Annotated in this window: 113 protein-coding genes, 4 tRNA genes and 2 pseudogenes (1 of these 119 running past the window's edge); 70 read left to right on the plus strand and 49 right to left on the minus strand. The window is 62.9% G+C overall.

Annotated elements, in window-relative coordinates; translation table 11 throughout:
- The 6 genes from Hrd1104_RS06810 to Hrd1104_RS06835 form a co-directional block, all read left to right on the plus strand.
- A protein-coding gene (locus tag Hrd1104_RS06810) for a VIT1/CCC1 transporter family protein (RefSeq protein WP_154552040.1) crosses the window boundary here: on the plus strand, nt 1-14 show its 3' end. 565 nt of this gene lie to the left of the window's left edge; only the last 14 of its 579 coding nucleotides appear in the window; its start codon lies off the left edge, out of view; its stop codon occupies nt 12-14.
- A 106-nt stretch (nt 15-120) separates the two neighbouring features.
- Complete coding sequence (locus Hrd1104_RS06815; protein ID WP_370454768.1) at nt 121-2,706, plus strand: heavy metal translocating P-type ATPase; 2,586 nt, start codon at nt 121-123, stop codon at nt 2,704-2,706.
- 254 nt (nt 2,707-2,960) lie between these two features.
- The gene (locus tag Hrd1104_RS06820; RefSeq protein WP_154552041.1) at nt 2,961-4,154 is read left to right on the plus strand and encodes an MBL fold metallo-hydrolase; all 1,194 of its coding nucleotides are present in this window, start codon (nt 2,961-2,963) and stop codon (nt 4,152-4,154) included.
- Nucleotides 4,155-4,163: 9 nt separating this feature from the next.
- Nucleotides 4,164-4,655 carry a YeeE/YedE family protein gene (locus Hrd1104_RS06825; protein WP_154552042.1) on the plus strand — a complete coding sequence of 164 codons (492 nt, stop codon included), beginning with the start codon at nt 4,164-4,166 and terminating at the stop codon, nt 4,653-4,655.
- Nucleotides 4,655-5,104 carry a YeeE/YedE family protein gene (locus tag Hrd1104_RS06830; protein ID WP_154552043.1) on the plus strand — a complete coding sequence of 150 codons (450 nt, stop codon included), beginning with the start codon at nt 4,655-4,657 and terminating at the stop codon, nt 5,102-5,104. Before Hrd1104_RS06825 ends, Hrd1104_RS06830 begins: the two co-directional genes overlap by 1 nt.
- Nucleotides 5,105-5,129: 25 nt before the next feature.
- Entirely contained in the window at nt 5,130-6,302 is a 1,173-nt protein-coding gene (locus tag Hrd1104_RS06835; RefSeq protein ID WP_154552044.1) for an inorganic phosphate transporter, read from the plus strand.
- Nucleotides 6,303-6,310: 8 nt separating this feature from the next.
- Here Hrd1104_RS06835 and Hrd1104_RS06840 read toward each other — a convergent pair whose 3' ends face one another.
- Nucleotides 6,311-8,311, minus strand: coding sequence for a PAS domain S-box protein (locus tag Hrd1104_RS06840; protein WP_154552045.1), 2,001 nt, complete (start codon nt 8,309-8,311; stop codon nt 6,311-6,313).
- 74 nt (nt 8,312-8,385) lie between these two features.
- Complete coding sequence (locus Hrd1104_RS06845) at nt 8,386-9,225, minus strand: universal stress protein (protein WP_154552046.1); 840 nt, start codon at nt 9,223-9,225, stop codon at nt 8,386-8,388.
- A 408-nt stretch (nt 9,226-9,633) separates the two neighbouring features.
- Between Hrd1104_RS06845 and Hrd1104_RS13445 the strand changes: the two genes are divergently transcribed.
- A complete protein-coding gene (locus Hrd1104_RS13445; RefSeq protein ID WP_255473548.1) occupies nt 9,634-9,756 on the plus strand; it encodes a hypothetical protein in 123 nt (40 codons plus the stop codon).
- 3 nt (nt 9,757-9,759) lie between these two features.
- On the plus strand, nt 9,760-10,797 hold the full coding sequence (locus tag Hrd1104_RS06850) for a sulfite exporter TauE/SafE family protein (RefSeq protein ID WP_154552047.1): 1,038 nt from the start codon (nt 9,760-9,762) through the stop codon (nt 10,795-10,797).
- An 11-nt stretch (nt 10,798-10,808) separates the two neighbouring features.
- Here the strand turns inward: Hrd1104_RS06850 and Hrd1104_RS06855 are convergent, their stop codons facing one another.
- Nucleotides 10,809-12,338, minus strand: a complete 1,530-nt coding sequence (locus Hrd1104_RS06855) for a cryptochrome/photolyase family protein (protein WP_154552048.1) — start codon at nt 12,336-12,338, stop codon at nt 10,809-10,811.
- 624 nt (nt 12,339-12,962) lie between these two features.
- Between Hrd1104_RS06855 and Hrd1104_RS06860 the strand changes: the two genes are divergently transcribed.
- Nucleotides 12,963-14,516, plus strand: a complete 1,554-nt coding sequence (locus tag Hrd1104_RS06860; protein WP_154552049.1) for a hypothetical protein — start codon at nt 12,963-12,965, stop codon at nt 14,514-14,516.
- Between the two features lie 281 nt (nt 14,517-14,797).
- Here the strand turns inward: Hrd1104_RS06860 and Hrd1104_RS06865 are convergent.
- Nucleotides 14,798-14,870: transfer RNA gene (locus tag Hrd1104_RS06865), tRNA-Arg, on the minus strand.
- A 61-nt stretch (nt 14,871-14,931) separates the two neighbouring features.
- Nucleotides 14,932-15,213, minus strand: a complete 282-nt coding sequence (locus Hrd1104_RS06870; RefSeq protein ID WP_154552050.1) for a twin-arginine translocase TatA/TatE family subunit — start codon at nt 15,211-15,213, stop codon at nt 14,932-14,934.
- A gap of 130 nt (nt 15,214-15,343) precedes the next feature.
- On the opposite strand from Hrd1104_RS06870, the gene Hrd1104_RS06875 reads away from it, so the two are divergent.
- The 3 genes from Hrd1104_RS06875 to Hrd1104_RS06885 all read left to right on the plus strand — a co-directional run bounded on the left by Hrd1104_RS06875 (nt 15,344) and on the right by Hrd1104_RS06885 (nt 16,981).
- Nucleotides 15,344-15,820: a redoxin domain-containing protein gene (locus Hrd1104_RS06875; RefSeq protein ID WP_154552051.1), complete on the plus strand. Its 477-nt coding sequence runs from the start codon at nt 15,344-15,346 to the stop codon at nt 15,818-15,820.
- 88 nt (nt 15,821-15,908) lie between these two features.
- Entirely contained in the window at nt 15,909-16,742 is an 834-nt protein-coding gene (locus Hrd1104_RS06880; protein WP_154552052.1) for an HD domain-containing protein, read from the plus strand.
- Between the two features lie 65 nt (nt 16,743-16,807).
- Complete coding sequence (locus Hrd1104_RS06885) at nt 16,808-16,981, plus strand: DUF5786 family protein (protein WP_154552053.1); 174 nt, start codon at nt 16,808-16,810, stop codon at nt 16,979-16,981.
- A 16-nt stretch (nt 16,982-16,997) separates the two neighbouring features.
- Here Hrd1104_RS06885 and surE read toward each other — a convergent pair whose 3' ends face one another.
- Genes surE through Hrd1104_RS06900 form a run of 3 tightly spaced genes read right to left on the minus strand, consistent with a single transcriptional unit; the run spans nt 16,998 to nt 20,039 of the window.
- Nucleotides 16,998-17,816 (minus strand): 5'/3'-nucleotidase SurE, encoded by an 819-nt coding sequence (surE, locus tag Hrd1104_RS06890; RefSeq protein ID WP_154552054.1) that lies wholly within the window; start codon nt 17,814-17,816, stop codon nt 16,998-17,000.
- Nucleotides 17,817-17,875: 59 nt separating this feature from the next.
- Complete coding sequence (locus Hrd1104_RS06895; RefSeq protein ID WP_154552055.1) at nt 17,876-19,288, minus strand: class I SAM-dependent methyltransferase; 1,413 nt, start codon at nt 19,286-19,288, stop codon at nt 17,876-17,878.
- Nucleotides 19,281-20,039 carry a prephenate dehydrogenase gene (locus Hrd1104_RS06900; RefSeq protein WP_154552056.1) on the minus strand — a complete coding sequence of 253 codons (759 nt, stop codon included), beginning with the start codon at nt 20,037-20,039 and terminating at the stop codon, nt 19,281-19,283. The genes Hrd1104_RS06895 and Hrd1104_RS06900 overlap by 8 nt, the downstream gene beginning before the upstream one ends.
- 119 nt (nt 20,040-20,158) lie before the next feature.
- On the opposite strand from Hrd1104_RS06900, the gene Hrd1104_RS06905 reads away from it, so the two are divergent.
- The 3 genes from Hrd1104_RS06905 to Hrd1104_RS06915 all read left to right on the plus strand — a co-directional run bounded on the left by Hrd1104_RS06905 (nt 20,159) and on the right by Hrd1104_RS06915 (nt 22,374).
- Complete coding sequence (locus Hrd1104_RS06905) at nt 20,159-20,929, plus strand: fumarylacetoacetate hydrolase family protein (protein ID WP_154552057.1); 771 nt, start codon at nt 20,159-20,161, stop codon at nt 20,927-20,929.
- A gap of 216 nt (nt 20,930-21,145) precedes the next feature.
- A complete protein-coding gene (locus Hrd1104_RS06910; RefSeq protein ID WP_154552058.1) occupies nt 21,146-21,301 on the plus strand; it encodes a rubrerythrin-like domain-containing protein in 156 nt (51 codons plus the stop codon).
- Between the two features lie 137 nt (nt 21,302-21,438).
- Nucleotides 21,439-22,374: a ring-cleaving dioxygenase gene (locus Hrd1104_RS06915; protein WP_154552059.1), complete on the plus strand. Its 936-nt coding sequence runs from the start codon at nt 21,439-21,441 to the stop codon at nt 22,372-22,374.
- An 18-nt stretch (nt 22,375-22,392) separates the two neighbouring features.
- Here Hrd1104_RS06915 and Hrd1104_RS06920 read toward each other — a convergent pair whose 3' ends face one another.
- Nucleotides 22,393-22,809, minus strand: a complete 417-nt coding sequence (locus tag Hrd1104_RS06920) for a DoxX family protein (protein ID WP_154552060.1) — start codon at nt 22,807-22,809, stop codon at nt 22,393-22,395.
- Nucleotides 22,810-22,960: 151 nt separating this feature from the next.
- Between Hrd1104_RS06920 and Hrd1104_RS06925 the strand changes: the two genes are divergently transcribed.
- The 3 genes from Hrd1104_RS06925 (at nt 22,961) to Hrd1104_RS06935 (ending at nt 24,287) form a co-directional block, all read left to right on the plus strand.
- A complete protein-coding gene (locus Hrd1104_RS06925; RefSeq protein ID WP_154552061.1) occupies nt 22,961-23,314 on the plus strand; it encodes a helix-turn-helix domain-containing protein in 354 nt (117 codons plus the stop codon).
- Between the two features lie 110 nt (nt 23,315-23,424).
- On the plus strand, nt 23,425-23,793 hold the full coding sequence (locus Hrd1104_RS06930) for a universal stress protein (RefSeq protein WP_154552062.1): 369 nt from the start codon (nt 23,425-23,427) through the stop codon (nt 23,791-23,793).
- Nucleotides 23,790-24,287, plus strand: a complete 498-nt coding sequence (locus tag Hrd1104_RS06935) for a GNAT family N-acetyltransferase (RefSeq protein WP_154552063.1) — start codon at nt 23,790-23,792, stop codon at nt 24,285-24,287. Before Hrd1104_RS06930 ends, Hrd1104_RS06935 begins: the two co-directional genes overlap by 4 nt.
- A 26-nt stretch (nt 24,288-24,313) precedes the next feature.
- On the opposite strand, the gene Hrd1104_RS06940 is transcribed toward Hrd1104_RS06935, so the two are convergent.
- A complete protein-coding gene (locus Hrd1104_RS06940) occupies nt 24,314-24,745 on the minus strand; it encodes a hypothetical protein (protein WP_154552064.1) in 432 nt (143 codons plus the stop codon).
- 253 nt (nt 24,746-24,998) lie between these two features.
- A complete protein-coding gene (locus Hrd1104_RS06945) occupies nt 24,999-25,325 on the minus strand; it encodes a ferredoxin family protein (RefSeq protein ID WP_154552065.1) in 327 nt (108 codons plus the stop codon).
- 134 nt (nt 25,326-25,459) lie between these two features.
- Here Hrd1104_RS06945 and Hrd1104_RS06950 point away from each other — a divergent pair, with 134 nt between their 5' ends.
- Nucleotides 25,460-25,765: a hypothetical protein gene (locus Hrd1104_RS06950; RefSeq protein WP_154552066.1), complete on the plus strand. Its 306-nt coding sequence runs from the start codon at nt 25,460-25,462 to the stop codon at nt 25,763-25,765.
- Here Hrd1104_RS06950 and Hrd1104_RS06955 read toward each other — a convergent pair.
- Nucleotides 25,759-27,264: an Hvo_1808 family surface protein gene (locus Hrd1104_RS06955; protein ID WP_154552067.1), complete on the minus strand. Its 1,506-nt coding sequence runs from the start codon at nt 27,262-27,264 to the stop codon at nt 25,759-25,761. The genes Hrd1104_RS06950 and Hrd1104_RS06955 overlap by 7 nt on opposite strands.
- 71 nt (nt 27,265-27,335) lie before the next feature.
- On the minus strand, nt 27,336-27,998 hold the full coding sequence (locus tag Hrd1104_RS06960) for a 2,5-diamino-6-(ribosylamino)-4(3H)-pyrimidinone 5'-phosphate reductase (protein ID WP_154552068.1): 663 nt from the start codon (nt 27,996-27,998) through the stop codon (nt 27,336-27,338).
- 108 nt (nt 27,999-28,106) lie between these two features.
- Here Hrd1104_RS06960 and Hrd1104_RS06965 point away from each other — a divergent pair, with 108 nt between their 5' ends.
- From Hrd1104_RS06965 to Hrd1104_RS06975, 4 genes are all read left to right on the plus strand, one after another.
- Nucleotides 28,107-29,381: a Single-stranded DNA binding protein gene (locus tag Hrd1104_RS06965; protein WP_154552069.1), complete on the plus strand. Its 1,275-nt coding sequence runs from the start codon at nt 28,107-28,109 to the stop codon at nt 29,379-29,381.
- Nucleotides 29,378-30,676, plus strand: coding sequence for an RPA family protein (locus tag Hrd1104_RS06970; RefSeq protein ID WP_370454770.1), 1,299 nt, complete (start codon nt 29,378-29,380; stop codon nt 30,674-30,676). The genes Hrd1104_RS06965 and Hrd1104_RS06970 overlap by 4 nt, the downstream gene beginning before the upstream one ends.
- A 125-nt stretch (nt 30,677-30,801) precedes the next feature.
- Complete coding sequence (locus tag Hrd1104_RS13570) at nt 30,802-31,035, plus strand: hypothetical protein (protein ID WP_370454771.1); 234 nt, start codon at nt 30,802-30,804, stop codon at nt 31,033-31,035.
- A complete protein-coding gene (locus Hrd1104_RS06975; RefSeq protein ID WP_154552070.1) occupies nt 31,035-31,790 on the plus strand; it encodes a metallophosphoesterase in 756 nt (251 codons plus the stop codon). The genes Hrd1104_RS13570 and Hrd1104_RS06975 overlap by 1 nt, the downstream gene beginning before the upstream one ends.
- Before the next feature lie 35 nt (nt 31,791-31,825).
- Here the strand turns inward: Hrd1104_RS06975 and Hrd1104_RS06980 are convergent, their stop codons facing one another.
- Nucleotides 31,826-32,374, minus strand: a complete 549-nt coding sequence (locus Hrd1104_RS06980) for a hypothetical protein (RefSeq protein WP_154552071.1) — start codon at nt 32,372-32,374, stop codon at nt 31,826-31,828.
- Between the two features lie 509 nt (nt 32,375-32,883).
- Here Hrd1104_RS06980 and Hrd1104_RS06985 point away from each other — a divergent pair.
- A complete protein-coding gene (locus tag Hrd1104_RS06985; RefSeq protein WP_154552072.1) occupies nt 32,884-33,300 on the plus strand; it encodes a universal stress protein in 417 nt (138 codons plus the stop codon).
- Nucleotides 33,301-33,315: 15 nt separating this feature from the next.
- Here the strand turns inward: Hrd1104_RS06985 and Hrd1104_RS06990 are convergent, their stop codons facing one another.
- A complete protein-coding gene (locus Hrd1104_RS06990; protein WP_154552073.1) occupies nt 33,316-34,086 on the minus strand; it encodes a creatininase family protein in 771 nt (256 codons plus the stop codon).
- A 250-nt stretch (nt 34,087-34,336) separates the two neighbouring features.
- On the opposite strand from Hrd1104_RS06990, the gene Hrd1104_RS06995 reads away from it, so the two are divergent.
- Nucleotides 34,337-35,557, plus strand: coding sequence for an FAD-dependent oxidoreductase (locus Hrd1104_RS06995; RefSeq protein ID WP_154552074.1), 1,221 nt, complete (start codon nt 34,337-34,339; stop codon nt 35,555-35,557).
- Nucleotides 35,558-35,720: 163 nt separating this feature from the next.
- Nucleotides 35,721-38,540 (plus strand): DEAD/DEAH box helicase, encoded by a 2,820-nt coding sequence (locus tag Hrd1104_RS07000; RefSeq protein WP_154552075.1) that lies wholly within the window; start codon nt 35,721-35,723, stop codon nt 38,538-38,540.
- Nucleotides 38,541-38,582: 42 nt separating this feature from the next.
- On the opposite strand, the gene Hrd1104_RS07005 is transcribed toward Hrd1104_RS07000, so the two are convergent.
- On the minus strand, nt 38,583-39,197 hold the full coding sequence (locus tag Hrd1104_RS07005) for a hypothetical protein (RefSeq protein ID WP_154552076.1): 615 nt from the start codon (nt 39,195-39,197) through the stop codon (nt 38,583-38,585).
- Nucleotides 39,198-39,418: 221 nt separating this feature from the next.
- Between Hrd1104_RS07005 and Hrd1104_RS07010 the strand changes: the two genes are divergently transcribed.
- From Hrd1104_RS07010 to Hrd1104_RS07035, 6 genes are all read left to right on the plus strand, one after another.
- On the plus strand, nt 39,419-40,543 hold the full coding sequence (locus Hrd1104_RS07010; protein WP_154552077.1) for a Gfo/Idh/MocA family protein: 1,125 nt from the start codon (nt 39,419-39,421) through the stop codon (nt 40,541-40,543).
- A gap of 82 nt (nt 40,544-40,625) precedes the next feature.
- Nucleotides 40,626-42,380 (plus strand): DNA mismatch repair protein, encoded by a 1,755-nt coding sequence (locus Hrd1104_RS07015; protein WP_154552078.1) that lies wholly within the window; start codon nt 40,626-40,628, stop codon nt 42,378-42,380.
- A 59-nt stretch (nt 42,381-42,439) separates the two neighbouring features.
- A complete protein-coding gene (gene amrA / locus Hrd1104_RS07020) occupies nt 42,440-43,084 on the plus strand; it encodes an AmmeMemoRadiSam system protein A (RefSeq protein WP_154552079.1) in 645 nt (214 codons plus the stop codon).
- A 26-nt stretch (nt 43,085-43,110) separates the two neighbouring features.
- A complete protein-coding gene (locus Hrd1104_RS07025) occupies nt 43,111-43,395 on the plus strand; it encodes a DUF357 domain-containing protein (RefSeq protein ID WP_154552080.1) in 285 nt (94 codons plus the stop codon).
- Between the two features lie 162 nt (nt 43,396-43,557).
- On the plus strand, nt 43,558-44,553 hold the full coding sequence (locus tag Hrd1104_RS07030) for a transcription initiation factor IIB family protein (RefSeq protein WP_154552081.1): 996 nt from the start codon (nt 43,558-43,560) through the stop codon (nt 44,551-44,553).
- Nucleotides 44,554-44,682: 129 nt separating this feature from the next.
- Nucleotides 44,683-45,003 carry an FUN14 domain-containing protein gene (locus tag Hrd1104_RS07035; protein WP_154552082.1) on the plus strand — a complete coding sequence of 107 codons (321 nt, stop codon included), beginning with the start codon at nt 44,683-44,685 and terminating at the stop codon, nt 45,001-45,003.
- A gap of 167 nt (nt 45,004-45,170) precedes the next feature.
- Here the strand turns inward: Hrd1104_RS07035 and Hrd1104_RS07040 are convergent, their stop codons facing one another.
- The 5 genes from Hrd1104_RS07040 to Hrd1104_RS07060 all read right to left on the minus strand — a co-directional run bounded on the left by Hrd1104_RS07040 (nt 45,171) and on the right by Hrd1104_RS07060 (nt 48,862).
- A complete protein-coding gene (locus Hrd1104_RS07040) occupies nt 45,171-46,034 on the minus strand; it encodes a hypothetical protein (protein ID WP_154552083.1) in 864 nt (287 codons plus the stop codon).
- A gap of 80 nt (nt 46,035-46,114) precedes the next feature.
- Nucleotides 46,115-46,840, minus strand: coding sequence for a ribosome assembly factor SBDS (locus Hrd1104_RS07045; protein WP_154552084.1), 726 nt, complete (start codon nt 46,838-46,840; stop codon nt 46,115-46,117).
- Between the two features lie 101 nt (nt 46,841-46,941).
- On the minus strand, nt 46,942-47,760 hold the full coding sequence (gene psmA / locus Hrd1104_RS07050) for an archaeal proteasome endopeptidase complex subunit alpha (protein WP_154552085.1): 819 nt from the start codon (nt 47,758-47,760) through the stop codon (nt 46,942-46,944).
- A gap of 2 nt (nt 47,761-47,762) precedes the next feature.
- Nucleotides 47,763-48,242 carry an Rpp14/Pop5 family protein gene (locus tag Hrd1104_RS07055; protein WP_154552086.1) on the minus strand — a complete coding sequence of 160 codons (480 nt, stop codon included), beginning with the start codon at nt 48,240-48,242 and terminating at the stop codon, nt 47,763-47,765.
- Complete coding sequence (locus Hrd1104_RS07060) at nt 48,239-48,862, minus strand: class I SAM-dependent methyltransferase (protein ID WP_154552087.1); 624 nt, start codon at nt 48,860-48,862, stop codon at nt 48,239-48,241. The genes Hrd1104_RS07055 and Hrd1104_RS07060 overlap by 4 nt, the downstream gene beginning before the upstream one ends.
- Before the next feature lie 130 nt (nt 48,863-48,992).
- On the opposite strand from Hrd1104_RS07060, the gene Hrd1104_RS07065 reads away from it, so the two are divergent.
- A complete protein-coding gene (locus tag Hrd1104_RS07065) occupies nt 48,993-49,886 on the plus strand; it encodes a hypothetical protein (protein ID WP_154552088.1) in 894 nt (297 codons plus the stop codon).
- 13 nt (nt 49,887-49,899) lie between these two features.
- Here the strand turns inward: Hrd1104_RS07065 and Hrd1104_RS07070 are convergent, their stop codons facing one another.
- From Hrd1104_RS07070 to Hrd1104_RS07080, 3 genes are read right to left on the minus strand one after another with little or no spacing between them, the layout of a single operon-like run.
- Complete coding sequence (locus tag Hrd1104_RS07070) at nt 49,900-50,601, minus strand: RNase P subunit p30 family protein (RefSeq protein ID WP_154552089.1); 702 nt, start codon at nt 50,599-50,601, stop codon at nt 49,900-49,902.
- Nucleotides 50,601-51,032, minus strand: a complete 432-nt coding sequence (locus tag Hrd1104_RS07075; protein WP_154552090.1) for an RNA-binding protein — start codon at nt 51,030-51,032, stop codon at nt 50,601-50,603. The genes Hrd1104_RS07070 and Hrd1104_RS07075 overlap by 1 nt, the downstream gene beginning before the upstream one ends.
- Nucleotides 51,033-51,039: 7 nt before the next feature.
- The gene (locus Hrd1104_RS07080) at nt 51,040-51,276 is read right to left on the minus strand and encodes a DUF1918 domain-containing protein (RefSeq protein ID WP_154552091.1); all 237 of its coding nucleotides are present in this window, start codon (nt 51,274-51,276) and stop codon (nt 51,040-51,042) included.
- A gap of 175 nt (nt 51,277-51,451) precedes the next feature.
- On the opposite strand from Hrd1104_RS07080, the gene Hrd1104_RS07085 reads away from it, so the two are divergent.
- On the plus strand, nt 51,452-52,015 hold the full coding sequence (locus tag Hrd1104_RS07085; protein ID WP_154552092.1) for an NUDIX hydrolase: 564 nt from the start codon (nt 51,452-51,454) through the stop codon (nt 52,013-52,015).
- Between the two features lie 327 nt (nt 52,016-52,342).
- Here the strand turns inward: Hrd1104_RS07085 and pyrI are convergent, their stop codons facing one another.
- Nucleotides 52,343-52,801, minus strand: a complete 459-nt coding sequence (gene pyrI, locus Hrd1104_RS07090; protein WP_154552093.1) for an aspartate carbamoyltransferase regulatory subunit — start codon at nt 52,799-52,801, stop codon at nt 52,343-52,345.
- Nucleotides 52,798-53,714: pseudogene (gene pyrB, locus Hrd1104_RS07095) on the minus strand (aspartate carbamoyltransferase). The gene pyrI and the pseudogene pyrB overlap by 4 nt, the downstream one beginning before the upstream one ends.
- 137 nt (nt 53,715-53,851) lie before the next feature.
- On the opposite strand from pyrB, the gene Hrd1104_RS07100 reads away from it, so the two are divergent.
- Complete coding sequence (locus tag Hrd1104_RS07100) at nt 53,852-54,481, plus strand: transcriptional regulator (protein WP_154552094.1); 630 nt, start codon at nt 53,852-53,854, stop codon at nt 54,479-54,481.
- A gap of 236 nt (nt 54,482-54,717) precedes the next feature.
- On the opposite strand, the gene Hrd1104_RS07105 is transcribed toward Hrd1104_RS07100, so the two are convergent.
- Together Hrd1104_RS07105 and Hrd1104_RS07110 are read right to left on the minus strand one after the other, a co-directional pair.
- A complete protein-coding gene (locus Hrd1104_RS07105; RefSeq protein WP_195837558.1) occupies nt 54,718-54,879 on the minus strand; it encodes a hypothetical protein in 162 nt (53 codons plus the stop codon).
- A 158-nt stretch (nt 54,880-55,037) separates the two neighbouring features.
- Nucleotides 55,038-55,436, minus strand: a complete 399-nt coding sequence (locus tag Hrd1104_RS07110) for a hypothetical protein (protein ID WP_154552096.1) — start codon at nt 55,434-55,436, stop codon at nt 55,038-55,040.
- Nucleotides 55,437-55,676: 240 nt separating this feature from the next.
- Here Hrd1104_RS07110 and Hrd1104_RS07115 point away from each other — a divergent pair, with 240 nt between their 5' ends.
- Nucleotides 55,677-55,982: a hypothetical protein gene (locus Hrd1104_RS07115; protein ID WP_154552097.1), complete on the plus strand. Its 306-nt coding sequence runs from the start codon at nt 55,677-55,679 to the stop codon at nt 55,980-55,982.
- Nucleotides 55,983-56,001: 19 nt separating this feature from the next.
- On the opposite strand, the gene Hrd1104_RS07120 is transcribed toward Hrd1104_RS07115, so the two are convergent.
- Nucleotides 56,002-56,958 (minus strand): peptidylprolyl isomerase, encoded by a 957-nt coding sequence (locus Hrd1104_RS07120; RefSeq protein ID WP_154552098.1) that lies wholly within the window; start codon nt 56,956-56,958, stop codon nt 56,002-56,004.
- A gap of 104 nt (nt 56,959-57,062) precedes the next feature.
- Between Hrd1104_RS07120 and cyaB the strand changes: the two genes are divergently transcribed.
- The 4 genes from cyaB (at nt 57,063) to Hrd1104_RS07140 (ending at nt 60,786) form a co-directional block, all read left to right on the plus strand.
- The gene (gene cyaB / locus Hrd1104_RS07125; protein ID WP_154552099.1) at nt 57,063-57,608 is read left to right on the plus strand and encodes a class IV adenylate cyclase; all 546 of its coding nucleotides are present in this window, start codon (nt 57,063-57,065) and stop codon (nt 57,606-57,608) included.
- A gap of 60 nt (nt 57,609-57,668) precedes the next feature.
- Entirely contained in the window at nt 57,669-58,874 is a 1,206-nt protein-coding gene (locus Hrd1104_RS07130; RefSeq protein WP_154552100.1) for a methionine adenosyltransferase, read from the plus strand.
- 108 nt (nt 58,875-58,982) lie between these two features.
- On the plus strand, nt 58,983-60,185 hold the full coding sequence (locus Hrd1104_RS07135) for a tRNA sulfurtransferase (protein ID WP_154552101.1): 1,203 nt from the start codon (nt 58,983-58,985) through the stop codon (nt 60,183-60,185).
- 100 nt (nt 60,186-60,285) lie between these two features.
- Nucleotides 60,286-60,786, plus strand: coding sequence for a DUF5804 family protein (locus tag Hrd1104_RS07140; protein ID WP_154552102.1), 501 nt, complete (start codon nt 60,286-60,288; stop codon nt 60,784-60,786).
- Between the two features lie 58 nt (nt 60,787-60,844).
- Here the strand turns inward: Hrd1104_RS07140 and Hrd1104_RS07145 are convergent, their stop codons facing one another.
- The 3 genes from Hrd1104_RS07145 to Hrd1104_RS07155 all read right to left on the minus strand — a co-directional run bounded on the left by Hrd1104_RS07145 (nt 60,845) and on the right by Hrd1104_RS07155 (nt 64,448).
- Nucleotides 60,845-62,518: a response regulator gene (locus Hrd1104_RS07145; RefSeq protein ID WP_154552103.1), complete on the minus strand. Its 1,674-nt coding sequence runs from the start codon at nt 62,516-62,518 to the stop codon at nt 60,845-60,847.
- A 92-nt stretch (nt 62,519-62,610) separates the two neighbouring features.
- The gene (locus Hrd1104_RS07150) at nt 62,611-63,519 is read right to left on the minus strand and encodes a PLP-dependent cysteine synthase family protein (protein ID WP_154552104.1); all 909 of its coding nucleotides are present in this window, start codon (nt 63,517-63,519) and stop codon (nt 62,611-62,613) included.
- Nucleotides 63,520-63,677: 158 nt separating this feature from the next.
- Nucleotides 63,678-64,448, minus strand: a complete 771-nt coding sequence (locus Hrd1104_RS07155; protein WP_154552105.1) for a response regulator — start codon at nt 64,446-64,448, stop codon at nt 63,678-63,680.
- 373 nt (nt 64,449-64,821) lie between these two features.
- On the opposite strand from Hrd1104_RS07155, the gene Hrd1104_RS07160 reads away from it, so the two are divergent.
- Nucleotides 64,822-65,196: a thioredoxin family protein gene (locus tag Hrd1104_RS07160; protein ID WP_154552106.1), complete on the plus strand. Its 375-nt coding sequence runs from the start codon at nt 64,822-64,824 to the stop codon at nt 65,194-65,196.
- Nucleotides 65,197-65,203: 7 nt separating this feature from the next.
- Here Hrd1104_RS07160 and Hrd1104_RS07165 read toward each other — a convergent pair whose 3' ends face one another.
- Nucleotides 65,204-67,408, minus strand: coding sequence for a thioredoxin domain-containing protein (locus tag Hrd1104_RS07165; RefSeq protein ID WP_154552107.1), 2,205 nt, complete (start codon nt 67,406-67,408; stop codon nt 65,204-65,206).
- A 100-nt stretch (nt 67,409-67,508) separates the two neighbouring features.
- On the opposite strand from Hrd1104_RS07165, the pseudogene purD reads away from it, so the two are divergent.
- Nucleotides 67,509-68,803 (plus strand): annotated as a pseudogene (gene purD / locus Hrd1104_RS07170) (phosphoribosylamine--glycine ligase).
- 21 nt (nt 68,804-68,824) lie between these two features.
- On the opposite strand, the gene Hrd1104_RS07175 reads toward purD, so the two are convergent.
- The 7 genes from Hrd1104_RS07175 to Hrd1104_RS07205 all read right to left on the minus strand — a co-directional run bounded on the left by Hrd1104_RS07175 (nt 68,825) and on the right by Hrd1104_RS07205 (nt 74,369).
- Complete coding sequence (locus Hrd1104_RS07175) at nt 68,825-69,232, minus strand: SHOCT domain-containing protein (RefSeq protein ID WP_154552108.1); 408 nt, start codon at nt 69,230-69,232, stop codon at nt 68,825-68,827.
- Between the two features lie 490 nt (nt 69,233-69,722).
- Nucleotides 69,723-69,793: transfer RNA gene (locus Hrd1104_RS07180), tRNA-Gly, on the minus strand.
- Nucleotides 69,794-69,933: 140 nt separating this feature from the next.
- Nucleotides 69,934-70,578: a class I SAM-dependent methyltransferase gene (locus tag Hrd1104_RS07185; protein WP_154552109.1), complete on the minus strand. Its 645-nt coding sequence runs from the start codon at nt 70,576-70,578 to the stop codon at nt 69,934-69,936.
- A gap of 12 nt (nt 70,579-70,590) precedes the next feature.
- Nucleotides 70,591-71,628 carry a tyrosine--tRNA ligase gene (locus Hrd1104_RS07190; protein ID WP_154552110.1) on the minus strand — a complete coding sequence of 346 codons (1,038 nt, stop codon included), beginning with the start codon at nt 71,626-71,628 and terminating at the stop codon, nt 70,591-70,593.
- Nucleotides 71,629-71,697: 69 nt separating this feature from the next.
- The gene (locus Hrd1104_RS07195) at nt 71,698-72,741 is read right to left on the minus strand and encodes an Mrp/NBP35 family ATP-binding protein (protein ID WP_154552111.1); all 1,044 of its coding nucleotides are present in this window, start codon (nt 72,739-72,741) and stop codon (nt 71,698-71,700) included.
- A 66-nt stretch (nt 72,742-72,807) separates the two neighbouring features.
- A complete protein-coding gene (locus tag Hrd1104_RS07200; RefSeq protein ID WP_154552112.1) occupies nt 72,808-73,530 on the minus strand; it encodes an acetoacetate decarboxylase family protein in 723 nt (240 codons plus the stop codon).
- A complete protein-coding gene (locus Hrd1104_RS07205; protein WP_154552113.1) occupies nt 73,527-74,369 on the minus strand; it encodes an SDR family NAD(P)-dependent oxidoreductase in 843 nt (280 codons plus the stop codon). The genes Hrd1104_RS07200 and Hrd1104_RS07205 overlap by 4 nt, the downstream gene beginning before the upstream one ends.
- A 230-nt stretch (nt 74,370-74,599) precedes the next feature.
- Between Hrd1104_RS07205 and Hrd1104_RS07210 the strand changes: the two genes are divergently transcribed.
- The 13 genes from Hrd1104_RS07210 to rpsB all read left to right on the plus strand — a co-directional run bounded on the left by Hrd1104_RS07210 (nt 74,600) and on the right by rpsB (nt 80,656).
- Nucleotides 74,600-74,682, plus strand: a tRNA-Ser gene (locus Hrd1104_RS07210).
- A 17-nt stretch (nt 74,683-74,699) separates the two neighbouring features.
- Entirely contained in the window at nt 74,700-75,221 is a 522-nt protein-coding gene (locus Hrd1104_RS07215; RefSeq protein WP_154552114.1) for a 30S ribosomal protein S13, read from the plus strand.
- Entirely contained in the window at nt 75,221-75,730 is a 510-nt protein-coding gene (locus Hrd1104_RS07220) for a 30S ribosomal protein S4 (protein WP_154552115.1), read from the plus strand. The genes Hrd1104_RS07215 and Hrd1104_RS07220 overlap by 1 nt, the downstream gene beginning before the upstream one ends.
- Before the next feature lies 1 nt (nt 75,731).
- Complete coding sequence (locus Hrd1104_RS07225; RefSeq protein ID WP_154552116.1) at nt 75,732-76,118, plus strand: 30S ribosomal protein S11; 387 nt, start codon at nt 75,732-75,734, stop codon at nt 76,116-76,118.
- A 1-nt stretch (nt 76,119) separates the two neighbouring features.
- Nucleotides 76,120-76,863 (plus strand): DNA-directed RNA polymerase subunit D, encoded by a 744-nt coding sequence (locus Hrd1104_RS07230; RefSeq protein ID WP_154552117.1) that lies wholly within the window; start codon nt 76,120-76,122, stop codon nt 76,861-76,863.
- 117 nt (nt 76,864-76,980) lie between these two features.
- Nucleotides 76,981-77,065: transfer RNA gene (locus tag Hrd1104_RS07235), tRNA-Leu, on the plus strand.
- A gap of 18 nt (nt 77,066-77,083) precedes the next feature.
- Nucleotides 77,084-77,434 carry a 50S ribosomal protein L18e gene (locus Hrd1104_RS07240; RefSeq protein WP_154552118.1) on the plus strand — a complete coding sequence of 117 codons (351 nt, stop codon included), beginning with the start codon at nt 77,084-77,086 and terminating at the stop codon, nt 77,432-77,434.
- Nucleotides 77,431-77,868, plus strand: a complete 438-nt coding sequence (locus Hrd1104_RS07245) for a 50S ribosomal protein L13 (RefSeq protein WP_154552119.1) — start codon at nt 77,431-77,433, stop codon at nt 77,866-77,868. The genes Hrd1104_RS07240 and Hrd1104_RS07245 overlap by 4 nt, the downstream gene beginning before the upstream one ends.
- On the plus strand, nt 77,862-78,260 hold the full coding sequence (locus tag Hrd1104_RS07250) for a 30S ribosomal protein S9 (RefSeq protein ID WP_154552120.1): 399 nt from the start codon (nt 77,862-77,864) through the stop codon (nt 78,258-78,260). Before Hrd1104_RS07245 ends, Hrd1104_RS07250 begins: the two co-directional genes overlap by 7 nt.
- 14 nt (nt 78,261-78,274) lie before the next feature.
- Nucleotides 78,275-78,469, plus strand: a complete 195-nt coding sequence (locus Hrd1104_RS07255; protein ID WP_154552121.1) for a DNA-directed RNA polymerase subunit N — start codon at nt 78,275-78,277, stop codon at nt 78,467-78,469.
- On the plus strand, nt 78,466-78,645 hold the full coding sequence (locus Hrd1104_RS07260) for a DNA-directed RNA polymerase subunit K (RefSeq protein ID WP_154552122.1): 180 nt from the start codon (nt 78,466-78,468) through the stop codon (nt 78,643-78,645). Before Hrd1104_RS07255 ends, Hrd1104_RS07260 begins: the two co-directional genes overlap by 4 nt.
- A gap of 2 nt (nt 78,646-78,647) precedes the next feature.
- Nucleotides 78,648-79,853, plus strand: a complete 1,206-nt coding sequence (gene eno, locus Hrd1104_RS07265; protein ID WP_154552123.1) for a phosphopyruvate hydratase — start codon at nt 78,648-78,650, stop codon at nt 79,851-79,853.
- Entirely contained in the window at nt 79,850-80,656 is an 807-nt protein-coding gene (gene rpsB, locus Hrd1104_RS07270) for a 30S ribosomal protein S2 (RefSeq protein WP_154552124.1), read from the plus strand. Before eno ends, rpsB begins: the two co-directional genes overlap by 4 nt.
- Nucleotides 80,657-81,072: 416 nt before the next feature.
- On the opposite strand, the gene Hrd1104_RS07275 is transcribed toward rpsB, so the two are convergent.
- Both Hrd1104_RS07275 and Hrd1104_RS07280 read right to left on the minus strand, forming a co-directional pair.
- A complete protein-coding gene (locus Hrd1104_RS07275; protein ID WP_154552125.1) occupies nt 81,073-81,909 on the minus strand; it encodes a hypothetical protein in 837 nt (278 codons plus the stop codon).
- On the minus strand, nt 81,909-82,553 hold the full coding sequence (locus tag Hrd1104_RS07280) for a hypothetical protein (protein WP_154552126.1): 645 nt from the start codon (nt 82,551-82,553) through the stop codon (nt 81,909-81,911). The genes Hrd1104_RS07275 and Hrd1104_RS07280 overlap by 1 nt, the downstream gene beginning before the upstream one ends.
- 633 nt (nt 82,554-83,186) lie before the next feature.
- On the opposite strand from Hrd1104_RS07280, the gene Hrd1104_RS07285 reads away from it, so the two are divergent.
- On the plus strand, nt 83,187-84,776 hold the full coding sequence (locus tag Hrd1104_RS07285; RefSeq protein WP_154552127.1) for a molybdopterin-dependent oxidoreductase: 1,590 nt from the start codon (nt 83,187-83,189) through the stop codon (nt 84,774-84,776).
- An 8-nt stretch (nt 84,777-84,784) separates the two neighbouring features.
- Here Hrd1104_RS07285 and Hrd1104_RS07290 read toward each other — a convergent pair whose 3' ends face one another.
- A complete protein-coding gene (locus Hrd1104_RS07290; protein ID WP_154552128.1) occupies nt 84,785-86,014 on the minus strand; it encodes an aldo/keto reductase in 1,230 nt (409 codons plus the stop codon).
- Between the two features lie 313 nt (nt 86,015-86,327).
- Between Hrd1104_RS07290 and Hrd1104_RS07295 the strand changes: the two genes are divergently transcribed.
- The 9 genes from Hrd1104_RS07295 to Hrd1104_RS07335 all read left to right on the plus strand — a co-directional run bounded on the left by Hrd1104_RS07295 (nt 86,328) and on the right by Hrd1104_RS07335 (nt 95,784).
- Nucleotides 86,328-86,702, plus strand: a complete 375-nt coding sequence (locus tag Hrd1104_RS07295) for a DUF5518 domain-containing protein (RefSeq protein WP_154552129.1) — start codon at nt 86,328-86,330, stop codon at nt 86,700-86,702.
- Nucleotides 86,703-86,749: 47 nt separating this feature from the next.
- Nucleotides 86,750-87,742, plus strand: a complete 993-nt coding sequence (gene mvk / locus Hrd1104_RS07300; RefSeq protein ID WP_154552130.1) for a mevalonate kinase — start codon at nt 86,750-86,752, stop codon at nt 87,740-87,742.
- 25 nt (nt 87,743-87,767) lie between these two features.
- Complete coding sequence (locus tag Hrd1104_RS07305) at nt 87,768-88,511, plus strand: isopentenyl phosphate kinase (protein WP_154552131.1); 744 nt, start codon at nt 87,768-87,770, stop codon at nt 88,509-88,511.
- 49 nt (nt 88,512-88,560) lie between these two features.
- A complete protein-coding gene (locus tag Hrd1104_RS07310) occupies nt 88,561-89,634 on the plus strand; it encodes a hypothetical protein (protein ID WP_154552132.1) in 1,074 nt (357 codons plus the stop codon).
- Between the two features lie 304 nt (nt 89,635-89,938).
- A complete protein-coding gene (locus Hrd1104_RS07315; protein ID WP_154552133.1) occupies nt 89,939-91,282 on the plus strand; it encodes a ribonuclease J in 1,344 nt (447 codons plus the stop codon).
- 10 nt (nt 91,283-91,292) lie between these two features.
- Nucleotides 91,293-92,333, plus strand: a complete 1,041-nt coding sequence (idsA3, locus tag Hrd1104_RS07320) for a geranylfarnesyl diphosphate synthase (RefSeq protein ID WP_154553217.1) — start codon at nt 91,293-91,295, stop codon at nt 92,331-92,333.
- A gap of 216 nt (nt 92,334-92,549) precedes the next feature.
- Nucleotides 92,550-93,071, plus strand: a complete 522-nt coding sequence (locus tag Hrd1104_RS07325; protein WP_154552134.1) for a hypothetical protein — start codon at nt 92,550-92,552, stop codon at nt 93,069-93,071.
- A gap of 2 nt (nt 93,072-93,073) precedes the next feature.
- Nucleotides 93,074-93,757 carry a hypothetical protein gene (locus tag Hrd1104_RS07330; protein WP_154552135.1) on the plus strand — a complete coding sequence of 228 codons (684 nt, stop codon included), beginning with the start codon at nt 93,074-93,076 and terminating at the stop codon, nt 93,755-93,757.
- A gap of 278 nt (nt 93,758-94,035) precedes the next feature.
- On the plus strand, nt 94,036-95,784 hold the full coding sequence (locus tag Hrd1104_RS07335) for a glutamate--tRNA ligase (protein ID WP_154552136.1): 1,749 nt from the start codon (nt 94,036-94,038) through the stop codon (nt 95,782-95,784).
- Nucleotides 95,785-95,965: 181 nt separating this feature from the next.
- On the opposite strand, the gene msrA is transcribed toward Hrd1104_RS07335, so the two are convergent.
- On the minus strand, nt 95,966-96,493 hold the full coding sequence (gene msrA, locus Hrd1104_RS07340) for a peptide-methionine (S)-S-oxide reductase MsrA (RefSeq protein ID WP_154552137.1): 528 nt from the start codon (nt 96,491-96,493) through the stop codon (nt 95,966-95,968).
- Nucleotides 96,494-96,576: 83 nt separating this feature from the next.
- Entirely contained in the window at nt 96,577-97,629 is a 1,053-nt protein-coding gene (locus Hrd1104_RS07345) for an NAD(P)/FAD-dependent oxidoreductase (RefSeq protein WP_154552138.1), read from the minus strand.
- Nucleotides 97,630-98,270: 641 nt separating this feature from the next.
- Here Hrd1104_RS07345 and pyk point away from each other — a divergent pair.
- On the plus strand, nt 98,271-100,025 hold the full coding sequence (pyk, locus tag Hrd1104_RS07350) for a pyruvate kinase (protein ID WP_154552139.1): 1,755 nt from the start codon (nt 98,271-98,273) through the stop codon (nt 100,023-100,025).
- 125 nt (nt 100,026-100,150) lie between these two features.
- Nucleotides 100,151-101,125, plus strand: coding sequence for an ROK family protein (locus tag Hrd1104_RS07355; RefSeq protein WP_154552140.1), 975 nt, complete (start codon nt 100,151-100,153; stop codon nt 101,123-101,125).
- Between the two features lie 143 nt (nt 101,126-101,268).
- On the opposite strand, the gene Hrd1104_RS07360 is transcribed toward Hrd1104_RS07355, so the two are convergent.
- Together Hrd1104_RS07360 and glpK are read right to left on the minus strand one after the other, a co-directional pair.
- Nucleotides 101,269-102,351, minus strand: a complete 1,083-nt coding sequence (locus Hrd1104_RS07360) for a hypothetical protein (protein ID WP_154552141.1) — start codon at nt 102,349-102,351, stop codon at nt 101,269-101,271.
- Between the two features lie 2 nt (nt 102,352-102,353).
- Entirely contained in the window at nt 102,354-103,892 is a 1,539-nt protein-coding gene (gene glpK, locus Hrd1104_RS07365; RefSeq protein ID WP_154552142.1) for a glycerol kinase GlpK, read from the minus strand.
- 214 nt (nt 103,893-104,106) lie between these two features.
- On the opposite strand from glpK, the gene glpA reads away from it, so the two are divergent.
- Genes glpA through Hrd1104_RS07380 form a run of 3 tightly spaced genes read left to right on the plus strand, consistent with a single transcriptional unit; the run spans nt 104,107 to nt 108,490 of the window.
- Complete coding sequence (gene glpA / locus Hrd1104_RS07370; RefSeq protein ID WP_154552143.1) at nt 104,107-105,852, plus strand: anaerobic glycerol-3-phosphate dehydrogenase subunit GlpA; 1,746 nt, start codon at nt 104,107-104,109, stop codon at nt 105,850-105,852.
- Entirely contained in the window at nt 105,842-107,119 is a 1,278-nt protein-coding gene (glpB, locus tag Hrd1104_RS07375; protein ID WP_154552144.1) for a glycerol-3-phosphate dehydrogenase subunit GlpB, read from the plus strand. The genes glpA and glpB overlap by 11 nt, the downstream gene beginning before the upstream one ends.
- A gap of 3 nt (nt 107,120-107,122) precedes the next feature.
- Nucleotides 107,123-108,490: an anaerobic glycerol-3-phosphate dehydrogenase subunit C gene (locus Hrd1104_RS07380; protein WP_154552145.1), complete on the plus strand. Its 1,368-nt coding sequence runs from the start codon at nt 107,123-107,125 to the stop codon at nt 108,488-108,490.
- Between the two features lie 68 nt (nt 108,491-108,558).
- On the opposite strand, the gene Hrd1104_RS07385 is transcribed toward Hrd1104_RS07380, so the two are convergent.
- Both Hrd1104_RS07385 and ppc read right to left on the minus strand, forming a co-directional pair.
- Nucleotides 108,559-109,008, minus strand: coding sequence for a universal stress protein (locus tag Hrd1104_RS07385; RefSeq protein WP_154552146.1), 450 nt, complete (start codon nt 109,006-109,008; stop codon nt 108,559-108,561).
- A 77-nt stretch (nt 109,009-109,085) separates the two neighbouring features.
- The gene (ppc, locus tag Hrd1104_RS07390; RefSeq protein WP_154552147.1) at nt 109,086-111,782 is read right to left on the minus strand and encodes a phosphoenolpyruvate carboxylase; all 2,697 of its coding nucleotides are present in this window, start codon (nt 111,780-111,782) and stop codon (nt 109,086-109,088) included.
- Nucleotides 111,783-111,830 lie beyond the last annotated feature (48 nt).

The following is a 111,830-nucleotide window of genomic DNA, read 5'->3' on the forward strand; positions in this document are numbered from 1 at the left end:
GCCTCCCGGGATAGCCCGATTCTCACAGCTTTGGCGGTGTCCCCACTTTACATTCGAAATTCCATCCCCAGATAGTGGCGAGAATATGAGGGGAAAGCCGAATGAACGAGGAGACCCTAAATGGAGACAATGACAGCCCGACGAACGACCAGACTGGAACTTTCGGGGTTGAGTTGTGCCAATTGCGCCGGCACCGTCGAGGAGCGGGTCGGCGAACTCGGGGGCGTCGAGTCAGTCGATGCGAACTTCGCCACCGAGGAGGGAACAGTGACCTACGACGCCGAGGAGACGTCGTTGGCCGAGATTTACGACACCATCGACGAGGCGGGCTACGGGGCGGCCACAGAGACAGTGACAGTTGGTATCACGGACATGTCGTGTGCGAACTGTGCCGAGGCAAACGAGACGTCACTCGAAGACACGCCCGGTGTGATCGGGGCCGACGTCAACTACGCGACCGACGAGGCCCAGGTGCGCTACAACCCCGCCGACGCCTCGCTGGCCGACCTCTACGACGCCATCGAGGCTGCCGGGTACACGCCTATCGAGGAAGATGACGACGAGGACGTCTCCGATCAGGAACGGCAGGACCTCGCCCGGACCGCCGAAATACGGCGACTCCGCCGGCTGACGCTGCTGGGTGGGGCGCTGTCGGTCCCGCTGCTGGTCATGCTCGTCGATCACGTCTTCGGGCTCGGGGTGCTTCCCGAATCGGTCGGGCCGGTCGGGACGCCCTGGATCGCGTTCGCGCTGGCGACGCCCGTCCAGGTGCTGTTGGGCAAGGAGTTCTACGAGAATTCCTACAACGCCCTGGTCAACAACCGGACGGCGAACATGGACGTCTTGATCGCGCTTGGCTCTTCGACGGCGTACCTCTACAGCGTCGCCCGTCTGCTCGGGTTCCCCGGCAGCGGCTACTACTTCGACACCGCGGCGCTGATCCTCGTGTTCATCACGCTGGGCAACTACCTCGAAGCGCGCTCGAAAGGCCAGGCGAGTGACGCGATCAGGGAGTTGCTCCAACTGGAGGCCGACACCGCGACGGTGATCCGCGAGGACGGAACGGAAGCAGAGATTCCGCTCGAAGACGTCGCCGTCGGCGACCGGTTGAAGGTTCGACCCGGCGAGAAGATTCCGACCGACGGCGTGGTGGTGGATGGAACAAGTGCGGTCGACGAGTCGATGGTCACCGGCGAGTCCGTGCCCGTCGAGAAAAGCGAGGGCGAGGAAGTGATCGGTTCGACGGTCAACGAGAACGGCGTCCTCGAAATCGAGGCCACCAGGGTCGGCGAGGAGACGGCGATCCAGCAGATCGTCACGCGCGTCAAGGAAGCCCAGTCCCGCCAGCCCGAGATCCAGAACGTCGCCGACCGGATCAGCGCCGTCTTCGTCCCCGCCGTCATCGGCAACGCCGTGCTCTGGGGACTCCTGTGGTTCCTGTTCCCCGACGCGCTGGCCGGGTTCGTCGACGCGCTGCCGTTGTGGGGCCTGGCCGCTGGCGGGCCGACGGCAGTCGGGATCGGCGAGTTCGCCGTCGTCGTCTTCGCCTCGGCCGTGCTGATCGCCTGTCCCTGTGCGCTGGGGCTGGCGACGCCCGCAGCGACGATGGTCGGCACGACCATCGGTGCCCAAAACGGCGTCCTGTTCAAGGGCGGGGACGTCCTCGAACGCGTCCGTGACGTGGATACGGTGGTCTTCGACAAGACCGGGACGCTGACCGAAGGCGAGATGGAACTCACCGACGTGATCGCCCTCCCAGAGGCAGACCGAACCGCGGCGGACGGCGGGACGCTGGAAGCCGAGCAGAGCGTGACCGAATCGTTCGTCTTGGAAGCCGCTGCCAGCGCCGAGCGGGGGAGTGAACACCCACTCGCCCACGCGATCGTCGCTGGCGCTCGCGAGCGCGGGCTCGAACCAGCCGAGCCCGACGAGTTCGAGAACGTGCCCGGCCACGGGGTGCGTGCCGAGACCGACCACGGCGAGGTGCTGGTCGGCAACCGAAAGCTGATGGCCGACAACGGGATCGATCCCGAACCGGCCGCCAAAGCCATGGAACGGCTCGAATCGGCGGGCAAGACGGCCATGCTGGTCGCCGTCGACGGGCGGCTGGTCGGGGTCGTCGCCGACGCGGATACAGTCAAAGACTCGGCGGCCGAGGCAGTGAGTGCGATTACGGATCGTGGCACCGACGTCTGGATGATCACCGGCGACAACGAACGCACCGCACGCGCCGTCGCCGATCAGGTGGGGATCGACCCGGAGAACGTCAAGGCAGCGGTCCTGCCAGACGAGAAGGCCGACGCGATCGAGGAGATCCAGGCCGACGGCCGGCGCGCGATGATGGTCGGGGACGGCGTCAACGACGCCCCGGCACTGGCGGCGTCGTTCGTCGGGACGGCCATCGGCTCTGGCACCGACGTGGCCATCGAGGCCGCCGACGTGACGCTGATGCGTTCGGACCCGCTGGACGTTCTCAAAGCGATCAGAATTTCCGCGGGGACGCTCTCGAAGATCAAGCAGAACCTCTTCTGGGCACTGGGGTACAACACGGCGATGATCCCGCTTGCCTCTATCGGACTGCTCCAGCCGGTGCTCGCGGCCGCGGCGATGGCGATCTCCAGCGTCTCGGTGCTGACGAACAGCCTACTCTTCCGCCGGTACGATCCCGAAGCTGAGTACAAGCTCCTGGGACTGTTCGGACGCTGAATCCCGGGCTGCCGGCCTCGTTCACCACCAGTATTTTCACTTCGTACAAGTCTGCGCTATCGTTTGCGGGACGACTTTTGTTGTGCTTACTTGTAAAGACCCCAAATTACAGGGACACTAGTTGATCCTATATACTGGCAAAAGAGACGAGTTGACGACTGTAGCAACGTGAGAGTTTCGGGAAATATTGTGGAGAGTTTGCAATACTTTGAAAACCCTTTTGTGGGCGCGGCTGATACCCACAATCGATACACATGGCCGACGTTGACTTCCCAGAACCGGACGTGCTGCCCGAGACGATCGAGCCTGCGACGTTGAAGACCCGGATCGACGACGGGGATGCCGTCACGATCCTCGACGTCCGAATGAGCGGTGAATACGACGAGTGGCACATCGATGGCGAGTCCGTCGAGACGACCAATGTGCCGTACTACGAGTTTCTGGACGAGGACATCGGCGAGGATGTCTTCGAATCGCTCCCCGAAGACGAGCAGATTACTGTGGTCTGTGCAAAGGGGAAAGCAAGCGAGTATATCGCCGGTGTATTAGCGAAAGAAGGCTACGACGCCGTCAACGTCGCCGACGGCATGAACGGCTGGGCGTCGATTTACGAGGCTGTCGAACTCGAGGGCTACGACGGAGCAGGGACCGTCTTCCAGTACCAGCGCCCCTCCAGTGGCTGTCTGGGCTATCTCGTCGTCGACGGCGACGAGGCGGCGGTGATCGATCCGTTGCGGGCGTTCACCGACCGTTATCTCGACGATGCCCAGGCTCACGACGCCGAGCTCGTCTACGCACTGGACACCCACGTCCACGCCGATCACGTCTCTGGGATTCGTGCCCTCGCCGAGGCAGGCGTCGAGGCTGTCCTGCCCGCCGCAGCGATCGACCGCGGCGTCGAAGACGCCGAGAAACTGACCGCCGGATCGGACGGCGACGTGTTCACCGTCGGCGACGTCGAGATCGAAGCGATCCACACCCCCGGCCACACGACCGGGATGACCTCCTACCTGGTGGGCGAGCGTCTGCTCGCGACCGGCGACGGCCTGTTCGTCGAGAGCGTCGCCCGCCCTGACCTGGAAGCCGGTGATGAAGGGGCCGAAGACGCCGCCAAGCAGCTCTACGAGACCCTTCAAGAGCGGATCTTGCCGCTTGCCGACGACGTGTTGATCGCCGGTGGGCACACGAGCGAGGCCGCCGACACCGCCCCCGACGGCACCTACACGGCACCGCTTGGCGAGTTGCGCGAGGAAATGGACGCCCTCTCGATGTCCGAGAGTGAGTTCGTCCAGGCGGTACTTGCTGATATGCCGCCCCGGCCGGCCAACTACGAGGCGATCATCGCAACCAACCTCGGCCAGAACGCAATCGACGACGCGGAAGCGTTCACACTCGAACTGGGGCCGAACAACTGTGCGGCCAGCCAGGACTCACTCGCCGGAGACTGATCGATCGATATGCTCCCAGACCCGATCGTGCTGTCGGTATTCGAGACGCTGTTTCCGGAAGGCATTGCCCGCTATGCTATCGGTGGCCTGTTCGTCGGGCTCGGTACCGCCGTCATCTACGCCGCGACGGCTATCGCTCCCGGCGCGAGTTCGTTCCTCGAATCGACGCTCACCTACGTCTCCGATCGATCGCGCTTCCAGCAGTATCGCGCCTCCCGTGACTGGCGGATCGTCTTCACGCTGGGCATCGTTCTCGGGGCAGCCGTCTACGCCGCGATCTGGCAAGGAGAAGTCTGGACCACTGACGTCCAGTGGTGGCGACTGCTGGCCGGCGGGATCCTCGTCGGCATCGGAACGCGGATCGGGAAGGGCTGTACGTCCGGGCACGGCGTCTGTGGTATCGGGTCGCGCTCGAAGACGTCTCTCGTCGGCGTCGTGAGCTTCCTGGCCGTCGCCATCGCGACAGCACAGATCGTCACGGCACTGGGGGTGAGCCCGTAATGGCTGGCTCGTCAGCGCCAGACGGCGGCCGTCAGCCGCTGTTCATGCCGGTGATCCTGCTTGGCGGGTTGCTGTTCGGGTTCGGCCTCGCTGCCAGTCACATGGCCCGTCCAGAAGTCGTCTTGGACTTCCTCCAACTGGTCGATCTGGGCTTGCTATTCGTGATGTTCGGTGCGGCAGTCGTCTCGGGGCTGGCCTTCGCGATCATCCCACAGCTTCGTCAGCGTGCGCCGCTGACCGGTGACATCTACGAGCGCCGGCTGAAATCCTTCGATCGAAACGTGCTGATCGGCGGGGCCATCTTCGGCGTCGGCTGGGGCATCTCCGGAGTCTGTCCCGGATCGGGGTATGCGAGCCTGGGGATCGGCAACTGGCCGATCTTGCTCGCAATCGGCGGAATGTTCCTCGGCGCGTACCTGCAGGGCATCTGGCGATCGTGGCCGAACTGACCGCAGTCCCCCGTTCTCTCATTGTATGGATCTAGCGACGATCGGCCTGTTCGCAATCGCAAGCGTGGCGAGTCTGTTCATGGCGTGGGTCATCGGGGCCGGTTCCAGCGGCGCAACGCCGTTTGCCCCAGCGGTCGGTGCCAACGCCATCTCGACGCTCCGGGCGGCACTGGTCGTCGGCGTGCTGGGCTTTCTGGGCGCGGTAACCCAGGGCGGGAACGTCTCCGAAGCCGTCGGGAGCGGGCTCGTCGAGGGCGTCTCGCTCCCGCCGACGGGCGTCATCGCCGTCCTCTTGATCGGCGCGGGACTGATGGCGGTCGGCATCAAGACGGGCTACCCGATCGCGACGGCGTTCACCGTAACGGGGGCAGTGATCGGCGTCGGATTGGCCCTGGGTGGCGATCCAGCCTGGGGGAAGTACCGAGAGGTCGGGGCCGTGTGGTTGCTCACGCCGATCGGCGGCGGTGCAGTCGCGTTTGCCATCGCACGCACGCTTCCACGTCCCGACGTGCCCGAAGACGTGAGCGTCCCTACCCTCGCCGCCCTCGTCGGGGCTGTGGTGGTCACCCTGGAGTTTGCCCTTCTCGAAGGAATGGGCGGGACGGTCGCTGGGGTCGGCGGGCGCTTGCTACCGGTGAGTGACGGGCTGTCCGTCCCGCTGGTGACCGTGCTGGCGGGCGTCGGCAGTGCGGCCCTCGTCCGCTGGGATATCAGCCGGGACCTGACTGGCGGCCTCCGGCGCTTTCTCCTCGCGCTCGGATCGCTCGTGGCGTTCTCGGCGGGCGCGAGTCAGGTCGGCCTCGCGGTCGGTCCCCTGCTGCCGCTCTTTGCGGAGCAATCGACCGTCCCGACGGTCACATTGCTGCTTGGCGGCGGGTTCGGGATGCTGGTCGGCTCCTGGACCGGCGCACCGCGGATGATCACAGCCCTCTCCCAGGAGTACGCCTCACTGGGGCCACGGCGCTCGATTGCCACGCTCGTCCCCTCGTTCCTGATCGCTCAGATTGCAGTCTTGCTCGGCGTGCCAGTCTCGTTCAACGAGATTATCGTCAGCGGGATCGTCGGCAGTGGCCTGGCCGTCGGTGGGGCCGACGTCAGTCGACGGAAACTCCTCGTGACGGTGCTCGCGTGGATCGGGTCCCTCGGGTTGGCCCTTGGGCTTGGCTATGGCGTTGCAACGATTGGACCAGTTGGGTGACCCCGCCCTCACCCGCCGGTCATGATCTCGAACCGCGCGCCACCATCGTCGCTCTCGGTGACGCTGATCGTCCAGTCGTGGGCCTGGACGATCTCCCGGACGATTGCGAGGCCAAAGCCCGTCCCGTCCTCGGCAGTCGTGTAGCCACTCTCGAAGACCGTCTGCCGTTCGTCGACCGGAATTCCCGGCCCGTCATCGGCAACGAAAAACCCGTTCTCGAGGGCGCCGACGGTGACCGTGACAGCCTGTCCGGTGTGCTCGACTGCGTTCCGAAACAGGTTCTCGAACAGCTGTTGGAGACGGCTTCGATCGGCCTGGATCGTCACGGTACTGTCGACGTGCAACGACGCGTGTTCTGTCGCGACGGTCTCCCAAGATGCCTCGGCGATGGTCGAGAGATCCACGGCCGTCGTGTCGGTGACCGACTGGCCACCCTGTGCGAGAGTTAACACGTCGTCGATCAGGGCGTCCATCCGATCGAGGGCATCCGCAACGTCCTCGAGATGGTCACTGTCGGTCTCGGACTGGAGGACGTCGACACGCCCGACGGCGACGTTCAAGGGATTTCGCAGATCGTGGGCGAGAACACTCGCGAACTCGTCGAGACGCTCGTTCTGGCGTTCGAGTTCAGTCGTAACAAGTCCCTGTTCGAGTTCGTAGCTCACCCACTTGCTCATCAACCGGACGATCGTCTGCTCGGCGTCCGAAAAAGCCTCGTCGCGTGGCTCGGTCGAAGCAAAGCAGAGCGTCCCGTACAGCTCGCCGTTGGCGACGACTTTTCCGCCGACGTAACTCCCCAGATCGAACACCTCGTAGGCAGGGTCGTCATCCCAGCCGGCCGCGACCGCATCAGCGATCACCAGCAGATCGTCGGCCTGGATCGTCTTGCGGCAATAGGCTTCCGAGAGTGGACACGTCTCCCCCGGCTGGAGGAGTTCGTGATCGCCGTGTGCGTGAACGATTCGCTGAGTGCCGGTCGAAAGATCGCCGTCTGGCCCCGTTTCGATCCGAGAGAGAAACCCGTAGGGCAACTCGAAGTGCTCACAGCCCAGTTCGAGCAAGCGCTCGATTTTGTCCTCGAACGAGTCGTCGGGATCGGCCGTCACGGCGTACAGCCGCTGGAGGGTATCGAGTGTGTCCTGTCGCTTTCGCTGCTGTCGTTTGCGTGTAGAGATATCCCGGATGATCCCAGTGAATCGGTGCTCACCGTCGATCGTGGTCTCGCCAAAAGAGATCCCCAGCGGAATCTCCGTCCCGTCACGGTGGCGACCCGGCAGTTCGATCCAGTCCCAGTCGAGTTGTCGCTGGCCAGCCTCGAGGTAGCGAGCGACGGCTGCCATGTGGTCGTCGTGGAAGCGCTCGGGCATGATCGTATACAACGGCTCGCCGATCAGTTCCGCCGGTTCGTAGCCGAACAGACCAGTGACCGCATCGTTCGCGTACTGGATAACGCTGTCCTCGTCGATCGTCAGCACACCGAGTGTCGTCTGCTGGGTCAACGCCTCGAAACGCGCCTCGACGCGCTCGAGTTCCCGCAGGCGCGTCGCCAGTTGGGCCGAGGATTGGGACATCGCTTCGGGGGCTGGCGAGGACTGCTTGCCGGACCTGCTATCGCGGCGGTCTCGATCCCCCGAGACGATATCGACAATACGCTTTGCAAGCCTGCTGAATGGAGCTGGCCGTGCCTCGCGAAAGAGGAGCTCAGTCACGCCCGCCGAGACGGCATCGCTGGCGACGACTGGCGACTCCATTGCCGTGAATAGCACGAACGGCAGTTCCAGATGGCGCTCCCGGACGGTTTCGAGCAGCTCGATCCCGGTCGCGTCGGGTAGATCGAACGCCGAAACGACACACTCGAACCCACTATCGTCGAGAGACGTGAGGGCCGCGCTCGCGCCGACGACGCTCTCGACGGCGAGACGGTCGTCCTCGCATTCCAGGGTAGTCGCGACAGACGCGGCCGCGTCCGATTCGCTTCCGACGTAGAGGACGCGGATCGTCTCTTCCATGACGGATTCTCCCACCGGTCGCACTTAATCGGTTCGGCGCTGTCTCGAAGACGGAGCTGTGGCCAGTCGGCCAATCAAGCCACGCGCTTTGGCGGGACGAGCAGCACGTTACCGTCGGCTTTGGCGACAATATCCTCGGAGACGCTGCCCAGCAGTAGTCGCCGCAGCCGACTGTGCCCCCGGGACCCGACGAGCGTCGTCGCCGGGTCGTGCTCGTCCTCGACGGCGAGAATCTCCTCGACGGGATCACCCTGCCGGACGTCGAGGTGGGTCTCGATATCCCAGGCCTCGAGTTGGGCTGTGAGTTCAGCGAGTTGGTCCCGGGGTTCCTCGTCGATGTCCGGATCCGCTGGCGTCTCGACGTGGACCAGCGTCGCCTCCTCGGTCGCGTGCCGGAGATACGAGAACGCCTCGAAAGCGTCCTGGGCGTTCTCGGAGAAATCAGTCGCATAGAGAATGCGCTGAAACAGATGTTCGGCGAGCACGTCCGGGTCGTCGGTTGCCCGCTGGATCCGGTTGACCAACAGTGGTGTCACCGACGTTCGTGCGAGGTTCCGGGCCGTCGAACCGATGAATCGGTTCTCCAGTGGACTCGACCCGCGCGAACCGACGATCGAAAGGCTCGCGCCGACCGACTCGGCGATCCCGTTGATGCGGCGATGGGGGGTCCCGCGGACGACGTGGGTTTCGACTCCGAATCCGGCGTTTTCGAAAGTGTCACGGTAGCGGTTCAGCGCTTGTCGGCGACGCTCCTCGAAGTCCATCCCCGGCATCCCGGAGTGGACGTTCGACGGGACGACCGTCACGAGGTGAAACTCCTCGATGCCGATCCGATCGAGACACTCCAGGCACGTCTCGTTGGCGATCGTAGCCTCGCTCGCCGCAGAGAGATCTGTCGCGTAGACGGCCCTCATACCGATCTGTAGCAGCCGGCGTTATAATATTGCTTCGATTGTCCAATACAATAGTGAGCGGATCGAACAATCACGAAACGAACTCGTGTCACGAGTCAGGCAACCACCGGCGTACCGGTCTGACGCGCCCCACGTCAAAACGCACCTATATTCGCCGTAAGTGCGGTATAATCCAGGTTTTTGGGTCTAAGTTTTGTTGACGAGAGGAAGGTTCGAACGCATATATAGATAACCTATGCAAATATCTACGTCAGTTACGTGGCAGATACACGTCTGTAATATTGTGTAGGCCGTTCAAAACGTTTTACCCACCCGTGGAATAAGGGGTATTGAAGAGGAAACCATGATCCGCACACGACTATCGACGACGGGGGGAGACACATGATCGGGCTCGGATCGGGCGCCCAGATGGGAGAGGCGGCTACGCTCGTCGGTGCGGTGTTGCTCGAAGCGATCGTGCTCTATCTGGGATACGGCGCCCTGTCGAACGTCCTCGGAGAACCACTCGTCGAACGCATTCGCACGCTCTGACCAATGGAACTGTTCGGACTCGCCGCGAGCATGATCGGCCTGTTCGTCGGCTTTGGCTTCATGGTCGGCGTCCTGTTTGGCTTCTTCGGGATGGGCGGGTCGTTCCTCGTGACCCCCGCGTTGATGATCATGGGCTTCGAGACGACCACGGCCGTCGGGAGTGGGATGGCCTTCGTCTTCGGGACAGCCGTCATCGCGACGCTCAAACACCGGGACCTCGGCCAGGTGGACTACAAACTCGGCGGGTTGATGATCGTCGGTACCACTGCCGGCATCGAGGTCGGTCGGATCGGGCTGTACTTCCTGCAAGACCAGGGACTGGCCGAGCTTGTCGTCGGCGTGACGTACGTCGTCCTCCTGGGAGGCGTGGGACTCTTTGTCACGCGCAATGCGCTCAAAAACGACGGGGACGATGGCGGTGGCGATCACCACGACCCAGACGCGGAGATCGACCCCGACGCGATTCCGGATATTGCAAAGCAAATCCAATCCTACACCGTCCCGCCGATGCTGTCGATCAGTGGCGGGATCAGGGTCTCGCTGTGGATGATCCTCGGCGTCGCCTTCGCGACCGGCTTGCTCTCTGGGTTCCTCGGCGTCGGCGGTGGTTTCATCCGGATGCCGGCAATGTTCTACCTGATCGGCGTGCCCGTCCCGATCGCCGTCGGGACCGACCTCTTCGAGATCGTCTTCTCGGGCGGCCTCGGATCCTTCCTCTACGGGCTGGAAGGCGGCGTCGATCTCTCGATCGTCGCGCCGCTTTTGGCCGGGAGCGCACTCGGTGCCCGGATCGGTTCGACCGCGACCAGCCTCGTCGAGGAGAGCGAGATCAAGATCTACTTCGGGCTCATGTTGCTCGGCGGTGCGGTGGCCGTCGCGCTCCGCCAGCTCGGCAACGCCGTCGAAGTCGAGATCTTTCAGGTGATCAGTTTCGGGCTGATCATGCTCGCCGCCCTGGCTGTCGGGAGCGCCGTCATCTACAGTGCCGTGCGAGCGATCCGAGACGACACGAGAACGACTGAGGTCTCTCCGGCGGATTGATAGCCCGCTGCTCAAAGGTTGCCGTGGTGGGCTGCCTGCCGGATGGTCGCCGCTCGCTGACCGATGGCCTCGCGCTCGGCCTCGTCTTTGTCGTCCCAGTGACTGTAGACCAGTCCCATCCGGTGATTCGACCGGAGGCGATCTTCGTTTCGGCCCAAAAAGTCCCAGTAGAGGGCGTTGAACGGGCAGGCGTTCTCGCCGACCGTCTTGGTCTTGTAATAGGGACAACTGCCACAGTAGTCGCTCATGCGGTCGACGTAATTGCTGGATGCCACGTAGGGTTTCGTCGAGAGTACGTCGGTTGCGAACGTGCCCATCCCGACGACGTTGGGCGTCGTCACCCAGTGGTGGGCGTCGACGAAGGTGGCGTGAAACCAGCGGTTGAGCGCGTGTGGATCGACGCCGAACGTCGTCGCGAAGTTCGAAAGCACCATCAGGCGCTCGATGTGGTGGGCGTATCCCCGACGACGGACGCCCGCGATGACGTCGGCGAGACAAGCCATCTCCGTCTCACCCGTCCAGAAGAATTCGGGCAGTGGCTCGGTCGCCGCAAGTTGGTTCGCCTCGGCGAGTGCCTCACGCTCGCGACGGTAGACGTGACGCAGAAACTCCCGCCAGCCCAGCACTTGCCGGACGAACCCCTCGACGCTGTTGAGCGGTGCGTCGCCGGCTCGATAGGCTTCGATCGCTCGCTCGATGACTTCCGCTGGGTGGAGCAGACCCAGGTTCAGACTGCTCGATAGCAACGAGTGACTCATCGCCCAGGAGTCCCGGACCATCGCGTCTTGATACGTCCCGAACGTTTCGAGGCGGTTCGTACAGAAGTCTTCGAGAGCGCCCAAGGCCTGCTCGCGCGTGACTGGCCACCGGAACGGTTCCGGGTCGGCCCACGCGCCGCCGTACGGTGGCTCGTCGTAGCCGCCATCGAACTGGGCGTCGACCCACGCGAGGACATCGTGGGTCGTCTCGTCGGGTTCGAACGCTGGCGGTGCGGGCGCCTCCCAGTCGTCGGGCGGGGTCTCGCGGTTGTCCTCGTCGTAGTTCCACTCACCACCGACGGGATCTCCCTCGTCCAGCAGATAGCCAGTCTCGCGGCGCATGAACCGATAGAAGTCCTCGTGGCGGTAGCTGTCACTACTCCGTCCATCCGCCCAGTCATCGAACTGCTCGCGCGAACAGCAAAACAGATCGTTCGCGACGATTTCAAGACGGCCTCCGCAATCGTCCACCAGCGAGCGAAGTCGGTCCACACCCCCGGCGGGCCGCATGAGCGTCAATTCGTCGTCCGGGTGGGCGTCGAAATGTGCCTCAAGGCCCTCACGGAAGGTCTCGACCCGGTGATAGTAGACTTGCCGGCCGGCCCGTCGACAGCGATCCCGGAAGTGACGCATCGCACTGAACACCACGGCGAGCTTGTGGGGATGGTACGGCAACCGTTCGGCAAACGACCGGGATTCGATCAACAAAATTGGCTCGTCCGATCGCTCGGCGACTGGTCCATCGTCTGTCGTGAGTTGATCGCCCAGGACCCAGACGGTCATTGGGCGGCCCTCTGCATTCGCATGTGACATTCTACGCGAGAGGAGACGGTAAAACCAGCCCCGATTCAATTGGGGGCTGGTTCGCACGTGAGGGTGAGCGAAGGGGCGCCAATATCGACAGGAACTGTCTGTCGAAGCTGAATGGGTACAGAACGTTCACAACGGTCGCCACAGCCGTCGTGTAAATCTATTCGCCGACAGCCACAACGGAACGGCCAGTTGCAGGGGCCAGAGAAGAGAGACGCCTTCGTTGCCCCTGCGATGTCAGCTGACACCACGCTTTTGACCTGGCGCCACGATATCACAACCCAGTGTCTGGACCTGAACTAAGCCAGTGCCCGACGTGTGGATGGACGGGAAAACAGTCTGAACTCGAGAAGGGGCCGTCCGGACCGACCTGTCCTGCGTGTGGCGATGCGATCATGCTCGAGTAGCCCCCAGGGGCTTGCGCTGCGTCCGTGGGTTCGATAGTGTGGTATCAGTACGACGACGCCTCATGTAGGGATATGACGCCGAACGACCCCACAATACGGGTACAAATTGCGTACGTGTGCGCCACACAGAAGTCACGTTGACGAGTCCGATACCATGCGCTTTTTCAGCCCGTGGCAGCGACGGCCGGCCATGACTCAGACGGAACTCGGAGCAGAGATAGAAGATGTCCTGGAGATCTCTCAAAGCGAGTTTCAGGCCCGAGTCGAACAGGATGCAGCAGTCATCAAAGCCGAAGTCGAAAAGGGAACGTTCGATAATCCGCAGGGACTGGTTGGATTAGAGTGTGAGTTCTACGCGACAACCGACGAGGCCACAACCAACGGGAACAGAGAGCAAAGCGATTCCGAACTGAGAACGCTCCGGCGAATTCCTCGCCGGACGCTTTCGTTTACCGGCTTCGAGAAGGAACTGGGATTGCATAACGCGGAGATGAGTACGACGCCACAGCCGCTCAACGAGCACGGGATCGAGGCCCAACAGGCCGAGATCAAGGCTCGATTGGCTGCGGCGCGGGAGCCGATTCACGCCAATAACATGCGTCTGGCCAGCGACGGCCTGTGGACGATTCCACCGAGTGGCGAAACGGCACACGAGTATCTCACCGACTTCATCGACGACGATGGGCTGACGATTGCGACCAACATGAGCGACTCGATCCGCTATCACGCGATGGGAAACACCGAGACACCCACGGGCGGGCGTCTCGACGCCCCACACGTCTCGATGGAGACAGAGACCATCATGCCCGAGAGCCTCATCACGTCGATCCAGCCCCATTATCAGGTCCCCAACGCCGAAGCGCTCCCGTCGTATTTCAGCTACGCGATTCGGCTTGCAGGACCACTCCTCGCGCTTGGCGTCAACTCCCCGTTTTTCCCACCGAGTCTCTACGACGACGGTGTGGCCCCAGAGACAGTCATCGAGGACGCGTGGATGGGCAACCGGATCAAGGTGTTCGAAACCTCGCTCAATACCGAGCAGGTCCGGAAGGTCAGGTTCCCCGAAGAGTTCGAGACGGTCGAGGAGGCGATCGACAACATCGCCGCCGATGAGACGATCGTGCCGATGCCTGTCGAGCGCGGCGATCGATTCGACGACGAGTTCGCACACTTCAGACGGAAACACGGCACCTACTGGCGGTGGATTCGGCCAGTGTTCGGTGGTGCAAAGCGGTCGAGTGCGAACGCCCGGATCGAGTTTCGACCGTTAGCTGGCCAACCGACACTACGCGACACGATCGCGTTTCAGGCGGTGTTCGCTGGCGCGCTCGAACACTTCCACTCCGCACAGCATCCGGTCCGCCGGTTGAAATGGGAGACCGCCAGAGACAACTTCTATGCCGCAATGCGTGACGGCCTGGATGCGGACCTCACCTGGATGACCGCCAACGGACGACTCACGACGGATCTAGAAGCCATTTACGAGGAACTGTTCAGTGCGGCGGAAGGGGGATTGCAAGCCCAGGGGCTCGGCGACGAACAGGTTCGACAGTACATCTCACCGCTTCGAGATCGTATTCGAACTCGGCGGACACCGGCCCAGTGGAAACAGCAGATGGCGTCTACCCGTGTCTCCGACGGGGCAGATCTGAGACAGGCAATCGTCGATACCCAACGGGCATATCTAGAACGACAGGCAGAGACGTTCTTATCAGGACAACTTACTGACTGGTCTCTCTCGTGAGTATCGATACCAGGATCCAATTGCCCGGGTCGGTTCACTCTCTCCGGTCGCTGCACGGACGCGGCGGGAGTTCGCCGAGCGAAGCGAGTCTATCGGGAGTGAGCGATCACGAAGTGATCGCGATCTACGCCGCGGCCGCTGAGTGAGGAACACAGTGAGGAACGAAGCGGACGCGGCGGGATTCGAACCGAGTGGAGACGGTCGACCTCGCTCCGCTCGGTCGCTACGACTCCCCGGGTTCGAATCCCTTGGTCCTCCACTCCTCACTGCGTTCGTCGTTACGGACGCGGCGGGATTCGAACCCGCGATCGAGGGGTTAGGAACCCCTCGCCCTATCCGCTAGGCCACGCGTCCCGACCAGTGGTTGGCGTGGCGAGAGAAAAAACGATTGCGTTCGACCGCCGCCTGAGAACCCTTAGTTCGATTGGGTTTCGGTGTCGGTGTCGGAGTCGCTCGAAGACTGAGTCGTCGAGTCGGCACTCGCCGACTCCGGCGATTCGGCCCCGTCTTTCATCTCTTCGAGTTCCTCTTCGACTTGCTGGCGGCCTTTCTGGAATTCACCCATCGCCTGCCCGGTCGAGCGAGCGAGCTTGGGGATCTTGTTTGCGCCGAACAGCAACACTGCCAACAGCACGATCAACAGTAGTTCGGGTCCGCCCGGGATGCCACCGAGTTGTAGGATCAATCCATCGATCATCGCTACGTGATTCTTGCTAACTGTGTAATATAGGCTTTTTGCTAGCCAGGTGTACATCATCCCAGCGGTGCGGACCGGCAATTGTCGTGAACGGCACATCTTTTGGGCCACCATTCCTACTCGGGGTGCAATGGTTGCTGAAGGCGACAGCGCCCCCGACTTTACTGCACCGCTCGCAAACGGCGACATCGACTCGTTTACCCTCTCTGAACGTCTCGACGAGGCCCCGATCGTCTTGGCGTTTTTCCCCGGCGCGTTCACCAGCGTCTGCAGCCACGAGATGACCGAGTTCCGCGACCGCAGCGACGATATCGAAGATGTGGGCGGGACGCTGTATGGGATCAGCGTCGATTCACCGTTCGCACTCAACGAGTTCCGCGACAAACTCGAACTCCCCTTTGGCCTGCTCAGTGACGCCGAAAAGGAGGTCGTCGACACCTACGATCTCACCATGGACTTCGACGAACTGGGCGTCTACGACGTCGCCAAGCGCTCGGTATTCGTCGTCGACAGCGACGGCGAGGTCTCTTATGCGTGGGTCAGTGACGATCCAGGCGTCGAACCCGACTACGACGAAGTTATCGACGCAGTGACCGACGCCGCCTGAGGCGACGGCCCCCACACTGTGGACGGCCAACGAGAGCGAGAGGAAATACACGCGCGGCCTTTTTCTCGTGGTAGCTCTTGTATCGAGTATGAGCGAGTCGACGGACACGACAGAGACAGGTGACGGCGATGGGCGGATCTACGAACCGGGGGCTGAACACGCGTTTCCGGACGCGCGACTCAACGAGGTCCTGGCATACGTGGCCGACGACGAGGAGATTCAAGCGTATCTCACTGCCCAGAACGTCAACCCGGTGGCGCGAAAGCAGTACAACGACCACGGCCAGAAACACATCGAGATCGTCCGCCACCGGGCGCTCTGTCTCTATGACCTACTGAAGCGTGGCGGCGTCGTGTTCAACGGTGCGCGCGAACAGGGTCTCGGCGAGGCAGACGAGCCAGTCATCATCGCGCTGGCGGCGACGTTACACGACATCGGCCACGTCGTCCACCGAGACGACCATCCGTATTATTCGATCCCGTTGGCTGGGAGTCTCCTCGACCGGATCCTCGAAGACCTGCCGTTTTACGACGTCGCCGAGGCGGTCCGTGTCAAAAGCGAGGTCCTGCACGCGATCCTTTGTCACGACACCGACGAACAGCCACTGACCCTGGAGGCAGGGGTCGTCAGGGTTGCCGACGCCCTCGACATGGAGAGTGGTCGCTCGCGATTCCCGTACGAACAGGGCGGGCGCGGGATCAACACGGTCTCCAGTCAGGCCATCGAGGCAGTGAATCTCCGGCCGGGCGAGGGCACGCCCGTGCTAATCGAAATCGAGATGACGAACGCTGCAGGCGTCTACCAGGTGGACAATCTCCTGAAAGCCAAGCTCCGGGACTCGGGGCTCGAAGAGCATCTCCGGATCGTCGCCATCAACTCCCGGCAGGACGCCGATCGGATCGTCGAGCGGATCGAATTGTGAACGGGAGCCATACCGGATTCCACACCGGACGGTTTTAGAGGGTCGAGTTACTCTATTTCACTGTTATGGGCTTTGGTAGCTACGATGAATCCGAACAGGAGAACCAGGCCAGTGGGGCAGATATCGACGACAGCGAGAGCGTCGACGTCGATGCGACCAACCACGATGGCGAAGTCAACTTCGAAGCCGACGCCTCCCAAGACGAGCTCCTGGACAAACTCCAGGACATGAAAGACTGACTGCGGGCCGTTCTCTCTATTGCGGTTGATCGCCGGTTCGTGATTCGTACGTTGCAGCCAGCTCGTCCAGCGCCGCGTGATGCTCGGTGGTGTGTGGGGCAGTCAACGGCGAGACGCTGACTCGGCCCTCGACGACGGCCCGTCGATCAGTCCCGTCCGGATCGGGAATCGTGCCGTCGGCCATCCACTCCCAGATCCGGTCGTGGAGTTCGATCTCGTCGCCGTCTTTGATCGCGCCCATCTCGTAGACGCGTGAGGGCGACGTTATTTCGATTGACGCACTCGCCGTGCCGTCTTCGGCCAGCGGGGCGTTGACGTTGAGGTAATCGGCCTGCTCGAAAACACCGGCTTCGGGTGCCTCATCGACGAGGTACCGTGCCACTGCCGTCGCGTTGGCATACGACTCGGGTTCCTCGGTCAGTGGCTCCCACTTGTCGTCGTCCCTGACGGGGACGTACATCGAGACGGCGATGGCTGGCACGCCGAAGAAGGTAGCCTCGACGGCCGCACTGACGGTTCCCGAGCGCCCGAGGACGTACGCGCCAAGATTGGCACCGTCGTTACACCCGGCGACGACCATGTCGGTCTCGGGCACGAGTGCCTCCAGCCCGGCGACGACGCAATCGGCCGGCGTCCCATCGATGACGTAGCCCAGTTCGTGCTCACTGACGCCAACGTTCGGCGAGATCGAGCGGCCGACCGCACTGCGGTCCTCGGCGGGCGCGACGACCGTCACGTCGGCAACTGTCGAGAGTTCGTCGTACAGCGCGCCCAGGCCGACGCTGTCGATCCCATCGTCGTTCGTCAGGAGAATCTGTGGCGCACCGTCGTCCATGGGCGCAGTCCGTGTCTGGCGGGGAAAAGCCTGTCTCCGTCGGTTGGACCGCGGGCCACTCACACGGGCACGCGATCGACAACCGTCTCGCCGTCGACGACGAGATTGTACGCTCTCTCGTCGTCGTTCCACAGCGCCAATACGTTCTCGAAGGCGAGTAGATCACCGTACTCGCTGTCGCGTAGGTCGCCGTTGAGAATCGACTCTTTGGTCAGGACGGCGAAGTGATCGACCTGTTCGCTGCCGTCGGCGACGAGGAAGACGGGGTTTCCATCGGCCTCGTCCCGGAGGTCCGGACTCAGTTTGATCCCCACGAGATCGATTCGGTCGGTAACGTATCCCTCGGCATCGGCCATTTTCGCCACCCGGGATTGGTCGGGACGGTACTCGATCGCTCGGGCATCGTCACGCCGGAGGATCGAATAGGCATACTGGACGTCGACGTTGACGAATTCGCCGTCCGTCTCGGCCCCCGCGGCGTCGTCCAGCCGGCCCTGAAACGGCGGCACGTCCACGTCTGGCTTGCGCGTGAACGACCAGCAGTCGCCTGCGGGCCGCTCTCCTGGCCAGAGTCGAACTGTCGGCGCGTAGATCGTGTACGTGTCCTCGAGGGCTCGCTCGGTCGTCCGAAGCCCCTTGGCCGTCTGTTTGTCGGCGGGCGCGATCGCGAGGACCGACCCGTCGGCTGCAAGCGCGTCAGCGTACCGGCCCAGCACCGCCGCTGGATCGGCCAGTTCGCTCAAGACGTTCCCGAAGACGATCAAGTCGAATTCCGCTCCCGGCTCGAAGGCTTCGGCCCGCTCGCGGTGGACAGTCGTGTGGACGTTCGGACCCGTCGCCCCGAGCAGTTCAGTGAGAACTTCGGCTGCACCATCGCCGGGTTCGACGGCGTGATACTCGACGATTCCGCCGGCTTCGACGACGAGATCGCACAGGCCAAGTGCCGGACCGCCGACGCCGGCCCCGATATCGAGGACGCGTAGCTGTGCCGGCAGTCGGTCCTCGGCGAGGAGCGGTTCGAGGGCGTACTGGCCGACGGCGTAGTAATCGGGGAGGTGGTAGATGGCGTACGCCAGTGCAGTCAGTCGATCGTAGGTGACGGCGTCGTCGTTGAGATACGCCTCCTTGACGGTGCGAATTCGCTCCCGGAGTCGGTCGCCCGACTCGCCCTCAGGCCAGCCGGGGCCGAATTCGGCGATGAGACGGTCTTCGAGTGCTCTCGTGTACCGCTCGGGGAACGGCTCGGCACGCTCGACAGTCGCGTCGAGTGGTCCCACAGGGGCAGGAACGAACGTGCCGTCCTCACGTTCACGAAGGCCGAGATCGACGGCCGCCTCCCGAAGGGTTTGCTTGACGACACCCGGGTGGGGCTGGTCCGGAACGTATTCACAGATTTCGTCGGGATCGATCGGGCGGACCTCCCTGAGATACTTCGCGTTGTTCAGAATTGCCTCGCGACGCTCGTCACTCATCGCTATCCTCGGGTCGTGCCTGGTCGTAGAGTTGCTGGAAGGCTGTCGCGTCGGCGGCGGCGAGTTCGCTGGCCGTCTCGGCGACGGCCTCGCCCCCCTCGAAGGCCGCCTGGATGTCGGCGTAGACGCGGGCGTGGCCGCCGGTGACTTCTTCGAGTAACTCGAACAGGGCCGCCGAGATCGGCGTCTGGAATCGCTCTGGTACTGGCTGGGCAGCAAGCCCAAACGCCAGGATCGCGGCGTGGGTCCGGGCCTGGACAGTCTCCATCGCCGTGTCGTGTTCCTCGGGTGTCGTCTCGAAGAGGTCGTTGCCGGCCGCCCCGAGCGCCGCCCGGACCTGCTCGGTCACGGGGCCAGACTCATCGACCACCAGTGGCACGTTCCCGGGCGCGTTCGCGGGAGCAAAGAGCGGGTGGAGGCTCACCCGCTCACAGTCGGGGGCGTGTTCGGCCATCGCCGCGATCGGCTCGTCCATGATGCCCGCCAGGTCACAGATCGCGCGCTCGGCGTTTGGCGCGTGCGTTGCGATCGCCTCGGCCGTCGCCGGAATCGGGACCGCGAGACAGACGAGGTCGAAGCGTTCGTCGGTTTCGAGAGGGACAGCTCGATCACCGATGCGTTCGGCAGCGGCGCGTGCGATCGCGGGATCGGCGTCGGTAAACGCGATGGTGGGCGAATCGTCGAGGTGTTCCTCAAGCGTCCGGGCGAACCACCGGCCCATCTCCCCGGCGCCGACGACGAGTACGTGCATGGGTTCGGATACCGCTTTGCGGATCAAAAGGCGTTCGCCTTGCAGGCTCTGTGGGTCGATTTTCCGGTGTCCCGCAGGATGTCGAAAGCGCTAACAGTCGCGGACGGGTACGGGCTGGCATGAAACGCGTCCGCTTTCGGGACCCGACGGGAACGATTCGCGGCGGTCGCTGGCTCGACGACGAGGGCCAGGCGTCCGTGACGACGGCACTGGGTGAGCCGGACGACGACGCCCCCGGCAAGACGTACCCGGCCGAGGCCGTCGACGTACTCCCGCCAGCCGAGCCGACGAAAATTATCGCGATCGGGCGCAACTTCGCTGACCACGCCGACGAACAGGACGCCGAAGTCCCGGACCGGCCGCTCCTCTTTTTGAAGCCCCCGAACACGGTCGCCAGTCACGGCTCGACGGTCTCGCTACTGCCCGATAAAGAGCGACTCGATTACGAGGCCGAACTCGCGGTGATCATCGGCGAGACCTGCCACAACGTCGACGCCGACGAGGCCAAGGACGTGATCGCAGGCTATACCTGTTTCAACGATATCTCCAACCGAGACGACCAGCGCGTCGAGACCAACTGGGTCCGCGGGAAGGCCTTCGACAACGCCGCACCGATGGGACCGGTGCTGGCGACACCCGACGAAGTGCCAGCAGATGCGACCATCGAGTGTCGCGTCAACGGCGAGACGAAACAATCCAGCACCCGCGAGAATCTGGTCTTTTCCGTCCCGGAACTGATCGAAGAGATCACGACGTACATGACCCTAGAGCCTGGCGACGTGATCGCGACCGGAACGCCCGAAGGGGTGGGGCCACTCGAAGACGGCGACACCGTCGAAGTCGAGATCGAGGGGGTCGGGACGCTGGAACACGACGTCCACATTCCCTGACCGAACGGCGGAAATGCCCCACGATGGGTGGATAGTAAATCGAAGGTCCCCCTGTGACTTTTTCGGCGTGTATTCCCCGTAAACCCCTCCCGTACAGGCGGTCGAAACGATCGCTGGACGGCCGAGATACGAATACCAGGGTGGTATAATACCAATCGTATGTCCTTATATTCCCCTTACGATTAATACTTAACAATCAGCCTCGAACGAGGGGCTATGCCCCACGGGCAAGATGTCGAACGCAAGAACGATCCGGCAAGTTCCTCCACGTACGAGTGTCTCCAATGTGGCACGATCGTTGAGTCGGAGACACATCCCGGCGCCTGTGAGTGTGGTGGAGAGTTCCACAACCGCGCAAAGTCCCTCGAATAGTTCCGGACGGCAACCGTTCTCCGATTGCGTCCAGTACAGCCCGAACAGCCGTTGTTGACCCCAAGCGCCTCGTTCGGGCCGGGTGAGGAAATCACCCCTGCCAGAACGGCTTTCCCGGTGTCGACCCAATTCGGGGTATGCAGGAGATACCCGGTATCCACCACGTAACGGCGATCGGAAGCGACCCTGGCGAGAATCGGCAATTTTACACCGAAACCCTCGGCCTCCGGCTGGTCAAACGAAGCGTCAACCAGGACGACGCCTCGGTCTATCACCTCTTCTATGGCGACCGCTCGGGATCGCCGGGCACCAGCATGACGTTCTTCCCCTACCCCGGCGCACGGGCGGGCCAGGTCGGCACTGGCCAGGTCAGCACGACGCAGTTTCTGATTCCCGCCACCGCCGTCGACTACTGGGTCGAGCGCCTCGAAGCGGCCGAGGTCGACATCGGCGAGCGCCACGAGCGCTTTGGCGAGACGGTCATTCCTGTTTCCGATCCCGACGGGCTCCCGCTGGAACTGGTTGCCGTCTCGGATGCCCCTGCGGGCGATCCACCGGACGGACCGGTCCCCGCCGAACACGCAATCTGCGGGTTCTACGGCGTGACCCTCGCACTGTCCGATATCGATGCCACCGCACGCGTCCTCGAAACGATGGGCTACGAGCAAACGGACAGTGACGGCACCCGGGTCCGTTACGAGAGTGACGGCGACCTGGGGTACGTCGTCGAACTGCTGGCCGATCCAGACCTACCCCAGGGTCGGCCGGGAGCGGGCACGATCCACCACGTGGCGTTCCGTGTCACGAGCGACGACCAGGCCGACTGGCGTGAGGAGCTTCAAAGTCTCGGCCTCCGACCGACGGCAATCATCGACCGCAAGTGGTTCGAGTCGGTGTACACCCGAACGCCCGGCGGTGTGCTCTTCGAGTACGCGACCGAAGGACCAGGCTATACGGTCGACGAGGATCTCGAAACGCTGGGTGAACGACTCGTCTTGCCGGAGTGGCTCGACGATCGCCGCGAGGAGATCGAACAGGGACTGCCGTCGCTATCAGTCGAGACGAGCGAGTAGCCGTCCCGCCGAGTGCGATTAGAACAAGCCGAGACCGACGCTATAGGCCCAGGATTGGCTCGCCACAGCAACGAGGACGAGTGCCCCGCCGGCCATACCGACATTCTTCAGGAACTGTGTCAACTCGTCCTGTTTTTGGTCCTCGGGGACCGCCCAAAAGTCGTGCATCGTCAGCGCCGAAACGAACAGGAATGCAGCGAGCGCTGCCGCCCCGACAGCCGGATAGAGTCCCACCGCGATACTGAGGCCAGCGGCCACGAGGACGACGCCGGATGCGACAACCGAGAACCCGGGCGCTGGGAGGCCCTTGTGCTGGGCGTAGCCGGTCATCGCCTCGCGCTGCTGGAAGTGATTGAGCCCCATAAACGCCAGCACGACGCCGAACAGCAGGCGACCGGCCAGCAAGATGACCCCCGCTGTGCCTTCGATCGCCATCAGGCACGCACCTCCACTTCCGCGGGGCTACTCACACTCGTGGTGGTCGATACGCGATTGGCGTCGTCAGTTACTGATATCATTCCGTTAGTTGGTTCGTTTGCGAACCTATTTATGCGCTCGGCGACAAGAATGCGATCAGATAACACCGATGTCACCCACCGCCACGAGCCAGGAGCAGTCCGTCGAGGAGCGAAACGCCGCGGCCTGTCCGATCGTCGAAGCAGTCGAACAGATCGGCTCGGAGTGGCGACTGATCGTCTTGCACGACCTCGTTGACAGCGAACAGCGGTTCAACGAGCTCAAGCGCTCGACCGGGGCGAGTTCCCGGACCCTCTCGCGGGTGCTCGACGACCTAGAAGACGCGAACCTGGTCGATCGCCGTGTCGAGGATCGGCCGATCGCGACCTACTACTCGCTGACCGAGAAAGGACAGGCGCTGTGTCCGATCTTTACGGACCTAGAGGAGTGGGCCGACGAGTGGGTAGACGGAATCGAGGGGTGAAGGGCCTGTCACGCCGTGATTTTGGGGAATTCTCTACACCACACCGGCGTGGAGTCGATGATCCTTCCGCGAGGCTAAGTATTTTGAGCCATGGATGTGGATTATCGATCATGCAGGTCTTGGTGGGGGTTGGCGGCACAGAACGTTCGTTTGGGGCCTTAGAGGGAGCCCTCGAGCGTGCCAGGCAGGCCGGCGACGAAGTAGCAGTGGCAGTTTTCGACGATCCATCGGCTACACTGACAAGAGAGCAAGTACGGGATCGGATTTCGACAATTCTCGAAGAGTACGACCGGGATGTAAAACTGCAGGACATCGACGGCGATCCGGGATCACAATTAGTACAGGTCGCCGAGAACGGCGAGTTCGACCAACTCGTGTTGGGGGACGGCAACCGGACGCCGATGGGCAAGATACAGCTAGACAGCATCGCCCAATTCGTCCTGTTTAACTCCCACGTCACCGTCAAACTCGTTCGATGACTGACCGCTCGCCCTGGACACCGCCGCCGCGGTCGTTCGCCGACGAGGCTGGCCGGTCGATCCGTATCGAACGCGGGATCGACGACCGGGCGGCCCTCGTTGGAATGTACGAATCCTACGCGCCACACCACCGCGCCCAGGGACTGCCGCCAGTGGGCCAGGCGCGGATCGAAGAGTGGCTCGACACCGTCTCCGAGGGACTGAACGTCGTCGCCTGGCACGGCGATCGCGCTGTGGGGCACTCGGCGTTGCTCGGCGGCGCGGACGATCACGAGTTGATGATCTTCGTTCACCAGAACTACCGGCTGTCGGGCACCGGCTCACGACTCATCAGGTCGCTTCTGGCCTACGGGTACGCACAAGGTGTCGAAACGGTGTGGCTGTGTGTCCGGCCGAGCAATACGATTGCCGTCTCGCTGTATGAATCGGTCGGCTTCGAGCGGGCTGAGGAACGCGGGAGCGACCTCGAAATGACGCTCGCACTGCAAGAGTAACGGCACGACCCACCATGGCAACTGGGTCACTGGCAATCCGACCGTCCATTGTCACCGACTACTACACCGGAGTGGTCCTGCATGGCTTCGACCGTTGGGTCGGGGACGCCCGTCAATCGAACGGCGAGTTCCCGAAGAGACTCCGTCTCGGCACGGACCTCGACAGCCTCGGCGACAGAGATATCGACATTCGTGTAGACGCCGTAACATGCTGCATACAACTCCAGCCACTCGGCGAGCGTCCGCTCTAAGGCACGGGAGACGTCTGCCGAAAGCGGCGGTTCGTGCGCTCCCATCGTAGCTTCCTGGTACAGTGCCACGGCCGGTCCGACGCCGTCCCGGAGATAGTCACGAGCGCGGTCGCGGTCCGGTGGCTCCGTCGGGGGCAGAAAACTCCCTCTCGCCCGTCGCGCTCGTTCGGCGAGTGCCTGCACGCGGACGCGGTAGGCGGACGACATCGACTCACCGGGCTCCGGAGCACGTTGCTGCCTGTGGCCGCCGGCCGGACGCGGGCTTCACGGAGTCGCTGCTGGCAGTGACGATCGGTCGTCCCAGCGCGGCCAGGCGCAGGGCCACCCAGACGGATGCGATCGCAGTCGGCAGCCATATGTTTCCAGGCATCATAGCTATCTATCGGGATACACGAATCCTACATATTATTCCGTGACGAATACCCGCCGGGATTTCCGGAATCGGCACTGCGACCCGGGATTACCCGTCGTGGCGAGTCGGATCGACGTCGATCGCATCGACCGGACAGACGTCGACACAGAGCATGCAGTCGATACATTGGGACTCACGGGCCGGGTCAGCTTTGCGGTCGCTGACGGAGTGACCGGGCGTCTCAACCCACTCGAAGACGTCGACGGGGCAGTCTTCCAGACACGCGCCGTCGGCCAGACAGATGTCGAAGTCGACGGCGACGTGGGTCCCGTGAATCCCCAGCGATTCGGGTTTTTCGACAGGCCCCCAGACGTCGTGGCCGTCGTGGTCGTCGACAACCTCACGCGTTGACTCGAAATCGGGATCGATGGGCACTGTAGGTCAGCCTCCGACGTGGGAGGGCTTAAAACTACGTTAGCGGGCGGTGATCCCCGGTTTCGTTTCCGGGGAACGGCGATAACTCGACAGTCGTCCAACAGAGGGATAAGGACCCTCGGCGAAAGCCGACCATGGCAGCCAAAGACCTCGAAACGACGACCGTAACGGTATCGACAGACGACGCAAGCGACGACATGGAAGTCCCACTCGCGCTGATCGAGCTATTGACCGAGGGCGAGGAAGACGTCCCGACCGTCGTCGCGGACATCGCGATGTTCGGCCTCGCCCAGCGCGTGCACACGGCCGTCCATCACAGCCAGGGCGACCCGAGCGCGGACATCGACGCGGACATCGAGGACATCGAGGCCGCGACCGACGAGCGCTTCGAGGAGCGCTTTGGTTCGAGTTTCGAAGAGCTGCTCGACCACAGTCACTGATCGACGCGCCGTACTCGGGTAATCACCGCGATCACGAGGAGTGACGCTATTCCTGGCGCCGACCCGAAGCCGGGACCGCTCGTGGTCGTCACCCCCGTTTTCGAAGGTGTCGTTGCTCCTCCCTCGGAGACGATCGGCTCGAAGGACTGGTCTATCTCTGGTAGCGCTGCCTTCTCCGGGGCGTTGAGTACTGTTACGTTCGATCCATCGGTGACGACGGCGAAGGCGTCGGCGTACGGGCCACTCGGGATAACGTAGCGATCGGCACCGACGCGCGTGGCGTCGTAACTTGCGAGTACGCGTCGATAGGCAGTCCCAAACTCGCGAGCGTCGCTTTCCGTGTCCCAGGTCGTCTCCCAGACGTAGCCGGCGTGGCTACCGTTCGTGTACGCACGAAGTGTGTCGTTTTCCCAGCCGTCGGCGGGCACACTCGCGTACCCGCCCGAAAACGAGGCGTTCGGGACCGGCATCGCCACGTCTCGCGTCCGGTTTTGCTGTTCGAAGAGGAGGCGGATGCCGACCGCACCGATCCGCTGATCCGTCCCCGTCGGCTGCCAGGCCGGGCCCGATCGATCCTCGGACTCGATCGACGCGGTAGACTCGACGTTGCGCTCGGGGTGAATTACAGACTTCATCGTCCGGGGCGGGGACTGGTGGGTCTCCGAAACGGCGTCCCAGCCACCACGATCCCGTAGGGCCTGGACGTAGGTCGCGCCCGCCTGGTAAGGCACGCCCATCAGCCGGGCGATCGCGGGCGTGATATCCCCTGCTGGCGGTGCCAGACCACCGGTCAGACAGTCCCACTCGCCGCTGGCACACTGGCGCCGATAGCGACCATCGACGAGTGAGGCCTCCCCCTCGACGAGTCCGTCTTTGGCGAGTTCCCCGTCCAACGTCGTCCGCTGGTAGCGCGGGGCCGAGAGATCGAAGTGCTGGTCTTGGAGGACGTGGACGAGTTCGTGAGCGAGGACGTACTCCGAGACCTTCGGGCGGTCGGGATCGGAGGTTACGAGCACGACGTGATCGACGCCCTCTTCGGCCGCCATCCCGCCGACGCTGGCCAGAATCGTCCCGCGGACGGCTCGTCTGGCGTCTGTGTCTTCGCCGACGACGAACAGCGCTTCCCAGGTTGGATTGTCACCTCGAAGCTGGGTCACGTTGCGATCGACGTACCGTTCGACACCATCCCGCGAGACGAATTCCATAGACGTGTTCGCGGTGAACTCCAGGCCACGGAGGTGTTCGACGCGGGCCATCGTGCGGGCGAGGACGTGCTCGCGTTCGGCCGGTGTGAGCCCGTCTGTCTGGTCGATGTCGATCGTCTCGTTGTACCAGTAGCCGTGCTCCCAGCCGATCACGTCGCTCTCGGGATCGGCCGGTGCGGTGTCGTTGTTCGGGCCGTCCTGGGCCACGGCGGGGCCGGCGACGATCGTGCCAGCACCGACGAGGACGACAGCAATCACGCCAAGCGCGACCGAAGCGGAGACCAGGCGCGTCATTATCGAGTGGCTGTCGGCAAGCACCTAAAGCCGTTCTGCCTGCGACCGGTCCGGAAACCCGTCGACCGCGTTCACACGACAGCCCACTCCAACAGGACGCCGTCGTCGAGCCGATCGACTGCCTGGAGTTCGAGGTCGGGAAAGTCCGTGAGGAACCCGTCCCCATCAGCCAGCGTGGGTGCGCCCCGGCCGCCGATGATCTGTGGGCCGACGAACACGGACAGTTCGTCGACGAGACTGGCCTCGAACAGCGAAAAGATGAGTTCACCCCCGCCTTCGACCATGAGTCGTTCGATCCCGTGGGCTTCCAACTCGGCCAGGGCCGCCTCGAGGTCTACCCGCCCCTCGCCGGCGACGATCACCGTCGCGCCCGTCGCTTCGAGACGGTCGATTGCGTCCGCGGATGCGGCCTCGCTGACGAGCACGACGGTCTCGGCGTCGTCGTCGAGAATCGCTGCGTCAGGCGGCGTTCGACCGCGGGAGTCGGCCACGACGCGGGCCGGTTGGGGCGTGTCGCCACGCCCACGGCGTGAGGGGATCTGTTCCTCGTCGTCGACTGTCAGCGATGGATCGTCGGCGAGGACGGTCCCGACCCCGACCATGACGGCGTCGCTGTCGGCCCGGACCTGATCGACGCGATCGAAGTCCGCCGGGCCGCTGATGGCGACCTGTTCGCGCTCGCGGGTCGAGAGCTTGCCGTCTACACTCGTTGCCGCGTTGACGACGACGTGCATCGTCCGTGTTTCTCTCGCCCCCCGAAAACGACTTTCGGCTCCCCCAAGCGGTGACGAACAAGCGGACCGAGGACTGTCTTTTTATTCGCGCCGGTCGAATCGATGGGCATGGACGTCGAAGACAAAGCCGAGGAACTCGCCTCCGACCTCGGTGTCACCAAAGAGGAGGTCAAAGACGACCTGGAGAACCTCGTCTCCTACAGCGTTCCCCTGGACGAAGCGGTCCAGAGTGTGCGACGCAAGTACGGCGACGGGGGAAACGACGGAGCGGAATCAATCCCGCAAAAAGATATCGTCGAAATCACCACCGACGACGACAGCGTGAGCGTGACTGGTGTGGTGCTGACGGCCGGCACACGCTCGATCCGGTATCAGGGTTCGGATCACGTCATCCACGAAGGTGAATTCGCCGACGAGACGGGCAAGATATCCTATACAGCCTGGGAAGACTTCGGGATCGAGCCCGGCGACGTGGTGACGATCGAGAACGCGGGCATCCGCGAGTGGGAGGGGAAGCCGGAACTCAATCTCGGCGAGCGGACGACGATCGCCCTCAGCGACGAGTCGATCGACGTGCCCTCTCAGGTCGGTGGCGATCGCGCACTCGCCGACCTCGCCCCCGGCGATCGTGGCGTCAACGTCGATATCCAGGTGCTTGAAGTCGAACAGAAGCACATCGACGGCCGCGACGGGGAGACGGAGATCCTCAGCGGTGTGTTCGGCGACGAGTCGGGACGGCTCCCCTTTACCGACTGGGACCCCCACGATTCGATCGAAACCGGCGCTGCAGTCCGGATCGAGGACGCCTTCGTCCGGGAGTTCCGCGGTGCGCCATCGGTGAACGTCTCGGAGTTCTCGACGGTCACGCCCCTCGACCGGCCGGTCGAGGTGACCGACGACGCCCCACAGTTGTCGATACGGGAAGCCGTCGATAGCGGCGGCCAGTTCGACGTCGCAGTCGTCGGCACTGCCATTGCGGTCCGTGACGGCTCGGGGCTGATCGAGCGCTGTCCGGAGTGTGGCCGCGTCGTCCAGAACGGCCAGTGCCGGAGTCACGGTGGCGTCGAGGGCGAGGACGACCTGCGGACGAAAGCCATCATCGACGACGGCACGGGGACTGTCACGGCGGTTCTGGACGAGGAGCTAACCGCCGAGATCTACGGCGGTGACTTGGACGATGCTCGCGAACACGCTCGAGACGCCATGGACAAAGAGGTCGTCACAGACGCGATCCGTGAGGCGATCGTCGGCCAGGAATTCCGTGTTCGCGGTTCGTTGAGTGTCGACGACTACGGGGCAACGCTGAACGCGAGCACCTTCGAATCGAGCGCTGACGATGCCGCCAATCGTGCCCGCGATCTGCTCGCGGAGGTGGGCCGATGAGCGCCGACGAAGACGGCGACGACGGGAGTCCAGGACGACGGGAAGTCGCTTACCGCGTTTTCGCCGGGGAGTTCGACGACGCCGACTTCGGTTACTCCGAGAGCGACGAGGAACGCGCCCCGAACTACGTGATCACGCCGACCGGTGGGCGTGTCAATCGGCTGTTCGCCGTCGGTGTGTTGACGGAGGTTCAGCCCGCCGGCGAGGACGTGCTCCGGGCGCGGATCGCCGACCCGACGGGCACGTTCGTCGTCTACGCTGGCCAGTACCAGCCCGACGCCCAGGCGTTTCTGGAACGCGCCGAGCCGCCGGCCTACGTCGCTGTCACCGGAAAGGCCCGGACGTTCCAGCCAGACGACAGTGAGGTCGTCTACACCTCGATCCGACCCGAGAGCCTCAACGAGGTCGACGAGGGGACGCGTGATCGCTGGACGGTCCAGACCGCCCGCCAAACCCTAGAGCGTGTCGGAACGATGGCGACAGCGATGCAACTGGACGCCGAGGGAGACACACTCGCCGCGACCCTGGGCGAACGAGGCGTTCCGGGCGGACTGGCCGCAGGCATCCCCCTCGCGATCGACCATTACGGGACGACGCCGGGCTACCTCGGGGCCGTGCGGGAGCTGGCGCTGTCGGCCGCCGAACTCGTCGCGGGCGAGCGCGAGGAAGTCAAAGAGCTGGCGATCGCGCCAGATGAGGGTGGCGAGGCCGACCTCGCGGCGCTGGCCGAGACGGCAGCCCTCGAAGATCCAAAAGCGAGTGATACAGCTGTCGGTGACACGACGGAGACAACCGAGACAACGGACACCAAGGCGACACCCGAGGCGAGCGAAGCAACGACCGAGGCGGTCGACGAACCTACGAGCGAACCGGCTGCAAAGACGAGCGAAGTGACCACAGAGACAAGCGAGACCACCGAGGCGACTACGACACCGGACGAGATAGTCGACTCGGCCACAGAACCGAACGAGACGGTCGCCAAGCCGGACGATTCGGCGGAGACAACTACCCCCGAGCAGTCGACGACACTCGGGGAGACCGAGACGACCGCGGCTGAGGGGAGACGGCCGCGACCGAGGCCGGTGACGAGTCGGGAGAGACCACGACGGACGAGGGCTCGACGGTCGCGACAGACGACGAATCGGCGGGACTGGGCGACTTCGACGGCGAGTTCGAACTCGACGACGAGGAGCGCGAAGAGATCAAAACCGAGTTCGGCACGGAGTTTACCGCGGGGACAGACGTCGAGGAGCCCGGCGAGGCCGACATCGAGACGCCGGATCCAGAGGACCTAGCCGAACAGGAGGGCGCCGAGACCGACGAGCATGCAGCGACGGCAACGACGACAGCAGAGCCAAGCGAAGCCGCCACGTCAGGCGTACCTACCGATACCGCTAGGGGAGACTCAGCCGGGCAAGGAATGCCTGGCGCCGACGAGGACGACGATGACACAGCAGAGCTCGACCTCGAAGATGCTGTCATGGACGCGATGACTGAACTGGACGACGGCGATGGGGCCAACCGGGAGGCCGTGATCGATCACGTTGTCGACAGTGAAGGCGTCCCCGAGTCGGCCGTCGAAGATGCCATTCAGGACGCACTGATGAACGGGCAGTGTTACGAGCCCGGCGAGGGCACGCTGAAGCCAATCTGATGGTTGTCGAGCCGGTTCCCGACGCGCCCGCCGCAGTCGCCGACGTGCCCGAAGGACGAGCCCTGTTGCTCGCGGACGTCCACGCCGGGATCGAGGCTGGTCTCCGCCGGGACGGCGTCGAAGTGCCGTCACAGGCCGATACCCGCCGCGAGACGATCGAGGCGTTACTGGACCGGACAGTGCCGGATCGGGTCGTACTTCTGGGAGACCTCGGTCACACTATCGGCAGCCCCGACCGCCCGGAGCGTGCGGAGATAACGGGGATCGTCGAGACAATTACCGATCGGGTTCCACTGACGCTCACGAAGGGCAATCACGACGGCGAGATCGAATCGGTGCTGGCCGATCGGGACGGTGTGACGATCACCGGCGGGGACGGCACTCGGCTGGGCGAGGTCGGCTTCGTGCACGGACACACCTGGCCGGCACCGGACGTCCTCAGGGCTAAAACGGTCTGTATCGGCCACGAGCATCCGGTCGTGAGACTGGAAGACGACGTCGGCGGGACGCGCAAAGAGCGCGTGTGGCTGCGGGGCACGCTCGATTCAGTCCCCTTCGAGTCCCACTACGGCGAGGACTGTCCGACGATCGACGGCGAACTCGTCGTCTGCCCAGCGTTCAACGATCTCTCGGGAGGCACCTGGAGTAACGTCGCCGGGCAGTCGTTTCTCTCGCCGTTCCTGCCTGCGGGGCTCGCCGACGGTGACGCGTATCTCCTCGATGGAACGCGGCTGGGCCCCTACCAGAGCGTGTAAGCCGAGTGCGATGCAATCCGGGCCTCGAGGGCCGATCACACCGTCGAAGACGGGTTCGGGCCGTACACTTCGACGTAGAAGCCAGCGCCGACGTTGACGATGCGGAACTGCTCGGTTGCCGGAACGTACTTGCTCATGCGCTCTTTTTGCTCACCCTGTGGCCCGGAAACGGTTTGTTGTGATTCCCAGGAAGTCCCGACTTGCTCGTGAATTTCGTAGGACCCATCGGTCAACAGAGCGCTGTCAGTCCGGGACAGTATCCAGTACGTTTCCTCGGGGACGACCGAGTAGGTCTTGTAGCTACCACAGCCACCGTATGCGAACCACTCGGCTGCGCCCGGCCCCGTCGCCGACTTGGACTCGCCCGAGGCCGGTTGGCAAGCGTCGTCTGCTGCGTCGGTCGCAACTGGGAAAAGCTGTGCCTCGGGACGGTCAGATTGGTCCCCACCATCGCCGTCGGAAAACATCCCACTGACACTGCTACAACCAGCGAGAAGGGCACTCCCACCCACAGCGACCCCGCCGAGGACGGCGCGTCTCGAAACGCTCTCCCCATCCATTTGTGAATCGACACGTTCGGTCATAGCTGAATGCTCAGCCCACCTAAGTAAATATCCATTGATGTATTTCGGACAGCGACAGGTTCCGGGATACCCCAAACATGGCGGGGAACTGACCAGACGATCGATATCTGAATCGGCATCGGAATCAGGTCGATCGGGCATCGTAAGTGCGGGTCGATCAGCGACGATCAAACGACCAACACGAAGATGCCACTCACGACGACGAGATCCAGGCCAGTCGTGACGAGGGTGCCAAGCCGGTCGTCGCAGTCGAGGAGACGAGCGCGACGACGAACCCCGTGAACGGAATGGCTCGTTCCAGGCCGAGGATCCGGCTCAGGACGGAGGCCACGAAGCCAAGCCCCTGGCGAAGACGCCCAGCAGCCAGACGAGCTGCGGGCTGAGGCCCTAAAGAGCGTCGTTCGAGCAACACGGGGTACCGGCAGGGCGACAAAGATGAGCCTGAACTGTCGAGAGCGGGTAGCGCCCGTCGAATCGAGATTTATAGTCCCTCGCCTTCGAGTTATCGTATGGCAGTACTGGTGCCGTACGATAGTTCAGAGCCGGCCAGAGACGCCCTCGAAGAAGCAGTCAGCGAGTACGGTGACGAGCGGATCGTTCTCCTTCGCGTGATCGAAGTCGCCGACGATACCTTCGAGGCCGGGTTCAATCTCATCCGGGACAGCCTCGAAGACGACCCGGAAGAACTCGCGGCAGACGTTGCCGACGAGGTACTGTCGGTCCTCGAAGCGACGGACGGCGACTACGTTGTCGAGACGACCGCCGGGAAACCCGCCAGGGAGATCGTCCGCTACGCCGAGGACCACGATATCGATCGGATCGTCATGGGCAGTCACGGCCGGGACGGCGTCTCGCGGATCCTGCTTGGCAGTGTCGCCGAAAAGATCGTCCGTCGCTCGCCGGTCTCGGTCACCGTCGTGCGCTGATCGGGCCGTCGTGGCTCAGGGGTGTGTTTTCGGCATGAGGTCGGGGAAGTCCTGCTCGGCAAGCCACTCGGCCAGCGCGACGAGTTCACCGCTGGCAGCATCGAACAGTTCTGCACCGATCTCGGCGGTGGCATCCGTCTGGTCGCCAAAGACACCGTTTGCACTGTTGTCGATCGAGTCGTAGAACGTTCGTGAGCCGTGGACGCGACCGATTCTCTCGCCGACCTCGACGAGCCCACCGTCGCGTGCGTCTTCCAGCCGATCCTCGTGGACGAGTTCGGGGTGGAGATGCTGGATGAGTGCCGTTTCTTTCGGGCCACCGTGGGGGCCGTTGTGTTCGAAGGCCTCGTCGATCCGTTCCGGAATACTCTCGTCCCACATCCACTCGATGGCGTAGGCGATCTCGTCGTTGCGAAGCCGACGACCCACTTCGCGAAGGTGCGTGACGTTCCCGCCGTGGGCGTTGACGTAGATCACGCGGTCGATGCCGTGCTGAGTCAGACTCCGGGTAATGGTCTCGACGTACTCCCGGAACGCCGACGGGTCGGCCGAGACCGTCCCGGGGAACTGCAGGTGATGATCGGAGACGCCGATCTTGATCGTCGGCGTGCAGAGAAAGCCGGTCCGATCGGCGGCCTCGCGGGCGAACGCTTCGGCGATGAGATGATCCGTTCCTTCAGGGAGATGTGGACCGTGCTGCTCGGTCGAGCCCAGCGGCACCAGCGCCAGCGATTCCGACTCGAAGTACGATTCGAGGTCCGGCCAGGCCTCGTCTGGCAGGTACATGCTCCAGTCTCGGGGATGCGTACCCATGAACGTGTCCCACGCTGTCGAGTGACCGGCGGGTCGTTCAGATAGGCGGCGTAGTGAGGCCAAGCGACTGTATCCGCAGCCACGGTCGGCCGACGAGTACGTAAGGCGATTGCAGCGGGGCCAGAGAGACAGTCTGGCAGCTGTAAGTCCCAGAGCGCCCAAACCAAAGACGGGGTCTCTTGAGCGGCGCTAGTCATATAAGCACACAAACCAACAGAAAATGATGATAGAATCGACCACGGTACTCGTCGTCGGGGGTGGAGCGACCGGCACAGGCATCGCGCGGGACCTCTCGCTTCGAGGTGTCGACGTGACGCTCGTCGACCGGGACGGTCTCTCCAGTGGGACTTCGGGACGCTCACACGGACTCCTCCACAGCGGCGCACGGTACGCCGAGTCCGATCGGGTCGGTGCCGAGGAGTGTATCGAGGAGAACACCGTGCTCCGTTCGATCGCCGGTGAGTGCATCCGGGACACCGGTGGGCTGTTCGTCCAACTCGAGGAAGACGATCCGGAGTACTTCGAGGAGAAACGCGCGGCCTGTGAGGCTATCGGGATCGAGACGGCGTTGCTCGATGCCGATGAGGCCCGGGAACGCGTGCCCGATCTCACACCGGACGTCGAGCGGGCAATGTGGGTCCCCGACGGCGCGATCTATCCCTCGCGGCTCGGGGCAGCCAACGCCGCTGATGCCGAAGAACACGGTGGGACGATCTACCCGCACGCGCCGCTGGAAGCGGTGAGTGTCGTCGACGGCCGGATAACCGAAGCGACACTCGGCGGCACGGTCGAGCGGACGATCGAACCGGAACACGTCGTCAACGCGGCTGGTGCGTGGGCCGGACAGGTGGCTGCACTCGCGGGCGTCGAAGTCACCATGGCTCCGTCCCGGGGCGTGATGGTGTCTGTGGCCTACGACGAACTGGACCCAGTGTTGAACCGCTGTCGGGACCCCGCCGACGGCGACATCGTCGTCCCCCACGCTGATGAGGCAGTGCTCGGGACGACGAGTGTCCCGGTCTCGGACCCCGACGACTACGAGAAAGCCGCCTGGGAAGTCGAGACGTCGATCGAAGAGTGTGCGAAGCTGTTGCCGCCGGTCGCCGACGCACCGACCGTGCGCGAGTGGTGGGGCGTCAGGCCACTGTATGCCCCCGACGAAGCCGAGGGAGACCGCCGCGGGATCTCGCGGGGCTACTTCGTGCTAGATCACACCGATGACGGGGTTGAGAACGTCACCAGCATCGTGGGCGGAAAGCTGACGACCTACCGGCAGATGGCCGAGACGACCGCCGATCACGTCTGTGAGAGCCTCGGCGTCGATGCCGACTGCGAGACCGCGACACGCAAGCTGCCTGGCGCAGACGACGCCGACCGACTGGACGAGCTGGTCGACCGCTACGACGGACAGGGACCGACCGACAAGGATGTCGTCGCGCAATGAAGGCGGCTGCTCGCAGAACTCCGGGAAGGTAGTGCGTTCGATGCCGGTGCTGTCGGCCCCGCGACCGATCGTCGTGCTGTGGGGCGACCACGGAACGGCCATGGTGTCTGTTTTCACCCCTCCCCCGATGCGTTTAATCGGCTGAAACCGCTATACGTAGCCGATGAGCGAGGGCGAGGCCGCGTTCACCCACCTCGGCGAGGCCGTCCGGGAGGCGCTCTCTGCACGGGGATTCACGACGCCGACCGAGCCACAGCGCCGCGCGATTCCGCCCCTGGCGGCCGGCGAGGACGCGCTGGTGATCGCCCCGACCGGGAGTGGCAAGACCGAGACCGCGATGTTGCCGGTCTTCGACGCACTCGCGGCGGATCCACCCGAAGGGATCGGCGCACTGTACGTGACACCGCTGCGCGCACTGAATCGCGACATGCGCGATCGCTTAGAGTGGTGGGGCGAGACCCTTGAGATAGAAGTCGACATCCGTCACGGCGACACCTCCGACTACCGCCGCCAACAGCAAGCCGAGAATCCACCGGACGTGCTCGTGACGACCCCCGAGACGCTGCAGGCAATCCTCACGGGGGAGAAACTCCGGCTCGCGCTCGAATCCGTCGGCCACGTCGTCATCGACGAGGTGCACGAACTTGCCGCCGCAAAACGCGGGGCGCAGTTGGCAATCGGCCTCGAACGCCTCCGGGAACTGGCTGGCCCGTTCCAGCGGATCGGCCTCTCGGCGACGGTCGGTGATCCCGAGGAAGTCGGCCGGTTTCTCACCGGCGATCGGGGCTGTGAGATCGTCGAGGTAGGGGCCGGGAGTACCCTCGAAATCGACGTCGTCCAGCCGACCGTCAAAGACGGCGACGAGGAGATCGCCGGCCAACTCGTCACCGACCCCGACGTCGCGAGTCACGTCCGGACGATCGACGAACTGATCGCAACCCACGACTCGACGCTGGTGTTCGTCAACACGCGACAGACTGCCGAGGCGCTGGGATCGCGACTCAAGGAGTACGGCACCGACCTGGGTATCCACCACGGCTCGCTCGCGACTGACGCCCGCGTCGAGGTCGAAGACCAGTTCAAGGCCGGCGAGTTGGACGGGCTGCTCTGTACCTCCTCGATGGAGCTGGGCATCGACGTGGGCCGGGTCGATCACGTCGTCCAGTACAACAGCCCCCGACAGGTCTCCCGCCTGCTCCAGCGGGTGGGACGGGCGGGCCACCGCCGGGATCGAACCTCGAAGGGGACGGTCGTCACGACTGGCCCGGACGAGACCTTCGAGGCGCTGGCGATCGCCCGCCAGGCCCAGGCCGGCGAGGTCGAACCCGCCCAGATCCACCACGGGAGCCGCGATACGGTCGCCAACCAGATCGCCGGGATCGTCATGGATCTCGGGGAGGTCGACGCCAGACGCGCCTACGAGATCGTCACGCGGGCCTACCCCTTCGCCGACATTTCCGAACCGGTGTTCCGGGAGATCGTCCGCGAACTCGCGGAGAATCGGGTCGTCTGGCTCGAAGCGGACGACGACGAACTCTCGAAACGACGGGGCACCTGGCAGTACTTCTATCACAACCTCTCGATGATCCCCGACGAGGCGACCTACGACGTCGAAGACGGAGCCAGCGGCAAGCAAGTCGGGACGCTTGACGAACGGTTCGTCGTCAACTTCGCCGCGCCGGGAGAAGTGTTCGTCCAGCGCGGCGAGATGTGGCGCATCACCGAGATCGACGAGGAGGAAGACGTCGTCAACGTCACGCCCATCGAGGATCCCGCCGGCGAGGTCCCCGCATGGACCGGCCAGGAGATCCCCGTCCCCTACGATGTCGCCCAGGAAGTCGCCGAAATCCGGACGGTCGCGGCCGAGCAACTCCGGGCCGGCGGCGATCGGGCGTCGGTAGCGCGCCACCTCGCCGGGCGATACGACGCCGACAGCGAGACCCTCGAAGCCGCCCTCAAGCAAGTCGACGATCACGAAGGGCCGGTGCCGGGACCAAACCGAATCGTCGTCGAGTTCGAGGGCCGAGACGTCGTGGTCAACGCACCATTCGGCCACAAGGTCAACGAGACGCTGGGGCGGCTACTGTCGGCACTCCTGGGCCAGCGGACGGGATCGTCCGTCGGCCTCGACGTCGATCCCTCTCGGATCAGCCTGGAAGTGCCCCGGAACGTCACCGCCGGCGATGCGGTCGACATTCTGGAATCGACTGCGCCCGAACACGTCGAGGGGTTGATCGAACTCAGCCTGAAGAACGCCGACGCCCTGAAGTTCCGGCTCGCACAGGTCGCGGCGAAGTTCGGCTCGCTCAAACGCTGGCGCGGACGGGGCAGCCAGCGGTTCGGTCGCGACCGCCTGCTCGATGCCCTCGAAGACACACCGATGTACGACGAGGCCCTCCGGGAGTTGATCCACGAGAAACTCGCGATCGAGCGGACGGGTGACGTCCTCGCCGCGATCCAGAAAGGCGATATCGACGTCGAGACCGTCGGCGGCCGAACGGCGATCGGGCTGGGCGGTCGCTCGGGTGGCACCGAACTGCTCGCCCCCGAGAACGCCGACGCCAGCGTCATCGAGACCCTGAAAGACCGCATCCAGGACGATCGCGTGATCCTCTTTTGTGTCCACTGTGAGTCCTATCGGCGGACCAAACCCGTCAAACGCGTCCGCGACCAACCGCACTGTCCGGAGTGTGACTCGACACGGATCGCCGCACTCAATCCCTGGGACGAGGAGACCATCGCGGCGGTGCGGGCAACGGACAAGGACGACGAACAGGAAAAGCGGACCAAACGCGGCTATCAGGCGGCCGATCTGGTCCAGAGCCACGGCAAACAGGCGGTGATCGCCCTGGCCGGACGCGGCGTCGGGCCGACCAACGCCGCCCGCATCATCAACAAACTCCGGGAAAACGAGGCCGAATTCTACCGGGATATTCTCGAACGCGAGCGCGAGTACGCCCGAACGCGGTCGTTCTGGGAGTGAGTGTCGTCGAGTCGGCACCGACGAGACGGGGCAACGCGCAGGTCAGTCACTCCGAAGCGTCCCGGTCTCGTCCTCGTGCCACGCGGCGCGTTTGCGAACGGCGACCCGTGAGACGACCAGTCCGAACACGAGAATCAACAGGCCAAAGGCCAGAAACGACCCGACGACCGCCCGGGAGCTACTGATTGGCGGGTTCGCTACGGCAGCGTCACCGAGAACGCTACGCCCGAGGGCAAGCAAAAGCGGCGTAACCCCGACCAGGCCGCCCAGAACGGTGAGACCACGGCCGACGATCAACGAGGGCACGTGCGTTCTGGCCAGCAGCCCGGCGGGAGCCATCCACGCACTCATGCCGACCAGTACCAGCCCGAGAGGGGTCGCCGGGAGCACACTCGCCAACATGAATCCCGACAGCGGCGCGAAGGGGACCGAGATCGCCAGAGCAGTCGCGAGTCGGAGTGGATACGGCAACGTCCGGCCGCGGGCTGTGTGACTCTCCTCGGCGGTAGACAGCGCGCTATCGACGATCGCATCGGTCGCTGCCGAGGAGAGGTCGCCCTCGTCCGTGCGGATTTCGAGGCCACAACCCGGACAGATGCGGCTCCCATCCAGGCCAGCCCCACAGGACGGACAACGATTCGCTGCCGAGTCGCTCATTGGCCGGAGTTGGTCGGCCGGGTATTTGACGTTTGGCCGCAACGTCGCGTCGCGCTATCACAGCCGCCAGTGTGTTATTTGTACCCAACGCTCGTGGCTCAAGCTATGGATACGAGAGTTCTCACTCCCGTGCTCGGAGATGTACGCTCGTCAGTTGCCAACTTGCGGATCGACACGGTAGCGCCCGGGTGGGCCAGCGTCCCCCAGGAGGCGGATCAGGCATGACCGTCCGCGTCGGGTTCCTCGGCTACCGGTTCATGGGCCGGGCACACGCGAATGCACTCGCTCGGCTGCCGCTGTTCTTCCCGGAAGCGCCCGCGGTCGAACGGAGCGTCCTGATCGGCCGCGACGAGGATGGACTGTCCGAGGCGGTCGATCGGCTGGGCTTTGACCGATACGTCACCGACTGGGCGGCGGCGATCGACGAGATCGACGTGCTGTACAACCTCGGTCCGAACAACCTCCACGCCGCGCCCTCGATCGCTGCCCTCGAAGAGGACGTCGACGTCTTCTGTGAGAAACCACTCGCTCACACCCTCGACGCGGCCGAGGAGATGGCGGCGGCCGCCCGAGCGAGCAACGCGACGACAGGGATCGCGTTCAACTACCGGTTCGTCCCGGCGATCCAGCTCGCTCGCGAGTTGATCGACCGGGGCGAACTGGGCGAGATCTATCACGTTCGCGCTCGGTACCTACAGGACGGGCTGGCCGATCCCGAGGCGGCCTGGAGCTGGCGCAACGACGAGTCGGTCGCCGGATCGGGCGCGCTCGGGGATCTCGGTGCCCACTCGATCGATCTCGCGCAGTTCCTGCTCGCCGATCGCGTCGAACGCGTCTCGGGCCACCTGCGCACGTTCGTCGACGAGCGGCCGGTCCCGGATGAAGCGGGCAGGGCCGACGACAGCGGGACCGAGACGCGCCCGGTCACCGTCGACGATGCTTTCAGCGCCCAGGCGACTTTCGCGGGCGGCGCGATGGGGACCTTCGAGGCCTCGCGGATGGCGACGGGCCACGACAACAGCAACGTGATCGAAGTCAACGGCTCGAAGGGGTCCCTTCGGTTCGACCTCGAACGGCTCAACGAGCTGGACGTCAGACGGCCGGACGGCCGCGGCTTCGAGACGGTTCTGGTGACCGAAGAGGACGACCCGTACGGCGACCGCTGGTGGCCGGCCGGTCACGTCCTGGGCTGGGAACACACGTTCGTCCACGAAAACTACGAGTTCCTCAGCGCCGTCGCGTCGGGAGATGGCTACGCCCCGGACTTTTCGGACGGCCTGGCGGTCCAGCGTGTGCTGGCGGCCATCGAGAAGAGCGACGCGTCGGAATCGTGGGTGACGGTTTGATCAGGGTGGGCGTGTCCATCACCGTGGTCGGGCCGTTCCAGAGAGGGGAAAGGACTTGTCGCCAGCCCCTGAGGGTGGCCGTATGGACCTGGAGGACTACTGGGGCGTCGGGCCAAAGACCCGCGAGTTGCTGGCCGAGAACCTCGGCGTCGAGGCCGCCATCGCAGCGATCGAGAGCGGTGACCTCCGAACGCTGACCGAAGCCGGACTGAGCCGCGGGCGGGCGACGCGGATCCTCCGGCGGACTGACGGGGCCGCGATGGACGTACTGGCGACCCGGGACGCTCGGGACGTCTACAAGTCGGTCCTGGATCTGGCCGCCGAGTTCGCCGTCACCCAACACGCAGCCGATAGCATCCGACTACTGACACCGAAAGCCAGCCGGACCGAGATGGAAGCCCACCTCGAAACCGTCATCGAGGCCAGAGACGCCTGGACGGGGCTCTCTGAGAGCGATCGAGAACGCGTCACCGAGGCTTTCGAAGCCTACGACAGCGTCGAGGGCGGCGATCTGGCCGGCGTCCGGGCCGCGCTGGCACTGAAGGCGGCCGGAATGACCACCGGCCCCTTCGAGACGCTCGCTGATCTCGACACAGAGCACCTCGAGGTCGGGGCCGAGGCCCTAGACGCACTGTCGGCGGGCGGGGTCGCCGAGGGCGCCGACGAGCGCCTCGACGACCTCCGGAGCCAGCGTGGGGCGGTCGAGGACATGGCCGCAAACCCCGAACGCGTCATCGAGGCCGTCCGCGAGGCCGGCGTCGGGGGCGGTGATGCCTTCCGCGAGACGTTCGTCCGCCACGTCGTCGAGGAAGCCGGTGTCGACGTCGAGGCGGTCCGGGACGCGACGCCCCGCGAGGCCGCCAACGCGACCGATTTCGTCGCCGAAGCGTTGCGAACCCTCGCCACCGACCGCCAGGACGCCGTGACCGAGCGAGAACAGGAAGTCAGCGACCAGCTGGAGACGACCCTTTCGGCTGCTCGCGAGGAGATCGACCGGGCCGTCGCGGCCGTCGACGAGATCGCACTCGCCGTCTCGCTGGCTCGCTTCGCGATCGCGTTCGACCTCACGGCCCCGACCTACGTCGAGGATCGGGACGTCATCGCCGTCGAGAACGCCGACAACCTGTCGCTACTGGGAGCTGAGGCGGACGTCCAGCCGATCACCTACGCCGTCGGCGATCACACCCTCTCGGTCGATCGGGCACGGGTGCCGCCGGACGGGGACCGCGTTGCCGTCCTGACGGGAGCAAACAGCGGTGGGAAGACGACGCTGCTTGAGACACTCTGTCAAGTCCAGTTGCTCGCCCAGATGGGCCTGCCCGTCCCTGCCGAGACCGCAGAAGTGGGGATCGTCGATGTGATCGTCTTCCACCGCCGGCACGCGAGTTTCAACGCGGGCGTGCTCGAATCGACGCTTCGGTCGGTCGTCCCGCCACTGACCGACGAAGGCCGGACGTTGATGCTCGTCGACGAGTTCGAGGCGATCACCGAACCGGGTAGCGCCGCCGACCTCCTGCACGGTCTGGTGACGTTGACCGTCGATCGGGCAGCCCTTGGCGTGTTCGTCACCCACCTGGCCGACGATCTGGAGCCGTTACCACAGACGGCCCGGACCGACGGGATCTTCGCCGAGGGACTGACGACCGACCTCGAACTGGAAGTCGACTATCAGCCCCGCTTCGAGACCGTTGGCCGCTCGACGCCGGAGTTCATCGTCTCGCGGCTCGTCGCCGACGCCGAGGACCGGACTGAACGCTCCGGGTTCCGGACCCTCGCCGAGGCGGTCGGCGAGCAAGCGGTCCAGCGCACGCTGTCGGACGCCGAGTGGTCCGCCTAAAGACCCCACGTGTTGGGGGTCGCTCGGTACGGAGCTGGCAGCCCTATCGGGAGGTAGCGATGTCACCTGGGGACGCGGCGCGCCTCGACAGCGGGACCGGCCAGCGCCTGGTCGAACATGCCCGGGCAGTCGTGACCGCGGCCGCGACCGACGGATCGGCGCCGGCAGCTCCGGATCTCGACGTCCTCGACGAGGAGCGTGGCGTCTTCGTGACGCTGCAATTGGACGGCCAGTTGCGGGGCTGTATCGGTCGGCCGCGACCGGCACAGCCCCTTTCGGACGGATTGCAGGCTGCAGCCGTCGGCGCATCCAGCGACGATCCGCGATTCCCGCCGCTTTCGGCCGACGAACTCGACGCCGTTACCGTCTCGGTGAGCGTCCTGACGCCACCGGTGACTGTTTCGGGGGAGGTGCCTTCCTCGATCGAGATCGGCCGAGACGGCTTGATCGTCTCGAAGGGGCGACAGACCGGCCTGCTGTTGCCACAGGTCGCGGTCGAGCAGGAGTGGTCGACCCAACAGTTTCTCGCCCAGACAGCCCGGAAAGCCGGCCTTCCAGAGGCTGCCTGGCGGGAAGCCGAGACGACCGTCAAGCGCTTTTCGGCACAGGTCTTCGCCGAGGAGTCACCGAACGGCCCTGTCACCGTCGATGAGTATACGCGCTCGGCAGGCCAGTCGGCCGCAGGCGAGCGGTCGACAGATTGAGGGGGCGACCCCGAATAGAGCGGGCCATGCCTGCCGATCTCACCGAAAAGACCGACCGCTACGAGCGATTGTTGGCGAGGGCCCTCGAAGAAGCGACGGTGCTGGCGCCCGAGACGACGCCACTCGGCGACGCAGCGACCGACTGCTTGGAGATGGCCCGGTCGTACCTCGAAGACGGCCGCCACTTCCGGGCCGAAGACGACCTGGTCAATGCGCTGGCGGCGTTCTCCTACGGCCACGCCTGGCTCGATGCCGGGGCCCGGATCGGGCTGTTCGACGTTCCCGAAGAGGGACACCTTTTTACCGTGTGAGTCTGGCAGCGGTCGGTCGATGCGGGTGTGACCGAGTACCTAGTTGCCGTGTGGCGATAAGGGTTTGGGAAAGATTTATATACTTTTCGGACTTACTATAGATCACCAACGGCAACCGAGAGTACTAATATTTTCCTCTACGGTTGCCCGCGTCCACCCATCATGAGTGAAACGACGACACCCCTGTACACCCGAGACGAAACGAGTGAGCGACCGACCGAGCAGCGCGAACGAGCTGATGAAGAAACCCAGAGCGAGCAGGAACACTGTCCGGAGTGTGGTGGTTCGTTGACGAGCGACGCCGAACGCGGTGAGACGGTGTGTAGCGAGTGTGGACTGGTCGTCGAGGAAGACGAGATCGACCCCGGCCCGGAGTGGCGCGCTTTCGACGCCAAAGAGAAAGACGAGAAGTCCCGCGTCGGCGCGCCGACGACGAACATGATGCACGATAAGGGCCTCTCGACGAACATCGGCTGGCAGGACAAAGACGCCTACGGCAACTCGCTGTCCAGTCGCCAACGCGAGAAGATGCAGCGCCTCCGGACCTGGAACGAACGCTTCCGCACCAGGGACTCCAAAGAACGCAACCTCAAGCAGGCTCTCGGTGAGATCGACCGGATGGCGAGCGCACTCGGCCTCCCCGAGAACGTCCGCGAGACCGCTTCTGTCATCTATCGCCGGGCCTTGGACGAAGACCTCCTGCCCGGTCGCTCCATCGAAGGTGTCGCTACCGCCTCGCTGTACGCCGCTGCCCGTCAGGCGGGCGTTCCACGGAGTCTCGACGAATTCACGCGGGTCTCTCGGGTCGAACGCATGGAATTGACCCGGACCTACCGATACGTCGTCCGAGAGCTGAATCTAGAGATCAAGCCAGCCGACCCCGAGAGTTACGTCCCCCGGTTCATCTCGGATCTGGACCTTCCCGAGGAAGTGACCAATCGAGCGCGTGATCTGCTCTCCTCGGCGCGGGAAGCCGGTGTCCTCAGCGGAAAGAGCCCCGTCGGACTGGCCGCGGCATCGATCTATGCGGCGGCCTTGCTGTGTAACGAGCGGATCACACAGAGTGAGATCAGCGAGGTCGCAAACATTTCCGAAGTGACGATCCGCAACCGCTACAAGGAACTGCTCGAAAGCGAAGAATCGCTCGACGGCCTCTAAGCTGGGCCACAGTCGTCACCACCACGGACAGCGGGGCGCTTCCCTGTCACATTTCGACGGACGTGATCGCGATTACCACGGCCGCCATCGGGCACAAGAGACTTATTGATCGACAATGACTTCTCGGTCATGGTACTGGAGAATATCGACCCGACGCAATTAGGCGCGCAAATGGGGGGCAGCGCCATCGTCGGTGCCGTAATCGGCTTTGCTGCAAAGAAGATCGCCAAAATCATCGCAATCATCATCGGGCTAGAGTTGATGTTGTTCAAATTCCTCGAATCGCGGGGCGTGCTCTCAGTGAACTGGGAACGCCTCACGAACGCCTCGGCAAACGCCTCCGAACAAGCTGCCCAAGCCGGCCAGACCGTCATCGAGACGTTCGTCTCGACGGCCGGGATCGGCGCGAGTTTCGCCGGTGGCTTCATGCTCGGCTTCAAAAAAGCGTAGTTGGCTATCCTAAAGTCACTCAGTGACCGATTGCTGGATGCCCGTGGATTGAACGATCGTGTTAGAGACGGCACCCTGTCGACGTCATTGACGTTTCTGCAGGAGAAAGTTGGCTGGTAAATTGCGACGTGATGAAGAGTGGTATTCGAAAGCAATCAGAAAGTCCGCTACGATGACGGAGCCGACCCCTCAGAGACGGTCTCGACGGGAATCTCGAACAGCCGAACGCCACAGGACACACAAGAAACAGTAGCGACTTCGTACTCCGAACAGCAGGAGGTCGTCGTCTCAGTGTCGAACGACGTCGGGCCGCCACAAGCCGGACACTGCTCGATGTACAGCCGCAGGCCGCCGGCGAGGTGCCCCCGCTGGGCGGGCGGGAGGTCCGCCCAGCCCTCATAGCGGTCGGCCAGGATCGCACAGCTTGCGACGTCGGCAATCATGGCAGCCCGGGATTCCCACCGGCCCATGATGCGGTTGTCGAGACGGACGATCGTCGCCCGCTCGGTCTCCTCGACCTGGATCGCGCCCTCGACACCGAAGGCCGTCTCGATGTGTCCCGGAAGATCGTCTGCCTCGGCAACGTCGTCGATAGCAGCCTGCCACGCCGTCGCGAAGGTATCAACCAGTTCGAAATCCTCGCCCGTCTCGTCGAACTGGAGGGCGTTGGCGTCTACGAGGATGTCTTCGACGTCACGTTGCTGCTCGGCGTCGAGCATCGCCTGTGTGTTGGGGGCCGGTTCTTTGCCAAACAGCTGCAACAGCCACGGTGGAAAGTACCGCTTCGTCAACGTCGGTGTCCCCGGGACGAGGTAGCCCCGAAGCCAGATCTGAGCGAGTCCGAAAAGTATCGCCAGTCCCCCGACGGCGGCGGCGATCGGCAGCGACTGACCGGCTACGAGCAGTCCCCCGGCCACCAGTTGGCCACCCAAGACGGCGATGAGCGTGTTCGTGACGGTACACGGGAGACACCGGTTGTCGCCGGTGTACGCCGGCCGTCGGTACCGATCGAAAACTGAGTGGCGGGCCATCGATCGACGGTTGATGACGGAGCGACAATAGCCATTCGGTCGGTATCCCACCAAAGGGCCACAAGTGAGACAACGCGACGCTACCGCGTCTTGATGTCGTCCTCGTCTTTGAGAATCTGTGTCTCAGCTTCGCCACTGGACACTTCGTTTGCGAGTTCGTAGAAGTCGTTTTGCAGCCCCGCCGGGAAGGTCACCACGCCGACCCAAGAGCCATCGGCCTGCCACTCCTCGCGTTCGAGGTCGCCAAATTCCCGAATCTTCGCTTGGCCGCTGCCCGCGTAATCGGCCGGCAGCTGGACCGCGACGGTAACCTCGTCGAAGCGGATCGGAATGATCGGTCGTAGTTGCTCTAAGGCGTCCTCAACCTGGTTTTCGACTGGTTCCATCGGATCGACCTGGAAGCCTGCCTCTTCGAGGGCGGACTCGATACGGTCTGGCGGGTGTGGCGCGTCATCCATCTGCGGGTTGACGGCGTTGCGGGTGATGCGCTGGACGAGTTCCCGGTGTTTGCGCTGTTGCATCTCGCGGCGCTGGTCGGCAGTAATCTGGATCTCACCGTCTGTGATAACCTGTGGGATAATGGCCAGGGGATCGGTCGTCTCGAAGACTTCTTCGAGCGACTCCTCGGGCGGGCGGTCGCCACGCGAGGCATCCTCGAAGACGTCTTCGGCGGCGATGACGTCCTCGAGTTCGTCGTCGAACTCGTCGCGCTTGATAGCCAGGGCCGCGTCCGGGTCGACGAGTACCTCGAAGCGCTGGCCATGTGACTCGAGTCGAGCCGTCACTGCCTCGTCAAGCGATATCATACCGAGACCTACACAATCCCCCGACAAAGGTGTTTCCGAACGACCCCGCGACGAAACGGCCACGAGAAAATCCAGCCCGAGACACTGAACGCGATGGCCCGTTACTCGTCGTCGGTCTCGTCAGCGTCCGACTCGTCGGTCGCTTCCTCGTCTGTGTCCTCGGCCTCATCGCCTGGGGCCTCGTCGGCTGCAGGAAGCAATCCGAGATCGTCGAGATGGGCTTGTTTCTGGTCGTCAGTGAGTTCGCTGAACTGGGCGTCCTCGACACTGATCGTCGCGACGCCGATTCCTTCGGGCGCGAGTTCGCCGTCGTTGACCGCAGCCATCGCTTCGAGTGCGAGCCCGACACCCGCGTCGAGATCCATCTCCTCGTCGTAGTTCGCTTCGAGGTACTCCCGGATATCGCCACGGTCGGCCCCGATCGCGAGTGCCTTCCACTCGTAGGGCGTCCCGGACGGATCAGTCTCGTACAGTCGGGGCTCGCCGTCACTGACGCCGGCGATGATCAAGGCGACGCCGAAGGGCCGCGCACCGCCGATCTGGGTGTACTGCTGGATGTGATCGGTGACTTGCTTGGTGAGTGTCTCGACGCCGATCGCTTCGCCGTACCGAAGCTGATTGACCTGTGTCTGCCGGCGAGCGAAGTCGATGAGCTGGCGGGCGTCGGCGACGTGGCCAGCCGAGGCGATGCCGATGTGGTCGTCTGCCTTGTGGATTTTCTCGACGGAGGATCGCTCCATCAACGGTGATCGGATACGCTTGTCGACGGCGAGGACGACGCCATCGGCCGTCCTGACGCCGATGCTCGCCGTCCCGCGCTTGACGGCTTCCCGGGCGTACTCGACCTGGTAGAGGCGACCGTCCGGTGAGAAGATCGTGATTCCGCGGTCGTAGGCCTGCTGTTGGGATTGTCCCTGCATAGTTACTCGAGATCGCGTTGCGTCGCCCCGAGGAACTCCTCGCCGATCTGCACGTCGACACAGCCGTTCCGGACGACGGCGGAGCGGTCAGCACCCGCGAAGGCGACGTCGCTGTGCTCGGTGGCTTCCGGGCGACTTCCTAAATACTTTTCTTCACACGCACGCACCGTGCCGCTGACGCCGCTGACGCGGACGCCAACTGGCTCGTCATCAACGGTATCGAGACAAGTCAAAACAGCGCGAGCGTCCGAGACCGCCCCGCGGCGCGTCCGGACGATGGCGTTGCCCGTCCCGTCTTCGAAGGTGAACTGTTCGACAGTGAGATCGACCCGGGCCGAGCCAACGTCACCGAGCAAATTCTGTGCGGCGAACCACAATTCCCGCTGGAGCGTCCGCCGATCGATCGCGAGGTCCGGCCACCCCTCAAGCTCAACGGCCAAATATCGCCAGCGCTGGCGGACGTGTTTCGGCAGCGGATTCACGAGTCGTCCCCCACCGCCCGTTCAGCGACCAGTACGCCAACCTGATCGTGGACGCGTTCGACGGCCGACAGGGCGAACCCGGCCGAGGTCAGGGCATCTGCCAACGTTCCGACTGTCGCCGGGTCGTCGACCTCGGGCGAGTAAAAGGGTTCGGACGGATCGGCCTCGCCGAACAACATGACGTCACCGAGGACGAATCGCCGCGGGCCAAGCGCCGCGATCGTCTCGATTGCCTCGCCTTTCGCTGCGTCGTCGAGATGGTGCATCGCGAAGTTCGAGACCACGATATCGACGGCGGTGTCGGCCGGCACGTTCGGCTCGCGGAACCGGCCCGTGCCAAAGGAGATGTTGTCGAGACCGGCATCGGTGGCTTTCTCGCTGGCCTGATCGAGCATCCCCTCGCTGATGTCTCGGCCGATTACCTCGCCGGCCGTCTCGGAAAGCGCGAGGGCGATCGCTCCCGTGCCAGTTCCCAGATCGAGCACGACGTCGTTCGGTTCGGGTGCGGCGTGGTCGGTCACGAGATCGGCGGCCGCCCGATACTCCGGGCTCCCCTCGCTGTCGTACGTAGCAGCGGCCTTGTCGAAGCGGGCGGCGTGGTCCTCGATGGAGCGTTTCATACCGTTAGTTGCGGATCGAAGGCTTTCAACGCCACGGGACAGCCGCCGTCATCGTGGCTGCAATCTTGTGCCAGGGCCAACGGTTTGAACCACCGGAAGGCTAAATTGCCCGGTCTACGTGGTCGATGGCATGGATCGGCGCCACCTCTACGGGGCGACGTTCGGCATCGTCGGCGTCCTGCTCGCGGGCGTCCAGTTGCTACACGCAACCGAACAAACTGCGGTACCGATCGCGATCGTCGTCGACGGTGCCCCGTTCGCGCTGCTTGGACTGTCACTGTCCTTTGCGGGCTACTGGCTGGCTAGTAGCGAACAATTCGAGGAATATCTGCCGCGGATCGCCGCCTGGGCCGTCGGCGGAACCCTCCTGTTGGCGTCGGTGGCTGCGCTGACGTTGTTCAGCCAGCGCGTCGCGACGGGAACCCTCCAGCGAGCCACATACATTACCGCAGATAGCATCACAGTCGGTGCCGTCGCGGGCACCGTCGTCGGGCTCTACGACGCACAGAGCCAGCAACACCGGCAGAAACTGGAGGCAGAACGTGACCGAACCGAAGCGTTCGCCCGCAAAGCGGCCGACCTCAACAACTACGGGCGCGCACTCGCCCAGGCGACGACCGTCGAAGAAGTCAGCGCCTACTGTATCGAGGGACTCTCCTCGCTGCTAAGCCTCTCAGAGACCGCCTTCGTCGAAGTCGGCCCCGAAGACACGCCGATCACCTCCAGTACGGTCTCGAACGGCTTCGAATCCCAGCTCCGGTCGATCGCCCGTCACGCGGCCGAAGACGAGGCCGTCGTGGCCGTTCACGAAGGCGAGAGCGTGCCCGCAGATGTCGCCTCGGTACTGACAGTCCGACTGGAAAACACGGCCGCGACGACGGGGGTGCTCGTCGCGATCAGGGACACGGCCGAGCCGATATCGACGGAAGACGAGCAACTGCTTGAACTACTGGCGTCCCACGCAAGCATGGTGCTCACCCGTCTTTACAGTGGCCCTGGCCAGGGCCGTCCCGACAATCGCTGATCGACGCTGCCGATCAGCGATCGTCTGTGTCCGCCAGACGGATACCCGGTTCGACGAAATTGTCGCTCGCGCGCTCGCGGTTACGCGTCGCGAGTGCACCCCAAGCCGCCAGGCCTGCCTCGATCCAGGCAGCCGAACAATCGAGTGCCTCGCCGACCGCCGCCAGGTCTCGTGGCGCGCGCAACTGGAGATGAGTCCGGGGGTCGGCACTGACGACGTAGGGGGCATCGTACTCCTCGATGAGGTCTTGCAATTTCTGCAGATCACGGAGGGCAGCAACGCGTTGACCGCCCTCGGCCCGTAGTACGTGCCTGAGAGAGTACTCCAGATGGACACCGTTTTCGGCGGCCGTTTTGACGACGACGTGATCGACGTCGCCGTCCCCTGCCATCGGATGAGCGAGGACGTCGACCGCCGGCTGTTCGACGGCGAAGCGATTCATGTCGAGGTCACCACCGTGGACTGCTACGATCGTCCGTGACTCGCGATGGTTGCCGATGAATCCGCTTGCACGGGAGCGATCCTCGGCGTGGATCTCCACGCCCGAGACGACATCGATACCATAGGTGTCTGCGATCGACGCCCGATCGTACGCGGGCAATGCGTCGCCGTGATTGCGAACGACGATCCCGTCGAACCCGTATTCGGCAGCGGTCGAGACAAACCGGGCAACGGTGGCTTCGCCGTCCGGCCTGGCGTGGACCGCCTCGTACATCACGACCCCTCGAAGGCCTCACGGACGTTCGCGACGGCCCGGTCTTTCTCGGCCGGATAGGCCTCGACTTTACCCCGGAGCGTGATACCATCCCCACGCTTGACGGTCCCGTTGTAAGCCGCCTGCTTGTCCAGCGTCAGGAAAAACGAACAGTTCTCGTCGATCCGATCCTCGAGTTGGTCGAGAAACTGCCCCCGTTCAGTCTCGGACAACGAGTCGACCTGTGAGAGGACGTGTCTGATCTCGTCGGCCCGTTCCAGCCGCGTCGAGAGAATGAGGATGCGATCGCCGTGGTGGCCCTCGGTCTCGGCGCGCTCGATGGGCGCGTCCTCGGGCAGGAACGTCCCCAACGCGTCCTCGATGCGCGCGTCGTCTTCGGTCGCATAGCAGAACGTCCGCAGATCGACGTAGTGGAACGGGACCGTCGACATCGAGCGATCAGGCGTCCGACTCGTCGGTTGGTTCCGCGTCCTCGTCCTCGGGTTCGTCTTCGGCCTCGGGGGCTGCTTCGAGGGCGTCTTCCGGGACACCCTGCTCGCGGCCCTCCGCGAACTCGACCGTGTAGGTCGCGTCGCCGAACATCGTCTCCATGATCTGGGTGACGGTCCCGGTTTCGCCGTCGAACTCACTGTGTTCGTCGTGCAAGGTGACGTGATCGTCTTCTTCGAATGCCATACCCATCGGTATTGGAGTGGCGACTAAAAAGGGACTGATTCGGCTCACACGCCGGTTCGCGGTGTCGAACACTTAAGCCAGTGACCGTCCAAGTTCGAGCTATGACTGTTCGGACGTTCGGTAGCAAGCGATCGGATCGCGGGCTGAGGACAGACGAGCGCGGACGTTCGGGCGGATGACGGTCGTCGACAACCTGTGGTACCGTGCCGAGGAAGCCGCCCAGCAGGCCGAACAGACGTATCATGGGCTCCGTGAGGGAGCTACCGACGTCATGGAGTTTACCCGGACGCGACACGTCTCTCGGCCCCGCTTTGAGACGATCACGGCCCGGATCCAGGACAATGGCCTCCCGTACGGGGCCCACACCGTCGCGACCAACGACGACGCGCTATTGCTCGTCCGACACGAGGCCGTTGGCAAGTGGGTCCTGCCAGGCGGTGAGATCAGTGGCGACGAATCGTTTCGGGCGGCCGCCAGGCGCGAGCTGCGCGAAGAAGCAGGTATCGACGGCTCCTATTGCGGGCTCGAGCTACTGGGTCGTGTCGAATTCTACTGTGACGAGTACGAAACGTGGGGGGTCCTCCCGATCTACGAAGCCCGAGCCGAAACGACGACGCTAACGGTCGAAGACCCCGACGCCGAGATCACTGACGCCGAGTGGTTCGAGACGCTACCGAGGGACGCGCGTGATAGAGATGTCCTCACGCGCTGGCTCGAAACACGGAAGAGAGACGGGTAAGACGAATCCAACAGTATCACGCCCAGCGATAGTTGCCACTACCAGTCGTAACGATCCGGAGGAGGATGATCCGACACGGAACGTCACTCCCACACCGATGGCGGATCACCCCCGACGATACCTCAGTCTCCCTTCGATTTCTTCACCATAGCGACTACGAAGGCGACAACGACCAGGGCGACCAGTAGTTTCTTTTTCGACATCACCTAAACTGTCCACCCAGTGGCCTAAAACGTTTCTGGAAGGCCAGCCAATCCTGCCATCTCCAGTGAAACGCCCCGACACTGGATCGACAGACGACCCAATCGACGACGGACAGGCCGCCCGTCAGTCGATCAGGTCGGCGATATCGTCACGAACGATCGTCTCACAGTACGCACAGCGCACGCCCTCATCGAGGACATCGAAGCGTGAGTCGACCGGCTCGTTCCCGGTCGTGATGCAATTGTGGTTCGGGCACGAGAGGACCCCAACGACTTCTGCGGGCCGAGAGACGCGATGTTTCTCGATAACCTCGAAGTCCCGGATAATGTTGATCGTCGCCGCGGGTGCAATCAGCGAGAGGACGTCGAGTTCGGCCTGGCTTAGCTCCCGGTCCTCGACTTTGACGATATCTTTGGCTCCGAGGCGGTCGCTCGGGGCGTTCATGACGATACTTACGGTGTCGCCGTCCCCGCCCTCGATACCGAGAATCGAGAGGACGTGCATCGCTTCCCCACCAGTGATATGATCGATGACCGTCCCACGCGGGATCTTGCTGACGCGGAGTTGCTCGTCGGTACTCATGCCGACTCACCCTCCAACAGCAGATCGAGGAGTGCCATCCGAACGGGCACCCCGTTGTGGGCCTGCTCGAAGAACTGTGCGTGGTCTGTACGATCGACGTCGTGGTCAATTTCGTCGACTCGCGGGAGCGGATGCAGGACGGTCAGCTCGTCGCCAGCCCCCGCTACGGTCTCAGCGTCGATCTGGTACTCGCCGGCGACAGCCCGATACTCACTCTCGTCCGGGAAGCGCTCTTTCTGAATGCGGGTCACGTACAGGACGTCCAGACTGTCGAGAATGGGTTCGAGTTGGGTGTGTTCTCTGATCGTCGCCCCCTCCTCGTGGAGGTCGTAGCGAACCGACCGCGGGAGTTTGAGACTCTCCGGGCTGATGAAGTGTTGGGTCGCATCGAAGTTCGTCAGCGCGTGGGCCAGCGAATGGACGGTGCGACCGTACTTCAGGTCGCCCATAATGCCGATCGTGAGGTCATCCAGACCGGCGTTTTCTCGGATCGTATAGAGATCAAGCAGCGTCTGGGTCGGATGCTGGCCGGCTCCATCGCCCGCGTTGATGAGCGGGACGTCGACGAACTCGCTGGCCATCTTGGCTGAACCCTCGCTGGGATGGCGCATAACGAGGGCGTCGGCGTACCCTTCGACGACACGGACCGTATCTGCGAGGCTCTCTCCCTTCTCGACGCTGGAGTACTCCACTGGCCCCATGTCCACGATGTCTCCGCCCAGGCGCTTGATCGCCGCCGTGAAACTCATTTTCGTGCGCGTGCTCGGCTCGAAAAGAGCAGGCCAAGCAGCGCGCCGGGGTGGCGCTGGGTGAACGCCGCCGGATCGTCGTCCATCTCGGCCGCCCGATCCAACACCTCCTCGATATCGGCCCGCGAGAGTTGTTTGGCGCTGATGATGTGGTCGTGACGCATCGATCACATCCCCGCTCGCCTGGTTCTTGAATCCCCCGACACGCCCCGAAGTGCGCGAGAAAACGGCCCAAGCAGTCACCACGACCCCTCAATCCGGAATCTTTAATCGCGTGGCTATCTATTGTTATAGATGACACATGGCCGATCGGCTCCGGACCGGGATCGACGTCCTCGACCGGAAACTCGATGGTGGGCTCCCGGCCGGTTCTATCGTCGTGCTGAACGCGACGCCAGCCAGCCAGGCAGAGTTGTTTCTCTACGAGCTGACGGCGACACGCGGCACGCTGTATCTCTCACTGGATCGGTCCGAACAGGCGATCAAGGACAGTCTCGAACAGTCCCCGACGGCTACCGGCCAGCCGACGGTCAGACACGTCTCCGGTGAGGCCCCACTCGACAACGCCGGCAAACTCGTCAGTGCGCTCCCGGAGACGTCCAACCTCATCATCGACCCCTTAGACGTCCTCGAAGCACAGGAGCCACCCTCCCGGTTCCGGAGTTTCATGAACGACCTCCAGAATCACATCTTCAACACGGGGAGTCTCGCCGTCCTGCACTGCCTGGACGGCCGAGGTGTCCCACCGCTGCGGGACACGACCGAACACTTCGCCGACGTCGTCTTCGACCTCCACACCACGATCGCCAACGACGAGGTCGAGAACCGGCTGGCGATCCCCAAGTTCCGCGGCGGCCGTGCCCCGACCAGCGTCATCAAACTCGATCTGGTCGAAGAGGTCAGCATCGACACCAGCCGCGATATCGCCTGACCACCTTTTTACTGCGGTGGGTTCGCAGAGTGAACCCCCCTCGCAAAAAGCTGGACCAAAAACTCCTCCGAACGCGCCGGCCGGCGCGTTCGGAGAGAACCGCGTCTCACTTCGTTCGACGCGGACACTTCGAGAGATCTACAGCCCCCATTGATGAAGCGAAGCCACCATGGAACGGAGGGGTTCACAGACCGCTTCGCTCGGTGGTCAAACAGCGTATCGGGTGCAGTAGCCGATCAGTTGCGCCATTCGTTGATGAGTGTCGGGACGATAACGCCAACGCCGAGCAGCACGGCGAAGTGAACCCATTGGCGGTCGGTGACGGCTGTTGTCCCATACACCGATACGAGAGCGACGACGACGAAAAATGCGGTAATCTTGGTTTCTGTGCGAACCAAACCATTCGACTGTGAGGAGGGCTGTTCTGACACTCTCGATCGTTCGGCTGCATCTCACTAATACTCTTTCCACAATCCCGGTGCCGACTGCGGCCACTAACCGACCATAGCAGGAGCCAGACCTGTCTGGACAAGTGGCCAGCACACGAACAGATCTGTCACTGCTCCCAGCGGAGTCGGAGCCCGAATTCACCGTTTGTTTCAGCGACTTCGATATAGCTCTCGCGGTCGCCAACCGCACGCGGCAGTCGGACTGAAGCGGAATCCATCCACTCGGCAGTCGAAATGGTGAACGTATAGTTTCCGGGTCGGTCGATTGTGGTCACGTCCCACTCGGTTCCGGGTTGAACGGATCGCGTCGCGTTCAACACGGCCACGCCACCGCGTTCAACTCGATAGGACACGTTCCACGTCCCATTCGTCGGATTGTACACCGTGACCTCGGCGTTGGCGTCGCCATCGAAGCGCTGTTCCGGCGAGTCCGTCACTGTGCCGGACGCACCGCTACATCCGGCGAGGACGAGACAACAACAGACGAGGAGGGCCTTGAATTGCACAGCTAGCGGTGTTACCCCGTAAGTACATATTTCTTGTCACAAAGGAAGCAACAGCGCGGTCGCGGGTATCGATAGCAGCTATCGTCGAAGACGTGCTCGCGAAAGCGTCAAAGCGAGTTGCCCGGAACTCACAGCGAACTGGGACGCTTTGGGAAGATCGCATTGCGACCTCGCCTCGCTCGCGGGACAGTAAAGCCACCGCCAAGGTACCGTTTTGTCGACGGCGGCCGTACCACCAGTATGGACCAGCAGGCGTCCGTCGACGCGGAGTCGATCCGTCAGCGGGCGTGGATCGAGTACAGAGAGCCCGAAACCGCGCGGGTCGACCAACCCGTCTGGGTGGCAGAAGACCGAGAGAGCGGTTGTCTGGCCATCGGCGACGTCCGTATCGAAGCCGTGGGGAATCTGGTCGCCGCCGTCGACGAGTACGAGCGATCGGACACCGACACGCCGCTACTGAAGGCTCGTGGACAATCGATACCGCGCCGGTTGGGGCGGGAAAATGAAACCGCGCCGTTAATCGATCGGCTGTTACCCTGGCGATAACTCGTCTAGGGCCGGGGCTTTACTCTTCGTCGACGTCCAGTTCCTCGGCGAGTTCGTCGGCGTCGACGTCCGCGTCTTCGAGCGCTTCTTCGAGGTCGCCACCGCCGCCACCGCCCATACCGCCCATCATGCCGCCCATGCCGCCCATCATGCCACCGCCCTCGCCCAGCGTCTCCTGGACGATGACGCGGTCAACACCGAGCAGCTCGACGAACTGCTGGGCGATCTGCTGTTTCTGGAACATCCACTGCTGGTTCATCGACAGCTGAGGCGTGGCCTCGATGTACAGCGTGTCCTTCTCGACTTCGACGGTCTCGGTGACCGGGCCGTCCTCGTCGTCGTCGGCATCTTCGAGCTCTTCGGGGTCGTCGACGACTTCCTCTTCTTCCACGACGTCGGTCTCGAACCAGACGTCGAGTTCCATGCTGAGCATGGTTTCGAGCAGACTCTCGGCCTTGGCCTCGCGGTCCTCGACAGTGTCGACGATCTCGTACTCGTACTCGATGTCCTCACCGGCGAGTGGGTGGTTGAAGTCGACGCGAGCGCGCCCGCCGATGATCGTCTCGACGTGGCCGTGCTCGCCGTCGACGTCGACGTGAGCGCCGGGATAGCGGTCGTCCTCGGGGATCTTGTTGGCGCTGACGGTCCGGACTTCTTCCTCGTCGTAGGCGCCAAAGGCGTCGTCGGCCGCGACGACGACCGATCCTTCCCCGCCGACTTCCTCGCCGATGACGGCCTCCTCGACGGGTTCGAAGAGGTGGCCTTCGCCCAGAACGATCGTCCGGGGTTCGAACTCTTCGTCCTCACCGACGCCTTCCTCGTCGGCGATTTCCTGACTGGTCGTATCCACGAGGTTACCATCCTCGACGGTCCGTGCGGTGTATTCTACCGTAACGAAGTCACCCTCCGCCAGACCGGTCGCCTCGTCGCTTTGCGTTTGTTCCTCGGCCGTCTCGTCCGCGGAATCGTCGGTCATACCGAAAAGGAGTCCCGTTGCACTCTTAAGGACAACGTTTCGGGGCTATCGACCGTGATCGGAGATGCGTGCGGTTTTTGGCCTGTAGACCGCTGTGCTCGCTCATGTACGAGGTAGAGATGAAAGTGCGGGCAGACCACGAGACGGTCCGGCAGGCACTGCTGGACGCTGGGGCCGACCCGCTCGGGACGATCCGGCAGGTCGATACGTACTACGACGCCCCCCACCGGGACTTCGCGGCGACTGACGAAGCGTTGCGGGTCCGCCGGGAACACCGTCACGGCGAGACGACGGCGAAGCTCACCTACAAGGGGCCAAAGATCGACAGCGAATCGAAGAGCCGCAAGGAAGCCGAGACGACGGTCGGAGACGGCGAGACGGCCGACGCTATCGTCCGCGGACTCGGATTCGAACCCGCCGCAACCGTCGAGAAAGAACGACATCGATACGCACTCAGCGGGTACATCGTCACGCTCGACGACGTAAGCGATCTCGGGGAGTTCGTCGAAATCGAAACCGAAGTCGACGACGAGAGTGCAGTCGAAGGGGCGCGAGAATCCCTCCAGGGGAAGCTGGCGGACCTCGGACTGGATCCCGCCGAAAGCATCCGGCGGTCCTACCTCGGCTTGCTCTTGGATAACTCCAAGTAATTGATCGCGGTCCGAAAGTTTCCGTAAGTTATAGACAGTGCGGCAGGTAAGCTGGTAGTAATGACTGACCGAAACATTCGCGTCACGCCAGCCAGCGGGTTGGCCGTCGAGGACCAGCGGGTCGAAGTCGTCGAGCGCAAGGGCCTGGGTCATCCAGACTCGATCTGTGACGGCGTCGCCGAGCGCGTCTCACAGGCGCTGGCCCAAGCGTACTTGGATCGTGTCGGCAAGGTGCTGCACTACAACACCGACGAGACACAACTCGTCGCCGGCACGTCCGCCCCGGCCTTTGGTGGCGGCGAAGTGATCGAGCCGATCTACCTGTTGCTCGTCGGCCGAGCGACCAAGGAGTTTCAGGGCCAGCGCATCCCGACGGATACGATCGCCCTGGAGGCTGCCCGCGAGTATCTCGACGAGGCCTTCCCGCACCTCGACGTTGGCTCGGACGTGATCGTCGACGTCCGGCTGGGCGAGGGAAGCGGTGACCTCCAGGAAGTGTTCGGCGAAGACGGCGCGGCCGTGCCGATGGCCAACGACACCTCCTACGGTGTCGGCCACGCCCCGCTGACCGAGACCGAACAGATCGTCCTGAACACAGAGCGCCGCCTCAACGGGGAGTACGCCGTCGAGAACCCGGCGATCGGCCAGGACATCAAGGTGATGGGCAAGCGTGAAGGTGACCACATCGACGTGACCGTCGCCGCCGCGACGGTCGATGCCCACGTCGAGAACATCCACGAGTACCGCGACGCCGTCGAGGGCGTCCGGGAGTACGTGACCGACCTCGCCGGCGAGTACACCGACCGGTCGATCAACGTCGACGTGAACACGGCCGACGACTACGAAGAAGGCGCGATCTACCTGACGACGACCGGCACCAGCGCCGAGCAGGGCGACGACGGCTCGGTCGGCCGGGGTAACCGCGCCAACGGGCTCATCACGCCCAACCGGCCGATGAGTATGGAAGCCACGAGCGGGAAAAATCCCGTCAACCACATCGGGAAGATCTACAACCTGCTGAGTACCGAGATCGCCCAGTCGGTCGTCGCGGAAGTCGACGGGATCAGACAGCTGCAAGTCCGGCTACTCAGCCAGATCGGCTCGCCGATCGACGATCCACACGTCGCCGACGCTTCGATCATCACCGAGGACGGTGTTGCGGTCGCCGACGTCAAGGACGACGTCTCGGCCATCATCGACGAAGAACTCGCCGACATCACCGACATCACCGAACGGGTCATCGAAGGCGATCTCTCGACGTTCTGAGTAACCGAATCCGGACCCGACCGGCAAGCGATCGGGGGCGATCGCCAAACGGTTTCTCGGCCGATCGCTGTCGAAGCCTGTTTACTCCCGCATCGAATACGCTCGGCTATGCATCCACCGGGGGCCGATACCGTCGTCGTTCGTCACGGCGAGGTCGGTGTCAAGAGCGATCAGGTGCGGATGAAAATGGAGTTCCAGCTCCAGGAGAACCTCAACGCACTGCTTTCCGATCGGGGCCTGCCGGGCGATACGGGCTGTGAACGCAATCGCCTCTACGTCCGGACCACAGAGGACGCTGTCGAGGCCGCGACTGCGGCAGCCACCGAGGCGCCGGGCGTTGTCTCGGCCAGTCCCGCACTGACCGTCGCGCCGACGATGGACGCGATAACGGACGCCCTCGCCGACACGACGACCGCCTGCTACGACGGTGGCCCCTTCGCTGTGGTAGCGCGGCGTGCCGGCGGTGACGACGTCCACGACTTTTCGAGTCGGGACATCGAGAACGAAGGTGGCCAAGCCATCTGGGACGTGATCGAATCGATGGGGAAGACACCCGAGGTCGACCTCGACGATCCCGCATTTACCGTCTTCGTCGAAGCACGCCCCGACGAAGCGTTCGTCTTCCTGGAAAAACGATCGGGGCCGGGTGGGCTCCCCCTGGGGACCCAGAAACCCCTCGTTGCCCTCCTCAGCGGTGGCATCGACTCGCCCGTCGCGGCCTGGCAAGCGATGACTCGCGGCGCGCCGGTCGTTCCGGTGTACGTCGACCTGGGAGCCTACGGCGGCGTCGACCATCGCGCCCGAGCGGAGGCAGCCGCGGGTGCGCTGGCAAGGCGTGCGCCGAACTTCGATCTGCAGCTGTCCGTCGTCGACGGTGGCGAGGCCGTCGAGCGGTTGATGACCGACGTCGAAGACACGCGGATGCTCTCGTTCCGACGGTTCATGTATCGGGCCGCCGAACGCATCGCCCGCGACGTCGGCGCGGTCGGAATCGTCACGGGCGAGTCCATCGGCCAGAAGTCGAGTCAGACGACGGCCAACATCGCGGTCACAGACGCCGTGACGGACCTGCCGATTCATCGCCCGCTGGTGTCGGCCGACAAGACCGATATCATCGCCCAGGCCCGGGACCTGGGCACGTACGACGACGCGACCGTCCCCGCGGGCTGCAACCGGGTCGCACCCGACAAGCCCGAGACACACGCCGATCCAGCAGCGGTCGAAGGTAGCGAGCCTGATGACCTGCTGGAACTGGCGGACAGCGCGGGCTCGAATCCCGCGGTCGTTGACCCGCCGGCCCAGGTCGAGTGACGATGCGACCAGCGACAACGAGCGGTCGAAACGAGCGCACTCACCGCCGACACAAAGCAAGACGGAACGCCTTTGGAACGCGGGGACACAAGGCCAACCGATGACTCGCGTCTGCCTGCTCGGGACCGACGACGTCGCCCTCCGGCAGACGCTGCGCTCCCACGAGACCGCTCGCGACGCATTGTGGACCTACGACCTGACGGATCCATACCGGAACGCCGTCGAGGTAGAAACCGTGAGTCTCGGGGCCGCGATCTCCCTGCTGAATGATCTCAACTGGTATCTCGTCCGCTACGTCGCGGACACGCTCCTCAGAGAACCGAGCGTCAGCGAGACCGAGTGGCTATCCCGCGAGCTGGCGAGGGACATCCGCGACGGCCGCATCGATCCGGACGAATCGGATCGCTATCTCAAAGTCTACGGCGTCATCGACCCGGACGACAGCGATAGCGAGGAGACGAGCGACGAGGCGAATACGGCTCGGCGGCTCGTCGAACCGATGTACGTGACCCGAACGGACGGCTCGATCCCGACCTACGACCTACGCGACGTGACCGACACTGTCGTCGTTCGCGTGACCGAATCGGAATTCAGTAGCTGAATGGCCCTCGATGGCGAACAATCGCTTACCGACAGCAACAGTGTCTCTCAGCCGACGACTAAGCAGGTGATCGCTCGGGTGAAGGCGGAATCGGTTCGACGAACCCGATAATATCGAAAGCAGCGGGGTGGCCATCCTCCAGAACCGTTGCGTGGACCGAGAGCTCGATCAGCTCCCCGTCGCTGTCGTACGCATCGATGTCGAACTCGGAGATCGATCCGGCCGTCACGAGTCGATCGAGAAGTGTTTCCCGTCGCTCCGGGTTGGCGTATACGTCCGTCGCCAGATCGTCGCCACTCTCGATGGCAGCCGCCGGTGATTCATACCCCAGCAGTGACGCCAGCCACTCGTTGACCTTGTGTACCTCACCGTCGGTGTCAGTCCGGAACATACCGAACGGTGCGAGGTCGAACAGCGTCTCGTATTGTTTCAACTCGCGGTCGCGGGTTCGCTGTTCGGTCACGTCTCGGACGACACCGTCGAAGTACCGCTCGCCGCTCTCTTCGGTCATAATACCGGTCACTGACGCCCAGAATTCCGCTCCGGAAAGTCGCTGCAGTCGAAGCTCCATATCCCGGACGATGCCTTCCCGTTCGAGGGCCCTGATGAACTGCTCGCGGTCGGCGGGATCGGCGTACAGTTCCTCGAAGGGGCGCCCGACGAGATCCGATGCATCGGCGGCTCCAAACAGGTCGACCAGCGCGGGATTGACCTCGATCAGCGTCCCGTCGGGCAGCGGCGAGTTCCGATAGACGCCTTCGGGAACATTCGAGATGATTCGCTCGTAGCGCTGCTGGCGTTCGTGCAGTTCGATCCGGTAGATCGCGTGGGCCAGGTCGTCGCCGATCTCGGCCAGAAGTTCCCGTTCGCGCCAGTCGAAGGCATCGGCCGCCTCGGCGTACAGACAGAGGACGCCGTAGCGGTCCCCCTCGTAGACGATCGGGAGGGCTGCCGCCGCGCGGTAGCCACGCTCTGTGGCCGTCGCCGGCCACTGGTTTGTCTCGTCGACCCGCGCCGTTGTAATGGTGCCCGCCTCCAGGGCGTCCCAGACGGGGCAGGCCGCCCCCTCAGCCGAGTCTGCAAGCAGTTTCTCGCCGTCGAGATCAGCATCGTCACAAACAGCATTCGCCCTGATGGTCAGTGAGTCACCAGCGGATTGGGGCTCGGCGATACAGGCGAGCCGATACGGCTCGGCGCCGGCGACGATCTCACAGACGTGGTGCTCGATCGTCGCCCGATCGTGTGACCGCACCAGCGCCTGATTGACGTCCCCGAGGATAGTCCGGATGCGATCGAGGCTGCTGGCCCGCTGGCTGGCCCGATACTGCTCGACAGCATTGCGTGCCCGGTTGGCGAGGAGTTCGTACTGCTCGCTGCCGGTGTCTTTCTGGAGATAATCGGTGACACCACTTGCGATGGCCTCGCTTGCGACCTCCTCGCTCCCCTTACCAGTAAACAGAATAAAGGGGAGATCGGGATACGATGCCCGGACGGTATCGAGCAATTCGATACCGTCCATCCCCGGCATGTCGTAGTCGCTGACTACACAGTCGGCGGATGATGTATCGAGGCGATCCAGCACCTGAGAAGGATCCGTCACAGTGATCGTCTCGATGGCCTCGTCAGCCCGCTCGAGGTACGAGGCCGTCAGCGCGACCAGATCTTCCTCGTCGTCGACACAAAGCACCGTGACGGCCTGCCCTGACATGAGCGGGGCGACACACTCTGCCATTATAATGATGGTGGAAAATTGTTCTGAAACCCGCCCGCAGAGGCAGGGCCAAGAAGTGTCCGTCAGTCGAATAGTCTGCTCGAACGCGTTCCTCAATCGAACAGCCCTGTCGAGAGATACCGCTCGCCGCTGTCCCAGAACACCGTCACCACCAGCGGTGTGTCCGAAGCCTCCGGGTCGGCGCGCTCTTCGGCAACTTCCCGAGCGATAACCCCCATCGCGCCGCTCGACTGGCCGACGAGGATGCCTTCCTCCTGGGCCAGACGACGACACTCCGCTTTGGCATCGTCCAGAGCGACGGTTCGTACCTCGTCGAGCAACTCGCGATCCAGGTTGTCACTGACGAACCCCGGCCCCATCCCCTGGAAATTGTCAGATCCGGACTCGCCAGTCGAGAGGACGGCGTTGGACTCGGGCTCGACGGCGATGACGTCGACCCCGGGGAACGCCTCCGTGAGTCGTCGTGCGTTTCCACTGATCGTGCCGCCCGTCCCGACGCCGGCGACGAACGCGTCGATCGTCCGATCGCCGATCTGATCGAGGATTTCGCGGGCCGTCGTCTCGTAATGGGCCTGCGGATTGGCCGGGTTCTCGAACTGGCAGGGCTGGAACGTGCCTGCCTCGGCTTCGAGTTCGTCCGCCCGCTTGCGGGCAGTAGTCATGTCACCCTCGACGAGTTCGAGGTCGGCCCCGTAGGCCTGCATGAGACGACGGCGCTCGACGGACATGTCTTCGGGCATGACGAGAGTCACATCGTAGCCCTTTGCCGCTCCCACAAGCGCGAGTCCGATGCCCGTGTTCCCGCTCGTCGGCTCGACGATACTGTCGCCGGCTTCGAGTTTACCCGCCTGCTCTGCGGCCTCGATCATACGCAAGGCTGGGCGGTCCTTCGCCGACCCGCCCGGATTGAACGACTCTACCTTCGCGGCGATGGTCGCCCCTGGCGGCGAGGATAGCTCGACCAGCGGCGAGCCGATCGTCTCCAGAATCGACGTATCCATTTGGACCGGCTAGCGCTGTGGGACGTAAATCTCTCCCGGACACCGGCAGGATCTACCGTGGCCGAGGACGCGATCCACTGGATGGGCTGTTTTTGTACGGGGTTCGACGATTGGGGCGACTGACCAGCGACGACGAGCCGAGACGCCCACCTGAAGTGTCACTCCCGTTCGGACTCCGGGACACGCCAGGTGTAGCCGACGATTTCGAAGGGCCGAGTATCGGACTCGTCCAGTACCGTTGCGTTCATACGAAACGTTCGTGTTTCGCCCGACTTCGTGCGAGCCTCGTACTGGAAGTTTGTGACGGTCCCCTCGGTGGCCAGTCGGTCGATAAACGTCTCGCGTCGCCCCGGAGACCGGTACAGTTCCTGGGCGAGATCGTTGTACGCATCGATGGCAGCCGACGGTGTGTCGTAGCCGACGAGGGCAGCCATCGCTTCGTTGACCTCGTAGACCGTGCCGTCCGAGGCTGTGCGAAAGATCCCGATCGGGGCGACGTCGAACAGCGTTTCGTAGCGCTTTAGCTCCCGATCGCGCCGTCGCTGGGCGAAAGCGTGTTCGATCCGATTGGCCAGCAACGCGTATCGCTCCCGGCCGCCCCCCTTCTGTAGATAGTCAGTGACGCCGCGTGCGATCGCTTCACTGGCGACTTCCTCGCTCCCCTTGCCGGTAAAGAGAATGAACGGGAGTTTGGGATGGTCGGCTCGGATCGCTTCGAGTAATTCGAGGCCGTCCATGCCGGGCATGTCGTAATCGCTGACCACACAGTCGACGGCGTTGCTCGACAGTCGATCGAGGACCGCAGTGGGGTCCGTTTCTGTGATGATCTCGAAGCGCTCTGCGCTACGCTGGAGGACAGTTTCACTCAACGTGAGAAAGTCCGGATCGTCGTCGACACAGAGTACAGTGACAGCGTCGTCCCCCGACATGTCACTAGTGTGGGTGGGCGTTCGCATAAGTGTAGGGTGAACGCACAGTCCGTAACCGGGCACTGTGTAGGCGCTGGAGGCCACCATCGACAGCTCGGTCCCACCGCCGGCGATGGATTTCCTTCGAAGGCTACCATCTCGGACTGGGAATGGCTCGCTGTATGCCGAGCTGATAAGTTTGGCATATACCCAACAGAGCGACAGCGAACCCCTTCCCAGAGTGGGGCTACCCGCAGGGAGATCGGGAAGGTATGCCATCGCTGTGGGGCTAGTTCGATCTGTGGCAGGTTCGATCGGTCGATCGAACACGCCGAGACCGGATAGTGTCGCCAACGACGCGACGGTTATAGGGCTCGCTATCGTATCGTGGTCTATGCCACTGGACACGCTAGAACCGAACCCGGTCTGGAACGCTGACGCCCACGAAGAGACTGTCGAAACGCTGGCAGCCCTCGACGACGTGACCTACCACATCTGGGGTGGAGACTGGTGTGGCGACTGCCGATCCTTGCTTCCGGAGTTCGGTGCCGCACTCGCGGCCGCCGACATCCCCGACGAGCACGTCGTACACCATCCCGTCGACCAACAGAAAGACGGCGAGGGGGTCGAAGAGTACGGCATCGAGTACATTCCGACAGTCGTCGTCGAACGCGACGGCGAAGAACTCGCTCGCTTCGTCGAGGACGAGGGCCAACCGATCGCCTCCCATCTGGCGACCCAACTCGAATCGGCCGAGACGTCGGCCTGAATCGAAATTATTGCGCTCGGTCACCGTCGAACCACGCAAGCGCCGCCTCGACGTCATCGAGTGGCCGCGAGCAGGTGAAATCACGGCAGGCGTAGATGGTCGACTCGTCGTTGCGGGCCGCTCGCTCGGCAAATATCGGCGGGGCCTTCTCTAGACCGAACTGGTCGAGCCACCGCACCAGCCCGTTCTCTGTCGGCGGTCGCCGGGCGAGAATTCGGTTCGGCAAGGGGGTTTCCCCGATCCGTTCACGCCATGACTCGGGAATGGAATCGGCGGCCACCGTCAGTTCGCTGGCCCCACTGGTCGCGTGGTCGGCCGCAAGCACCAGCGAGGCATGCTGGAGCGGGTCGGCTGCGATCGCGTCGTGGTGGGTCGACAAGACCGATCGAGCCACGTCGTCGAAGCGGTCGTGTGGCACGAACGCCGACAGCGAACAGAGCACGTCGACCGCGACACCGGCGCTCGAGGGCGTCGAGCGGTCTGTGACCTCCTGGGGACGCGCGAGTAACGCCGTTCCGCCGGCCTCGGTGAAGTACAGCGTTCCGTCCTCGTCGTCCCAGAAGCGCGACTCGATCCCGCGAGCGAGTGCGAGCGCGAACCCGAGGTGGTCGGGGTCGCCGGTCGCCTGATAGCAGTCGAACGCCCCGCGAGCGAGAAAGGCGTAGTCCGCCAGATACCCGTCGATCTGGACGTCGCCGTCCGCATAGCGGCGTTTCAACAGCCCCTCTGCATCGTCCCAGAGATGCTCACGAACGAACGCGAGTGCTTCGCTGGCCCGATCGGCCAGGTCGGCATCGAGTGTGAGGGCACCCTCCGAAAGGGCCGAGATCGCCAGCCCGTTCCAGCCGGCCAGGATCTTTTCGTCTCTGGCCGGGCGGGTCCGCTCCGACCGGGCGTCGAACAACTGCTCACGAGCCCGTGCGAGGCGATCTCGAACGTCCGCAACGTCGAGTCCTGACTGCGCTGCCAGTTCCTCGTGCTCGGCACTGATCGTCAGCACCGTCTGTCTCTCCTCGAAGTTACCGTCTTCGGTGATCCCGAACCGCTCCAACGCCAGCGAGGCGTCCGTCTCGTCGTCGACCGCCGCCCGAACCTGCTCGGGCGTCCAGACGTAGAACCGGCCCTCCTCGCCCTCGCTACGGGCATCGAGCGTGCTGTAAAAGCCACCAGCAGGGTGAGACAGTTCCCGATCGAGGAAGGCGAAGGTCTCCCGAGCCACGCGGGCATAGCGCCGCTTTCCGGTCGCCCGGTAGCCCTCGATGAACGCCCGCGGGATCTCCGCGTTGTCGTAGAGCATCTTCTCGAAGTGCGGAACGGTCCAGGACCGATCGGTCGCATAGCGGTGGAAGCCACCGCCGACGTGATCGTAGAGGCCGCCCGTCGCCATCGCGTCGAGCGTCTCCGTCAGAACGGCACGATAGTCCTCGCCACTGGCCTCCGTCCGTTCGGTGTCTCCGACGTCACTGCCGCCGATTCCCTCCAGATCAACGTCGGCGGTGGAGCCACTGTCGCCGTCGAGCCGAGCGTCGGCCCGCAACAAGAGCTGGAGTCGCGCCGGCTGTGGGAACTTCGGTCCGCCACGTCCGAACCCTCCGTGTTCACGGTCGGCCTGGCGGAGCGCTGACTGGGCGGCGTCTTCGAGGAGGACTCCGCCTGTGCCGGCGTCCATTTCGGTCGGCGTCTCGGGCGTCCCCTCCAATTGTCCGGCGATCGCGTCGGCCCACTGGTCGGCCCGTTGTTGGACGTTCTCCCGGTCGTTCTCCCAGGTCTCGTTGAGGTCCTCGAGTAACTCCTCGAAGCCCGGCCGTCCGCCCTGGGGCTCCCGCGGGAAGTACGTCCCCACGTAGAAGGGCCGGCGATCGGGCGTCAGCCACACCGAGAGGGGCCACCCGCCCTGCTGACCGAGAAGCTGTGCGAGGGTCTGGTAAATACGGTCGACGTCCGGCCGTTCTTCGCGATCGACCTTGATGGGGACGAAGTGTTCGTTTAGCGTCTCGGCGACGACACGATCCGAGAAGCTCTCTTCTTCCATGACGTGACACCAGTGACACGACGAGTAGCCAATCGAGAGGAAGATCGGCGTGTTCGTCTCCGTGGCGGTCGACAGCGCCTGGTCGTCCCAGGGCTGCCAGTTGACCGGGTTGTCTGCGTGTTGGGTCAAATACGGACTCGCCTCTTCATCGAGGCGGTTGCGCTCGGTGGGCGTGGGCATAGCTATCTGTCAGAGTCCAACGGGTAAACCCGTGGCGTCGCCGGCGAGGCTCGCACCGCCAAGAGCAACCTTTACACTCCCCTGGTGTGGCCCTTCTGCCATGACAGAAACGGTGCTGTTGATCGGGGGCGGCGGCCGGGAGCACGCGATCGCCCGCGCGCTCGCCGAGTCGGACTGTACGCTGTATGCCGCCGCCGGCAACCGTAATCCGGGGATCGCCAGCCTGGCCGATGGCTTCGAGACGCTGGAGACGACTAACCCCAGGCCGTGACGACCTACGCAAACAAGGTTGACGCCTCGCTGGCGGTCGTCGGCCCGGAAGCGCCCCTGGAGGCAGGCGTCGCCGACGCCTTAGACGAGGCCGGCATCTACGCCTTTGGCCCCCAGGCCGAGCAGGCCCGTATCGAGACGAACAAGGGCTTTCAGCGTCGGTTCATGGATCGTCACGACATTCCCGGCTGTCCCGACTACGAGGAGTTCACCGACAACGAAGCTGCCTGTGAACACATCGAGGAATACGACGGCGATCTGGTCGTCAAACCGGCCGGTCTCACCGGCGGGAAAGGCGTTCGTGTCATCGGCGATCAGGTGACCGCCGAACAAGCAAAGGCGTACATTCGCGAATCTAGCCACAACCGGATCGTCCTCGAAGAGCGACTAGTCGGCGAAGAGTTCACTATCCAGGCGCTGGTCGCAAACGGCGAACTCCGGGTTACGCCCGCCGTCCAGGACCACAAACGCGCCTACGAGGGCGATGACGGCCCCAACACCGGCGGAATGGGGTCTTACAGCGACGCGGGCCTCGAACTGCCGTTCATGGATCGAGACGACTACCTGGAAGCGGTGGACATTCTCGAAGCGACCGTCGACGCCATTGAGGGGTACAAGGGCGTTCTCTACGGCCAGTTCATGCTCACCGCCGAGGGGCCAAAAGTCGTCGAGTTCAACGCCCGCTTTGGCGACCCCGAGGCGATGAACACTTTGCCCGTCATGGAGACAGACCTGCTCGATGTCCTCGTTGCCGCCCGCGAGGGCGAATCGCTCCCCAAACTCCAGTTCCAGCCCCAGGCGACGGTCTGTAAGTACGCAGTGCCCGACGGCTATCCGACTGACCCGGACGCCGGCGCGAAGGTCCAGATCTCGCCCGAAAATGCCGGCGACGCGCTGTTGTACTACGCCAGCGTCGACGAACGTGAGGATGGGATCTATACGACGACGTCCCGCTCTTTTGCGGTCGTTGGTGTGGCCGATGGGATCACGGACGCCGAAGAAATTACAACGGGGGCACTCAACAGCGCTGGAACCGAAGGCCTGCGCGTCCGCTGGGACATCGGGCAAGCTGAACTGGTTCAGTCCCGGATCGACCACATGGACGAACTACACAGCAGCGAGTAAAGCGAGCCTCGGCGAACGGCCTCATTCGGAATCGAAAATTGGCTCTCGTTCGCTGTCCTGTCGGTCTTCCAGATCCTCGAGGGACTCGGTCTCAAGCAAGCGTTGGAGTTTGCGTTCGAACTGGTCGTCGGTGAGTTCGCCGCGCGCATACCGGTCTCTGAGTGTTTCGAGTGCTTGTTCGTCTGTTTCCTGGTTCTGTGTGTGCTCGGGTTCAGTGATCGTCTCGTCGTCCCACCACTCTTCGATATCTTCCTCGTCACCGAACAGTAACGCGACGATCGGGACGATCATAACGTATCCAACGAGCATGAACGGCAGCCACCAGTCTTGGCCGGTAAACAACGCGCCGAGGAAAATGCCCGTCACGAGGATCGAAACGACGCCCGTCGCGTTTTCGCACAGTCGCTCGATCGGTCCAGCATCGTCCATGTCCGGTTGTTCTGTAGAAACTGTCTTTACAGTGTCGACGCACTGTCTCGAACTGCCAGTTGTCCGTCCGCCTCGATAGGTACCACCCAGAGTTGTCCACTCCGCCAGTGTCGGACAGTCGAGAGTATCGGCCGGGAGTGAGCAAACGCACAGCGTTTGCGAGCTACGGGCGACACACGACCACAGGGAGTGCACCGAAAGACTCGCTTCGCTCGCCTTTCGAGCCCTCGTCGCGCTTCACGCGACTCGGCACCGGCGTTTCTTTATCCGCGCGAGCAAAGCGAGCGCGGTTCACTCGGCGCGACTATCGGGAGCGCCGAGGATGTTTTTCTCCGCGTTTTTGCGAGTGAGAGGTGCCCGCAACGAACGTAGTGAGCGAGGACACCCGAGCGAGTAAAAAGAGGGAGTGCGCCGGCCGGGAGTGAGCGAAGCCGAAGGCTTCGCGATCTACGGGCGGCGCATCGAATGACGACTGTAGGGAGGAATGAGATGCGCCGGCCGGGAATTGAACCCGGGTCGAGAGCTTGGAAGGCTCTTGTCATACCACTAGACCACCGGCGCTCACTTCGTTCGCGCCGAGCATCGACGGACTCCGTCCGTCTCAACACCGGCGCGCTCGTTCAACGGAACTGCCCACTGTGGATGACCAGCCCCGCGTTCGCATCCGAACGTAACTCAGCCCACGTTAAGGGTGTTTCCTTTCAGTGCGACGCCGGCCGGACTGTCCCATAGCAGTTCCCGCTGGAAATCTCGCACTCGACCAGCGCGAGCTCACTCGCTTCAACGTCCGCTCGAAACTCCGCGGGCGCATAGATATGATAGAAGCGCGCCACGGCCTCGCCGCCGGGCAATGTCCACTCGACGGTCGTATCGAATCCCTCCTCTGCGTCGGCGGGTACGTCGAAGCGGTCGTGGGCGGTACTCCAGGCGCTGACCAGCGCCTTGCCGTCGGAGTGCAGCACCCGCGCGAGTTCGTCCAGGCTAGCGATCCGTGCCTCTCGGGACGGAAGGTGATGCAGCGTCGCGACGTAGACAGCCAGATCGACGCGCTCGCTCACGATTGGCAACCGCGAGGCGTCCCCGAGCAACACTCCCGCGTCCGGAACCCGCTCGCCGGCAGCGTCCAAGAGCGAGCGGCTCACATCCACTCCGAGTACTCGGTCGGCTCGCTGGTGGAGGGTTTCGACGTGGCGGCCGTTGCCACAGCCGATATCGAGCGCGCGTTCGACGCTCTCGGCGTTCTCGACGAAGGTCTCGACTTCCGGCCAGGCGTATTCCCGCGTCTTCGAGAAGTGCTCGGCGATACGATCGTACGTGTCACGCACGTCCACGCGGGAGCGGTCCATTGGGTGCCTCGATCAGTCGTACTTTTCCGGGTAGGCCTCGGCCAGCAGATCGGGCTGCGATTCGAGACGTTCCCGGATCGGATCGACGATTTCGCCGATGTACTCTCCGGCGGCGTTTTTGAGATCCTGTGGGTGGAGTTCCTCGCTCACGAAGTCCACCTCTAACTCCTCGTAGGTGTCGTAGGTGAGGTTCCCGCCGTACTGCTCGGGCCGTTCGACCACAAAGGCCGCCTCGCGCTCCTCGAGGATCGGGAATACGAGGTACCGGACATACTCCAGGACGCCATTGCCCTCGACCTCGCCCATCGGACAGTAGGCGTCGCCGATCTTCTCGGCGACCGTCTCGGGGTCGTCTGTCAGTTCGACTTTCGAGGACTCCTCGGAGGCACTCATCTTTCCGCCCGTCAACCCGGAGAGCAACGGTGCGAAGACGCACGTCGGGGCTTGGCCGCCGTGTTCGGGCAGGACTTCCCGAGAGAGCATGTAGATCCCGCGCTGGTCGATCCCGCCGTATGCGACGTCAGCGTCCAGTGCGTCGACGTCCAACGTCTGCATCAGGGGATAGACGAGCCCGCCCAGATTGGGCGAATCCGATTCCCGGACGACCTCGCTTGCAGCACGCTGGGTGCGGGCGATCGTCGTCTCGGCAGTCATCCGCAGCAGTTCGAGGGTGTACTCGCGGTCGAGTTCGAACTCGCGCCCGCGCACGAACGTGATTTGTCCCGGATCGGCACCGGCGGCCTCGACCATCGCCTGGATCGTCTCTTCGTAATACTCAGAGCGCGCTTCGAGCAGGTCGAAGGGGCTCTTTGCGTCGTCGAGATGAGCGTGCAAGTCCGCGATCAGAACCGTCACGTCCATCCCGGCCTGCAGGAAGTCCGCCAGCTTGCGGATCGTCGTGAAATGTCCGATGTGCATCTCGCCGGTCGGCGCGTACCCGATGTACACCGACGGGTCCTCGCGCTGTTCGAACAGCTCCCGGAGTTCGTCCTCGGTGACGACCTCCGCCGTGTTGCGGGTCGCCAGTTCGACTCGCTCGGCCGTGTCCATATCCGTTGGTCCGGAGTCGGTGCCTAAAACAATTCGTTTCCCGGTCCGGACGATCCGGCAATCCGGTCGTTACTCCTCGCGATCGGCAACCCGCCGCCGGTGAACGATCCCCTGGTTGTTCGCCGCGTTAGCGACGAAGTTCCGGAACGCATCGCCGACATCCAGATCAGCTAGCACGGCGGGTCGACCCTCGTCGCCACGTTCGCGGATCTCCGGGTCCAGCGGGATCGATCCGAGGAACGGCATGTCGACGTCGGCGGCGAACTCCTCGCCGCCGCCTTCCCCGAAGATGGCATGATCGCTACCACAGTCCGGGCACTTGAAGGAACTCATGTTCTCGACGATACCCAGGACAGGCGTCTCGTGACGGCCGAACATCTCCAGGCCCTTGCGGGCGTCGTCTAAGGCGACACCTTGGGGTGTCGTGACGATGACCGCGCCGGTGACGGGGACTGTCTGGAGCATCGTGAGTTGTGTGTCGCCAGTCCCCGGCGGGAGGTCGACGACGAGGTAATCGAGGTTGCCCCACTCGACGTCTTCGAACAGTTGGGTCAGTGTCTGGTGGACCATCGGGCCACGCCAGATGACGGGATCGTCTTCACCCAGCAGGAAGTCCATACTCATGAGTTTCATCCCGTGTTTCTCCGGCGGGATGATGCGCTCGTCCTCGGTGGCCTCGGGACGTTCGTGGGCGTCGAGCATCCGCGGGACGTTCGGCCCATAGATGTCGGCGTCGAACAGCCCGACGCGGGCGCCTCGGTCGGCGAGTCCCGCAGCGAGATTGACGGAGACGGTACTCTTTCCGACGCCGCCTTTCCCCGAGGCGACGGCGATGACGTTCTTTACCCCAGGCAGGACCTCGCCGTCGGCCTCGCGTTCGACCGTCGCCGAAAGCTCCACGGCCAGATCGGGCGCGGCATCACCGACTACCTCGCGCACGCGGTCGGCGATAACCGTCTCGTTCGGCGAGAACGGTGCACCCAGCGCGAGGTCGATCCGCGCAGTCCCGTTGTCGATCTCGACGTCGTTGACCAGCCCAAGCGAAACGATGTCGTCACTCAGATCCGGATCCTCGACCGATTCCAGCAGTTCCAGCAGCTCGGCTTCGTCCATGGGGTCCGATAGGCCCCGAGCGAGCGAAAAGGCTTGTGACCCCGCACCGTGGGCCGTCCTCGACGGTCAGCGAGTCACGGGCTCGCCCGGACCGATCGTGAACGCACAGTCCGCTGCCAGTCTGAGCACGGCCCGATCACCGAGATCGACGTCGCGGAGTTGCCGCGCGATCGGATGGTCTCCAAACGAGATCGACGCCCGGGGGCTCGCCGGCCAGACGCCGGCCCGCCCCCGCAACGCGGTCGGCTCCCGAAGCAACTCGCCGTCCGTCTCCGTGAAATTGTACCCCGACAGCCGGAGTGGCACGGTCGGCGGTCGCTGGATCGACGCGGTGAGCAATTCCGCCCCGTCGGCAGTGACTGTCGCCGTCCGCGTCCGGCCCTCGTCGGTCACGTCGATGTCGGCGACGAGTTTGGGATAACCCCAGATATCGACACCGAACGCGCGGGCGGGTTCCGTCGTCACGGGGAGCGTGTAGACGTAGCCACTGACAGGGCGCCGCAGCAGCGAGAGATACGGCACCGTTCGTGCCCCCGCTTCGACCGCGGGAATCAGCACACCTACCTCGTCGTATGGCGGGATCGTCTCCTCGCCGACACGGTCGTACCGGACGACGAGTACGGTTAGCGTGGCGCGGTCAGCACGCGTTCCCACGGGTTGCAGTCCGTCCGGGAGGAGGTTCTGCACGTCGCCTCGATCTGCGGGAAAGACGGCGCCCACGATCGTCGCAGAGAGACTGACCGGGAGTTCGAACGTGTGGCCCGTCGAGACAGTGACGGTCTCGCTCATTCGACAATCGACCTCCGGAATCGGCTCAGAGCCGCAAGCGCGGCGATGGTCACCCGGTGCCCGAAATCCTGGATCGGCTGTGGCAACCATCGGGTCGCCAGGATCAGCTTCGCTGGCAAGCCAACGGGATAGCGGGCGGCCGGCGTCTCAGTCGTCGCGGCGTCGTAGATCGTCGCCGCGACCCGCTCGGGTGAGACGGCGAGTGGCCCGCCACCCAGCAGCGCATCACCATCGAGGGCCTCGTAGATCGTCGCGTATCTGTCCGAGCGATCGAATCCGTCGAGGTGGCGGTCTGACGTGGCGGCGAGGTCAGTGTCGACCCAGGCGGGTTCGACCAGGGCCACGGCCACGTCCTGATTCGAAAGCTCCACGCGAAGCGTATCGAGCAGCCCCTCGACTGCGTGCTTGGAGGCTGCATACGCGCCCATCCCGGGAGTCGTTACGCGCCCGTGCGTACTGGAGACTGCGATGGCCGTCCCACCCTGCTGGCCCAACAGCGGCAGCGCGGTCCTAATCGTCCGCAAGGTCCCGTGGACGTTGACCGCAAACTGCCGATCGATCCAATCGGGCGGGAGGTCTTCGAGCGGGCCGGGCTGACAGTAGCCGGCGTTGGCGACCACCGCATCGAGTCCGCCAGCATCCTGGTGAATCCGCTCGAAAATACGGTCCAGATCGTCCTGGTCGGTCACGTCAACCGTCGCCGTGTGACAGCCTGTGAGCGTCGCCAGTCCGTCGGGATCGACGTCACTCGCGTAAACGTTCCAACCACGAGTCGCGAACTGGTGGGCTGTCGCCCGGCCAATCCCGGAGGCAGCGCCCGTCACGAGCACTGTTTTCATGGAACGTATCGTCGACTGCTGGTACTGAAAGGGTTGCGCTGACGGGAGCGGCTCACGGCGATAGCGATGACGATTGCCAGTGGTGATTTCCATGTGCCACGGTACCGTGACTTTCGCGCCCGGAGACAGCCCTTTCGTTGCGTTTATATACCGACGACGGATATCGAAGGGTACGCATCGTGTAGGGGCTTTGGCCCCGAGTCCGCAAGGGCGCAAGTACGTGACAGCGAGTCGTGGTAGCCAAGCGGCCCAAGGCGCATGGTTGCTAACCATGTGGCGTAAAGCCTCCGGGGTTCGAATCCCCGCCACGACGTTTCACGATCCCAACATATGAGCGCAGAAGACCCAGACGCGGACGCACCGGAGGACGACGAAGACCTTCGGTACTTCGTCCGCATCGGCCAGGCAGACCTCGACGGCACGAAGTCCGTCGAACGAGCCCTGACAGACTTGAACGGTATCGGCCAGCGCGCGGCCCGCATCATCGCCAGCGACGTCGACATCGACCGCCGAGAGACGTTCGGCCGGCTCGAAGACGAGCAGATCGAGGCGATCGTCGAGCGCGTCGAAGGGTTCGCCGAAGAAGTGCCCGAGTGGCTGGCGAACCACCGCAACGACTTCTTCGACGGCGAGACGACCCACGAGATCGGAAACGATCTCAACCTCACCCGTCGACAGGATATCAACCGGATGAAGATGATCAACGCCTACAAAGGCGTTCGCCACAAGCGTGGCCAGAAGGTCCGCGGCCAGCGAACGAAGTCGACTGGTCGAACCGAAGGCACCATCGGCGTCAACGTCGAGGCGATCAAAGAAGAGCGTGAAGAAGAAGCCACGGAGGATGACGAATAATGGCGCTCGGATCCAACACCAAGTTCTACGAGACGCCGAACCATCCCTTCCAGGGCGAACGTATCGCCGACGAAATGGGCCTCATCGGGCAGTACGGCCTCAAAAACAAAGAAGAGCTCTGGCGTGCCCAATCGGAACTGCGAGGGTACCGCCGGGAGGCTCGGCGGTTGCTCGGTCGGGACGCCGACGAACGCGAGGCCGAAGAGTTCCTCGGTCGCCTCAAACGACTCGGCATTCTCGGTGACGAGGACCGCCTCGACGACGTGCTGTCCCTGGAAGTGACGGACGTCCTCGAACGGCGGCTCCAGACGGTCGTTTACCGGAAAGGGTTGGCCAACACGGTCGATCAGGCCCGGCAGTTCATCACGCACGGCCACATTCTGGTCGAGGGTCGGCGCGTCTCGATCCCCTCGAAGATGGTGGCCGTCGCCGAGGAGCCGAGCATCGAGTTCGACGAGACGAGTCCGCTCGCCGACGATCTCCACCCAGAACGCGCGGAGGAACGATAATATGGCAGAAGACGACGGCAAGTGGGGCATTGCCCACGTGCACGCATCGTTCAACAACACGATCATCACGATCACCGACCAGACCGGCGCCGAGACGCTGGCGAAGAGCTCGGGCGGGACGGTCGTCAAGCAAAACCGCGACGAGGCCTCGCCGTATGCCGCGATGCAGATGGCCGAAACGGTCGCCGAACAAGTACAACAACGGGGCATCGACGGCGTGCACGTTCGTGTTCGCGGCCCCGGTGGGAACCAGCAGCAAAACCCCGGACCGGGCGCGCAGGCGACCATCCGGGCGCTGGCTCGCGCGGGTCTCGAAATCGGCCGGATCGAGGACGTGACTCCGATCCCGCACGACGGTACCCGCAGTCCAAAGTCGAGTGGATTCTAACATGGCCGAGTACGACGTCACGTTCATCGAACGCGAGGAACGCGAAGCCCGGTTCCTAATCCGGGGTGTCACCCCCGCGTTCGCCAACGGCATCCGGCGGGCGATGATCGCAGACGTGCCGACGTTCAGTGTCGACACTGTCCGCGTTATCGAGAACTCGAGCGTGATGTTCGACGAGCAGATCGGCCTTCGACTCGGGCTCGTTCCGTTGACGACGCCACTCGGTGACTTCGAAATCGGTGACGAAGTGACCCTCGCACTGGACGTCGAAGGTCCCGGAACGGCATACTCCGGCGATCTGGTGGCAAACGACGAGATGGTCGAAGCCGCCGATACAGACATCCCGATCATCGAGCTCAAGGAGGATCAGCGACTCGAACTCGAAGCCGATGCCGTTCTCGAAACGGGTCGTGACCACGCCAAACATCAGGGCGGCGTGGCAGTCTCCTATCGACACCTCCAGCGCATCGAAGAGGGCGGCGAACGCGACGAGTTCGCCGACGACGAGTCCCACATCGTTCGCGGTGTCATCGAAGACGACGGCGACTTGATTCCCACCGAGGACTTCGACAACGATCTGACGAACCGCTACCCCAACACCGAAGTTGCGGTCGAAGATGTCCCGGAAGCGTTCGTCTTCCACGTCGAAACGGACGGTTCGTTCGACGTCGACACACTCGTGACCGAGGCGACAGACACGCTCCGGTCACGGGCTGAGGCACTGACCGACGCGGTTGCACTGTAACGATGATTCGCCCCCAAAAACCGAAATCGACGGCGCCCGCTGCCCCTCGTGGTGCGAGCGGCGCGACCGTCCGTATCGAAAGCGGTTTGAAGGGGCAGGAAAAATCGAATTACGCGTGCAGGGATAGCCAAGTCTGGCCAACGGCGCAGCGTTCAGGGCGCTGTCCCGTAGGGGTCCGCAGGTTCAAATCCTGCTCCCTGCACTTTTCAGGAGGAACGTTATGAGTAAAAGTAATCCGAGACTGCGTAGTCTCATCGCCGACCTGAAGTCGGCCGCCCGCAAGGGCGACGGAGACGTCTGGAGCGACGTCGCCGAGCGCTTAGAAAAACCGCGGCGCACCCACGCGGAAGTCAACCTGGGCCGCATCGAGCGGTACGCCCAGGAAGACGAAACCGTGATCGTGCCCGGGAAAGTGCTTGGCAGCGGCGTCTTGCAGAAAGACGTTACCGTCGCCGCCGTCGACTTCTCGTCGACGGCCGAGCGGAAGATCGACCAGGTTGGCGAAACGCTACAGCTAGAACAGGCACTCGAACAATTTCCCAACGGCTCGAACGTCCGGGTGATTCGATGAGTATTGCAACGATCGACGCGGATATCGTCGTCGATGCCCGCGACTGTATCATGGGTCGGGTCGCCAGCCAGGTCGCCGAGCGTGCCATGGATGGCGAGACCATCGCCGTGGTCAACGCCGAACACGCCGTGATCACCGGCGACGACCAGGACGTCTTCGAGACGTACAAGAAGCGGACGGATGTCGGCAACGAGCAGGGCCGAGCGTACCCCAAGCGCCCGGATGGCATCCTCAAGCGGGCGATTCGCGGGATGGTGCCCCACAAGAAACAGCGTGGTCGCGAGGCCTTCGAGAACGTCCGCGTCTACATGGGCAACCCGTACGACGAGGACCCGCAGGTCCTCGAAGGGACGTCACTGAATCGACTGTCGAACATCAGATTCGTCCAACTGGGCGATCTCTCGGCACGACTGGGAGCCAAGGTAACATGGTAACGAACACGTCAGGCAAGAAGAAGACTGCCGTTGCCCGCGCAACCGTCTCGGAAGGCGAGGGCAAGGTTCGAATCAACTCCCAGCCCGTCGAACTATTCGACCCGGAGCTGGCGCAACTGAAGATGCTGGAGCCGTTCCGAATCGCCGAAGACGGGCTCCGAGCGGCTGTCGATGTCGACGTGACCGTCGAAGGTGGCGGCGTCATGGGACAGGCCGACGCCGCACGGACGGCGATCGCTCGCGGGCTGGTTGAACACACCAACGATGCGGAACTTCGGGATGCCTATATGGCATTTGACCGGTCGCTACTGGTCAACGACGTTCGCCAGAGCGAACCCAAAAAGTGGGGCGGCCCGGGTGCCCGCGCCCGATACCAAAAATCTTACCGCTGAGGTGAGCGCACGTCATGATGATACCGGTCCGATGTTTCACCTGTGGCACCGTAATCGCCGGACACTGGGAAGAATTCAAAGAGCGCGCCAGGGAGGGCGACGAGGATCCCGAGGCCGTGCTAGACGAACTCGGCGTCGAACGGCACTGCTGTCGCCGGATGCTCGTCTCCCACGAGGATCTGGTTGACGTCGTGGCACCCTACCAATGACTGGCGACCAAGACTACAACCGCTACGAGAAAGCTCGCGTCCTGGGCGCACGGGCGCTGCAGGTAGCATACGGGGCGCCGGTACTAATCGACACCGAACAGACCCAGCCGATCCTCATCGCGGCCGAGGAGTACGACGCTGGGGTATTGCCGTTTACAATCAATCGAGGTAACTAACAATGACGCTTATCACCAACGTAACACTCCGACGCGTACTGGACTCGCGAGGCAACCCGACTGTCGAAGCCGACGTCACTACCGAGAGTGGTGGCTTCGGTCGTGCGGCCGCACCGAGTGGCGCAAGCACGGGCGAACACGAAGCGATCGAACTCCCGCCGAGTGAAGCAATCGCGAACGCACGCGATCTGGCCGTTCCGCGACTGGAAGGCGAAGTCTACGCCGGCAACCAGCGGGAAGTCGACGCCGCACTCCACGCTGCCGACGGGACCGACGACTTCTCGGAGATTGGGGCCAACTCCGCGGTCTCCATCTCGATGGCCGCTGCGAAGGCCGGCGCCGACGTGCTGGGCGCACCGCTGTACCAGCATCTCGGTGGGACCTTCCGTGGCGATCAGTTCCCGACTCCGCTCGGTAACGTCGTCGGCGGTGGCGAACACGCCGAGGAAGCGACGAACATTCAGGAGTACCTCTCGGCTCCTGTCGGCGCGCCTTCCGTGACGGAGGCCGTCTTCGCCAACGCAGAGGTCCACGCCGAGATCAGCAACATCCTCGAATCGCGTGGCGTGCCCGTCAACAAGGGCGACGAGGGCGCGTGGGCGCCGCCGATCGGCGACGACGAAGCCTTCGAGGTTGTCGCGGAAGCGACCGACCGTGTCAGCGAGGAGCGCGGCTTCGAGATCAGCTTCGGGCTGGACATGGCCGCCGCAGAGATGTACGACGCCGAGGCAGAAGAGTACGTCTACGAGGGCGAACCCAACCGCTCGACGCAAGAGCAGATCGACTACGTCGTCGAGATGGTCGAGGAGTACGACCTGGCCTACGTCGAGGACCCGCTCGACGAGAACGACTTCGAGGCCTTCGCCGAGTTGACCGAGCGTGTGGGTGACCAGACGCTCATCTGTGGCGACGACCTGTACGTGACGAACGTCGAGCGCCTCCAGGAAGGTATCGACCTGGGCTCGTCGAACTCAATCCTCATCAAGCCCAACCAGATCGGGACGCTGACCGACGCCGTTGACGCGATCGAACTCGGTTCGAAGAACGGCATCGAGTCGGTCGTCTCCCACCGCTCGGGCGAGACCGAGGACACGACGATTGCCCATCTGGCCGTCGGCGCGGCCGCTCCCTACATCAAGACGGGGACGGTGGCCGGCGAGCGGACGGCCAAGCTGAACGAACTCATCAGGATCGAAGAGAACGCATGAGCGACGACGACGAGACAGACACCGAAGCAGACGAACCCGAGGCCGCCTCGGAACCCGCCGGAGAGGCCGGTGCGGTCGCCGAGGAAACCACGCCCGAGGCGGAAGCGAGCGAGCCGTCGGGCGACGACGAGGTCGGGGAACAGGCAGACGAACAGCCGGCAGACGACAAAGCCCAAGAGGTACCCAGCCAGGACGAGAACGTCATGCCCGACGAGCAGGCCGAGGCAGACCTGCTGATCCCGGTCGATGACTACCTCTCTGCCGGGGTTCACATCGGGACCCAGCAGAAGACCACGGACATGGACCGGTTCATCCACCGCGTCCGGACCGACGGTCTGTACGTGCTGGACGTCAGCATGACCGATACGCGCATCCGCAAAGCCGCGGACTTCCTGGCCAACTACGAGCCAGAGCAGATTCTGGTGGCCTCCTCCCGGCAGTACGGTCGCTTCCCGGCCGAGAAGTTCGCCGACGCCGTCGGCGCTCGCGCCCGGACCGGCCGGTTCATCCCTGGGACACTCACCAACCCCGACTACGAGGGCTACATCGAGCCCGACGTCGTGGTCGTCACGGACCCGATCGGTGACGCCCAGGCCGTCAAGGAGGCGATCACGGTCGGCATCCCCGTGATCGCGATGTGTGACTCCAACAACACGACCAGCAACGTCGATCTGGTCGTCCCGACCAACAACAAGGGGCGGCGCGCGCTGTCGGTCGTCTACTGGCTGCTGGCCAACGAGACGCTGGACCGTCGCGGTGCCAAACCGGCCTACAGCCTCGACGACTTCGAGAGCGAACTGTAAGGTCGATCGTTTCGCAGTCTCGGATTCGGCGGTATTTCCGTTTTTACAAGAGCAGTACCACCTCGTAGCTGTATCTTTGTCTCGTCATCGCAGTCAGCAACGACGGATGAAGATTGGCCTCCGGACTACCGTGAGTACAGTCTGAGCGACGCTATAAGGTCATCGTGAAAACTAGCCAAACCAGATTACGATCAGTCCCAAACCGATGAACATTGGGCCAGTAACATATCGTGTGGTGATAACTTGAAATCGGTCTGGCTCTGGGTCGGCTGCATGTCGGTTCCGGTATCGTGCAAGGCTTCGGGGCTTAGCAGTGCATAAGAAGCCAAAAAGAAGGAAGATAAATCCAAAAAAATATGTGTGATGGATCAACCATATCTACAATGTAGATTGATACTACTTAATCCCAGTGAACCTTATTTACTTTCTGCATAGACTAGATAATTTTCCGTCTCCGCAATGTGATTGACGTACCCGTAATCTTCACAAGGACAATATCCGCCCAGATCAGGGATACGATACGTAGTGCTGACTGTCCCTGTTACCACGTCCATCTCATTCCCAGTCAGATTATCGTTTAGGACATTTACCGTGATACCAAGTCTATCGTCCGAAGCAGTGGGGAAACTATCTTTTCCAAGATTAGGATCAACATTATACGTCCAGATATACCGTTCTTCACCATCCTCGCTGCTGGGTGTTTGGTGATCGACTTCTATGAGATCTTCTGGATTACCGTTATCCCATTGGTCAATCAGAAACGAAGCAAATCCAAGCGCAAGACCACTTGGAGGGGAAGTGAATGCACCCACGATAGTGAGGCCTATTGCGATCGCTTCATCCACAAACGACTCAGATTTTGTACTCCCGTCAGCTCTGGGTCGTGGATCAGCAAGTGGTGTCTTCGACTCGTTATTTGTATGAGCCATGAATTCAAATTTTTTCACCACTGGGTCCACATATTTCCCATACATATCTTGGAAGTCCGACTCACATTCTCCAAGTAAAGTACCAGGAAGTTCTTCAAAATAGCATTCAAGAGTTATCTTCTCGAACGAACCTTCCGAAATCACAGGCGGCGAAGTATGGTCCCCCCGCAACGTCATTGACGATCTGAAGTCAACGCTGGTGCTGTCCTGTGTATCGTTTAGGCATACGTCCCAGTTATCTGTATCATAGTCTCTAGTATCGAAGGAATAGCTTGGGGTCGCTTTGTCCTCATCGACATACGTAACATCATATTCTTCAGACATTACTTCTCACCCCCTTTGTTGTCCTTCTTTTTTCGTTTCTTCTTACCCTTTGGTTTCAGATTTTTCAATGACGTGCTGGTTGGAACCCCTTTCTCAGAAATGTCCGGGACTTCATCGAACTTTTTGGCCTCTTCTTCTGGTGAGAGCATTTTTCTTATTTTGCCGACAGACGCGCCGTTTTCTTTCGCGTTCATTGTGTAGCTAAGGTCTGCAAATCGGTCACTTGGACGGGTTACGATTCCCACAATATGGTGACCGTCAAACTCCAATTTGCAAATCAATTTCTCTCCATCGCGAGTGTATTGCGGTTCGGTAAGTTCAATATAATACTGCCAGAGCGGTCCGGCTTTTTTGTAGGGACTCAATGTTCCCGAATCACCCAATTTGATATTGAATCCTCCAAGCTGCAACTTTCCAGAGATCTCGCCCTCTCCATGGTGTTGGATCTGGGCATGTGCTGGTCGCTGTACTTGATGGGTGCGTGTGTCATACGTTACCCCGACAAACTTTCTCTTCGAATCAGCGGCTACAGTGCCAATACCCGATAATCCAACAAGTCCAGCACCCACCGAACCACTCATCTGTTTTAAAACGGAACGCCTACTGAACGGAAGTCGGCCACCAATTTGATTATCAGATATCACAATCAAGTTGACTATCCAGTAATAATAAATATACCGGATTTTAGTCAATCATTTACTCTGTTACTATGTATACATCATACAGTTCATACCTTGGTTGAAAACCAGAAAGTACCCTTGAAATGGGTGCTAAGAATAGTAGAGGAGTGTGCTATTCTTGACTATGGATAGTAGGGGTATCTCCGATCAGTCACCTCTGACTGTTAAGACATTGCAAGAGGTTCTATAGGTACAAACTAATCGTGCTTCACGGAGGAACATGGTTACCAATTAACCCTACAAAGAGTCTATACCAGCACCAAAAGTGAGGGTCCATCCAGAATAAATGAGGCTGTTATGATTTGATTGACTGGAAGCAATTGTAATAAAGAACGACCCCGCTATCGTTCTTCGGTCTGATGCCGGCCCCCTCTCGTCACTGCCATCAAAAATGACGAACATGAAACGATCCCAGGAGAGCCATGACCTCAGTGCGAGGATTTTTCGATAACTCCCCCGTATCGCAGGGGCACGTCCAGATTTCGAACTCAGTCTTGACGACCGACGCTTCGATACGTTCGAACCCACAAACAACTGCCTCAGTGCCGATCTCTCCGGTTACCAAAGACATTACACCGAACCGGACTGTGTGACAGTATGGCACGCACTCGGACGACGGCCCTCTTTTGGGGGGCGGGAGCCCTCGCCTGGGTCCTCGGGATGGTCGTCGCGCGGCCGTTGGTGGGGGGCGACCCGACGCTGGTCGTCGCCCAGACGCTGATCGAGGCCGCACCTGGGTCGATCGCGACGTGGGCGATCGAAACGTTCGGAAAATACGCCCAGTGGCTGCTGGTCGTGGGGGTATCGTTCGGAATCGTCGGCGCTGGTGTAGCGATCGGCGTCGCGATCGATCGGGGTGGGCTCGGCGTCCAGCGGCAGTTGCAGCTGTCGTATGTAATTGCGCTGGGCGTGTTCGCCGTCACGGCCGGTGGCTTCTACGTGGCTGGTGGCGGGATTTCGAGTCGCTGGCTACTCGCGACAATCCTCGCGATCGTCCCGCCGGGCGCGGTCTGGTGGGCACAGGTCGGACCGCGAGGGGCAGTCGGAAAGCGACGCGCCATGCGACGGATGAGTGGGGCCGCCGGGACAGTGCTCGCGGGCGGTGCCCTCGCCCGCGTCCTCGGCGAGTCGCCATCCGTGGGTGGCGTCCAGCCCGGCGCTGATCTCGATCCAGTAGACGAGAAGACGGGGACTGGAAGGACGACGCCAGCACCGACGGGCACACCTGGTGGGGAGGCACTCGAATCACGGAGTAAGACCAACGGCGTCGTCGTGTCCGAGGCAGCGAGCGACGCCACATTCGGGTTCGACTTCGAGGGGATGCCGGATCGCGTCGGAGCAATCGACAATCACTACGTCGTGGACAAGAATATCTCGGCGCCCACCGTCAACAGCCAACAGTGGGAGTTGACGATCGAGGGGGCCGTCGAAGAGCCTCGGGTGCTCAGTTACGACGAGTTGACCACACATCCGGCGGCTCGCGACCTGACGCTGACGATGGTCTGTATCTCGAATACGGTCGGTGGAGACCTGATCAGCACGACCGACTGGACCGGCGTCCCGATCAAGACACTCCTCGAAGAGACAGGCGTCGAAGCAGACGCCATCGACATTGTCACCCACGCGGCCGACGGCTACTCCGAAGCCCTCCCGTGGTCAGTCGTCTCGGAGCGTGAAGACATCTTCCTGGCATTTGGCGTGGACGGGAAAACGGTACCCAAACGCCACGGGTTCCCGGCCCGGTTGCTCATTCCCGGTCGGTACGGCATGAAGTCGACCAAGTGGGTGACGGGCCTCGAGGTCTCGGCAAGCGATCACGAGGCCTACTGGGAAAAACGCGGGTGGGACGAGCGTGCGGTGATCAACACGCTGTCGTACGTGCGCGCGATCCAGCGCCGAGGTGCACAGATCGCCGTCGGTGGGATCGCCTACGCCGGGATTCGGGGAGTCGAAGGCGTCGACGTGAGTCTCGACGGCGGTGAGACGTGGGCCGAGGCTACCCTGGAGTCGGCGCCATCGGCCTCTGCCTGGAACCGGTGGCGCTACGAATTCACACAGCCAAATCCGGAAGCACTGGATGTCCGCGTCAGAGCAACGGACGGCGACGGAAACCGACAGCGCCGCGGACGATCTAACCCACACCCGGGCGGGTCGACCGGCTGGCATTCTGTGACGCTCTCGCTGTAGTTGTCGGTTCAGACACCGATCATACCGCGAGCGAGCGCGATTCCGGTCCGGGCGTAGGAGGGGCGAGTGACGCGGTCGTGTTCCTCGCGGGTGAGCTTGAAGTCGAAGACGTCGATGTTCTCCGCGAGGTGATTCCGGGACGTCGACATCGGAATCGTCGCAACGTTCTCGTGTTGGGTCGCCCAGCGGATCGCGACCTGTGGCCCGGTCTTCCCGTAGCGATCACCGAGGTTCGCCAGCAGCTCGTCACCGATCAGCGCACCGTTCGCCAGCGGGCTGTAGGCCGTCAGCATGACATCGTTGTCTTGGCAGTAGGAGAGGAGTTCCCGCTGGGGCCACCACGGGTGAAAGAGCACCTGGTCGGTCAGAATGGGCGCGTCCGAAAGTTCCCTGGCGCGGTCCAAGCGGTCTTTCCCGAAATTGCTGACGCCGATGTTCCGGGTCATGCTACGGTCGACAGCCTCGTTCAGTCCGGTCATGACGTCTTCGAGGTCGGCGAGCGGGTGTGGCCAGTGAATCAACAGCAAGTCGACGTAGTCGGTCCCCAGTTCTTCGAGACTGTCTTCGACTGAGGTGACAATCGACTCGACGGAACGATGGGTCGGGTTGACCTTGGTAGTGAGGAAGACGTCTTCGCGATCGACATCGGCCTCCGCGATGGCGCGACCGACGCCGGACTCGTTCTCGTAGATCTGGGCGGTATCGACGTGTCGATACCCGCTGTCGAGAGCGTTGCTGACCGCGTTGTAGGCGGTACCGGTCTCCATCTGCCAGGTGCCGACGCCGATCGCGGGGACCTCCGTGTCTGAGACAGTGACGTACTCCATAGATTCGGTAGGGCGGCGATCGTTATGAACGTCCGGCCGACGTGGTAGCGTGACTGTCCGACTACGGCCGCAGGGCAACAGACGGCCAACGGTCCCGCGGTTCGTAGCGACCCATCGATAGACGCGTTCCCGCGTCGCCGGGTAGCCGGGCACCCGTCCCAGCGCGTCGAACAGTGCAGCAGGGGCGAGGTCGGTCTCGGCGAACGCGCGTTCGACGGCTTTCCCACAAGAGTAGACGGCGTCGTCGGTCAGCAGGTGTGCACACTCCCGGTAGTCCGCAGGGAGGCGCTCGCGCTGTGCGGGCGATAGCGCGGAGAAGCCGACGATCGTGACAGTGCCGTGTCGAGCGACAAAGCGGGCCGAGCGGGTACAGAACCCACAATCGTCGTCGTAGACGAGCGTCGGTTGCATAGGGAAGCTACGTGTGCCAGCGGTAAAGAGCCACGTCCCGACAGGAAGGCGACAAGCGATAGGCGACGAGTAGGCAAGCGGGCGAGGATACAAGCCTAGAAAGTGATGCTCGCGGTGGGTCGGTCCTGCTGGGCTTCGCTGCGAAGGCTTCGATCGCGAAGCTCCCGCTATCCGGGGCTACCGTCCTCGCGGCCTCGCGAGCGTGGTGCTGTACGTGACGATATGGGGCTACCAGTTTGGCCGCCGGCTCGGTGAGAATATCGCGAAAACTGACCAGGGCAATCTTCTTCCAGGGAGCCGGCGTTAACTCACTATGGCCGAAGGAAACACCTTCCTCAATGCGTTGCTCGGGGCAGTCGCGACGACGATCTTGGCGTTCGTTCCGTTCTCGCCGTTGCTGGGTGGTGCCGTCGCGGGCTATCTGCAAGGCGGCGACCAGTCCAGCGCGATAACAGTCGGAGCTCTAGCTGGGTTGTTCGCGGCGATTCCACTCGTGTTCGTCTTCGTGGTGCTGGGCTCGATCATCCCGTTTCTCCCGTCGTTCGGCGTTCCCGGGTCGATATCAGCCCTGCTCGGTATCTTCGCGCTTCTGGCTGTCTTCGCCTTGCTCGCCTATTCGGTGGGGATGAGCGCACTCGGTGGTCTCCTCGGCCGATACGTCGCCACCGAAACTGACGTCGAGATCTAAGCCACCGGTTCACAACGCCCATTACCGTCCCCCGGAAAACCTCGAACATGGTTACAGCGAGCGCGCCGGGGAAGGTGTATCTATTCGGCGAGCACGCCGTCGTCTACGGCGAACCTGCCGTCCCCTGTGCGATCGAGCGCCGAGCCTCGGTGACGGCGACCGAACGAGACGACGACGCGTTACGGGTCTACGCAGGGGATCTAACCCTGGACGGATTCACCGTCGAGTACAGCGGCGACGCGGCCGGGCGGCCAGACATCGACGTCGAACAACCCTTGCTGGACGCCGCAATGGGCTACATCAACGAAGCGATCGAGCAAGCACGGGACGCCGCCGGGCACCCCGAAGCCGGCTTCGACGTCACGATCGATAGTGCAATCCCACTCGGTGCCGGGTTGGGTTCGTCAGCGGCAGTCGTCGTCGCGGCGATCGACGCCGCTACTCGGGAACTTGGCACCCAACTTGCAGCCGAAGACATCGCCGATCGTGCCTATCAGGTCGAGCTCGCGGTCCAAGACGGCGAGGCGTCGCGTGCGGACACCTTCTGTTCGGCGATGGGCGGAGCCGTCCGGGTCGAAGGTGACGACTGCCGACAGCTCACAGACGTCCCGAATCTACCGTTTGTAATCGGCTACGACGGTGGATCGGGTGACACCGGCGCGCTCGTTTCGGATGTCCGCGCGCTGCGCCAAAAGTACGACTTCGCCACAGACACAGTGGGCGCGATCGGGGACCTCGTTCGTCAGGGCGAGGCTGCAATCGCCACAGGGGATCTGGCGGAACTCGGCCGCCTCATGGACGTCAACCACGGGCTCCTCTCGGCACTCGGTGTCTCGGCCCGCTCGCTGGATTCGATGGTCTGGGCAGCCCGCGAGGCGGGCGCGCTGGGGGCGAAACTCACCGGGGCTGGCGGCGGTGGCTGTATCGTCGCACTGGACGAGACGGAGGCGACGAAACGGGCACTCGATTACACGCCTGGGTGTGAGGAGGCATTCCGGGCGGAACTGGACACCGACGGTGTCCGGGTGGAAGACCAATGAGTCGAAGAGTGCGGGGGAGCCACACGTGACGACCATTCTCAAGCTCGGCGGGAGCGTCATCACGGAGAAGGACACCCCCGAGACCGTCGACGAAGCGGCCCTGACAAGGGCGACCGATGCCATCGCCGACAGCGGCGTCGAAGACCTCGTGATCGTCCACGGCGGCGGGAGCTTCGGTCACCATCACGCCGACCGCTACGGTGTAAGTGCCACAAGCGGGACCAGCGACGCGGCGGGCGTCTACGCGATCCACGACGCCATGCGACGACTCGACGACGCGGTCGTCGCGGCGCTGCAGTCGGCCGGCGTCCCGGCGGTCCCGGTCGACCCGTTCTCGGTCGCCTCCCGGGACGAGGACGGGAAGACGACGCTCCCCACGGACGGCATCGAACGCATTCGTGGCGAGGGGTTCGTCCCGGTGTTGTTCGGTGACGTAGTCGTCCAAACCGGCGTGGGGGCAACGATCCTGAGCGGCGACGAGATCGCCGTCATGCTCGCCCACTCGCTTTCGGCCGACCGGATCGGCCTTTGTTCGAGCGTGCCGGGTGTGCTCGACGACTCAGGGACGGTGATCGACCGTATCGACGAATTTGGGGCCGTCGCCGCGGCCGTCGGCGACAGCGAGGCGACCGACGTCACCGGCGGCATGGCCGGGAAAGTCCAGGCGCTGCTGGACGTATCCACCCCGGCTTCGATCTTTGGTCCCGATGCGCTGTCGGCGTTTCTGGGTGGCGAACGCCCGGGGACGCTGATCGGCGGCGGCGAGTGACGGGGCGACGCCCGTAATTTACTTCCCTGCGGTTTCCGTTTGCCAGGGTATGACAGCGATCGATCCGAAGGCGAGTGCCCGCTACTGGGCACGGCTGTTCGGGTACTTCCTAGTCCTCGCGGTGACCGGTGGCGGCCTCACGGGCGGCGGTATCTATCTGCTCGACGAGGCTGAAGCATTCCCCGGCGGTCCGGCCGTCGACATCGGCACAGAACTGGCAGCCGGTGGTGTCCTCACGACCCTCGGCATCCTCCTGGTGCTGGCTGGTTTCTTGACGATTGTCCTCAACGTCGTCGCCGACGGCGTCCGGGCCGGTGTCGAAGCGGCAGGTAGCCCAGCTGAGACGGCTGCAAGCGACGCCGAGACAGGGAACGAGCCAGCGACAGACGACGCCAAAACGGTGGAGTTTGCTCCGGGAGAGTCCACGTCGGCCCCCCGCGCCCGCGACGGTCGAGCGCGAGCACCCTCGTCCCAGCCACGATCCAGTCCGGAAGACGACGAAGCCTGGAAGCGAGAAGTCGAGCGCAAGCTCCAGACCGAAAGCGAGCGAGTGACGGCCGAACGAAGCGCCCCGCGTCCGGAACAGACGACAGCTGACGACAGTAGCTCGCGAGCAACGAGCCAGCCCGACATGCAGGAACGGGCGGATGCAGGCGAATCAGTCACCCGAACCGCCCCGACAGAACCAGACCACGAGGCCGACGAATTACCGGCGGAAACGGAAGGTGGCGATCGGTCCGCCGAAGACGACCCGGAGACGGACATACCAGCCGATAGTACGGATGCTGGAGGGGAGGATACCGACGAGTGGGTCAGTGCCGAGACAGTCCGGGGAGAGCACCCATCCACCGAAGACAGCGAGCAATCGGCTGACTCGGTTGCGGAGGCAACGGACGATGGGCACTCTACAGAGACGCCGGCGACTGACGCGCCAGAAAAGCCCAGAGACGCGAGCGACCTCTTTTCGAGCGACGAGGAGGCAGCCGACACAGGCGACGAATCGTCAGACGACCCCCTCGCCCCAGACGAGATCGACCCCCAACAAACAACGCCGTCAGACTCGTTCCCCGAGACGGATAAAACGGAGAACGAGGACGACGAAGACACCCAAGAACCACGATAGCGGTCGCCGGTCGAACCCGCACGGTTTTTATCGCCCCGACACATAGACCGATACAACCGAGCGTTCGGCCGCCCGATCGGAACCGGCGGCCGACGGATGGACGTCAGCGCGATCGTCGCGGCGGCGTCGGGCACTCCTTGCCCACGTCATCGCCTCGACTGCGGGCCATCGAAGAACGGTGGCTCGCGGTCCGATCGGTCCGATCGACCGGACGGCGATCGACACCGCTTACAGACGCGATCGACAGTGCGGTGCTGTCGGCTGTTGCGGCTTCCGTCGGGTGGCCCCACTCGGAGGAGCAACTATGGAAATCGAGATTGCCACCATCGGCGGCTACGAAGCAGTGGGACGACAGATGACTGCGGTGCGAGCGGGCGAGGACGTCGTGATTTTCGACATGGGCCTGAACCTCTCGAAGGTCCTGATCCACGACAACGTCGAGACCGAGCGGATGCACAGCTTGGATCTGATCGATATGGGCGCGATCCCCGACGATCGCGTCATGAGCGAGATCGAAGGCGACGTCAAGGCCATCGTGCCGACCCACGGTCACCTCGACCACATCGGCGCGATCAGCAAGCTGGCCCACCGCTACGACGCCCCGATCATGGCGACGCCCTTTACGATCGAGCTCGTCAAACAGCAGATCCAGGGCGAAGAGAAGTTCGGTGTCGAGAACGACCTCGTGAAGATGGACGCCGGCGCGACCACGTCGATCGGCGACGACGGTGTCGAACTCGAATTCGTCAACGTCACCCACTCGATCATCGACGCGATCAACCCGGTCCTCCACACGCCCGAGGGCGCAGTCGTCTACGGGCTGGACAAGCGCATGGACCACGATCCGGTCGTCGGCGACCCGATCGACATGGATCGGTTCCGGGAGATCGGCGAGGAAGGCGTCCTCTGTTATATCGAGGACTGTACCAACGCCCAGAAGAAAGGGCGGACGCCGAGTGAATCCGTCGCGCGCCGACACCTCAAAGACGTCATCTACAGCATGGAGGACTACGACGGTGGGATCGTCGCGACGACGTTCTCCAGCCACATCGCACGCGTAAAGAGTCTCGTCGAGTTCGCCGAAGACATCGGCCGCAAACCAGTTCTGCTGGGCCGATCGATGGAGAAATACTCCGGAACGGCCGAACGGCTCGACTTCGTGGAATTCCCGGACGATCTGGGGATGTACGGCCACCGGAAATCCGTCGACCGGACGTTCAAGCGAATTATGAGCGAAGGCAAAGAGAACTTCCTGCCGATCGTCACCGGCCACCAGGGCGAACCGCGCGCGATGCTGACCCGGATGGGTCGTGGCGACACGCCCTACGAGCTCGAAGAAGGCGACAAGGTCATCTTCTCGGCCCGCGTCATCCCCGAGCCGACCAACGAGGGCCAGCGCTACCAAAGCGAGACGCTCCTCCGGATGCAGGGGGCCCGCATCTACGACGAGGTCCACGTCTCGGGCCACCTCAACCGCGAAGGCCACTACGAGATGCTCGATGCCCTCCAGCCCGAGAATCTCATCCCGGCCCACCAAGACATGGAAGGGTTCGCGCCGTACGTCGACCTCGCCGAGGGCGAGGGCTACGAGATGGGCGAGGACCTGCACGTGACCCGAAACGGTAACGTGATCACGCTGGTCGAATAATCAGATGGCGATGACGGATACCGACGACTCGGCCGCGGTGATGGAGGCCATCGAGTGGCGTCGCGGGCAGGTCAACGAGGCCATTCCGGAGAATCTCCCGGTCGTCGAGCCAACGAAACTCTACGAGGCTTCACGGTATCTGCTCGACGCCGGCGGCAAACGCCTCCGGCCGACGATCCTGCTGCTCGCAGCGGAATCACTCGCCGACGTGTCCCCACGGAGTCAGCCCTATCGCAACTTTCCGACGGCCGGCGACAACCTCGACATGATGTCCGCGGCAGTGAGCATCGAGATCATCCAGTCGTTTACGCTCATCCACGACGACATCATGGACGACGACGCCATGCGCCGTGGCGTCCCCGCCGTCCACGAAGCGTACGATCTCTCGACGGCGATTCTCGCGGGCGATACGCTCTACGCGAAGGCCTTCGAGAACATGCTCGAAACCGGGGCGACCGGGGATCGGTCGGTCCGCGCGTTGTCTGAACTGGCCACCACCTGCACGCAGATCTGTGAAGGCCAGTCACTGGACATCGAGTTCGAATCTTACGACGCGGTGACGACCGACGAGTACCTGGAGATGGTCGAACTCAAGACGGCGGTCCTCTATGCCGCCGCGGCCTCGATCCCCGCAATCCTGATGGGCCAAGAGGACAAAATCGACGCGCTCTACCAGTATGGGCTGAACATCGGACGGGGCTTTCAGATCCAGGACGACCTGCTCGATCTGACGACGCCATCCGAAAAACTGGGCAAACAGCGGGGCAGCGACCTCGTGGAGGGAAAACGGACGATCATCACTGTCCACGCCCGCCAGCAGGGCGTCGACGTGGACGGGCTCGTCCCCGAAGACGACGTGGAAGCGGTCGAGGAGGAGACTATCGAAGCCGCCGTCGCGGAACTGGAGGCCGCCGGCAGCATCGACTTCGCGCGTGAGACGGCCGAGGGGCTCATTCAAGACGGCAAGGACAACCTCGACGTGCTGCCAGACAACGAGGCACGGAACTTACTCGAAGGGATCGCGGACTTCCTGATCGAACGCGAATACTGAGGACGCGACCTCCTGGCACTTTTGTCTACGCCGCCCCCACCTCGATATCGATTGTAAATCGGGAACTGCTGGATGCAGTCAGTGGATTCCAATTTGCCGATCACTACTGGATGAAAGACGACTAGCATCTCGACCTCCATCAACACAAATGCAATTACAGGGCACCATACAACCAATTGGTGATGTTTTTCTATATGGAAGATGAGATAGAAATTAATGCCTAGAGATGGATTGGCTCCCGCCACAACGAACCGTCGCGGTTTTTTGAAAGCGACTGCAGCAACCATCGGTATCAGTTCGATACCGCTTACCGTATCGGCGGAGTCAAAACCCGATCCAGTCGGTGTCAAAGGAACGTATCGTCGGCCAGTGAAACAGAAGCACATCGAGAACGCTAGGGAGCAAGCACTTCATGCCGCTCCAAATGTGTCGAGTGATACTGATCAGGTCGTCCTCGCAGGAGATCCAATCCCGGACAATGGGTATCTGGCTGGATATGCCGTTGTGGTTGCGGATGGTGCACCGATCGAGCAGATTTTTCGCGTGAGTGAACCACAGCCTCTATCAGAAATAACAGCTAACTCGAAACGAACCATCGGACGGACGACGACCCAGCGTACTGATATCGCCCAATCTGCTTCATCGAGAGGGGGCATGCCAAGTGAGTATCGGGAGCAGCAGGAGCGTAACGCACACGAGTCTATCGAGCAATTTCTTGCGGAAAACGGGGGTAAATAACAATGCCCGAACCAGAATGGTCTCGGATTGGAACGACAACTGTGAAAGATACCGTATCTGCCGAATTGGACAATGGAGAAATAAAAGAGGCCGGAAAGGTGGACCTGTTTGTCGAAATGTGGGGAGTAAAAAACGACAGTCGGGATGACGAAAACTATATCGCCTGTACTCCACGGGCAGGAATCTACCCTGGAACGGCATACTCTGCAGGATGGGATGGCACCAAGAACAACGAAACGACGTTAACGCAGGACTGGGACGAAAATGAGTCCGGCGGGTACGAAATAACCGATTGGGGACCGACGACGCCGAAAACCGGTTCACTGGATTGGTCGATGTCCGCATCGTATACGCCTGGAGGGGCACAAGGAGGAGTCACAGCTTCATACGATGTCCCGTATATTGCTCGTGAAATAGAGTCCGTCCCCAATGAGACAGTAGCCCACACATATACGTATCCGTCGTCGTGGGCATTCTGGGACGAAGAAGCGGAAAGAAATTTCATTGAACTCGAAAATATAGCAGAAGGATGGATCCAAAATCCAGAGGATGAAGAAAGTATGCTATCGGTGAAGTTGTCGCATGAATTTAAAAACAGCTACACCATGGGGACTCATCCCTACACGGATATCCCAATATTCCCAGAATTCGAAGCGACAGTTTCTTGTTCGCGTAAGGAATTGTGATTTTTCGTAATATATGACCTCGATTAGAGACGGAACACCTTGGATACTGCTCGCAATCTATATCGTTTCCATTGGGATCGCTGCTGGAGTGAGTAGCGAAAGCGCTCAACCGATGAACTATGTCCCAATGAGTTTTCTCCCCGCAGCGATCGGATTCCTCTTTTTACTCCGCTCTCTTATTGTTGATACATCCGAATGAAAACCACATTGAGGTGGCCGAAAAACGTTCTCGTTCGAACCCGACGACGTTTTGACGACCGGCCCGCAATCGCACAGCAATGGACGACGATATTCGCGAGCGCGTCGAGACGGCCGCCGAGGCCGACGCGCTGTTCAACGCGTTGAAACACGATAGCGACGCCCAGGTCGGGGCCATCATGGGGCCGCTGATGGGCGAGAATCCGGAGTTCCGGGAGTTCGGCGACGAGATCCCGGGCGTTATCGCCCCCGTCGTCGAGAACGTAAACGACCTCTCGACCGACGACCAACGCGAGCGCCTGGCCGAACTCGCGCCCGAGCGCCTCGAAGAACTCGATGCCGACGACGAGGAGGACGATTATGCGCTCCCCGATTTGCCGAACGTCGAAGAGTACGAGGAGGTCCGGATGCGGGTCGCCCCGAACCCGAACGGTCCCTGGCACATCGGCCACGCACGGATGGCTGCCGTCATCGGGACGTACAAGGACCGCTACGACGGCTACTTCGTCTGCCGGTTCGACGACACGGATCCCGAAACCAAGCGTCCCGATCTGGACGCTTACGACGGGATTCTCGAAGCGATCGAGTACCTCGGTTTCACACCGAATCGCGTCTTGAAAGCCAGCGACCGTCTGGAGACGTACTACGCTTACGCGCGCGACCTCATCGATCTGGGCGGAGCCTACACTTGCTCGTGTCCGGCTGAGGACTTCTCCGCGCTGAAAAACAACGGTGAGTCCTGTCCCCACCGCGAGAAAGACCCGGCGACAGTGCGCGACGAGTTCCAGGGCATGATCGATGGGCTCTACGAGCCTGGCGAGATGGTGCTACGGATCAAGACCGACATCGAGCACAAGAATCCAGCCCTGCGAGACTGGGTTGCCTTCCGGCTTATCGATACGCCCCACCCTCGCGAGGAAGCCGCCGAGTATCGCTGCTGGCCGATGCTCGATTTCCAGAGCGGGATCGACGATCACCTCACGGGCGTGACACACATCATCCGGGGGATCGACCTCCAGGATTCGGCAAAGCGCCAGCAGTTCGTCTACGAGTACTTCAACTGGGAGTACCCCGAGGTGATCCACTGGGGCCACGTGCAGGTCGATGACTTCGACGTGCCGATGAGCACCTCGACGATCAAGGAACTGATCGCAGACGGCGAGTTAGACGGCTGGGACGACCCGCGTGCGCCGACGATCGCCAGTCTCCGTCGACGCGGCATCCGAGGCGAGGCCATCGTCGACGCGATGACCGAACTCGGGACTTCGACCAGCAACGTCGATCTGGCGCTGTCCTCGGTCTACGCCAACAATCGCGAGATGATCGACGACGACAGCGACCGGGCCTTTTTCGTCCGTGACGGCGTCGAAGTGGCTCTTTCCGGCGGCCCGGAACGCGGTCAGCCGCCGATGCATCCAAACCACGAGGAGCGAGGCAAGCGGACGATCCCGGTCGGTTCGGCGGTCCTGATCGAAGATGAGGACCTGCCACCCGAAGGCGAACGCGTCTGGCTGAAAGGATATGGCTGTGTCCGCCGAACCGACGAGGGGGCCTTCGAGTACACCGACGACGATATTGACGTCGTTCGCGAGGGCGATGTGGACGTAATCCACTGGGTACCGGCGACGACGAGCGTTCCCGCCCGACTCCGGACACCTGACGGGGACGTGACCGGTCACGTCGAGCCGGGACTGCTCGGCTACGGCGAAGACGAGATGGTCCAGTTCGTCCGGGTCGGCTTCGCCCGTCTCGATACCGTGCCCGAAGCGACCGAACCAACGGACGTGAGCGAGGACGACGAACTGGTCGCGTACTTCGCGCACCCGTAACTCACAGGGAAGGCACCGTCTCGGTCGAAGCAAACGCGGGGCGTCGAGCGATGCTATCGACGGTGATTGTGACAAATGATCGCGCGAATAGTGCGGCTATTTTATACGCCGTGTCGACGGCGACAGACCGTGAGTTTCAGTCTGCGTTCCAGCATCGGCGTCTCCCCTCGATCGACCGCACTCAGGCGTCTGCGACCAGCGCTTGGAATCGTTCGCGTACCTTCTCGACTTTCGGTGCAGCGTGCATCTGACAGTAGGCGTCGGTCGGGTTCTTCTCGAAGTAGTCCTGGTGTTTCTCCTCTGCACGATAGAACTCGTCCAACTCGGTGAGTTCTGTCACGACCTCCTCGTCGTATTCCGCGTCTAAGGCCTCGATGTAGGCGGCGGCCAGCTCCCGTTGGTCGTCGTCGTGATAGAGGACGATCGAGCGGTACTGTGTCCCCACGTCGGGCCCTTGCCGGTTCAGTTGCGTGGGGTCGTGGGTAGCGAAAAACACCTCCAGCAACTCGTCGTAGCTGATCACGGCAGAATCGTATTCGACCTGGACAACTTCGGCGTGGCCGGTGTCACCGGAACAGACTTCCCGGTAGGTCGGGTTCTCGACGTGGCCGCCGGCATAGCCCGACGTGACCGACTCGATGCCGTCCAGTTCTTTCATCGCGGCTTCAGTACACCAGAAACACCCGCCACCGAACGTCGCTGTTGCCATGGCCAGCTGTAGGACCGCGAGGCGTATCAGGGTGACGAGGGCGGCGAATTTGGAGTCAGCTGTTTGCAGCCCGCAACCGAGAATCAGTCGTCAGTTTCGGCCACGCTGGCCTCAGCAGCGGCGGCTTCGGCTTCGTCATCGAGATAGTCGTCGGCATCGAGGGCAGCCTTCGAGCCCATCCCGCCGGCGGTGATCGCCTGCTGATAGTGATGATCGACGACATCGCCTGCGCCGAAGATGCCCGGGACGGCCGTCTCGGTCTGGCCACCGTCGCGGCCACCTTGTGTGTGGATGTAGCCCGTCTCGTCGAGTTCGACGTCGGTGTCTGCTAGGTAGTCGGTGTTTGGCGTGTGCCCGATGGCAAGGAAGACAGCACCGACATCTTGCTCGAAGTGTTCGACCTCGTCGGCGCGGTCGGAATCGAGTTTGTCTTTTGGATGCCCGTCGGGGTGGCGGACCAGCGAGACGCCGTCGATGCCGTCCTCACGGGACCCGTGGATCTCGACGGCTTCCGTGTTGCGCATGATCTCGACGTCACCAGCATCGACGTGTTCCATGATGCGGTCGACCCAGTAATCCTCGGCGCGGAACTCCTCGCGACGGTGAGCCAAGTACACCGTGTCGGCGAACTTCGTGAGGAAGGAAGCCTCTTCCATGGCGGCGTCCCCGCCGCCGACGACGAGCATGTCCTCGTCGCGGAAGAACGCGCCGTCGCAGGTCGCACACGTCGAAACGCCATAGCCCATGAGTTCGTCCTCGCCGGGGATGCCAAGCGTGCGCGCGCTCGCACCGCTGGCGGCGATGAAGGCGTCACAGGTGTAGACAGTGCCGTCCGTCAGTTCGACGCGGAACGGGCGGGCATCGTCGTCGATCGACTCGACGATGCCGTTCTCGACGTCGGCCCCGAAGTTCGTCGCCTGTTCTTTCATGCGGTTGACTAGCTCGGTACCGTTGATCCCGTCGGGGAAGCCGGGGTAGTTGGCGACGTCGGTCGTCAGCGTCAACTGGCCACCCGGTTCGTCACCCTCCAAGACCAATGGATCGTTGTTCGCGCGACTGGCATAGACGGCCGCCGTCATACCGGCGATACCCGAGCCGGCGATGATCAACCGGCGGTGTGCAGCTTTCTCAGACATACCAATTTGTACAGGAGGCCGGCGTTTGTAGCTTGCGCACGCGGCCTTCCGCTCGGCGCGTCAAGGCGCGTAGATCCCGCAAGTGCCCGTGTTTCGTGCGCCCTCGACAGCCATATCGAGAGTGTGTTGACTGAATTGCGGCGGCAGAGAGTCCATCGTATCGAGGATAGTGGCGACAGACAGATGCATGACTAAGCTAGTAGATCCGACACAAACGAGGCGAGACGTCTGGCGACGTTTCGGTCGACGATGATCGGAGCCGGTGTCGACGCTTCGCAGTGACTGAACTCACGGACGATCGCTCCCCGCACACCTTGTCTCCGACAACCGGCTCTCCGAAGAGCCCGATGCAATGCCCCGAGAAGAGTGGGCCGATCTGTGCCGGTTGGAGAGAATCAAAAATACGCACGAAACGGGAGAACAGCATACATATTCACGAAGGAATTAAATCAGATAACGATCCTGACATTCAGCCGTCGATGATTGCGGTTCGAGTACACATACCACGGCCGTTCGTGGTATATTTTGCCGTATCAGATCGCTCTGATAAGTTTCATATCCCCAGGGGACAGAGGTCCCTAGGTATGGCGAGCACCGTCAGCGGACGGCGGCCGTCACCCTCCACCAGGGGGTACTAACAAATGCGAAACGCCAAAATCGTCTGTACGCTCGGACCAGCATCGGAGTCGAAAGAAGACATCAAGGACCTGGCCGAGGCCGGCATGTCCGTCGCCCGGCTCAATGCCAGCCACGGCTCACCCGAACACCGACGGACGATGGTCGAACGGATCCGCGAGGTCGACGCGGAGCTCAATAAGTCCGTCGCCGTCATGCACGACATCCCAGGGCCGGAGGTCAGGACCGCCCCGATCCGGGAACCGATCGAACTGGAGGGCGGAACGACAGTTCGATTCTACAAAGGCGAGGAAGCCACACCCGAAGAAGTGGGGCTATCTGTCGATATTTCAGTCGTCGAACCGGGAGACAACGTGCTGCTGGACGACGGCCGCATCGAGACGACCGTCGAGAAAGTCGAGGACGGCGACGTCTACGCCCACGTCGAGAACGGCGGCGAACTCGGTGCACGCAAAGGCGTCAACGTCCCCGGTGTCGAACTCAGCTTGCCGTTCCCGACCGAGAAAGACCGGACCGAACTGCAGGTTGCCGCCGAGGAGGAAGTCGATCTGGTGGCAGCGAGTTTCGTCCGAGACGGCGACGACGTCAGGAAGATCAGCGAGTACCTCGAACAGCAGGGCACGGAAGTGCCAGTCATCTCGAAGATCGAACGGAAAGGCGCCGTCGAAAACCTGGATAGCATTATCGAGGCGTCCTACGGCGTGATGGTCGCCCGCGGGGACTTGGGTGTCGAGCTCCCCCTCGAAGAAGTCCCGCTGTACCAGAAGCGAATCATCCGAAAGTGCAACGAAGCGGGCGTCCCGGTCATCACGGCGACGGAGATGCTCGATTCGATGAAAGATTCCCGGCGTCCGACGCGAGCAGAAGCCTCCGACGTTGCCAACGCGATTTTCGACGGGACCGACGCAGTCATGCTCTCGGGCGAGACGGCGATCGGCGACCACCCGCCCCGCGTCGTCAGGACGATGGGCAATATTGTCGAAGAAGTCGAGCAGAGTGGGGAGTTCGCCCAACTCCGCCAACAGCGCGTCCCGACATCCGACGAGACGCGGACCGATGCGCTGGCACACGCCGCCCGAACGCTCTCTGAGGACATCGACGCCGAGGCGATCGTGGCAGCCAGCGAATCCGGCTACACGGCCCTTCGGGTCGCGAAGTTCAGGCCACCGATCCCGATTATCGCCTCGACGCCCAGCGAGCGGGTCCGGAGACAGCTCGCGCTCTCGCGTGGCGTGTACCCGACAACCGCACCGTACACCACCGAAGGAGCCGACGCGATCATCCAGAACGCGGTCCAGTCAGCACTCGAAACTGGCATCGCAGAGAACGGCGATACTGTCGTCGTCATCTCGGGGATGATGACCGAACTGGACGGTGTCGACACGTCGAACATGCTGAAGGTCCACGTCGCAGCCGAGACCGTCTCTTCCGGTGAGTCGATCGTCGACGGACTCGTCACCGGTGAAGTGGTCAAATCCACCGACGGCGATCTCAGTGAGGTCCCCGAGGGAGCGATTCTGGCACTGTCTGAGTCCTTCGATGGCGAATTCGCAGGCGATCCTGGCAAACTCAGCGGCATTATCGACGGCAGCGACGACCGGCGCGGCCACGCGGCTGTCGTCGGGCGCGAACTCGACCTCCCGACGGTCAGCCACATGACTGTCCCGGACGATCTGGAAGACGGATCGACGGTCACGCTCGACGCCGAGCGCGGCGTCCTGTATAAGGGTCCGCTGGGGACGCTCAAAGACGAAAACTGAGGCGACACCGAACGAACCGACGACTATACCGCGTTTTTAGCGCTACTCAGTCATCGGAAGTTCGGCGAGTACTGTCGGCCGGAAATATGTGCAATTAAGTGTCGGAGTACCATCTATGTGCGCATATGGCCGCGTATGCAGGGATCGACCTCGGTGCAAGTTACGTCCGTGCCGTCGTCGGCGACGAAACTGGCGACGAACTCGGAAAACACAAACGGGAAACACCGCAGGGGCCGACAGGCATCGCTGTCACGGAAGCGGTCCTGGAGACTCTCAAAGACGCCTGCGGGGACGCCGGCGTCGAGCCTTCGGCCCTCGAAGCGGTCGGCATGGGGACGATCGGTCCACTGAATCTCGCAGAAGGGGAAATCGAGAATCCGGCGAACCTGCCGGATACGATCGATCGGATCCCGCTGACCGGACCGATCAGTAACCTCGCCGAAACCGAGGCCGTCTACCTACACAACGACGCGATCGCCGGCGTGATCGGCGAGCGCTTCCACAGCGAGCGCAATCCCGACGACATGGTCTACCTGACGATCTCGACGGGGATCGGCGCCGGGATCGCCTGTGACGGACACATCCTCAGCGGCTGGGATGGCAACGCTGGCGAAGTCGGCCACATGACCCTGGACACCGAGGGTCGGATGGGCTGTGGCTGTGGCCAGGACGGCCACTGGGAAGCCTACGCCTCCGGACAGAACATCCCCCGGTACGCCCGAGAGTACTACGAGTCCGGCGACTGGGAAACGGACATGCCTGTCATGGACGCTGATTTCACCGCCCCGGATCTCTTTGCGTACGCGGGCGAAGACGAGTTCGCCGATGCATTTATCGATCGCCTGGCCCGGTTCAACGCGATGGGTGTCGCCAATATCGTCCAGGCCTACGCCCCGCTTGTCATCTACATCGGCGGTGGCGTCGCCGAGAACAACCCCGAGCTGGTCGTCGACAAGATTCGCCAGCAGTTACCCGAGATGGTATTCGGAAACATCCCCGAGATCAAACTCACGACCCTAGGCGACGACGTCGTTCTGGAGGGGGCACTCGCCAGCGCACTCACCGAGGGCACCGGCGACCGAAATCAACTCCCCGAGTAAATCGCGAGGATTGTCTCGGCGATAAGAGACAGCGACCGTTCTTCTGGCACAAAACAGTCGAGTCTACACCGTTCATCGATCAGCCCAGATACGTCGAGTGGGACGCCGATTTTCCGACCGCCCAAAAAGCGATGACGTCTCAATTAGAGATACGCGGCATTGGGCAGGATTCCGGCGATCGAGAGGACAGCGACGATAGCCATGACAATCGCAATGGCCATTGCTGGCGGATCGACGTGCGTGCCTGAGTGGGCGTAAAACAGCCGTTGGGTCAGTTCACCGAACAGCCCAGTAACGGCACCGAAGACGCCGGCCGCGAGCAGTGCAACGACAGGGCTAAACTCGGGGACGATTACGGCTGCACCGACCGAGCCAAGGAGCGTGATGTGGTGAGTGACCGGGATTTTCTCGACACCCAGGTTCAAAAAGAGGAGACTCATCGCCGAGATGGCGTATCCCATGAACACACTGCCGGTCTTGATGTAGATGAAGCCGCCGAGCAACCCACCAACGATTCCGATTGCCGTGACCCCAGTCCACTTGTACTGGTGGGGAAGCCACGGTTCGGTCGCTACTCGCCCATCGTGTTCGACGGCGCCGTCGTCAGCCTTCGGATGTGGGTCTTCTCGCTCGAACGGCGACATATCGAGATGGTCGGACCCACTCGACGTGCCGATTATCGGGTAGCCAAAGACCGGGCGGGCGAGAAACGCCGTCGCGAAGACCGAAAACGCGATGAAGTCGGTAACTGCGGTCCCATCGACGACGACAACCGCGTACCCGACTTCAGTGATCAGCATCCCGATCGCGCCGAAGATAGCGCCCACCGCGAGGATGTCGGGTTTCGTCCCGAAGGCGTACAGGATGTTTTTCCCGAAGTGATAGTCCCAGCCGTCCGGTTCCATCTCGGGATACTGCTTGGCTGCGTAGGCGGTCGCTGCGACGCCACCCGCGAAGGCGATGTGTGGTCCGGTGATCGCACCGAACCCGATCACGCCAGTCACGTCACCCGTGAAGGCGGTTCCCGGGACGGCGTCGAGGCCAAAGACGCGAGTGACGATGCCGATCCCTTCACCGAGGAAGACCACGAAGCCGGTAAAGATGAACGCGGGAAGTGCGCCGAGTGCGGCACCGAACGCACCGCCGGCAAGCGCCGTGATAAACAGGAGAGCGAAATCCTCCCAGGAGCCGCCGATCACCGGGACCGCGAGGGCAATGTCAAACACGGCTATTCCTCCTCGTCTCGTGCCCATCCGAGCGAGCGCTCGATGGCGTCATCCCATCGATCGTACATCTGGTCGGACTCGTCGGTATCGACCTCTGGGGAGAACTCACGGTCGACCTGCCAGTTGTCACGGAGTTCCTCTTGTGTCTCCCAGTAGCCGACGGCGAGTCCGGCGGCGTAGGCTGAGCCCAGCGCAGTCGTCTCGTCGACCTCGGGGCGTGCGATCTCCGTCTGGATGATGTCGCTCTGGAGTTGACAAAGGAAGTTGTTCTTGACCGCGCCGCCATCGACCCGGAGCGTCGTGGTCTCGACGCCGGAGTCCGCCTCCATCGCCTCGGCGACGTCCCGCGTGAGGTAGCCGATAGATTCCAGCGTCGCCCGGACAATGTGTTCCTTGCGCGTCCCGCGGGTCATCCCCACGATCGTCCCGCGAGCCCGCCCGTCCCAGTGGGGGGCTCCCAGGCCGGTGAAGGCCGGGACCATGTACACGCCATCGGTCGAGTCGACCGAGCTGGCAAGCTCGGCGGTCTGGGCGGCGTTATTGATCAGATCGACATCCTCCAGCCACTCGATGGCCGCGCCGGTGACGAAGATCGACCCCTCCAGTGCGTACTGGACGGGTTCGCCGGACATCTGGAAACCGATCGTGGTGAGGAGCCCATGTTCGGACTCGACGGCTTCGGAACCCGTGTTCATCAGGTAGAACGAGCCCGTTCCGTAGGTGTTCTTGGCGTCGCCTTCGTCGAAGCAAGTCTGGCCGAACAGGGCCGCCTGCTGGTCGCCCAGCGCGCCCGCCACGGGGATTGCCTCACCGAGGAAGCCGTCCGGATCCGTGTGCCCGTAGTAGTTCTCGTCCGAAGAGGGGCGTACCTCGGGCAACATCGGCTCGGGGACGCCAAACTCCTCGAGGAGTTCCGTATCCCACTCGAGGTCGTGGATGTTGAAAAGCATCGTCCGGGACGCGTTGGTCACGTCGGTAATGTGATTGCCAGTGAGATTGTAGATGAGCCACGAATCGGGCGTGCCCATCAGTAGTTCACCGGCTGCTGCCCGGTCTCGAACGTCCTCTGCGCGCGTACTCTGTAGTTTGAGCGGCTCGGCGTTGTCGAGAAGCCATTCGGTCTTCGTCGCCGAGAAGTACGCGTCGGCTTCGAGACCTGTCTTCGAACGGATCCACTCGACTTTCTCGGCCTCCTGTAGTTCCTCTATGCGATCGGTTGTCCGTCGGTCCTGCCAGACGATCGCGTTGTGGATTGGCCGGCCCGATGCCTCGTCCCAGACGATAGTCGTTTCACGCTGGTTGGTAATCCCGATGCCCTCGAGTTGCTCGGGCGAGATGTCTGCGTCCGCAAGCCCGTCCAAGACGACATCCTTGGTATTCTCCCAAATCTCGAGTGGATCGTGTTCGACCCAGCCAGGTTCGGGATATAGCTGTTCGTGCGTCTGGTACGCGTTGGAAACAACTGCACCACTGTGGTCGAAGACCATGAACCGGGTCCCGGTCGTTCCCTGATCGATCGCGCCGATGTACGTTTCTGTCATGAGTTGCTAACTTATTTGAGGTTATTTCAACACGATACCGTACCAGTAGCGTTCTCATTATATGATTATAAATCATTGGGGTGACGTGGTAGGTTGCCGTATATCCAGCATTTACGGAGCCTTTCCAATGTTTATCGAATATATCTACTGTCGACCAGACACCCAGTCACGTGAGAACAGTAAAGTGATCTCGGTCCGTGGGTTGGGATATCGTATGACATCTACGCCACACGTGGTCGTCGTCGGTGGCGGTTCGACAGGTGTCGGGATCGCCCGCGACGCGGCGATGCGTGGGTTCGACGTAACTCTCCTCGAGAAGGGCAACCTCACCCACGGCACGACCGGCCGGATGCACGGGTTGTTGCACAGCGGTGGCCGATACGCTGTCTCCGATCAGGAGAGCGCACGCGAGTGTATCGAGGAGAACATGATCCTCCGGGACATCGCGACCCACTGCGTCGAAGATACCGGCGGCCTGTTCGTCAAACGCCCCGAAGACACCGAGGAGTACTATCGAGAGAAACTCGAGGGCTTACGGGAGTGTTCGATCCCGGCGACGGAACTGACGGCGGCCGAAGCACGGGCACAGGAACCGTATCTCGCGAAAGACATCGAGAAGGCGATCGAGGTACCCGACGCCGCGATCGATCCGTTCCGACTCTGTGTGGCCAACGCCAAGAGTGCTCAGAACCACGGCGCCCGCATCGAGACATTCTCGGAAGTAACCGACCTGCTAGTCGAGGACGGCGAAGTCGTCGGCGTCGAAGTCACCCACGAGAGTGGCACAGGCAAGCACGTCCACGGGGTCGAAGGGACCGTCGAGGAGATCCGAGCCGATCACGTCGTCAACGCGGCTGGGGCCTGGACGGGCGAGCTCGCGGCCATGGCGGATCTGGACGTGGAAGTCCGGCCCTCGAAAGGCGTCATGACGATCATGAACGTCCGGCAGGTCGACACCGTGATCAACCGGTGTAAGCCCAAGGGCGATGCCGATATCGTCGTCCCCCACGAGACGACGGCGATCCTCGGGACGACCGACGAGGAAGTCAGCGATCCCGCCCAGTACCCCGAAGAGCAGTGGGAAGTCGACCTGATGATCGAAGAACTCGGGAAACTCGTCCCGATCCTCGAAGAGGCACGAACCATCCGGTCGTTCTGGGGGGTGCGACCGTTGTACGAACCGCCCGACACCGGTACCGACGACCCGACGGACATCACTCGCCAGTTCTTCCTGCTCGATCACGACGAGCGCGACGGTCGACCGGGGCTGACGACCATCGTCGGTGGAAAGCTGACGACCTACCGCCTCATGGCCGAGCAACTGGTCGACCACCTCGCCGAGAAATGTGGGGTGGACACGGCCTGCCGGACAGCCCAAGAGCCACTTCCCGGAAGCGAAGACGCGGGTGCCATCGAGGCCGCGATGAACGAGTTCGGCCTGCGGTCGCCGGTCGGCAAGCGCAGCGCCGAACGCCTCGGCTCCCGGACCGAGGAGGTGCTGGACACCGACGATCCGAACCCGGTCGTCTGTGGCTGTGAGGCCGTGACGCGCGCCGAGATACGGGACGCAATCGACGAGTCCGGAAGTAACCTCAACGCGGTCCGAATCCGAACCCGGGCCTCGATGGGGAACTGCCAGGGCGGGTTCTGTGCCCACCGACTGGCGAACGAACTCTACGATGAATACGACGAACGACAGGCCCGGACGGCCTTGGACGAGCTCTACCAGGAACGCTGGAAGGGTCAACGCCACGCCCTCTGGGGTGAGCAACTCGGCCAGGCGATGATCACCTACGCCATGCACGCGACCACCATGAACCGCGACCACGACCCGGCGAGTGAAGACCAGGCCCTGGATTTCGGAGCGTTCGACACTGGCCCCGGCGTGCCGGGTGACGCCGACGACGCCGGGCCAGGTGAGGTCGCCACCGACGGCGGAGGTGATCACTGTGGCGATTGAGCAAGACGTCCTCGTCATCGGCGGCGGCATTGCCGGCCTCTCGACGGCCCTCGGGGCGGCCCGTGAGGGGGCCGACGTCCGCCTGCTCAGCGAGTCCGAAACCACCCTCAGACACGCCAGCGGACTCCTCGACGTCATGGGATACACACCGGACGGCGACGGACCGCTCGTCGATCCGTTCGACGCGATAGGGGAATTGCCGGCCCGGCATCCGTACGCGACCGTCGGCGAGTCGGCGGTCCGTGACGGGCTGGCGATGGTCGACGACATCCTGGGTGAGACGTACCGGGGCGAGCATACTGACGACAACGCCCTCGTCCCGACCTACGGCGGCACGATCAAACCGACGGCCCGGTATCCGGACAGCGTCGCGCCGGGGCTGGCCAGCGACGATCGGGCGATGCTGCTGGTCGGGTTCGAGCGGGTGACCGCCTTCGACGCAGCCACGGCCGCGGCCCACCTCGATAACACGGGCCTTCCGGCCGAAACGAGCGCGGCGACGGTCGAGTTCCCCGTAATCGTCAGAGATGACGCGAAAGTGACGCGTTACGCCCATCTTCTCGACGAGAACCCCGAACTCACCCACGAAGGACGAACTGTAACAGTCCGCGAGGCAGTGGCCGAGGCGGTCAAACCACACTGTGAGAGCGTCGAGCGGGTCGGCTTCCCGGCCGTGCTGGGTGAGGACCACCCTAACGCAGTACGACGAGAATTGACCGAGCGTCTGGATACTCGCGTGTTCGAACTCCCGATGGGGCCGCCGAGCCTCCTGGGAAAGCGCCTCGAATCGCGACTGTATGGCGCCCTGGACGAAGCCGGTGGCCACTTCGAGATCGGCAGTCCGGTGGTAGACGCCGAGACCGACGACGGCGTAGTCTCTTCGGTCTTCCTGGACCGCTCCGGACAGAAGATCCCCTACGCGGCCGAGCAGTTCGTCCTCGCGACCGGAGGGGTCGCCGGCCAGGGGATCGAAGCCGACCGTGAAGCGGTCGCCGAGCCGCTGTTTGGCTGTCACGTCCCGCACCCGACAGATCGCTACGAGTGGTTCGACGAAGCAGCGTTCGGCGATCACCCCTTCGCCCGGTTTGGCGTCGCCGTCGACGAGCAGCTTCGCCCAACCGACGCCGACGGGACAGCGGAGTTTCCGAATCTGCGGGCCGCTGGCGCGGTGATCGAGGGGTACGATTACGCGGCCGAGAAGTCCGGCAGCGGCGTCTCGATCGCAACGGGCTACGAGGCCGGTCGACGTGCGGCAACGGAGGTCTAATCCATGAGTGATGCAGAACAACCCGACGACGGGACAGCGCCGATCGAATCGACAGACGACCGCGGCGAGTACGAACCGACCGAGGTCTTCCCGCGTAGCGAGGAGATGGATCTACGCTCCGGGGCAGACAACTGCACGAAAGTCGGCGCCTGCGACGCCGAGTGCCCCGTCGCAGAAGTCGACGACGACTTCGCTGGACCACAGTTCCAGGGGCCCGAACAGTGGCGTCTCGCTACGAAAGGCGACACCGAACTCGACGACTCGCTGACGAAGTGTTCCAACTGCCTCCGGTGTGACACTGGCTGTCCGTCGGGCGTCCCGCTGGGACAGATGCACAACACCGCCCGCGGCAAGTACGTCCAGGAAGACCAGTCCCTCTCGATCAAGAAGATCCGCAACCGCATCCTCGCCAACTACCGAACCTCGGCCTGGCTGGCCTCGAAACTACCCAGAACGTCGAACTTCATGATGAACTTCGGCCCCGTCCGCTGGGTGATGGAGAAAGCCCTGAAGATTCCGAGCGAGCGGGAGTTTCCCGCCTTTGCGACCGAGACCTTCAGAGAGTGGTGGGAAGAGCGAGGCGGTGAAACCGCCTCGAAGAAGCGAGCGCAGGAGGCGCGAGCAGAGCGAGGCGGCCCAACGGTTCACAACGAAGACAAACGGGTGGCGTACTTCCACGGCTGTTACTCGAATTACAACACCACCCAGGTCGCAAAGGCAATGGTCCGGACCTACGAGTCTCTGGGCTACGAGATCACCGTCCCGAAACAGAAGTGTTCGGGGACGCCGATGTTCGCCAATGGCCGACTGGACGACGCCCGACGCCACGCGAAAGTCAACGTCGAGCACCTCGGGAACGCGATCGAGGAGGGCTACGACATCGTCTGTACGTGTTCGTCGTGTTCGCTAGCGCTCCGGCAGGAGTACCCAGAACTGTTCGATCTGGACGGCATTCACGAAGTGGCTGCCCACACCTACGACGCCCTGGAGTACCTCCGCATCCACGAAGATCTCGATTCGAAACTCGAAGACGCGAGCGTCGAGGGCTTCCCGGACGTCGCCTACCACGCCCCCTGTCACTCACGTAACCAGGGCCTGGCTCGACAAGCACTGGAGTTGTTCGAGTCGGTCGATGGCATCGAGGTGACCGACGTCGGCGACTCCTGTTCGGGGATCTCGGGCACCTATGGCTGGAAGAGCGAAAAGTACGAGACGTCGATGGAGATCGGCGAGGAAATGTTCGAACACATGGAGGACGCCGACGCCGAACACGGCATGACCGAGTGTCCGACCTGTGCGATGCAGATGGAACACGGGACCGGCTACGACATCAAACACCCGATCGAAGTGCTCGATGCGGCCCTCCAGTGAGCAAATCGAACACTGACGGTCTGGCCGAGCGGGCCACACCGCAGTAGAATCGACGGGAAACCCGCCGCTTACTCGCCTTTGACGAACGTGACCGGACAGGACGCATCGAGCATGATGTCCTGAGCGACGCTGCCAAACACTGCTTTCCCACTGGGCGAGCGTTTGCTTCCGCCGACGACGATCCGATCGGCCCCGATCTCGGCCGCGTGGTCGACAATCTCGGTCGCGTGATCGCCCTTTCGGCCGCGGATATCGTACTCGATGCCCGCCGAGTCGAGGACGTTTGTCAGTTCTTTTATCGTTCCGTGGCGACGGGCGACCTCGGAGGGGTCGGCCGTCGCTTGCTCATCGAAGTCGAGCCGATCGACCACGTCGTCGAACTCACTCGGCGTGAACACGTGAACGAGGTCGACGGTCGCATCACTCGGCCCGGCGACTTCGACGACGGCTTCGGCGAGTTCATCGGCACGATCGCTATCTTTCGGCCCGACGGCCAGTAGAACGGTTTCGAGCGTCATGGCTATAGATACGAGCCGGATGATAAGAAACTACGTGTTCTCGTGACAACCCACCCAGAACGAGTACCGAGACAGGACTACCCGGTGTTCTTCATGCCGGCAGCGATACCGTGGACGGTCAAACGTAGCGTACGGCGCTCGGTCTCAGTTAAGTGCGACTGGGCGAGCAAACGGATCTGAAGGAGATTCAGCGGGTCGACATAGGGATTACGGCGCTCGAGGTTCTCTTGGAGCCAACTTCGGTTGAGCAGCGTTTGCTGGCCGGAGATCTCCTGAATGAGTGAGACTGACTCCTCGTATTCCTGGCGGATACGGGGGAAGATGCGCTCACGGATATCGTCGTCAGCCAGGTTGGCGTACTCGGTCGCAATCTCCATGTCGGACTTGGCCAAGGCCATCCCGGCGTGGTCGATGATCGTCCCGAAGTACGGCCACTCCTCGTACATTTGCTGGAGGGTCTCCATGTCGCCGCCGTCGTCGAGGTATCCCTGGATGCCCGTGGCAACGGAGTACCAGCCGGGAACGATACAGCGAGCCTGCGTCCAGGAGAACACCCACGGGATGGCCCGGAGGTCTTCGACTGAACGATCTTCGCTCCGGGAGGCCGGCCGCGATCCCATGTTGAGGTTTTCGATGACCGTGATCGGGGTCGCCTGCTCGAAGTACTCGACGAAGCCGTCGGTCTCTAAGAGATCGCGATACTCCGTGCTAGCGTAGTCAGCTGCCGTCTGGAAGGCGTCGATCCATTCGTCCGGAATGTCCTCGACAGGGTTCTCCATGGCGTTGTGTCGGGCCAGGATCTGGGCGTTGAGCATCTGTTCGAGGTTGCGTTCGGCGACCTCCGGATTCCCGTACTTCTCGGCGATGGCCTCGCCCTGCTCGGTGAACTTGATCTGGCCGTTGACTGTCTCGTTGGGCAACGCGAGCATCGCTTCGTGCATCGGCACGCCGCCACGAGAGATCGAACCGCCACGACCGTGGAACAACCGCAGGTCGACGTCGAAATCGTCACAGATGTCTGCCATCCGCTTTTGGTTACGGTACAGCTCCCAGTTGGCAGCCAGGTAGCCGTTCTCCTTCGAGGAATCTGAGTACCCCAGCAGAATCTCCTGAATGTTGTCCCGAGCGTCGAGGGCCTGGCTGTAGGCCTCGTTCTCGAAGAGCGTGCTCAGCATCTCCCGGACTCGCGTCAGCGCGTACTCGCTTTCGAACAGCGGCACGATATCGAACCCACAGTACCCTGGCAGGTCGACGATGCCGGCCTGATCGCCCAGGAAGAGGACTTCGAGGGCGTGAGAGGCTTCTTCGAACCAGCTGATCGCGTAGGTATCGATCGCGTCGACGCCGTATTCCCGCTGCCAGTCGGCCGCCTCGGAGAACAGCGTCAGGACTTTTTCAGACTCCTCGGAGAGGCCGTCGGTGTCTTCGATGTCGATAACCTGATCGTCCTGCAAAATTGCCTCAGTTAGGAACTCGACACGCTCGTCTTCGTCCATCGACTCGTAGTCGATTCCCTCCCGATCGAGGGTCTCACTCAGCGCGTTCGTGTGTTTCCCGCGGTGATCACGCAGGTCGAGACTCGCAAGCGTGAACCCGAAGGTCTCGACCTTCCGGATCAGCGGCTCGACGTGCGCCTCGACGATATCCTCGGCGTTGTTTGCCCGAAGGCTCTCGGCGATGAGTTCTAGATCGCGGATGAGTTGGCCATCGGCGTCGTACTCGCCGGACCGAACGTCATCGACCCGAAGCACACTCTCGCGCATGAGCTTCAGTTTCTGGCGGTAGGGCTCGTCCGGGTAGCGCTCGTCGATCTCGTCGGCGACGCCCGGGAGGTGTTCTTTGTGGGTCTCCAGACTCTCCTCGAAGGCTTCGCTCATCTCCAGGTTCTCGACGTCCTGGCTCAACACACCGGAGAGGCTTTTGAGGTCGTCCCGATACAGATCGAGTACGACGCTGCGCTGGCGGTCGAGCGTCTCCTTCGTGACCTCGGGCGTGACGAATGGGTTCCCGTCACGGTCACTGCCGGCCCACGACCGGAACTCGTACAGTTTTGGCACGTCGACCTCGCCGTCGTAGGTTTCTGCCAAAGCATGTTCGAGTTCGTCGTAGACCTCACTGATGACGTCGAAGAGGCTGTTTTCGAGATACCACTGAATGTTCAGCGTCTCGTCAGTGACGTCGGGACGTCGATCACGAACCTGGGGCGTCTGCCAGAGACTCGTCACTTCGGCGCTGAGTTCCCGTTTGATCCGTCGCTGTTCCCGCTCCGTGAAACTGATCTCGTCCAAGTCCTGGATGATCTTCCCGACCGACCAGAGCTTGGCTTTGATCGTCTTGCGACGCGCTTCGGTCGGATGGGCGGTGAACGTCGGCTCGATGATGACGTCGTCGAGAATTTCCTCGACAGTGTCGGGATCGACGTCCTCGGCCGCCAACTGTTCGACAGCTTTCCCGACCGTATCCGAGAGCTCGCCGTTCTGGACGCCCTCTCTGACCTCGCGGACGCGTTCGCGCTCCTCGGCCAAGTTGACCAGTTCGAAGTAAGTCGTGAACGCTCGGGCGACGACATCTTGCATCTCCGGAGACAACCGATCGAGTTCGTCGTGGATTGGCTCACGGGACTCAGCCTCCCCACGCCGGTACCCGATGGCGTTGTTCCGGATCGTCTCGACGACATCGAATGCGTCACTCGAGCTTTGACTTTCGATGACAGTTCCCAGAAGTTCCCCCAGTTCACGGACGTCCTGGTTGAGGTCTCTGGCGTGCAAAGTCATACCACCCCGTGATAGTCCGAGCGGTATAACACTAGCGGAATTGGAAGA

This window comes from Halorhabdus sp. CBA1104 (genome assembly GCF_009690625.1).
Lineage (GTDB): Archaea > Halobacteriota > Halobacteria > Halobacteriales > Haloarculaceae > Halorhabdus.

Bases quoted from the DNA above. Each gene is read 5' to 3' on its own strand.
- Hrd1104_RS07260 (WP_154552122.1), top strand. From the start codon at position 78,466: ATGACTGGCGACCAAGACTACAACCGCTACGAGAAAGCTCGCGTCCTG.
- surE (WP_154552054.1), bottom strand. From the start codon at position 17,816: ATGGACGACGGTGCGCCACAGATTCTCCTGACGAACGACGATGGGATC.
- Hrd1104_RS06935 (WP_154552063.1), top strand. From the start codon at position 23,790: ATGACTGACCGCTCGCCCTGGACACCGCCGCCGCGGTCGTTCGCCGAC.
- Hrd1104_RS06860 (WP_154552049.1), top strand. From the start codon at position 12,963: ATGACTCAGACGGAACTCGGAGCAGAGATAGAAGATGTCCTGGAGATC.
- Hrd1104_RS07130 (WP_154552100.1), top strand. From the start codon at position 57,669: ATGACTGACCGAAACATTCGCGTCACGCCAGCCAGCGGGTTGGCCGTC.
- Hrd1104_RS07335 (WP_154552136.1), top strand. From the start codon at position 94,036: ATGGACGACGATATTCGCGAGCGCGTCGAGACGGCCGCCGAGGCCGAC.
- rpsB (WP_154552124.1), top strand. From the start codon at position 79,850: ATGAGCGACGACGACGAGACAGACACCGAAGCAGACGAACCCGAGGCC.
- Hrd1104_RS07100 (WP_154552094.1), top strand. From the start codon at position 53,852: ATGGCCGATCGGCTCCGGACCGGGATCGACGTCCTCGACCGGAAACTC.
- Hrd1104_RS07140 (WP_154552102.1), top strand. From the start codon at position 60,286: ATGACTCGCGTCTGCCTGCTCGGGACCGACGACGTCGCCCTCCGGCAG.
- Hrd1104_RS07325 (WP_154552134.1), top strand. From the start codon at position 92,550: ATGCCTAGAGATGGATTGGCTCCCGCCACAACGAACCGTCGCGGTTTT.
- Hrd1104_RS07150 (WP_154552104.1), bottom strand. From the start codon at position 63,519: ATGGATACGTCGATTCTGGAGACGATCGGCTCGCCGCTGGTCGAGCTA.
- pyk (WP_154552139.1), top strand. From the start codon at position 98,271: ATGCGAAACGCCAAAATCGTCTGTACGCTCGGACCAGCATCGGAGTCG.
- Hrd1104_RS06905 (WP_154552057.1), top strand. From the start codon at position 20,159: ATGAAACGCGTCCGCTTTCGGGACCCGACGGGAACGATTCGCGGCGGT.
- Hrd1104_RS07070 (WP_154552089.1), bottom strand. From the start codon at position 50,601: ATGTACGAGGCGGTCCACGCCAGGCCGGACGGCGAAGCCACCGTTGCC.
- Hrd1104_RS06835 (WP_154552044.1), top strand. From the start codon at position 5,130: ATGGATCTAGCGACGATCGGCCTGTTCGCAATCGCAAGCGTGGCGAGT.
- ppc (WP_154552147.1), bottom strand. From the start codon at position 111,782: ATGACTTTGCACGCCAGAGACCTCAACCAGGACGTCCGTGAACTGGGG.
- Hrd1104_RS07010 (WP_154552077.1), top strand. From the start codon at position 39,419: ATGACCGTCCGCGTCGGGTTCCTCGGCTACCGGTTCATGGGCCGGGCA.
- Hrd1104_RS07000 (WP_154552075.1), top strand. From the start codon at position 35,721: ATGAGCGAGGGCGAGGCCGCGTTCACCCACCTCGGCGAGGCCGTCCGG.
- Hrd1104_RS07030 (WP_154552081.1), top strand. From the start codon at position 43,558: ATGAGTGAAACGACGACACCCCTGTACACCCGAGACGAAACGAGTGAG.
- Hrd1104_RS06975 (WP_154552070.1), top strand. From the start codon at position 31,035: ATGGTTGTCGAGCCGGTTCCCGACGCGCCCGCCGCAGTCGCCGACGTG.
- Hrd1104_RS06855 (WP_154552048.1), bottom strand. From the start codon at position 12,338: ATGACCGTCTGGGTCCTGGGCGATCAACTCACGACAGACGATGGACCA.
- Hrd1104_RS06955 (WP_154552067.1), bottom strand. From the start codon at position 27,264: ATGACGCGCCTGGTCTCCGCTTCGGTCGCGCTTGGCGTGATTGCTGTC.
- Hrd1104_RS07315 (WP_154552133.1), top strand. From the start codon at position 89,939: ATGGAAATCGAGATTGCCACCATCGGCGGCTACGAAGCAGTGGGACGA.
- Hrd1104_RS07205 (WP_154552113.1), bottom strand. From the start codon at position 74,369: ATGAAAACAGTGCTCGTGACGGGCGCTGCCTCCGGGATTGGCCGGGCG.
- Hrd1104_RS07015 (WP_154552078.1), top strand. From the start codon at position 40,626: ATGGACCTGGAGGACTACTGGGGCGTCGGGCCAAAGACCCGCGAGTTG.
- Hrd1104_RS06910 (WP_154552058.1), top strand. From the start codon at position 21,146: ATGCCCCACGGGCAAGATGTCGAACGCAAGAACGATCCGGCAAGTTCC.
- Hrd1104_RS07185 (WP_154552109.1), bottom strand. From the start codon at position 70,578: ATGGACCGCTCCCGCGTGGACGTGCGTGACACGTACGATCGTATCGCC.
- Hrd1104_RS06820 (WP_154552041.1), top strand. From the start codon at position 2,961: ATGGCCGACGTTGACTTCCCAGAACCGGACGTGCTGCCCGAGACGATC.
- Hrd1104_RS06960 (WP_154552068.1), bottom strand. From the start codon at position 27,998: ATGCACGTCGTCGTCAACGCGGCAACGAGTGTAGACGGCAAGCTCTCG.
- Hrd1104_RS07045 (WP_154552084.1), bottom strand. From the start codon at position 46,840: ATGATATCGCTTGACGAGGCAGTGACGGCTCGACTCGAGTCACATGGC.
- Hrd1104_RS07225 (WP_154552116.1), top strand. From the start codon at position 75,732: ATGGCAGAAGACGACGGCAAGTGGGGCATTGCCCACGTGCACGCATCG.
- Hrd1104_RS06925 (WP_154552061.1), top strand. From the start codon at position 22,961: ATGTCACCCACCGCCACGAGCCAGGAGCAGTCCGTCGAGGAGCGAAAC.
- psmA (WP_154552085.1), bottom strand. From the start codon at position 47,760: ATGCAGGGACAATCCCAACAGCAGGCCTACGACCGCGGAATCACGATC.
- amrA (WP_154552079.1), top strand. From the start codon at position 42,440: ATGTCACCTGGGGACGCGGCGCGCCTCGACAGCGGGACCGGCCAGCGC.
- Hrd1104_RS06825 (WP_154552042.1), top strand. From the start codon at position 4,164: ATGCTCCCAGACCCGATCGTGCTGTCGGTATTCGAGACGCTGTTTCCG.
- Hrd1104_RS07175 (WP_154552108.1), bottom strand. From the start codon at position 69,232: ATGGACGATGCTGGACCGATCGAGCGACTGTGCGAAAACGCGACGGGC.
- Hrd1104_RS06885 (WP_154552053.1), top strand. From the start codon at position 16,808: ATGGGCTTTGGTAGCTACGATGAATCCGAACAGGAGAACCAGGCCAGT.
- Hrd1104_RS07135 (WP_154552101.1), top strand. From the start codon at position 58,983: ATGCATCCACCGGGGGCCGATACCGTCGTCGTTCGTCACGGCGAGGTC.
- glpA (WP_154552143.1), top strand. From the start codon at position 104,107: ATGACATCTACGCCACACGTGGTCGTCGTCGGTGGCGGTTCGACAGGT.
- Hrd1104_RS07290 (WP_154552128.1), bottom strand. From the start codon at position 86,014: ATGCAACCGACGCTCGTCTACGACGACGATTGTGGGTTCTGTACCCGC.
- Hrd1104_RS06830 (WP_154552043.1), top strand. From the start codon at position 4,655: ATGGCTGGCTCGTCAGCGCCAGACGGCGGCCGTCAGCCGCTGTTCATG.
- Hrd1104_RS07075 (WP_154552090.1), bottom strand. From the start codon at position 51,032: ATGTCGACGGTCCCGTTCCACTACGTCGATCTGCGGACGTTCTGCTAT.
- Hrd1104_RS07195 (WP_154552111.1), bottom strand. From the start codon at position 72,741: ATGGACGAAGCCGAGCTGCTGGAACTGCTGGAATCGGTCGAGGATCCG.
- Hrd1104_RS07295 (WP_154552129.1), top strand. From the start codon at position 86,328: ATGGCCGAAGGAAACACCTTCCTCAATGCGTTGCTCGGGGCAGTCGCG.
- cyaB (WP_154552099.1), top strand. From the start codon at position 57,063: ATGTACGAGGTAGAGATGAAAGTGCGGGCAGACCACGAGACGGTCCGG.
- Hrd1104_RS07275 (WP_154552125.1), bottom strand. From the start codon at position 81,909: ATGTCTGAAGAATATGATGTTACGTATGTCGATGAGGACAAAGCGACC.
- Hrd1104_RS07065 (WP_154552088.1), top strand. From the start codon at position 48,993: ATGGATCGGCGCCACCTCTACGGGGCGACGTTCGGCATCGTCGGCGTC.
- Hrd1104_RS06965 (WP_154552069.1), top strand. From the start codon at position 28,107: ATGGACGTCGAAGACAAAGCCGAGGAACTCGCCTCCGACCTCGGTGTC.
- Hrd1104_RS06980 (WP_154552071.1), bottom strand. From the start codon at position 32,374: ATGACCGAACGTGTCGATTCACAAATGGATGGGGAGAGCGTTTCGAGA.
- Hrd1104_RS07155 (WP_154552105.1), bottom strand. From the start codon at position 64,448: ATGTCGGGGGACGACGCTGTCACTGTACTCTGTGTCGACGACGATCCG.
- Hrd1104_RS07255 (WP_154552121.1), top strand. From the start codon at position 78,275: ATGATGATACCGGTCCGATGTTTCACCTGTGGCACCGTAATCGCCGGA.
- Hrd1104_RS06940 (WP_154552064.1), bottom strand. From the start codon at position 24,745: ATGTCGTCCGCCTACCGCGTCCGCGTGCAGGCACTCGCCGAACGAGCG.
- Hrd1104_RS06845 (WP_154552046.1), bottom strand. From the start codon at position 9,225: ATGAGGGCCGTCTACGCGACAGATCTCTCTGCGGCGAGCGAGGCTACG.
- Hrd1104_RS07120 (WP_154552098.1), bottom strand. From the start codon at position 56,958: ATGACCGACGATTCCGCGGACGAGACGGCCGAGGAACAAACGCAAAGC.
- Hrd1104_RS06875 (WP_154552051.1), top strand. From the start codon at position 15,344: ATGGTTGCTGAAGGCGACAGCGCCCCCGACTTTACTGCACCGCTCGCA.
- Hrd1104_RS07080 (WP_154552091.1), bottom strand. From the start codon at position 51,276: ATGGCATTCGAAGAAGACGATCACGTCACCTTGCACGACGAACACAGT.
- Hrd1104_RS07190 (WP_154552110.1), bottom strand. From the start codon at position 71,628: ATGGACACGGCCGAGCGAGTCGAACTGGCGACCCGCAACACGGCGGAG.
- Hrd1104_RS07285 (WP_154552127.1), top strand. From the start codon at position 83,187: ATGGCACGCACTCGGACGACGGCCCTCTTTTGGGGGGCGGGAGCCCTC.
- Hrd1104_RS06970 (WP_370454770.1), top strand. From the start codon at position 29,378: ATGAGCGCCGACGAAGACGGCGACGACGGGAGTCCAGGACGACGGGAA.
- Hrd1104_RS07035 (WP_154552082.1), top strand. From the start codon at position 44,683: ATGGTACTGGAGAATATCGACCCGACGCAATTAGGCGCGCAAATGGGG.
- Hrd1104_RS07230 (WP_154552117.1), top strand. From the start codon at position 76,120: ATGGCCGAGTACGACGTCACGTTCATCGAACGCGAGGAACGCGAAGCC.
- Hrd1104_RS07060 (WP_154552087.1), bottom strand. From the start codon at position 48,862: ATGAAACGCTCCATCGAGGACCACGCCGCCCGCTTCGACAAGGCCGCT.
- Hrd1104_RS07385 (WP_154552146.1), bottom strand. From the start codon at position 109,008: ATGACGCTCGAAACCGTTCTACTGGCCGTCGGGCCGAAAGATAGCGAT.
- Hrd1104_RS06870 (WP_154552050.1), bottom strand. From the start codon at position 15,213: ATGATCGATGGATTGATCCTACAACTCGGTGGCATCCCGGGCGGACCC.
- pyrI (WP_154552093.1), bottom strand. From the start codon at position 52,801: ATGAGTACCGACGAGCAACTCCGCGTCAGCAAGATCCCGCGTGGGACG.
- Hrd1104_RS07145 (WP_154552103.1), bottom strand. From the start codon at position 62,518: ATGGCAGAGTGTGTCGCCCCGCTCATGTCAGGGCAGGCCGTCACGGTG.
- idsA3 (WP_154553217.1), top strand. From the start codon at position 91,293: ATGACGGATACCGACGACTCGGCCGCGGTGATGGAGGCCATCGAGTGG.
- Hrd1104_RS13570 (WP_370454771.1), top strand. From the start codon at position 30,802: ATGCCTGGCGCCGACGAGGACGACGATGACACAGCAGAGCTCGACCTC.
- Hrd1104_RS07245 (WP_154552119.1), top strand. From the start codon at position 77,431: ATGAGTATTGCAACGATCGACGCGGATATCGTCGTCGATGCCCGCGAC.
- Hrd1104_RS06915 (WP_154552059.1), top strand. From the start codon at position 21,439: ATGCAGGAGATACCCGGTATCCACCACGTAACGGCGATCGGAAGCGAC.
- msrA (WP_154552137.1), bottom strand. From the start codon at position 96,493: ATGGCAACAGCGACGTTCGGTGGCGGGTGTTTCTGGTGTACTGAAGCC.
- Hrd1104_RS07310 (WP_154552132.1), top strand. From the start codon at position 88,561: ATGACAGCGATCGATCCGAAGGCGAGTGCCCGCTACTGGGCACGGCTG.
- Hrd1104_RS06990 (WP_154552073.1), bottom strand. From the start codon at position 34,086: ATGTACCTGCCAGACGAGGCCTGGCCGGACCTCGAATCGTACTTCGAG.
- Hrd1104_RS07005 (WP_154552076.1), bottom strand. From the start codon at position 39,197: ATGAGCGACTCGGCAGCGAATCGTTGTCCGTCCTGTGGGGCTGGCCTG.
- Hrd1104_RS07115 (WP_154552097.1), top strand. From the start codon at position 55,677: ATGGACCAGCAGGCGTCCGTCGACGCGGAGTCGATCCGTCAGCGGGCG.
- Hrd1104_RS06985 (WP_154552072.1), top strand. From the start codon at position 32,884: ATGGCAGTACTGGTGCCGTACGATAGTTCAGAGCCGGCCAGAGACGCC.
- Hrd1104_RS06815 (WP_370454768.1), top strand. From the start codon at position 121: ATGGAGACAATGACAGCCCGACGAACGACCAGACTGGAACTTTCGGGG.
- Hrd1104_RS06920 (WP_154552060.1), bottom strand. From the start codon at position 22,809: ATGGCGATCGAAGGCACAGCGGGGGTCATCTTGCTGGCCGGTCGCCTG.
- Hrd1104_RS06995 (WP_154552074.1), top strand. From the start codon at position 34,337: ATGATAGAATCGACCACGGTACTCGTCGTCGGGGGTGGAGCGACCGGC.
- Hrd1104_RS06840 (WP_154552045.1), bottom strand. From the start codon at position 8,311: ATGGAAGAGACGATCCGCGTCCTCTACGTCGGAAGCGAATCGGACGCG.
- Hrd1104_RS07345 (WP_154552138.1), bottom strand. From the start codon at position 97,629: ATGTCTGAGAAAGCTGCACACCGCCGGTTGATCATCGCCGGCTCGGGT.
- Hrd1104_RS07085 (WP_154552092.1), top strand. From the start codon at position 51,452: ATGACGGTCGTCGACAACCTGTGGTACCGTGCCGAGGAAGCCGCCCAG.
- glpK (WP_154552142.1), bottom strand. From the start codon at position 103,892: ATGACAGAAACGTACATCGGCGCGATCGATCAGGGAACGACCGGGACC.
- Hrd1104_RS07380 (WP_154552145.1), top strand. From the start codon at position 107,123: ATGAGTGATGCAGAACAACCCGACGACGGGACAGCGCCGATCGAATCG.
- Hrd1104_RS07355 (WP_154552140.1), top strand. From the start codon at position 100,151: ATGGCCGCGTATGCAGGGATCGACCTCGGTGCAAGTTACGTCCGTGCC.
- eno (WP_154552123.1), top strand. From the start codon at position 78,648: ATGACGCTTATCACCAACGTAACACTCCGACGCGTACTGGACTCGCGA.
- Hrd1104_RS07215 (WP_154552114.1), top strand. From the start codon at position 74,700: ATGAGCGCAGAAGACCCAGACGCGGACGCACCGGAGGACGACGAAGAC.
- Hrd1104_RS07220 (WP_154552115.1), top strand. From the start codon at position 75,221: ATGGCGCTCGGATCCAACACCAAGTTCTACGAGACGCCGAACCATCCC.
- Hrd1104_RS06900 (WP_154552056.1), bottom strand. From the start codon at position 20,039: ATGCACGTACTCGTCGTCGGCGCCGGGGAGATGGGCCGGTGGTTCGCC.
- Hrd1104_RS07160 (WP_154552106.1), top strand. From the start codon at position 64,822: ATGCCACTGGACACGCTAGAACCGAACCCGGTCTGGAACGCTGACGCC.
- Hrd1104_RS07025 (WP_154552080.1), top strand. From the start codon at position 43,111: ATGCCTGCCGATCTCACCGAAAAGACCGACCGCTACGAGCGATTGTTG.
- mvk (WP_154552130.1), top strand. From the start codon at position 86,750: ATGGTTACAGCGAGCGCGCCGGGGAAGGTGTATCTATTCGGCGAGCAC.
- Hrd1104_RS07165 (WP_154552107.1), bottom strand. From the start codon at position 67,408: ATGCCCACGCCCACCGAGCGCAACCGCCTCGATGAAGAGGCGAGTCCG.
- Hrd1104_RS07250 (WP_154552120.1), top strand. From the start codon at position 77,862: ATGGTAACGAACACGTCAGGCAAGAAGAAGACTGCCGTTGCCCGCGCA.
- Hrd1104_RS06950 (WP_154552066.1), top strand. From the start codon at position 25,460: ATGGCAGCCAAAGACCTCGAAACGACGACCGTAACGGTATCGACAGAC.
- Hrd1104_RS13445 (WP_255473548.1), top strand. From the start codon at position 9,634: ATGGGAGAGGCGGCTACGCTCGTCGGTGCGGTGTTGCTCGAAGCGATC.
- Hrd1104_RS07240 (WP_154552118.1), top strand. From the start codon at position 77,084: ATGAGTAAAAGTAATCCGAGACTGCGTAGTCTCATCGCCGACCTGAAG.
- Hrd1104_RS07330 (WP_154552135.1), top strand. From the start codon at position 93,074: ATGCCCGAACCAGAATGGTCTCGGATTGGAACGACAACTGTGAAAGAT.
- Hrd1104_RS06850 (WP_154552047.1), top strand. From the start codon at position 9,760: ATGGAACTGTTCGGACTCGCCGCGAGCATGATCGGCCTGTTCGTCGGC.
- Hrd1104_RS06930 (WP_154552062.1), top strand. From the start codon at position 23,425: ATGCAGGTCTTGGTGGGGGTTGGCGGCACAGAACGTTCGTTTGGGGCC.
- Hrd1104_RS07040 (WP_154552083.1), bottom strand. From the start codon at position 46,034: ATGGCCCGCCACTCAGTTTTCGATCGGTACCGACGGCCGGCGTACACC.
- Hrd1104_RS06880 (WP_154552052.1), top strand. From the start codon at position 15,909: ATGAGCGAGTCGACGGACACGACAGAGACAGGTGACGGCGATGGGCGG.
- Hrd1104_RS07200 (WP_154552112.1), bottom strand. From the start codon at position 73,530: ATGAGCGAGACCGTCACTGTCTCGACGGGCCACACGTTCGAACTCCCG.
- Hrd1104_RS06895 (WP_154552055.1), bottom strand. From the start codon at position 19,288: ATGAGTGACGAGCGTCGCGAGGCAATTCTGAACAACGCGAAGTATCTC.